The organism is Affinundibacterium danionis, assembly GCF_042432465.1.
Taxonomy (GTDB): domain Bacteria; phylum Pseudomonadota; class Gammaproteobacteria; order Burkholderiales; family Burkholderiaceae_D; genus Undibacterium; species Undibacterium danionis.
This window is the reverse complement of record NZ_JBHLXJ010000018.1, coordinates 173,014-288,356: the sequence shown is the minus strand read 5'-3', so window position 1 is coordinate 288,356 and position 115,343 is coordinate 173,014. Positions and strand designations below refer to the sequence as shown.

The window sequence follows — 115,343 nt, the reverse complement described above, 5'->3', positions numbered from 1 at the left end:
TGCAGAAGGTTTTGAACGCATTCACCGCACCAATTTGATTGGTATGGGCGTCTTGCCACTCGAATTCAAAGCAGGCGAGAATCGTTTGACTTTGGGGCTCGATGGTACAGAAACCTATGACGTGATCGGAGCGCGTACACCACGTGCAGACTTAACGCTGGTCATTCATCGTAAGAACGGGGAGCGCGTCGAAGTCGCCGTGACCTGCCGTTTGGATACAGCGGAAGAAGTGTCGATTTACGAAGCAGGCGGTGTCTTGCAGCGTTTCGCGCAGGACTTTTTGGAGTCTTCGAAATCTGCATGAGTAGGTCGTTGACTGTCATTTCTGCGCAGGCAGGAATGCAGTGGCGTTGATGAGTGAGCTTGATCTGTCGACGAAAGACGCTGGGCTCCTGCCTTCGCAGGAGCGACGACTAACACACTCAGCCGTGTAGCTGAACTGTACAAGAAATTGAGATAGTAAGGAAAACCATGTCCCACCCAGCCCAAATCAAAATCCCCGCCGTCTACATGCGTGGTGGCACTAGTAAAGGTGTATTTTTCCGCGTGCAAGATTTGCCAGCCGCAGCACAACAAGCCGGTGCGGCACGTGATGCTTTGTTGTTGCGCGTAATCGGTAGCCCCGATCCTTATGGTAAGCAAATCGACGGCATGGGTGGCGCGACCTCGAGCACATCGAAAACCGTACTGTTAGCGAAAAGTGCTAAAGCAGATCACGATGTTGACTATTTATTCGGTCAAGTCGCGATCGATAAAGCTTTCGTTGATTGGAGCGGCAATTGCGGCAATCTTTCGGCAGCAGTAGGTTCATGCGCGATCAGCATGGGCTTGGTCGATAAGGTGCCAAACAACGGCATCGCGGTGGTACGCATTTGGCAGGCGAATATCGGCAAAACGATCATCGCGTATGTGCCGATAACGAACGGTGAAGTACAAGAAACAGGTGACTTCGAACTTGACGGCGTGACGTTTCCTGCCGCCGAAGTTCAACTCGAATTTATGGACCCAGCCGCCGAAGAAGAGGGCGCTGGCGGTTCTATGTTCCCAACTGGGAATTTAGTCGACGATCTGGAAGTGCCAGGCATAGGCACACTCAAAGCGACCATGATCAATGCGGGCATCCCAACAATTTTTGTGAATGCGGAAGAGATTGGCTACACCGGCACCGAACTGCAAGACGCCGTCAATGGTGATGCAGCCGCCTTAGCGAAGTTTGAAACAATTCGTGCCTACGGCGCAGTGCGCATGGGCTTGATTAAGCACATCGAAGAAGCCGCAAAACGTCAGCACACACCGAAAGTCGCCTTCGTATCCAAACCTTTGGATTATGTGTCATCGAGCGGAAAACAAGTGAATGCCAGTGAAATCGATTTGTGTGTACGTGCACTGTCGATGGGTAAGTTGCATCACGCGATGATGGGGACAGCAGCGGTGGCGATTGGTACAGCAACGGCGATTCCTGGCACCTTAGTGAATTTGGCAGCCGGTGGTGGTGCCCGTTCGGCTGTGCGCTTCGGTCATCCTTCTGGCACTTTGCGTGTTGGTGCTGAGGCGCAATTGGTCGATGGCGAATGGGTCGTAAAGAAGGCGAGCATGAGTCGTAGTGCTCGGGTGTTGATGGAAGGGTTTGTGAGGGTGCCTGGGGATTGTTTTTGAGTTTGTGCTTTGAATTGAGGTTTGTAGGTCGGGTGTGGCCCGACAGCCACTCACTTTCTTTGCTTCGCCAAAGAAAGTAAGCAAAGAAAGGCGACCACGCTGCCACTGCCCTTCGGGTTCCCAATTATGCAAGACAAAAAATGGGAAAGCTTCGAAACTCGCTACGCTCAAACAACGAAGCTTTCTTTATCCATTTTCTGTCTCGCACAATTGGCAGTGTCAGAAGTGGATGAAAGTCAAAAGCAACAGCAACACCAAAACAAACAGAACCGAACGCCGAGCATTTTTCTAATAACCGTTGTAGATCGTTGTTTTTGCTTTTGACTTACCCCCGTTTGAGACGATGTAATTTGTGCGTCACAGAAAATGGATAAGAAAGTGTTGTTGTCTGAGCGTAGCGAGTTTCAACACTTTCCCATTTTTTGTGATGCACAAATTATGCTGGAGCGTAGCGTAAGCACCCCGCAGGGGCGAGTCTACGGTCGCCTTTTTTGGATTACCTTTTTTGGCGAAGCAAAAAAGGTAATTGGCCGCCGGGCCACACCCGGCCAGAGAATGCAGTTAGACCGTAAAAGTTAGATGAGCCACATAGGAATCAAAGCACAAACTTGATGTAATACAAAAGGCGATTAAGCAAAACAAATAACAATCAATAACAATCAATTTCGCGCCAAACAGAATTCAAACCAAAACGCTATAAAAATTGGAGACACCATGAACTACCAAGATTTTTATCAAGCCTCAATTCAAGACCCGGCCAGCTTCTGGGACAAACAAGCCCAACTCATCAGTTGGCACAAACCCTATACTCAAGTGCTTGATCACAGTAAACCACCATTTGCCAAATGGTTTGTTGGTGGTGAAACGAATCTTTGTTATAACGCGATTGATCGTTGGTTGGAGACACAGTCGGATAAGGCGGCATTGATCGCCATTTCGACTGAAACCAATTCCGAGAAAACCTACAGTTTTGCTGAACTGCATGCCGAAGTACAACGCATGGCGGCGATGATGTTGGAACTCGGAGTCAAGAAGGGCGATAGAGTCTTAATCTATATGCCCATGATTGCCGAAGCAGCATTTGCCATGTTGGCCTGTGCTCGCATCGGTGCTGTGCATTCCGTGGTGTTCGGTGGCTTTGCCTCTAAGAGTTTAGCAACGCGTATTGATGATGCTAAACCCGTATTGGTGGTGTCCGCCGACGCCGGGATGCGTGGCGGTAAGGCGGTGCCTTACAAGCCTCTGCTGGATGAAGCAATTCAATTAGCCGAGCATAAACCCACGAACGTACTGTTAGTGAATCGCGGTCTGGATGTGATGAATCTCGTTGCCGGCCGTGATGTCGATTACGCAGCATTGCGTGAACAACACATGAACGCGCAAGTGCCCGTGACTTGGTTAGAGTCCAATGAAATGTCTTACGTACTCTATACCTCAGGCACTACAGGTAAACCAAAAGGCGTGCAGCGTGATGTTGGTGGCTATGCGGTGGCATTAGCATCATCGATGAAAAATATCTTCTGCGGCAATGCAGGTGAAACTTACTTTGCGACTTCTGATATTGGTTGGGTCGTCGGCCATTCTTACATCGTGTATGGCCCTTTGATTGCTGGTATGGCGACGATTATGTACGAAGGCACACCGATTCGCCCCGATGCTGGCGTATGGTGGAGCATCGTTGAAAAATACAAAGTGACGCGTATGTTCTCTGCGCCAACTGCGGTGCGTGTATTGAAAAAGCATCCTGTGGAATTGATGAAGAAATACGATATCTCTTCGCTCAAAGCCTTGTATTTAGCCGGTGAGCCGCTCGATGAAACGACTTCGAATTGGATCGCGACGGAATTGGGCGTACCGATTATCGACAATTACTGGCAGACTGAAACAGGCTGGCCTATCTTGTCGGTGGCGCGTGGTGTTGAACACAAAGACACACGTCTCGGCAGCCCAGGGATTGCCATGTATGGTTACAACGTTACCATCATTAATGAAGCGACTGGCGCCGTTTGTGGACCGAATGAAAAAGGTGTAGTGGCGATTAAAGGCCCATTGCCACCAGGTTGCCTACAAACCGTGTATGGCGATGATCAACGCTTTGTGCAAACCTATTGGACTAACTTTGCGCATGAGCAGCTGTATTCCACTTTCGACTGGGGTATCCGTGATGAAGATGGTTACTACTTCATCCTGGGACGCACTGACGACGTGATCAATGTGGCTGGCCATCGTTTAGGCACACGTGAAATTGAAGAGAGCATTTCTAGCCATCCACAGATTTCAGAAGTGGCGGTGGTTGGGATTGAAGATAAATTGAAAGGGCAGGCTGCAGTTGCGTTTGCGATTATTAAAAATCCAGAACGTGCGGCAACGCCCGAATTGGCAAAGGCATTGGAAGCCGAGGTGATGGCGGTCGTCGATAAACAACTCGGTGCGGTAGCACGCCCCTCGCGTGTATATTTTGTGGCGATGCTGCCTAAGACGCGTTCGGGTAAGTTATTGCGTCGTTCTATCCAAGCCGTGTGTGAAGGGCGTGATGCGGGTGATTTGACGACGATAGAAGATCCCATGTCTTTGCAACAAATTAAAAATGCAGTACAGGCATAAAATCCAGGTCAACACGTCTTAGTTTTGGCATAAGTAAAAAGGGTTTCGACTTTGATCTCGAAACCCTTTTTTGTTTACGGAGCTTGGCGACTGATCATCGTGGCGTTTTATATGATTAATGCCGCAGATAAAGTAATGACCTCATCTTCTGATTCTTCCAGAATACTCAGCAAACTACCTTCTCCGACCACAAAATCAATCTCAGATTCACAGCGATTCGTTTCAGTATCGGTGCGTGTGTCCAAGGGAGATACTGTTTTTGCTAAATCATTCGCTAGTAATAGCGTATCTCCTAGAGTTTCTGGTGGCATGGCATGTAAGCCGTACCACATCGCTTCTACTGCTTCGTTAACTTCAGTTGGAAGATTCAGGTTTTTTAATACAGCTCGCCCTATGATGACCTCTTCCGTTTCAAGTTTGGTGACGGTATTTCTAAATTCGTCAAAGTTTTCATCATCATTCGCGCCCGACAAGTCATCGGGTTCCAGCAGGCATGGAAATTCTTCTGCCCGTGATAGTAAATAGAAACCACCTACTTCATGCACAATGCCAGCGAACATTGCTGTATCCGGATTTAATTTTGTTACGCGGCGCGAAATAACTTGGGACAAAGCCGCGACTTGGGCAGAGTGTTCCCAGAGTTGATTGATTTTGCTGCGAATAATCGGATTTTTGCTAGCACCGGCAATCTGACGCATCACGATAGATGCGGTTAATCCTCGTAAAGTATTGAATCCAAGTCGCGCAATGGCAGAGCGCACATTGGTGACTTCACTCCCTCGCGTGTAGGCAGCGCTATTGGCAACGGCCACTACTTTCGCCGCGAGCATAGGTTCATTTAGTATAATTTTTGTCGCGGTATCTAGATTACAATCTGGTACGTCTATCGCTTCTTGAACTTTGAGGGAGGTGGCCACGCTCGCGGAAAAAACTAATTCTCCTTGACGCGCTTGTTCTACTAAGATGGCTAGGGCTTCGGATTTATTCATGGCACAGAGTCGCTCCGTAATGAGAAAATCACACTTATCTTTGATTAATTAGATGCAAATACTCGTTTATTGCAGATAGTTTTAGCGTCATTTAGCTTCATCTGGTGCTGCTAAAAATGACATTATTAGATTGTGTGCTTGAATGCTGCTTTCGTCAAATTACAATGTAACAGATAAAATTGCTTTATAGAAATTTTATTTATATTTATTGGTTCTTTTGTAGAAGTCTTCGTTGTGTTAAAGCAATCAAACCTACTGCGCTTATCGTTGCTCCTATGCTCATGAGTATGTGGGTTAACTGAGGATCTCCAAAATAGAACAGGTGGCGCAAGCTCGGCACGGTAAATACCAGTAATAACATGCTGCTCGCAGCAGCACAAACCCACCATAGCATAGAGTTAGGGGAGCGCAGAGTGCGGACGATGTTACCGTTGAGAGAGCGATTTAAAAAGATGAATCCCAGATTGCCAGTTACCACTGCCGCAAAAGTGATGGCGCGGGTTTCGTTCGTTGCGATGTTGTGTTGCATTGCGAGCCAGTGGACACCTAGTATCGCGAGGAGCGTAGCGCTGCCTTGCCAAAATCCGCGCCACAATACCTCCGCTTGAAAAATACTAGATTCCATGCTGCGAGGGGCTCTCTGCATGATGTTGTCTTCTTCCTCTTCCGCCTCAAAGACCAGTGAACAACTGGGATCAATAATGAGCTCCAATATTAAAATGTGTACCGGCATAAGCAGCACGGGCCATCCCAACATGACGGGTAAAAATGAGAGCCCTATGATAGGTATATGAGCCGCAATAATAAAACTTAAGGTTTTACGTAAGTTATCAAAAATGCGGCGACCAAGGCGCACTGCCGCCACGATGGAAGAGAATGCGTCATCGAGTAAAACCAAGGCCGCTGATTCTCGCGCGACATCGGTGCCGCGCTTGCCCATGGCAATGCCGATGTGGGCGGCTTTTAAAGCAGGTGCATCATTCACGCCATCGCCCGTCATCGCAACGATAGCACCGGATTGTTTAAGCAAGCGTACGATGCGTAGTTTTTGCTCGGGCATCACGCGGCTGTAAATTTGGATTTTTTCTAATTGCGTTTTTAAATTCTCATCTGACATGGATAGCATTTCCTTGCCCGTCAGCACGCCCGCTTGATTGTCAATACCACATTGTTTGGCAATATTAATTGCTGTGGCAGGATAGTCACCCGTCATCATCATGACGCGTATGCCTGCACTATGGCATTCTTTAATAGCAGCAGGTACACCTTCGCGTAGTGGATCGGCAAATGCGATTAAACCCAAGATTTGAAAATCAAAATCATGCTGTTTTAAAGGTAAATTTACCTGTAGTTGAACTTCATTAGTTTGACTAAATTCTGCTTTGGCTACTGCTAGCACACGTAGGCCACGCTCAGCCATCGCATTCACCTGCGCCATCAGTTTGGCCGTTTGCTCTGCATTCATGTGGCAAAGATCTGCAATGGCCTCGGGCGCACCTTTGCTTGCGATAATTTGATGTGAGCGATTTTTGTCGGTACTTTGCCAGGCACGGGAAATTGCCATCAGTTCTTTTGACAGCGGGTACTCTTCCAATAGCGCCCAATTCTGATGCAGATGCTCAGTATCTTTTAAATAAACTTGTCCCGCCTGATGCAGGGCATTATCCATAGGTTCATTACCTTGGCTTTGACTGGCTAAAATAGCGAACTCTAAAATCTCGTGGAATGAGTCTGGCAAATTCGTTCCCTGCTTACATACAAAATGCTGATCTTCTGCTGCAAGCTCGGCCAGTGCCATTTTGTTTTGGGTCAAGGTGCCGGTCTTATCGACGCACAAAACATTGGCAGAACCCAAGGTTTCGATCGCGGGAATGCGACGAGTTAAAACTTGTTTTTGACCTATGCGCCAAGCGCCTATGCCCAGAAAAATAGTGAGTACGATGGGAAGTTCTTCCGGAATCATCGCCATAGCAAAAGTCAGACCTACTAAGGCGCCACGTATCCAATCGCTACGGGTATAACCGAACCAGCAAGCCAGTAGTAATGCTAAAGCGATGCTGGCGAGTGCTACATACTTGACGACTTTGCGCGTTTCTTTTTGAACCCGAGTTGGTTCTTCTTCAATCGATGCGAGTGCTTGACCAATTTTACCGACGGCGGTGTTACTGCCAGTCCGTGTTACTAGGATGATGCCTTTACCTTGAACTACCAAACTACCAGAAAACAGCATGCCAGTAGGATCGGCATCTGCGTTATTATTTGATTTGGCGTTGATCGCAGCACTGCTTATCTCGGTGGCGGTGCGGCGCTCTTGGTGTTGGCTGCTAGCCGCTTTTTCGACGGGGACAGATTCCCCTGTTAACAATGATTCATCGACACTTAAGTTGAGACTGTTAATTAGAATGCCATCTGCGGCTATCCGCTCACCTTCGCCAACCACTAGATAGTCACCATTGACGACTTGCTTACTTGGAATACTCACTTGCACGCCATCTCGAATCACTCGCGCACGAGGATTGGACAAGTCACGCAGAGCCTCTAATGCTCTTTCGGTTTTATGTTCTTGATAAAAACTGATCACTAACATGCCAGCGACAAAACCACATAACACCAGCGCTTCGTGCCAGTCACCCAACACCAGATAGATACTGCCGCACGCGATCAATAACAAAATCATAGGTTCTGAAACAACCTGCCAAGCGATTTGCCATAATTTCTGCGGTTGTGCTGTGGCTAGCTCGTTAGGGCCGTCCTGCTGCAGTCGGGCTAAGGCTTGTTGAGAAGTCAGTCCTTGGATATTATCTTCAGCAGAGTTGGGCATAAGGGAACTCTCAGGCTAAGAACAGCGATGTTTTCTGAGTGTTACATGGAATTGTGCTTCAACATAACATGCTAGTCAGAGCTAATGTGGAATTTCAAAACATTTTGTGCCAGATCAATAAAAAAGCCGACCGCGATGATGAATGGCGGTCGGCTTCTAGTTATTTATGTTTTTACTTATGTTCTTACCTATGTTCTACATACGTTCTTAATTTCTTCCTTGCTGCTACTCTAAAGTGGCGATCACAGGTGCGTGATCAGAAGGTTGTTCCCATTTGCGCGGTACTTTATCAACGACGCAAGAAGTGCAGCGCTCAGCCAAGGGTTTTGAAAGCAGCACATGGTCAATTCGGACGCCTTTATTTAAGCGGAAACCTAGTTGGCGATAATCCCACCAACTATAGGTTTTTTCAGGCTGTTCAAATTGACGGAAGCTGTCACTGAGTCCTAGATCTAACAAGGCTTGGAATGCGGCACGTTCTGGTGGTGACACCAGGTTCATGCCCTCCCATGCTGCCGGATCGTGCACATCGCGGTCATCGGGAGCGATGTTGTAGTCGCCTAGTAAAGCGAGTTGCGGATGTTTAGCCATCTCGCTTTTCACCCAAGTGTGCAATGCCGCGAGCCAGCTGAGTTTGTAAGGATACTTTTCGGAATCCAATGCCTGACCATTTGGTACGTAGGCGCAAATGATGCGCATGCCTGCTATGGTGGCTGCGATGATGCGTTGCTGCTCATCTTCAAACAATGGATTATTTTTTTGTACATCTTCTATAGGATGACGCGACAGTATGGCGACACCGTTGTAAGTTTTTTGTCCGGTGAAGGCAACTTGATAACCAGCCGCTTCGATTTCCGCTTGTGGAAATTTATCATCGGTTAACTTGGTTTCTTGTATGCACAAGACATCGACAGGATTGCTTTCCAGCCATTGTAAAACTTGCGGCAGGCGAACCTTCAGGGAGTTCACATTCCAAGTGACTAGTTTCATATTTGATCTCACGCAAAAGCTGGATTCATAAAAAATAAAAACGCGCTCGATGCGGGCAAAGAGCGCGTTGATAGACTACATCTGCAGCTTAACCAGCACGGTTCATTAAGAACGTGGTCAGCATAGGTACTGGACGCCCAGTAGAACCTTTGGCTGCACCCGATTTCCAAGAAACACCAGCGATGTCCAAATGTGCCCATGTGTATTTCTTAGTGAAACGCTCTAAGAAACAAGCTGCAGTGATCGAACCCGCGGCTGGACCACCAATATTCGCGATATCTGCAAAATTGGATTTCAATTGTTCGTTGTACAACTCACCAATCGGCAAACGCCAAGCCACGTCATTGGCTTGTTTACCCGCTGTCAGCAATTCTTCTGCTAATTTGTCATGAGTTTCATCATGACGTGTGAATAGGCCAGTCGTATGGTGGCCTAGTGAGGTGATAATCGCACCGGTCAAAGTCGCAACATCGATCACAGCCGCTGGTTTGAAACGTTCAACATAAGTCAATGCATCGCACAATATCAAACGACCTTCTGCGTCGGTATTCAAGATTTCTATAGTTTGACCGGACATGGAAGTGACGATGTCGCCAGGACGCGTGGCGCTGCCAGAAGGCATGTTTTCGCAAGTTGGGATGACGGCGATGACATTGAGTTTTAATTTCATTTCACCGATAGCGCGCATGGTGCCGAGTACAGAACCCGCACCGCCCATGTCGTATTTCATCTCATCCATGCCTGCGCCTGGTTTCAAAGAAATACCACCAGAGTCGAAGGTAATACCTTTGCCCACCAATACCACAGGCGCGTCTTTGGCTTTGCCGCCCATATGTTTTAGGACGATGAACTTAGGTGGTTCGTCAGTGCCAGCCGAAACGGACAAGAAGCTATTCATCTTCAAAGCTTGGATTTGCTTGCGTTCTAATACTTCTACGCCCATCTTAAATTCAGCTGCGATCTTCTTGGCGGTGTTGGCCAAATGCGTCGGTGTGCAGAAATTGGCTGGCATATTGCCTAGCTCTTTCGTTAATTCCATGCCGTTCACCAGCGCGATGCTTTGTGCTAAGGCTAGCTTGGCGACGTTCGCTTCGTTAGTCGCCACGATGAATGCGACTTTTTTGACATTGGCTGGGATCGTATCTTTTTTGCTCTTATGTGCGTCGGTGCGGAACACCGCTTCGTTAAAAGCGATTACCGCTTGGCGAATCGCCCATGCTAAATCACGACCATCAACGCTAGGCAAAGCAATGCTGATATCACCCGCACCCAGATTGTTTAAGCTGCGAGCGGCAACTTGTACGGCGGTGTTGTACGCTTTTTCGCTGATTTTGGAGGGATCGTCGCCCAAACCTACCAATAAGATGCGTTCTGCAGCGATTTCACTCAAGCTGCGCAAGAGCAGGGAAGAACCAATCTTGCCGCTAATGTCGCCGGATTTCAAAGCGGCATCGATGGCGGATTTCTTATTTAGTTGAATCGCTTGCGGCGATAATTTCTTGTTTTCGAATACGCCGACCACGATGCAGCCCGTTTTGACCGTGGCGAGGTTATCTGCCGCGCTTTTTGCTGCAAGTGTTTTTATGCTAAAGTCCACGTTTTGCTCCTTATGTTTGATCTGTGTGATCTATTTGATCTGTGTTAGCGATCAGTTTTTTTGATTTTTTTATCAGCGATTAAATTCTCATGTGTCGAGGAGAATTAACTAAAGCGATTATTATAACCGCCTTATAGCGCCTAGATTCATTTCCTGACATTGGCCAGTGAGCTGCTTTCGATTCGATAAACGATACTATGTTCGGCGATATTGATAAGCTAACTAGCAATAAACTGAGCTAGGCGCTGAGCCAACAAGATTTACGTAACTAATTACGCAACCCATTATTTAAAGTTATATCCCTATGATTTTTGAACGTGCGCTCAGACGAGAATTGCTCAGTACTGCAGGCGCTGTATTCACGACACTTTTCACGATCACCGTAACCTTTATGCTGATCCGTATTTTGGGGGAAGCAGCGGGCGGTAAAGTGGCCTCCAAGGATGTCTTGATTTTGATCGGTTTTAATTCACTCGATTATTTTCCTATCTTATTGATCTTGACCGGATTTATTTCAGTATTGTTGGTGGTGACTCGCGCCTATCAAGATTCAGAAATGGTCGTGTGGTTTGCTTCAGGGCTGAGTTTAACGAGATGGATTAAGCCAGTATTAAGTGTTGGTATTCCTTTGGTTTTGATAGTGGCGACGCTGAGCCTAGTTGTATCTCCTTGGGCGAATGAACAAAAAATGGAAGTACGCAATCATTACGAAAAACGGGAAGACATTGCAAAGGTCGCGCCAGGTAAATTCCAAGAATCGCGTAGTGGTGGACGTGTCTCTTTCGTGGAGGAAGTATCGGGTGACCTCAGTAAGGTACAGAATATTTTCACCAGCATGATGAATGATGGACGGTCCAGTGTGATCGTGGCGAAAGAAGGCAAGATAGAGATTGATGCGCATGGCGATCGTTTTTTAGTAATGAGTCAGGGACGACGTTATGATGGTCTGCCGACTGAAGGTGATTTTCAGATGATGCAGTTTGAAAAATACGCCGTGTTGGTGTCTACACAAAATACGATGGATAGCAATAATCGTTCTGCTAAAGCCTTACCACTACAAACTTTATTGGATGAACCTAACCCTAGTCGCGATGGTGAGTTGTTGTGGCGTGTTTCATTGCCATTTATGGGTTTGCTTTTGATGTTGTTGGCCATTCCTTTAGGCTTCGTCAACCCGCGCGTTGGGCGCTCGGCTAACATGATAGTAGCGTTGGTCTTTGTCGCGATTAATTTAAATGTTTTAAATATGCTGCAACTGGCGGTGGTTGAGGGACGCTTAAGTTTTTGGAAAGCGTCTTGGCCAATGCATGCGCTGGTTGCTTTGTTTATTGCGATCTTCTTTATATGGCGTTTGAAATTGAATAGTCCTTTACATCCGAGTGGGATCTTGAATCGCGTCAAAGGCTGTATACAAATAAAAAAAGAGCAGAAGTGCGCTGAAGATCAAACGGTGAATTCATAATGAAAGTTCTACAGCGATATTTTGGTACGGAAATTATTCGTGCTGTGTTTTTTGTTTTACTAGCCTTGCTGGTGTTGACTTCATTTTTTGATTTAATGAATGAAGCCTCCTCGGTCAATAAAGGCGGATATCAAATCAAACATGCTTTGCTGTATGTGCTTTTGAATATCCCAGGTAATGCTTACGATTTTCTACCTATCGCAGCCTTAATTGGGACTATTTATGTGTTAGCGCAATTCGCTAGCAATTCAGAATTTACCATCATGCGTGCCGCTAGTATGTCGTCTTGGACGGCCGCAAAAATATTGGCAAAGATTGCGATTATTTTGATTGCGTTTACCTTCTTGCTCGGTGAAGTGATTGCACCCATGTCTGCAAAGACGGCCAAAAAAGTGAAGCTAGCAGCCACCAGTGGACCAGTCACACAAGGGTTTCGTAGCGGCTTGTGGACTAAAGATTTGATCCGTGATTCTCACGATAAAAGTGTGGTGACAGGCACACGATTTTTAAATGTGCGTGAAGTTTCTCCAAGCCGTGCTTTATTGGGTGTGAAAGTGTATGAGTTTGATACTAATTTTCAATTACTGCGCGAAATTAATGCTAGCAAGGCCGAGTATATTCGGTCTCATGTGTGGCGCTTAAGTGATGTGGTGGAAACTGATTTTCCGAAAAATTTAGCGCAAGATACCAAGATCGCTTCCAATACCCACAAGTTGGCGACTAAAGAACTGGAGTCAGAAATTACCCCCGATATTTTAGCGGTGCTGTTCATTGATCCTGATCGTATGTCGGCCTATGAGCTGGCGTCGTACACCCGACATTTATCGGAAAATAAGCAGGCTACCGAGCGCTACGAAATCGCGTTTTGGAAAAAACTTACCTACCCGATTTCTATTTTAGTGATGATGGCGCTGGCCTTGCCGTTTGCTTATTTACATGCGCGTGATGGCGGAATCAGTCTGCGTATTTTCAGCGGCATTATGTTGGGTATGGTGTTTTATTTGGTCAATAGTTTGTTCTCACATTTAGGCATGATTAATACTTGGCCTGCGATGATTACCGCCTTGTTCCCAAGCTTGCTTTTTTCTGGAATGGCATATGCGGGATTGCGCTATGTTGAACGTAACTAAACTGACGGAGTGAGGACATCGTGTCTAGAAAAGCTTTGATTTTGTTTGCCCACGGCGCACGCGCGGCAAGCTGGGCGGCACCTTTTCAACGTCTGCAAAAATTGACTCAGGAAAGTTTGCCTAATGTTCAGGTTGAATTGGCTTTTTTAGAATTGATGCAACCGCAGCTACCCGAGTTGGTAACGGATTTAGTCAATGCGGGATGTGAAGACATCACCATTACACCGATTTTTCTGGGACAGGGCGGACACGTGTTACGTGATTTGCCTTTGATGGTCGAGGAATTACGTAGTCGTTTTCCCCATGTAAAACTAGAACAAGTGGAAGCTGCGGGCGAAAATCCTGCGGTATTGCTGGCGATTCGTGATTATTGTGTTGGTGCGCTAGGTAGAAATTAGCGAAATTAATCGTAATAGATTTAATTCGATTTCAACGATAATTCATACACAAAAGACGCTATCAAATTAGCTTCTTTCAAGGAACCGAAGTCGCATCGCTTCCCCCATCATTACTAATACCGGACCTTCGCTAGGCGTTAAACCTTGTGCGAGGTCGGCTAGCGTTAAATGTAAATGTTTCTCTTCAGGGCGACTGCAACTCTCTACGATGACGATAGGCAAGTTGGCAGAAAAACCTTTCGCCAGCATGCGTTGGGCCGTGAGTATCGCCTCTTTGCCACCCATGTATTGAACTAAGGTGTCGCAATCAGGAATGCGGGTCTCGGCGGGTTCTCCGGGAGCGGTGCTGGACGTGAATAGGGCGACACTGCGTGTTACACCGCGTTTAGTGAGCGGTAGTTTTACACTCGCTGCGGCAGCCATCGCTGTGGTAATGCCGGGTACAATTTCAAAACGTATGCCAGCTTGCTCGAGTGTCGTCATTTCTTCATCCGCACGACCGAACAGCATAGGGTCGCCACCTTTGAGACGTACTACGATGGCGTGTTGTTGGGCTGCTTCGACCAATTGTTGATTGATGTGTTCTTGTGCGGCGGAGCGTTGTCCACTGCGTTTTCCTACCGATATCTTGATCGCTTGTGGGCACAGTTCCAGCATTTCTGGCGTTACCAAGGCATCGTGCAAAACAATATTCGCTTGCGCTAAAAGTTTTGCACCTCGCACCGTAATCAAATCAACTGCCCCCGGACCAGCACCGACTAAATAGACGATGCCTGTCTCTTGTTGGATCGAGGGCGAAGTAGATTCAGATAGATTAGCCAAGACGTATCATTCCCGCTGCAACTGTTTGATGGGTGACTTCGTCTATCAAAATAAATGCGCCTGTTGCACGGGTGATGTCGTAAGCATCGGCAGCTAAGGCTTGTTGTACATTGAGATTGACGCGAGCGATGTCATTCAATTTAAGTGTATCAGTTGCGCGGCGTTCTTGGGTATTGATATCCAATAAAGTGTCGATCGACGCGACACGTGCCGCGACTTGACGGGTGGTATGTTTCAACCAATATTTGCGACGCGAATCTAAAGCTTCTTCAGACAACCAACATACATCAGCACTCACAGATTTGAGTACGGTTGCTGGACGATCTGCTGCCGCTAGCATGTCGCCACGTGAGATATCGACATATTCGTTGAGTAAAATGGTGACGGACTGACCAACTACCGCAGTTTGTAATGAGCTATCCAAAGTTTGGATATCTTTGACAGTCGCGCTTTGGCCGGAAGGTTGTACCACGATGCTGTCGCCAACACTGATCTTGCCTGCTTCTATGCGTCCCATGTAGCCGCGGAAATCATTCGCTTCGTGACCATTGTGACGTGCGACTAATTGCACAGGGAAACGGAAAGGTTCGTCGTGGCATTCATCGTAGACGCTTAAGGATTCCAGCAACTCGATTAAAGTTGGGCCTTGGTACCACGCCAATTTTTCGCTATTGGTCACGACGTTATCGCCAGCCAGTGCGGATAATGGAATGGGGTGGACGTCGCGTAGACCTAATTGATCTGCGAAGCTTTGGTAAGCAGCAACGATGCGGTCGTACACGCTTTGATCGTAATTCACCAAATCCATTTTGTTGACAGCAACGATCACGTGTTCGATTTGTAGCAAATGGGCGATGGTGGAATGACGCTTTGTTTGGGTGAGCAATTCTACGCTGCCGTCGTCGCCGAGTTTGACTTTGGAGACGTCGATCAAAATGATGACCGCATCGGCCGTCGATGCACCGGTGACCATATTGCGTGTGTATTGCTCGTGACCCGGCGTGTCTGCAATGATGAATTTACGTTTTGGCGTGGCGAAATAACGGTAAGCGACGTCGATGGTAATGCCTTGTTCACGTTCGGCTTCTAAGCCATCTGTTAGCAATGAGAGATCAATGGTGTCGCCAACGGTACGCTTATGTTTAGCTTTAGAAATTGCATTGAGTTGGTCCGCGAAGATGCCTTTACTATCGAATAGCAAACGACCAATCAGCGTACTTTTTCCATCGTCTACTGAGCCAGCCGTGATGAAGCGTAATAGGCCGCGTTCACGTGTGAGGTTGTTGGTCGTGGCGGATTGTTGTACCTGGGTGCTCATTAGAAATATCCTTCTTTTTTACGTTTCTCCATGGAGGATTCAGAGGTTTGATCATCCATGCGTGTGGCGCCGCGTTCGGTGATTTGGGTAACTGCGGTTTCTTCGATAATCGCTTCGACAGTCGCAGCATCGGAAGAGACAGGGCAGGTACAAGAAATATCACCAACGGTACGGAAGCGCACAATTTGTTTTTCTACGGTTTCACCAGCACGTGGCGGGGTTAATTCAGTGACTGGAACCAACAAGCCATTGCGCGGAATCACTTCGCGTTCATGTGCGAAATAAATCGGTGGCAGCTCAAGTTTTTCACGGGCGATGTATTGCCAAACGTCGAGTTCGGTCCAGTTCGAGATAGGAAACACGCGCATGTTTTCACCAGGGTGAACGCGAGTGTTATACAAGTCCCATAATTCAGGGCGTTGGGCTTTTGGATTCCATTGACCGAATTCATCGCGGAAGGAAAAGATACGTTCTTTGGCACGGGCTTTTTCTTCATCGCGACGCGCACCGCCTATGCATGCATCAAATTTATGTTCGGCAATCGTTTCCAGCAAAGTCACGGCTTGCGCCGCATTGCGTGAATCTGTTTTGGGGTTACGCAAGCGCACGGTGCCGCGATTGATTGAGTCTTCGACCGAACCGACGATTAAACGTTCGCCCAACTCCGCCACGCGTTTGTCACGGAAAGTGATTACTTCTGGAAAGTTGTGGCCGGTATCGACGTGTACTAAAGGGAAAGGGAATTTACCCGGGCGAAAGGCTTTTTCAGCGATACGCAATAACACCACAGAATCTTTACCACCCGAAAACAGCAGCGCAGGATTAGTACATTCAGCAGCCACTTCACGCATGATGTGGATGGCTTCGGATTCCAGCCAATCGAGATGGCGATTACTCGCGGCATCAATGAAGTGATTTTCTACTACGGTGTTCATGCTAAGCCTTTTAATTCAGTATTCGGTTTTCAAATAATTTCGTTCAAATTGCTTTAATGCGGACTAATTTTCCATCCACCACATGCAAGCCACATTCTTTGGACTCTGGGTTTTCCCACCACCAGCGTCCTGCGCGCACATCTTCGCCGGGTTGGATGGCGCGGGTGCAAGGTTCGCAGCCTATCGATGGGTAGCCTTTGTCATGTAAGGCATTGTAAGGCACATTATTGCTGCGAATATAGTGCCAAACATCATCTTCTGACCAATCAGCCAAAGGGTTGAATTTTTGCATAGCATGAGCGACATCGTCTTCCTGCACTGCTAGCTCAGTACGTGTCGCTGACTGTGCGCGTCTCTGGCCGGTAATCCACGCTTTTTTGCCTTTTAAAGCGCGATTGAGTGGTTCTACTTTACGAATTCTGCAGCATTCTTTACGCATGTCTACGCTGTCATAAAACGCATTCAAACCGTGTTGCTTGACATAATTGTCGACCGCTTCGGTGTCTGGTTTGTAGAGTTTGACTTCATAGTCATAAGTCTCTTTGATACGCTCGAGCATATTCAAAGTTTCTTTGTGTAAGCGTCCTGTCTCCAAAGAAAAAATGTCTATGTTTAATTTATGTTTCAAAATCAAATCGGTCAACACCATGTCTTCCGCCGCTAGGCTAGAAGCGAAAACGGCTGGGGAAAATTCGTTTGAGATCGTTTCTAAAACACTGAGCGTGGTCGCTAGGCGAACTGCAAATTCACTCATTTAAATACCTGTTCTTTCCACGCGGCGGAAAAGTGGATTTTTCTCGTCAACAGAGGTCTGATATTTTTCACTAAAATCGGTCAAACCTTTGATCGCATCGTGAATATTCTTGTCGGCGCGTACTGCAAAAGCATTGAAGCCAACGCGCTGCATGTAGAACAATTGGTCGCGTAAGACATCGCCGATGGCACGCAATTCACCAGTGTAATTGAAACGAGTTCGTAAGTTGTAGGCGATGGAGTAGCCACGCCCGTCGGCAAATTTTGGAAAATCGACTGCTAGCAAATTGAAGAACTGTAAATCGTTTTGTAATTCTTTAGCCTGTTCATTGCTGCTAAACCAGACTGCGATATCCGCGCGATTTTTTGCACGATCTAATAAACTTTCTCTTTGTAATTGCCATACTTTTAAAGGCACAATAATTTTGCCTTCTGGTACTTCAATAGCGTCGGCACTGTCATCTTCGGATAATTGCAAAACTTCCCAATCATCATCGACGACTGCGCGATCTTTAATTATTTTAGTCATTCCATTCTCCCCTTAGTACACAACTGCTGAACCGGCATCTTCTCCGTGATGCTCGATAGTTTTTATAGGTGTTGCATAAACATATTCTTTGAAAGGCGCGATACCCAGACGTTGTGCGGTATCGATAAAGCGTTCGCCACTCACACGATCGCGCAAATACACTTGCACGATGCGGTCTATCACTTCAGGCATTTGTCCTGCTGAAAAAGATGGTCCTATGATTTTGCCGATAGCAGATTGGTTACCCTGCGCGCCACCAATCGACACTTGATACCATTCGCTACCATCTTTATCCACACCCAGAATGCCGATATTGCCGACATGGTGATGACCGCATGCATTGATACAGCCTGACATATTTAATTCCAGATCACCGATATCGTGTAAGTAATCGAGATCGTTAAAACGATCCGTAATATCAAGTGCAATTGGAATCGATTTTGCATTGGCCAATGAGCAGAAATCACCACCCGGGCAGCAAATCATATCGGTCAATAAACCAATATTTGGTGTTGCCAAACCATGCGCTTTCACTTCTTTCCACAGCTCAAACAAACGACTTTGCTCCACATCGGCCAGCACCAAATTTTGCTCATGAGTGACTCGAACTTCACCAAAACTGTAGCGTTCTGCCAAGTCCGCAATAAAATCCATTTGATCTGCACTTGCATCGCCGGGAGGCACGCCAGGTTTCTTAAGTGATAACACAACGGCATTGTAACCCGCGACCTTGTGCGCTTTCACATTCCGCTTCACCCAATTAGAAAATGCCTTATTTTCTTGTTGTAATTGCACAAAATTACTGTCGCTGGCAGGCAAAGTGGCATAGTTTGGCGCTGTGAAATAGGCGGCGACGCGTTGTAATTCGGCATCCGTTAAAGTACCCGGACCATCCTTAATATCTTGCCACTCTTCTTCCACCTGACGCGCGAACTCTTCGGCACCGATGGCTTTGACCAAAATCTTGATACGCGCTTTGTAAATATTGTCACGACGGCCAAATTGGTTGTAGATACGCAAAATCGCTTCTAGATAAGTCATGACGTGTTGCCATGGCAAGAATTCACGAATCACACTCCCCAAAATAGGTGTACGTCCCATGCCGCCACCGACCATCACTTTAAAGCCAACTTCGCCAGCTTCATTGTGAACAACGGTTAAACCGATATCGTGGACTGCAATCGCAGCGCGATCTTCCTTGGCTCCGTTGATGGCGATCTTGAATTTACGTGGCAAATAGGCGAATTCGGGATGGAAGGTGGTCCATTGACGCAAGATCTCAGCATATGGACGTGGATCAATAATCTCATCCGCAGCCACGCCAGCAAATTCGTCTGAAGTGATATTGCGCATGCAATTGCCCGAAGTTTGAATCGCGTGCATTTCCACACTCGCTAATTCAGCCAAGATGTCGGGCGTGTCTTCTAAATTGATCCAGTTGTATTGGATGTTTTGGCGTGTCGTGAAGTGACCATAACCACGATCGTATTTACGCGCGATAAAAGCGAACTTTCGTAACTGTGTGGAAGACAGCAGGCCATATGGCACAGCAACCCGCAGCATGTATGCATGACGCTGCATGTACAAACCATTTTGTAAGCGCAGGATGCGGAATTCATCTTCCGTTAGTTCATTAGCGATACGGCGGCTTACTTGATCGCGAAATTGTGCGACGCGTTCTTGAATGATTAAGTGATCATGTTGGTCGTAACGATACATCTTCAAACTTCCTATTTAAAAGTACCGAGTCTGCAAATGAGGTTTGCCACAGACTTAGCATTAAGATTATGAACGTGAGGGTACAAAGTGCCTTGTTGCTACTAAATACGGCTACAAACAGTGGTACAAACTCAGCAGCAACAAATTGCTTTTGGAAATCCACTGAATCACTAAAGTACTAATTTACAAGCAACCAAAGTTAAGGTCGTCGCCAAAATGCCGCGCAATAATTTTTCAGGTACCGCTTTCGCAGCCAACGACCCCAAAGTGATGCCAGGCACTGAACCTAGCAGTAAGGAACCTAATAATTCCCAATTAATCGAGCCTAGCCACCAATGCCCTATGGCGGCGATTGCAGTTAGGGGTACGGCATAAGCGATGTCAGTGCCAGCGACGTGGGCTGCTGGCATTTTGGGATACAACAAAACTAAAATAGTCGCGCCAATTGCACCTGCACCAATCGAAGAAATCGTGACGAGCACACCCAAAATAGCACCAGCGGTGATGGTCGCTACCGCAAGTCTCTGGCCGCGCAATTGGCGTTCTGGGTGAGCGTTGATCCAAGCGATTAATTTGCTTCGATATAAGATCGCGATGACGGTTAGGAAGACTGAACCAGCGATGGAGTAACGTATGATTTGTCCTAATTCCTGACTGAGCCCGCCGAATTGTTTTAAAGCCAGAGTCGCCAACAAAGCCGCCGGTAGCGCGCCACAACACAACAAACGTACTACATACCATTCTACGGTGCCACGTAAACGGTGGGTAAAAGTGCCGGTCGCTTTGGTAATAGAGGCAAATGCCAGATCCGTACCAACCGCTACCGCAGGTGATACGCCGAATAACAGGGTCAAGAGAGGCGTCATCAAGGAACCACCACCGACACCCGTCAAACCGACCAGAGTGCCAACTGCGAAACCGGAAATAATATAGGTAAGTGTCATAGCGCCTCATACAAAGTAGCATGCATGATAAGTCTAAGCCGCTTTATAACAAACTACTTAGTATTTATTTGCTTATATGTGGTTTGACTATATAGAAATACGAAATTCTTACTATTGGCATTAAATAGCGAGAATAAAGGTGAAAGCGCAGTGCGAGCCTTAATTTGTAATAATTTGTGTGCGCTCAGCTATGGACATAGTTCGACTTTTTGACATAAATGCGCTTGTACATTTACCCCCTTTGAAAATTTCATCTGTGACCAAGGGTGAAAATGCCGGTTTTCTGCAATTGCGCGTAGATAGTCGCGCCACCGCAGCGCAAGCCTGATGTTTCATATTGTATCGAAAACCAATATCCCAGCTCTTTTCTATACATATCAGGTTTTCTCGTCTTTTATTATGCGGTCTGGGCTTCGTGGCTGGATGAAGCATGACGGGAATTACCTAAAATAGATGAAGAAGGAAGTACAGCATGATGACAAAATTTTTTCCTATGGCAAAGCGAGTATTGGTGGGTGCGGTGGCGAGCGGCTTGTTTGCAATGTCAAATGCGAATGCCGTTGATGTCTGGGAGTTTAGGGCGCAAGATATTTTGCCGATATTAAATGAATATAAAGCGAATGCCAATTTCACTGCGAATCAGCAAGCGCTTTGGGTGCAAATCGAAAGTAAGACGAAGGCCATCTTGCGCACGCGCGAGATACGGCGTCAGGCAATACAAGTTGATATCAAAAAACGTTTGCAATTGAAGGCACCAGAGCTGCGCGATTTAGCACTGACATTGGATCAAGATGATCTGACGACCGCACAAGAAAACCAAGCATTGCGTGAGGCATGGATGACCATGTATGACGCCTTGAGTGATGTTCAGCGTGATGCATTGGTACTTATGCTGAATGAGCAGATAAGTCGTGTCGCCGATAAACCTAAGGATGGCCGTGCGACCAGTGAACGGCCGCACGGTGAGGGACGTCGCGGTGGTAAAGGCGGCGCTGGCGGGATGGGGGGCGGAAAACCTTGAGATTTTCAGCGTTTGTTTTGCATCCGCAATTATTTCATCGCTTATTTGATCGCTTCAGAACTAAGTTGAAGGCACAAGTGCATTCAGATCGGTTACGCCAACATCTACGCCAACTTGGCTAAACAAAGTGGTAATCTGACCGCGATGATGGGTTTGATGGTTGAAGATGTGCATGAGCAAGCTAAACAGTGGTTTGTTATGTTGATTGCCTTTGGTATCGCTATAGGTCACGAAGGTTGTTAGCGCCTCGTCTTGTGCTTTGTTGCCCAATAATTGCAACATGGCGTCAAGTTTGTGGCGATAGTCACGTAGAGATGTTAGATCTGTAAAGAGCGTCGTATCTAGCGCCTGAATATGCGGTAATTGTTTGGCATCTTCTAATTCCCACGCTGGTGGAAAGATCGAGCTTAGGCGTTTGAGCCAAATCGTATCTGCTACGGCTAAGTGATTTAGCGTTGCCAATATTGAACCGAAGAAGGCGCCCCGATTTTCTTTTAATGTCTCTTCCGGTAAGTTGGCTGCTGCGTCATATATTTTTTGATTCATCCATTGATTGTAGTGCGCCATTAGTTGGACGTGAGATTGTAGGGGCTGATTGAGTGGCATTAGAACTCCGTTTGGTTGAGGACTGTTATTGAGGTTCATTAACTTATAAATGAGGAACGAGCCATAGTGGATGGGTTCGGTTTCCTCAGCCTACAATAGCCAGTCGTTTTTTTTGACTATTTTGCGAGTGGTTTTTACGTGAATTTAGAATTTGATTTCGAAAGTTTATCTGGATTGGCATTTCATCGTGAGTTGGTGCAAAGTAGGCGTATAGCGCAACGAGATCATTTATCACCAGAAGCAGCGTTGATGCAGGTTTTAACTCAGAGCGCAGGGGATAATGGATTGACTGTCTTGTTGGATCAGCGTCGCCAACAAAAGTTGCGGCAAGCAGAAATAAAAAATGAAAAGCGTCACTTAGCACAACAGAAATTTCAGCAAAAAATAGCGAGTAGAGCTGCTCCTATCTCTTCGTGGTGTGGGTGGTTTGACGGTTCGGCTCGTCCTAATCCGGGAGTCTGTGCTATTGGGGTTGTATTGCAAGCACCTGATGGACGGCAGTGGACATTAAGTCGGGCCATTGGCTATGGAACTAGTAGCACTGCCGAGTATCAGGCCTTGATAGCGCTGTTGGAACTCGCTATCTCTCATGGCAGCTGTGATATTCATATTTATGGTGATAGTCGCGTGATCATCGACGACCTGTATGCGCATACATCAAGTGATACATCCAGCTATGTAGTTCAATCCGCACCAAGTTTAGTTTCAACTCTAGTCCCCATGAGATCGGCGGCGTTGGAGCTGATGGAACAAATTGCTGGTGTTCATCTACATTGGATACCCCGCGCTAGAAACCAACAAGCGGACGCTTTGGCACAGCGTGGATTTGCAATAAATCCTTGAGCATCCCTGCAATCCGTTCAAATTAGTTGAACATGGCTGCGGTTTTTGATTTTCAACTTGTTTCTTTTCCTGTATTGCAGAAATGCCTAGAACTCGCTTAGGATGATATAGCGATCTGCGCACTCTAAATTTAAGTGTTTCTGAGCGCATAAATAATTCGTACAAATAATTCGCATCAATAAATATATATAACAGGGGACAAAATGAGTGAACTCAATGGTGGGCCCAGTGGGCGCGACGGCGACAGTGCCGCCCCAGATATTCGTATGGTGATCGATCAAAAAAGCGCGTTTCCGCCAGTGGCGAGGTTAGGTACTTTTCGTGCCTTTCATTGGTTGTACTTGGGTTTGCAAGATTTCCGCGCTGAACCGATGGCAGGTTTGTTTTATGGCGTTTGCTTTGCGGCAATGGGGGCGGTACTGAAATTAACCTTGGCTAATGCGCCGCAATATTTATCCGCATTAACTTGTGGCTTTCTCTTAGTTGGACCACTACTGGCACTGGGTTTGTATGACGTCAGCAGGCGTATCGAAAATCTGCGGTCTGGCATGTTAGGCAGTGCGTTTTCTATGAGTGGACGCTGGAGTAATATTGGGACCTTTGCCGTGGTTTTGGCGGTGATTATGATGGTGTGGGCGCGTGCTTCACTGGTGATCTTCGCTTTGTTTTACAACAAGGGTATGCCAACCATGGAAGGTTTTTTAGCTAAGCTTTTTTCATTGGAAAATGTAGAATTTTTATTCGTATATGTTTGCGTCGGTTTTATTTTTGCCAGCTTAGTATTCGCGATTAGTTGGATTTCGATTCCTTTGATGCTCGATAGAGATACCGATGCGATTACCTCGATGATTATTAGCATCGTGGCTCTATTTGTGAATGTGCCCTTGACCATGGTGTGGGGTTTGACCATTGTCGCTTTTGTTGTACTGGGTTTTATGACTTGGAATTTGGGATTCATCATCACCATGCCCATCATTGGACATGCGACATGGCATGCTTATCGTGAAGTGGTGGGGCCGGCTGATCAACGCAGTTAGTTTTATGTTGCTTGGTTTTATGTTTGTATATCAATAGTAAAATACACAGTAAATTTACTAGAAAAAATGGCGCAGAGTTTATTTAACTCTGCGCCATTTTTTACGCTGATTTTGAGCGATTGATGAAGACCTATTTCAGCGGTGGAATTGCCTGTGGTACTAAAGGTTTAATCGGTTGCTCTTTGAGTTTTTTCTGCAAATAGTTCAATGCCGTTTCCAATTGTTTATCTTCACCTTTGAACGTTGCATTCGGTAGATTATCGACTTCGATGTCAGGTGCAACACCCACACCTTCTACTAGCCAACGACCATCTTTGACGTCGAATTGGGCATTTTCAGCGGCGCGCACCATACCGTTGTCGCTCAGCGTATTTCTATCCGATAACCAGACACCAGCGCCTGCTGTGCGTTTGCCAATCAAGGGGCCAAGATTGAGGGCTTTGACCCCAGCGGCAAAAGTCTCGCCGTCTGAATAAGTCAGTTCATCAATCAGTACCACCAAATGGCCGCGGAAGGTTTGTTGCATATTGGTGTAGGGTTGATTGCCGGCGGATGACCAGAATGCCCATGCTTTGCGCAAAAGTTTTTCGATGATCCAGCTATCAATATTGCCGCCATTATTCCGACGTACGTCAATGATCAATCCTTCGCGATCAAAGTTGGCGTAGAAGTCGCGAGCAAAGCTGGCTACATCGGCAGGAGTCATCGCGCGCAGATGCAGGTAACCAATTTTACCTTTGGAACTGCTATCTACTTTGCTAGCTAGACTTTGCTCCCAATCGCTGTAACGCAGGTTCGCTTGTTTCATCATATTGATTGGTGACACCAGTACCGTTTTGCTATTGGTACCGCGTTTTACTTGCATCAATACTTGTTTATCCGCCTGATTTAACAGAAGGTCAGAAATATCGCGTGCAGCTAACACATCTTTGCCATTGATGGAGGTAATGATGTCACCTTCTTTGACATCAAGATCAGGATTATCTAAAGGTGCTCGTTGTGACGGTAAGTCAGGCTCGCTACGATAAATGTGATCAATACGATAGCCTTCAGTCACTTTGCTCAATACGGCACCTAAACCGGCTGCTTGTCCATCTGGCGCGGTACGACGGACATCACCAGGACGTACTTGCGAGTGTAATGAGCTGACTTCACTAACCATCAAACCGAGTACATCATTCAATTCCGCACGGTCAGTAATACGATCCACCAGTGGCGCATATTTTTCACGAACTTTGACCCAGTCGACGCCGCGCATATTGGTATCGTACAAGAAGTCACGATGCATACGCCAGGCATCCATATACATTTGTTTCCACTCTTGGCGTGGATTGGAGCTGAAACTCCAGTCCTCAATTTTTATCTTGGCCTTACTTAAATCACTCGGCGCTTTGGCTGCTGCATCCACCACGTAGAAGTCGCCATTGCCTCCACCTGTATGTATAAGTACGCGTTTCTTATCCAGCGATAGATCAAAGTTGCGTGCACCAGCGGCGAAGATTTCAGCTTGTGGCGCGGTCTTGCTGATGGCTAAAGTTTTCACATTGCTGCGGCTACGATCATTGGCATCGCGTTCCATGAAGTACAGACGTTTATCATCGGCGATTAGACGACGATAATTGCCAGCAGCGATAGGTACTTCATATAGACGCTCGGCTAAACCTTGGTACACGATAGCATTGCCCGATTTTTTTGCAGGCATAGCGTCCGCTTTTTTGCCTGCATCTTTACTAGCACTAGCGTCAGCGATATCCGTTTTTTCGCCTAATTTGTCTGGGGATTTATCGTTAGACTTGTCAGTGTTTTTATCGTTGGCTTTGCTCAACTCATCGTCAGGCTTGAACGGGAAGCGATTGCCTGGTTGTAAGGCTAGGGCGAAGATGCCGGCACGCTTATCGAAGTAGGTACCCATATTGCGATCGCCCCAAGGTGCGCCGACGCCCGGTTGGAAATTGCGGTTCGATAAAAAGTACAACCATTTGCCATCGCTTGAGAAAGTAGGGGATTCTGACTCGTAACGATCTGTAGTGACAAAATGGGTTTGCTTACTCTCGAGGTCATACAGGCCGATTTGATTGCGGCCTTGTGAGCTGTTACCACGCACCATGGCTAAAGTTTTGCTGTCAGGTGACCAGACGATTTCATCATGGGTGCCATTCCCACCTTTTGACGCATCATCGATGACCACATTGGATTTGGTCGCTAAATCCAGCAACCAGAGGCGACCGCGTTTATCAATGTGAGCTAAATATTTGCCATCTGGCGATGGCGCCATTGCCAGTCTGTGAGTCGAGCCATCTTTGGTTAATTGCTCCGGCTTACCATAGCCATTGGTGGGGAAGCGCCAGATTTCATTTTCACCTGTGCTATCGACGAATGCGTACACATAACGGTCATCATGAGAAAATACTGCCTCACGTGCTCTGGCACCGTCAGGCAAATTGATATCAACTCGGCGCTGAGTCCCTGTACCCGCAATGCTCATCTGACCACGCGCTGTGAATACGAGTTTCTCGTCCTTGCCTGCAACCTGCACATTGGTCAAAAACTCTAAAGGGTTTTTGATATAACGTTGACGTGATTGATCAAAATCTGAAACCAAATCGATATTCAGTAGTTTGTCGTTTTGCGAGGTCAAATCCAATATGTGCAAGTTGGCGCCTAATTGATAGGCGATTTTGCCATCACCTAATTGCGGGTTTCTGACTTCCCATTCTTTGTGTTTGGTGATCGCACGTACCTCTCCACCATCCAAATTGGCGGAATAGATATTGTAGGCACCATCGCGATCACTTAAGAAATACAAACGATTTTTCCATAGCATAGGACGGCGGTTGTTTGATTTTTCTTTGGCGAAGATATTGACCGCTTCGGCTTTGCCATTCAAATCGAATTTCCACAATTGTGCCAAACCACCACCGCGATACATCTTGGCGTTGTCATTGCGCGTATGCGAGCCGAGGCGAGTGAAGTATAAAGTTTTGCCGCTTTCGTCTAAAGCGGCTTCATTGGCATCGGTGACAGGAAAAACCTGACGTTGTAGATTTTGTGGATTGATGGCAGAGATGACGGTTTGTGCACTAGGGCCAATTTGATTTTGGCTAGTCACCAACACTTCGCCTTGGGCACTCCAACCCAACACGGTGACTGCCGTATTTTCAAAGCTAATACGCTTGGGTATACCGCCAGCGAGCGGCATCACATAAGCTTCCTGCGCGCCTTCATAGCTGGCGGAAAATGCTATCCATTTGCCATCTTGGGAGATCGCTGAGTTGGTCTCTGCGCCCAAATGAGTAGTCAAGCGTTGTGCCGCACCGCCATTGATACCGACTTTCCATAAATCACCTTCTGAGGTAAATACGACAGAATCAGCGCGAATAGACGGAAAGCGAACATAAGCATTGTCGTTGGGCGCAGCGTAGGCCGAAGCAATCATACCGCCTAAGGACAAGCTAAATAGTAGAGAGCGAATTTTCATAATTTTGGGCGAATAGGGTTGAGAAAAATCAAGGCTAAAAAAGATTAATGCGAAAAGTAAGGGAACGCAGTAAACAATCAGTAAAAGCTAAGTAGAATATTCAATTGGTGTAAATAATGCAATCAATGTGTTTGGAAAGTGTTGATGAGCGTCTACACAAAATTCTTATCGTAAGCATCTTGCTAGTTTTTAAACTTCGTTGTTACCAAACTTTGTTTTAGTTTTATAGATGTTGTCAGACCAGTTGCCAGTGAATTAGTTCTGTACATAGGGAATTTGCCCACACAAATTGCTTCAAATTGATGCAAAACAGTTTTTATTTTTTGTACGACTGATAATTTATGGTTAAATGTTTATGTGTCTATAAGAATGACGATGATGATAACTTTCCGATTTGACTTAAACCTGTCTAAGTGCATCTTGGTTTTGTCTGGCTTACTTTTCTTTTTTGCGTCTAGTTTGACGATAAATTCCATCGCATTGGCCGACGATAGTTCTCGAATTGGGACTGCTGCAGATACGTCGACCATAGTCTTGATAGGGGAAGATGAGTGGTATCCATATTCCGCCTATAAAGATGGGAAGTTACAAGGATTAGCGGTTGATGTGATCGAAGCAGCGTATGCCGCAGTGAATGTCAAAGTGCAATTTAAAACAGCACCTTATGTACGCTGCATGATGCTAGTGGAGAGTGGTCAAGAGCTCGGTTGTTTTGATAGTTTAAAAGACAGCAAGCTAATCAGAACCCATCTGTTTCATAATGAGCCTATTTTTAAGGCAGAAATTGGAATCTATGCGAAGTCAGATTCCAAAGAGGATAATTTAAAACCGGCTGACTTAAAGGGGAAGCATGTTGGTGTGACGCATGGCTACACGTATTCAGATGCGGTAGACGGCGATCAGTTGATCTTGCGTGAAGTAGCACCAACGGATTTGTCGAATTTACGTAAATTACTACTCAATCGTTCTGAGTATTCCTTAGTTTATACCCGAGTTGTTGATTATCTTGTCAATAAATATCCGAGTGAATTTAAAGATAAAATCCGCCGGGTTGGTAGCCTGAATCAAAGTGATCTCTACCTGAGTTTTTCTAAGTACCGTCCTGAAGCAAAAAAGTTTGCCAATTTGCTCGATATTGGTTTGCGTAAAATAAAAAAGAACGGCGTGTATGCTCAAATAGAGCAGAAGTGGCGCACGCCCGCTCCTTGACGCTTACTGGTTAATAACTGCTCATGCAATTGGATGATCAGTAGCCTATCGTCTGCGCCGCTTCATGGACTAATTGCTTAAACAAATCATGTCGCATACCGCTGATCTCGCCGCGTTTGACTGCATCTAAAACCGTGCAACCCGGTTCCGTGTGATGGTGGCAATTGTAAAACTTACAGTGCCCAAGATGCGGTAAAAATTCTGGGAATGCGCGCTCCAACATGCCTTCGCTTAAATGATGTAAACCGAATTCTTGAAATCCCGGAGAGTCAATCACATACGTTGGTCTGCCTTCATATGCGTCCATTTGAAACAGGCGCGTGAATGTGGTTGTGTGCTTGCCAGTATCTAATGCTGCCGAGATTTCGCGTGTCGCGATTTCTGCATCGGGGATTAAAAGATTGATCAGTGATGATTTCCCCATGCCAGATTGACCAATCAAAATTGTGCTTTGTCCTTGAATCAAGGACAGCATTTTTTCGCGGGTTGCTTCCGCTTGTGCCGTGACCGACACTTCATGCACAGGATAACCCAATGAGGCATATAAGCCGACGCGCTCGCGCGCTTTTGGTAAGCTGCTTGTCACGTCAACTTTATTCAACACAATATGTGCTTTAATGCCGGAAGATTCCGATGCGACTAAGGCGCGTGAAATCAAATCATCAGAAAAGCTAGGTTCGGTAGCGACCACCACGATCAATTGCGTCAGATTCGCTGCCAGCATTTTTGATTTGTACTGGTCGGAGCGGTACAACAAAGTCGTGCGTGGCACTATTGCTTCAATCACGCCTTGATTGGCCGAGGTCATTTGATATTCAACGATATCACCGACGGCTACATCACTTTTTTTGCCACGTGTCACGCAGTGCAATTTAATACTATCTGCTTGGATTAGATAATGACGACCATGCGCGGCGATGACTGTACCTTGTTCCGTGGGACCGGATTTTTTTTGTAGAGAAAATTTCTTAGACATGCAGTTGGTTTAACCGAAAGTCTGCGTGAAAATAACGTCAAGCTTGGCAGCACAAATGAAATCATTTTCTGAGATTCCGCCTTTGCCATTATTGACAGTATGGGTGTCGAATTTCACGACGCAGCGGTTATACGTGACAACTAATTCTGGGTGGTGATCTTCTTCGTGGATGGTGTAGGCGATAGCGTTGACGAAAGCCAAGGTTTCATAATAATTTTTGAAATTATAGGTTTTGACAATGCGCGGACCATCTTGCGTCCAGCCGGGCGTCGCAGCGAAGTAGGCTGGCAGTTCTTGATCTTGTAAACCGATTTCAGTGTGAGCTGATTTTTTTGCTAAGAGATCTGATGTTTTCATAGAGCTATTAAAAATACTGAGAAAATATTGAGAAAGATGCTGAGAAAAAAAGCGCAAACAATTTAAGCCAAAGCTTGCTGATGTAAATGCGCAATGCGAATCGATGCCGGCGGATGTGAATCGTAGAACGCAGAATGCACAGGATCTGGCGTTAAAGTAGAAGCATTATCTTCATATAATTTGACCAAGGCTGATACCAAGTCGTTCGCGTTGGTATGCTTGACGGCAAAGGCATCCGCTTCAAACTCATGTTTGCGTGAGCTGATAGAAGTGATAGGCGAGAGTACAAAAGTGAAGACCGGCAAGGTCAGCATAAATAAAATTAAAGCCATCGCACTATTGGATGAAGCAAAGGAAATAGGATCCACGCTTAATCCGGTGTAAAACCAAATTTGTTGTTTCAAATAACCGAGCAAAGCCAAAAATCCTAATGACACTGCGAACATTACCACCATACGTTTGACGATGTGCTTCAGTTTGAAATGGCCAAGCTCATGCGCCAGCACGGCCTCAACTTCTTGTGGCGCCAGACGTTCGATGAGCGTATCAAAGAACACGATGCGCTTGGTTTTGCCAAAGCCTGAAAAATACGCATTGCCATGAGCGCTACGTTTTGAACCATCCATAACAAATAAACCGCTTGATGCAAAGCCAACTCTTTGCATCAAGCCCTCTATGCGTGTGCGTAAAGATTCATCAGCAAGGGGTGTGAATTTGTTAAATAAAGGTGCAATCCAAGTCGGGAAAATCAACATCATCAAGAGTTGAAAGCCGCTCCAAACTAACCACGCATATAACCACCATAAATTACCAGACTTATCCATTAAGCTGATGACGACCCAGACCAAAGGTAAGCCAATGGCGGCACCGATGAGACTGCCTTTCATCATGTCGGTGAAAAATAATTTTAAAGTCATCTTATTAAAACCAAATTTTTCTTCCAAGACGAATTGGCGATACAGATCGAAGGGTAAATCAATTGCGCCACTGATTAAAACAAATGCCACCAGTAAACTGAGTTGATAGATCATGCCATCGCCTAGCCATTGAAACAAAGTTGCGGAGAGTAGTTGTAATCCACCAAATAAAGTAAAACCTAGCAAGACCAAAACGCTTACAAATAATGAAATTAGACCAAAGCGAGTTTTGGCTATCGTATAGTCGGCCGCCTTTTGGTGTGCTTCTAAACTGATTTTTTCGGCGAATTCTGCTGGGACTGCCGCACGATGTTTGGCAACATGACGCAATTGGCGAGAGGAGAGCCAAAACTGCAAACTAACGGTCACGCTGAGAAAAACAACGAATAAAACCGAAAACGTATATGAATTCATGGGAAAATGCTGCTTTATCAAAAAATGTTGATGAGAATTATTAGATTATTGCTTTTTTAGCAGTGAATGCTGTTGAATCATACCGAATAAGGCCGCATTACGCTAAAAATAGCGTTAAAAATAAGGCTAAAAATTACGCTCAATAACGCCAAGTTAAGCTTCTAGGAAGAATTATGTCACAAGAGAGCAATATCCAAGCAAATGAAACCACGAGTACTGTAGAGGTGCAAGCAGCCAAACCAGCCAAACCGAATGAAATGAATTTGATTTGGGTCGATATGGAGATGACGGGTCTTGATCCCGACACCGATAAAATTATCGAAGTGGCGGTCGTTGTCACTGATATGCAATTGAACGTCTTGGCAGAAGGTCCGGTATTCGCTATTCACCAATCGGATGAAGTGTTGGATAAGATGGATGCATGGAATAAGGGTACTCACGGGCGTTCTGGTTTGATTGATAAAGTAAAAGCATCTACCGTCACCGAAGCCGACGCCGAGAAAGCCTTGATTGAATTCCTAAAAGCCTATGTGCCAGCAGGTAAGTCACCAATGTGCGGTAATACCATTTGCCAAGATCGTCGCTTTATGTTCCGTGGGATGCCGAAACTGGAAGCCTTCTTCCATTATCGAAATCTCGATGTGTCAACCTTGAAAGAGTTGTGCCGTCGTTGGAAACCCGCTTTGTCCAGCGGCTTTAAAAAGCACCAAAAACATACGGCACTCGCCGATATTATCGAGTCCATCGAAGAGTTGAAATACTACCGCGAGCATTTTATTAAGGAGTAATCCTGACGTAAGCTTGCGGATTAATATGAAAAAGGCTGACAACTATGTCAGCCTTTTTCATTGAGTGATGACTAGTTAAATTTATACGCCCAACAATTCCACTTCAAAAATCAAAGTTGCATGCGGCGGAATCACGCCACCAGCGCCGCGCGCACCGTAGCCTAGAGCTGCGGGAATAGTGAGTACGCGCGTACCACCGATTTTCATACCCTGAACGCCTTCATCCCAGCCTTTGATGACTTGGCCCGCACCTAATGCGAATTCAAAAGGTTCACCGCGGTCTTTACTTGAATCGAATTTTTTACCGGCGCTGCCATCAGGGTTTTGTAACCAGCCAGTGTAATGAACCTGCACATTTTTTCCAGTCGTGGCTTCGGCGCCAGTACCTTCAATTTTATCTTCATATTGCAAGCCACTGACGGTAGTAATCGCTGACATAGTGTTTCCTTAAAAGTGATACGTGGTAAGAGAAGGTGAAAATGCTGTGATCCACTCATTTTCGCTAGCCAATATTTTAGTTCAAAATAGCCACTCTCGTCTTCGTGCTAACTGTGGACTTGCTGCACTGTAGCAGGGGCATAGCAGCACAATCGCTTCGTGAAAACTAGCATTGCTTGCCGCATTTGCAAGGTAAAATAGTGTTTGGTCTAATACTCTGCGCGCTTTCTACAAGCGCTATTTCAAAGGTTGTTACGATGCATTTACAAGAAATCATGCGCTCATGGGCGCGCGCCTTGGCTGCACAATTTCGTTTCAAAATTATTTTATTAAGCTTGATTCCCTTAGTGATCTCACTTTGTCTGTGGGGCGGTTTGATGGCATGGCGTTTACAGGCATTGTTTGATTTTATTCAAAGTTATTTTTCAGAACATAATGGCTTCTCTTCTGCCAGTGCGGTACTAAACTCGCTGGGATTGCTGGCATTAAAAACCGTGATCGTACCTTTGTTGGCGATGTGGGCGCTGTTGCCTTTGATGATCATGAGTTGTCTGGTATTTGTGGGTGTTTTGGTGATGCCGACGATTGCCCGACATGTTGGCCTGAGAGATTATCCAACACTAGAAAAACGTCAGGGTGGTTCTTTCTTCGGTAGTTTGATGTTTTCAGTTGGCTCATTGTTCTTATTTGTCTTTGCCTGTGTTGCGACGGTGCCTTTAATTTTTATTCCGCCCATTTATGTTTTTGTGCAGCCATTATTGTGGGGCTGGTTAACTTATCGCATTATGAGCTATGACGCATTGGCAAACTTCGCCGATGTAGAAGAGCGTAAAGCATTAGTCGCTGCCCATCGTCCAGCATTGCTCATTATTGGCTTGATTGCAGGTTGGGTTGGTAGCTTGCCGTCGATGTTGTGGATGGGCGGTGCTATGTCTATGGCTTACGTGGCTTTTTTCCCGTTTTTCGTGAGCATGGCGATTTGGATGTACTTGGTTATTTTTATTTTTACGGGTTTGTGGTTTCAGTATTATTGTCTGGCCGCATTGCAAAAAATGCGTGAGGCTAAACTGGCGCACCCCCTTGTTTTGGATCAGTCTGCTGCATAATGAGCAGGAAAATTTTTAAAGAATTCTGGAGTAAATTATGGCTATAGGGCTCATCATTATCGGTGATGAAATTTTATCGGGAAAACGTGTCGATCAGCATTTGCCAAAAGTTATAGCGCTGCTGAAAGAACGTGGCTTAAGCTTAGACTGGGCCGAATACGTTGGTGATGATCGCGCTCGGATCACCGCAACTTTGCAGCGTAGTTTTGCCAGTGGTGATATCGTTTTTAGTACGGGTGGTATTGGCGCGACACCAGACGATCACACGCGTCAATGTGCGGCCGCTGCTTTGGGTTTGGATATCGTTTTGCATCCTGAGGCTAAAGAGTTGATACATCAACGCATCATGGAGATGAATGCAACTCAGGATATGCCTACTGTTCCGGATAGCCCAGATTATTTACGTCGACTAGAGATGGGGGCGTTTCCGCAAGGTGCTGCCATCATTCCAAATCCTTTTAACAAGATTCCCGGTTTCGCGATTCGTGAACATTATTTTGTACCGGGTTTTCCTGTGATGGCGTGGCCTATGATTGCGTGGGTATTGGATACCCATTATTCACATCTATTTCATCAGCAAGCACGTGATGAAAAAGCGGTATTGGTTTTTGAAATTGCCGAGTCCGTATTGACACCTATGATGGAAGCTTTGGAGTTGAAATATCCTTTAATCAAAGTGTTTAGTTTGCCCAGCGTTGGTAGTGACACGATGCGACGTCATATTGAGTTAGGGGTGAAAGGTGAGCCGGCTCAGGTTGCATCCGCTTTCGCAGAAATGTTATTGGTCTTGGATCAGTTTCAGGCGGAATATCGATTGCTGTAATTTACTGAGGTTTTCATTACCTCACTAAGACCAAACGCTCAGATCAAACGCTAAGAGCAAGAGTGTTGGATACCCTAGATGAGATGGTGTTGCGCAAATTCTTTTAAGGTGGAAGCAAATGTCGAAAATTAGATTTACGCTGTTTTCCATGAAAGACGCCTTATTTGCGTTCGGACCTATCATGCTGATGGTAATTGCGGTTATCGTGGCGGGATATTATCTGGTTGACCCAGCACCAGGTCGCACCTTAGATTTTAGCGCAGGTCAGGACAATACCGCGTATCAGGAATTTGCTACAAAATATGCGCAAGAATTGGCTAAGAATCAGATTCAATTGCGCATACATAAATCACAAGGTTCACAAGAAAATTTACATCAAATCAGTGATCCAGATTCGATTATTGATATCGGTTTTGTACAAAGCGGCTCCACTAATCAGGCAGACGCGGAAGCGCAAGGTTTGATCTCTTTGGGTAGTTTGTTTTATGAGCCTATTTGGATTTTTTATAGGAATAAAAAAGATTTCACTAGCTTAGTCGAGTTAAAAGGAAAACGTGTCAATGTTGGACCTGATGGCTACGGTGTGCGCAGATTATTTACGCAGATTCTTTCGGTAAATAATTTGGAAGAAAGCGATATTCAAGTCCAACAATTGGAAAGCAGTGCTGCTGCGGCGGCCTTGATTCAGGGCAAACTAGATGTGCTGGTGATGAGCTCTGCATCAGATTCTTTGTTGGTACAAATGTTGTTGCAGACACCAGGCATTAAGTTGTTTGATTTTGTTCAGGCAGAAGCTTATACCCGTCGTTTTCCTTTCTTATCGCATGTGATTTTGCCGCGCGGTATCGTCGATTTAGGGCGTGATATTCCGTCGCGTGATTATCATTTAATTTCTCCTACTGCTACTTTGGTGGCGCATGAAAGTTTGCATCCCGCTTTGATTAGTTTATTTTTGCAAGCAGCAAAAAAAATTCATGGCGGGGCGAACTGGTTTAGTAAGCAAGCTGAGTTCCCCTCAGATCGTTACACAGAAATTGCGGTGGAAAAGCAGGCAGAAAAATTTTATAAAAACGGTACGCCATTTTTGCAGCGTTATTTAAGTTTTTGGATGTCAAATTTCTTAGAACGGATGTGGGTGGTGTTATTGACTTTAGGCGCTTTGGCTTTGCCTTTGTCTAAAATTATTCCACCTTTATATGTGTGGCGTATCCGTTCCCGAATTTACCGTTGGTATGGGCAACTTAGATCGGTGGAGCATGCCTTTGACGAAGCAACTTCCAAGCAGCGCAAGCAAATTGCGCAAGAACAATTACAGCGCTTGGATGCGATAGAACAAAAAGTAAACCATATTTCGATTCCACTCTCTTATGCGGAAGAATTATATGGCCTGCGTAGTCATATACAGTTCGTTCGTAAGCGTGTATTGGGTGAAACTGCTTGAGATTGTATGAAGGTATTCTTTAGAAAAGCGCAGAATTATTTGAGTTCTTGTTAGCTTTTTTCAGCCAACCCCATCGGCACAGAGACACACGAAATTGTAAGACGGAGGGGAGTATCTTACTTTTTCACAGGTAGTGTGTGTCTCTGTACGTCAGTGGTCCTTACTTACTGCTTAGCCTGAATTTATTTTTCAGACTCATTGAAAAACGATAAGTTCCAAGTTAATTGTCTCAAATTTGTAAATCGCGTTTGCTAAGTGCAAATGCTTTGTGTGCTTACTAGCATCTGCTTATTCATGGACTTAATTGAGTGCAAAAAGATTGAAAGCGAGTGTCGGCATTTGTGTGTTCAAATACCAAAATTACTTATCGGGGATTGTCTGGCGAGATGTTGGGTATTACTGGCTGCTACTTTTTTCAGAAGTGGAACTTTCTTTGAAAAATAGCGCGTTGCACATAGTTGTGCTTAGTTTTAATTTAGAACTTCGTTGTGCGCAGAGGTGTGAGTAAGTCGCGCAAATTATTGTGATCAATTTCATACATCAAGGCCAGCAATTGACCGAGCTCACCTTTAGGAAAACCCTCACGTGCAAACCAAGCCAAATAATGCCCTGGTAAATCCGCCAGCAAGCGGCCTTGGTATTTGCCAAAGGGCATGGTTTTTGTGACTAATGAAATAAGATCATCTTTTTGCATAGGACTTCGTTTGGCTGGAGTAGCGCTATTACGTTAAAAATTTTGAGAGGCGAGTGCTACAATTCTTGCCAATTTTTCCCATTTTATAGAAACCTGTAACTCATGACTATTTCATCGAACGCTAATTACCTCACACCTTATGAGTTAGGTAACAAAAATCAGACTACCACTTGGGAGGACTGTATTCCTTTTTATCAAAAGCTGGCTTGCGATTTTCCTCATGTTTTACAGTTTCAACAGATTGGTGTGTCCGATAGTGGTTTAGCGATGCATGCGGGTGTGATTAGTGCGGATGGAGTATTTGATAGAGCCGTGTTGAAGGCGGAAGGGCGGCCGGTATTTTTTAATAATAATGGTATTCATCCTGGCGAGCCTGAAGGCATTGATGCCTGCATGGCTTTGGTACGCGATTTTTGCTTGCAACCAGAACGCTTAGCAGCGCTTGGCAAGACTGTGTTTTTATTTATTCCGGTTTATAACGTTGACGGTTGTTTGAATCGTCAAAATACCTCACGTGTGAATCAAGATGGCCCAGAAATGTTTGGATTCCGCGCCAATAGTCGTAATCTCGATTTGAATCGTGATTTCATTAAATGCGATAGTCTCGCCGCTCAAGTGTTTAATCAATTCTTCACGATGTGGGACCCTGATGTGATGGTGGATACGCATACATCTAATGGTGCTGACTACAGCTACACGATGACCTTGATTCAAACTCAGGCAGACAAATTGGGCGATGGCTTAGGCCCGTTTTTGCGCAGTACGATGCTGCCTGCAATTTATCGTGAAATGGAGAGTCGTGGTTGGCCGACTTGTCCGTATGTGAATCCAGTCAAAGTGACGCCGGACGATGGCATTGAGGATTTTTTGGAGGTGCCGCGCTTCTCAACTGGGTTTGCAGCTTTGCATCACACCATAGGATTTATGCCGGAAACCCATATGCTTAAACCGTATGCGGATCGCTATGATTCCATGCGCGCTTTAGTGGAAGTGGTACTTGAGTTTACGATCGCTCATGCTTCAGAGATTCAAATTTTACGTAAGGAGGCAAGAGTAGCCGCAGCACAAAAAACACAGTGGCCAGTGACTTGGAAAGCCGATCACTCAAACCCATCGAGCTTCCGTTTTAAAGGTTATCAGGCGGTGTATAGCCCAAGTAAGATAGGAAATTACATGCGTCTGTCCTACGATAGAAATCAAGCATGGGAAAAGGACATCGCTTATTACGATCATTTTGTGGAGGATGTGGTAGTTGCCACGCCTAAGGCGTATCTGATTCCTCAAGCATGGCGTGAGGCGATAGCGCGCTTGAAGTGGAATGGCGTGATCTTGCAGAAACTAGATGCTGATCAGGAATTGCAAGTGCAGACCTATCATATTCAAACCGTGAAGTCGCGAGCGAATGCGTATGAAGGACATTTGTTTCATGATGATATGCAATTACGTAAACAGACTGAAACCGTGTTCGCGAAGGCAGGGGATTATCTGCTGTATTTGAACCAACCCAATGCGCGTTACGCGGTTGAGACTCTAGAGCCACAGGCGCATGACAGTTTTTTCCGTTGGGGATTCTTTAACAGCGTACTGGAAAAGAAAGAAGCATTTTCTGATTATGTATTTGAAGATAGCGCTTATGACATGTTGCAAACTGAACCCGAATTACGTGACAAATTTGAGGCGTGGAAAGCCCAAAATCCAGAATTACTCAGCGACCAAGAGACTGTGTTGAATTTCATATTCGCTAACGGCAAGCGTTTCCATGAGCCAGAATGGCGTCGTTATCCGATTTATTCCGTCGTGTGATCTTCGAATTTCGAATATAGGGCGCCGCACTGTGAAGATCATTTTTTTTGAATATATGCAGCAACCTCGTTTTTGGATCGCGCGCGATGATGACGGGTATTGGCTGGTGCCGGCAAAAGATCAAGGCTGGCACGAGCGTTCGCCTTTTGTTGGGCGCGTCAGCCATTTAGACGATTTGTCGGATTTTGATGGAATTGATCTTGGATTGCCGGACTAGATTCTTTTCTTGTTATTGGTAGTTATTATCAGTTGTTGTTATTTGACTATGATTACTTCTTGATTGATTTGCTATGGCATGTGAAACATAGCCAATTTTGTCGTAAATCTTAAACAGTCTATTTGTCTGAATTTTAACTTCCAAATAAATTTCTTTGATTTCGTCATTTAGTGCTTTGCAGTCCAGAAAAAACTCACTAGAATCAATTCGTTAGACAAAATGGTTTGTCGAAATATGGAGACTCAAATGAAGAAAATTTTTATTAGTGCGTGCGTAAGTTTGGCAATGATTGGTAGCGCTTCTGCAATTGAAGCTGCAAAACCAGTTGATACTTCTGTCGATGGTATTTTCACTGCTTTGTCGACTAGCCGTAATTTACAAAAAACCGTGGATCAACTCATTGCTAACGGTGCTAATCATCATTCTGTCATTTCTATCGCTGCCGCAGCGGGTATTCCACAATCTAAGATCATGAAATTGCAGGTTTGCGTTAATTCTGTGTCTGCTGATTCCACTACTTTGGGTGCGACATGCATGCGTCCAAAAACAGTGATGACCGCCTATGAAAGTGGATTGAACGATCCATTAAATTATTTGCCAGCGACAGCGGCAGGTAAAAAAGCCAAGAAGTAATCTTTCGCAAATTTAAAAAAAGCAGCTTCGGCTGCTTTTTTTTCGACTGTTACATTTGCGGCCTAGCTTTCTATCGTTCTGCACAAAGGAGTTTGGATGTCTGCGATAAATACCAATGGTAAGTACCAGAAGCTTTCAGTTACAATCATTGACCTTCAATCTATGTATTTTTTACATGTTTAAATTCATCCGTATTTTTATTTTGCTGAGTATTTGTGCGGCAGTTAGTTTTTCGAGTTACCGCGCACGAGTGGAATCGGTAGAGTGGAAGTACACTTTGTTGGTGAATATTTATCCCATTAATGGAGACGCTAGTCCTGCCGCAGAAGATTACATACGACAATTGACGGTGGAGGAATTTAAGCCTATCGAAGACTTCATGCGTAAAGCGGCTGATCAATATGGTAAGGCGGGCAGTGCTGGTATAGAAATTCGTTTGCAGCCACGCTTGTACGAAGGGCCACCCGCGCCGCCTGAAGAACTAAGCGGACTGAAGGTGATGTGGTGGAGTCTCAAATTTCGTTGGTGGGCTTATCGTCACGCCAAAGTAGTGGGGCCGGGACCGCAAGTGCGCCTATTCGTTCAGTATTTTGATCCTCATATGAGCCGTTCACATAGTTCGACCGCTTTGCAGCAAGGTCTGATCGGCCGTGTCAATGTTTTTGCTAGTAAAGAGATGAGCGCCAAGAATAATGTCATTATCACGCATGAATTTTTGCACACTTTGGGTGCTAGTGATAAGTACGATAGGAGTAACGATATGCCTCATTTTCCTGATGGTTACGGTGAGCCATATAGAGCACCCTTATTGCCACAGCGATATGCGGAAATTATGGGGGGGCGCATTGTGCTCTCGTCGTCTGATGCGGTGATACCTAGTGACTTCCGACAGGTTTTGATGGGCACTAAAACCGCACAGGAAATTAATTTTTTGCCTAAGCCACAATCTGATTAGTTGCTATATCCTGAGTTGACTTTTAAAGAATTGAATGAGGTTGCAGATGAGTTCTCCAGAATTATTGCTTGACGTGTTGAGAGTTGAATTGCGTCGTGTTGGCATGACGTATAAACAGTTGGCGCAATTGATCGACATGAGCGAATCGAGCATTAAACGCATGTTCGGGCAAAAAGACATGACTTTGTCGCGCATGGCCCAAATTTGTAAAGTCGCACATATCTCATTAGAGGATGTACTACGCCAGGCGGCTGATGTGGCGCCCAAAGCGGATAGTTTAACTTTGGCACAAGAACGTGCCTTAATGGACAATCCTAAATTGTTACTGGTCGCCATTTCATGTTTAGGGCATTGGACATTTGAGCAGATTGTCGAGACTTACACTTTGACCGAGGCGGAGTGCATCTTATGCATGGTCGAGTTGGATAAGCATGCTTTGATTGAGTTAAAGCCTATGAATCGCTATCGTCTGCGTGTTTCACCAGCGTTTAGTTGGCGTGCCGATGGTCCGATACAAGCCTTCTTCAAAGAAGTGGTGGTATCCGATTACTTTAATGGACGCTTTGATGGTACCGGCGAAACATTAATGTGCGTGCCTGCCCGTTTATCACAAAATAGTGCCAGAGAAATACAGCAAAAAATTCAGCAATTAGCGGCTGAGATCGCACGTCTGCAACAAGAGGACCGTCGTTTGCCAGCAGAAGACCGGGACGGTTTTACCTTGATGCTAGGTTTTCGCTCTTGGGAGTTTTCTGCCTTCACCGCTTTGCGTCGCCCAACAACGATGGCCAATACTAAAGGCCGAGTGGTTCACCAGATTGGACCTAAAAATAAGTAAAAAGTGGAACCTGTATTGTGGGTCGCTCCAGCGCCAAAATATAGCGGCCCAAAGCGCGTATCAAAGGCCACGAAGGCGCTGCCGCTACGTTTGATTTTACTAAATTTGACTGCTTCGCCTTCACCAAAACCGCCACCTAATTCAGCAGAAAAACCTAAACGCACAGCACCGCCTAATGCGGCGGGCATGCTGCCAATACGATGTGCCATGACGACGCGCCCAAGGGCAACGGTTTTACTCGATAGCGAGTCGGTAGGCGTACCTGAGAGACGTAAAAATCCCCCCAAGGAGAGCGGCGCAAAATCACCTTGTGAGCGCGCCCATTCACCATAAATATGACCAGCCCATTCTCCTTGCTTAAACGCTTTCATACCTATAATGGAAGAACTGATCGTTGCGCGTCGATTATTGTCTTGAGCCAATGCTCGTTCCCAATCTATGGTCAAGTAACTGCCTCGGGTCGGGTAAGCGAGTGAGTCCAGAGTATCAACCCTAAAGCGCATAAATTCTGCCGACTGAAATACTTTGACCCCGGGTCCAATTTCTTCTGGCAATAACTTCTTCACCTCAGCATGTTCACGACGAAAACCAATTTGGATGTCGCCCCAATTACCAAGTTGTCTGCCTATAGGGAAAATCAAGCTATTTACATTGTAGCCATAGCGCGATTGTTTTCTTCCTTGTGAAAACACATCGCCAGATAAGACGCTACTTTGCATGGAGGGCGCCACAAACCATTCACTCCCGACCTCTAGTGGTTGGTAAAATTGCGCGCCAAAAATCCTATCAGAGCCGATTTTTCCTATTAACCGCGCTTCACCACCCCAGCTATTTTGTGAGGAGGCGATGTGTAAAGCGCCTAAAGAAAATTTGTGATTGTCTTTAAAGTCGCTAGATAATTCTAGGCCTACTCGTAGGCGATTTTTACTCCATGCCGCTTCGTGCGTTTTAATGATCACATCTCTTTCATCTGGCCTGTCATCCATTTCGACTTCGACGTGATCTAAGTCGCCACGGCCATACAGTTTGCCCGTGACTTGTAGGATTTTTTCTTCGCTGGTGACTTCGTTAATTTTGAGTCCAGATTGCTTTAATAAAATTTGTGGATTGATATTTTGAGTGCCTTGAATCTCTATGCTGGCGATCTTCAGACTATTGTCCGGCATATTACTTTCTGCAATTCTGAGACGTTCGTAACGTTGATATTCTTCCGGTGTCGCGCTTAAGTATTGCAATTTGCTTTCCATCTGGCGTGTTGCAATATCGCCCGCTAGCATGGCGTTGTGATGCTCATCAAAATCGAGGAAGTTGATGCCGTTTAAATTAGGGGCTATCAAAATATCTTTTGAACGTAATTCTTTCAAGGAGCGCTGTACATTTTGTTCGGTCAGAATTTGCAGCATTTGTTGTGCGACGCTGATGGCGCTACCTAGTTCTTTTTCTTCCGCCAGCGGTGTTCCTACGTTGACGGCGATCACAATATCCGCCCCCATTTTTTTCGCCATATCGATGGGCAGATTGCGTACTAAGCCACCATCAACGACTAGACGTTTATTAATATGTACTGGTGCAAACATGCCGGGCACCGCTAACGATGCGCGTAAAGTGATGAAGAGCGGTGTATCGGTAAGTTCAACCATATCACCCGTCACCAAATCAGAAGCGACGGAACGGAAGGGTATGGGTAAATGATTGATATGTTCGCTTTTCATGCCATTGGGCAGCAGTCGTGTTAGCGCTTGTTCCAAGGCGGAGTTGCCCGCCGCAGATGGGGGTAAAGCAACGCCTGATTTGGTCACAGCAAACTCTATGCGTGATGGCAGTACCACATCTTCTTCGCGTCGTCTAAAGTCGAGCGCATCGCGTGCGGGGCGATCAGCTAGTACATTTTCCCATGAGGTGTTGCGCACGATGTCTTCAATTTCTTCTACTGAGCGACCAGCGGCATAGGCACCGCCGATCACGGCGCCCATGCTGGTGCCGACCACAAAGTCGACAGGAATCCGTAATTCTTTTAAAACCCGTAGTACTCCAACATGGGCAAAACCGCGTGCGCCGCCGCCGGACAGCACTAAGGCAACTTTGGGTCTCTCTTTGATCGCGGGAATATTTTCTTCTAACTTATGCTCTTGCGCTTGCCCTAAATGAAATGCCATGCAGCCGAAGTACAAGACTGCAATTTTCAATAAATGTTTCAAATGCTGATGAGATAACATGCTTGCCTGCTCACGTAAAAATGTAGTTCTAGAAACTGCCCGTAAATTGATAGCGATTACCCGGATGCCACATCGTCACGATCGTCGCAATTTGATTTTGGGAGCGGGTTTTTCTATGTAAAACTAGGCAGCTTTCTTTGCTGGATATTTGCAACATGTCCGCGATAGTTTTGGGTGGTATCACGGCTTCTATACTGTAGTCCACGCCTTGTAAGGGGGCGACCGCCATGAGATATTCATTCGGTGTTTTGGTGGCAAAATCTTGTGTTAAATAGTCTTGCGCCAGAATTGAGTTGACCCAGCGATCTTCTACTTGAATCGCGATATCATTTTCGAAATGTACGATGACTGAGTGAAACAACGCATGTCCAGGTTGGACTTGAAATTGTTGCGCTAATTGTTCGTTGGCCTCGACCTCTACTAATTCGTGAAGTTCGCTACGATGCTCGTGTCCACGCGAGCGGATTTCTTCGGCGATACTTTTAATAGCGACTAAGGTCGCTTGATATTTTTGCTGTGCGACGTAGGTCCCCGAGCCTTGAATACGATTCAAAATTTGCTCTGTGGTCAACTCTCTGACGGCTCGATTGACCGTCATTCTTGACACATTAAATTGCTGTGCTAAGGCGGCCTCAGAGGGAATGGCATCTCCTTCTTTCCATGTGCCTTTTTGTATTTCTCTCAGTAAGTAATCCTTAATCGTTTGAAAAACAGGCGTGGTCGAAAGTGAAGTTGTCATGTTGGATGCAGACTTGGGAGAGAAGACTTATTGGGCTTATTAGGCTTATTGAGTCTATTGAACAAATGCAAATTTTCTATATTTTCTCACAGAATCAAAAAAAGTCGCTTGCAAAAGTTGTATATACAACTTAAACTGAGTCCTACGTTTTGATTCTTTTACTCTTTAAATCTTGAGGAGATGGCTATGAATAATGATCCACGCTGGGATGCAAGTCGTGAAATCCGCGCACCACGCGGCGCTGAAAAAGTCTGTAAGACTTGGGTAGCCGAAGCGGCTTACCGCATGATTCAAAATAATCTCGATAAAGAAGTCGCAGAAAATCCTAAGCACTTGGTCGTGTACGGCGGCATTGGTCGCGCGGCACGCAACTGGGAATGCTATGACCAGATTTTGGCGAGCTTGAAAGACTTGGGCGAAGACGAAACCTTGTTGATTCAATCGGGTAAGCCGGTCGGTATTTTCAAAACCACGGAAGATTCACCACGCGTCTTGATCGCTAATTCTAATCTGGTGCCGAAGTGGGCCAATTGGGAACACTTCAATGAACTCGACCGCAAAGGCTTGTTCATGTATGGTCAGATGACCGCGGGTAGCTGGATTTACATTGGGACCCAAGGCATCGTGCAAGGGACTTACGAGACTTTCGCTGAAGCAGGTCGTCAGCATTTCGGCGGCGAGTGGGGCGGTCGTTGGATTTTAACCGCAGGCTTGGGCGGCATGGGTGGCGCACAACCTTTGGCAGCGACATTTGCCGGTGCCGTTTCTTTAAATATCGAATGCCAGCAATCGAGTATCGATTTCCGTCTCCGCACACGCTATGTCGATAAACAAGCAAAAGACATCGACGACGCTATCGAACTGATTAAATATCACACCGCACGTAAAGATGCGATTTCGATTGCTTTGTTAGGTAACGCTGCGGAAATTTTGCCAGAGTTGGTAAAGCGCGCGAAAGCGGGTGGTATCAAGCCTGATCTGGTTACTGACCAAACTTCCGCCCACGATTTGATTAATGGCTATTTGCCCATCGGTTGGAGCGTGGAACAATGGAAGGCCGCACAGCAAGATGCGAGTCAACACGCGAAATTAACAGCGGATGCGGCGCAAGCTTGTGCGGTGCACGTGCAAGCGATGTTGGATTTTCATGCGATGGGTATTCCAACGGTGGATTACGGCAATAATATCCGTCAGGTCGCCTTTGATACGGGCGTCAAAAACGCATTCGACTTCCCAGGTTTTGTACCTGCATATATTCGTCCTTTGTTCTGTGATGGCAAAGGTCCATTCCGTTGGGTAGCGTTGTCGGGCGATCCTGAAGACATTCGTAAAACCGATGCTAAGATCAAAGAATTATTTCCAGAAAATAAAGGCGTGCATAAATGGTTGGATATGGCGGGTGAGCGTATTGCCTTCCAAGGTTTGCCGGCGCGTATTTGCTGGTTAGGTTTGGGCGAGCGCCACATCGCTGGTTTAGCATTTAATGAGATGGTGAAAAACGGTGAACTGAAAGCACCGATCGTCATCGGTCGTGATCATTTGGATACGGGTTCTGTTGCTAGTCCGAATCGTGAAACCGAAAGTATGAAAGATGGTACCGATGCAGTATCGGATTGGCCTTTGCTGAATGCCTTGTTGAACACCGCAGGTGGCGCAAGCTGGGTTTCTTTGCATCATGGTGGCGGTGTGGGTATGGGTTACTCACAGCATTCCGGCATGGTGATTGTGGCGGACGGTACAGACGCAGCTGCAAAACGTTTAGCGCGCGTCTTGGTCAACGATTGCGGTTCAGGCGTGATGCGTCATGCCGATGCAGGATATGAACTAGCTGTGGCATGTGCTAAGCGTAATGGCTTGCAATTGCCCATGATTAAATAATTAAATAATTGAAGTAATTTGCTTTTTGCCGCAGAGCCACAGAGCACACAGAGTGGCTTGTTGGTGTCATTCCCGCGTAGGCGGGAATCCAGCGACTTCGGTGGCGCAATTGGAGACACTGGACTCCTGCCTACGCAGGAGTGACAAACAAAAAAACTCTATGCCATTGCGGCGAAAAGAATGACAAGATAAAGGACAAAAATATGAGCACAACATTCACCATACAACCAGGTCAATTCAAACTCGCAGACTTGCGCGCGATCTGGCAAAAGCCTTTTAAGTTAGCCTTAGCAGAGTCTGCTTATGCGGCTATCAATGAATCCTCTGCGACCATCGACCGTATCGTCGCCAAAGGTGATGCAGCTTACGGTATCAATACCGGTTTTGGTAAATTGGCGAAAACGCGTATTCCAGATGAAGACTTGGAATTGCTGCAAAAGAATTTGATCTTGTCGCACTCAGTTGGTTCTGGTGAACTGATTGCTGACGAAGTGGTGCGTTTGATTATTGCGATGAAGATTGCGAGTCTGGCGCGTGGCTTTTCAGGTATTCGCGCCTCTGTGATTGATACCATGATTGCTGCCTACAATGCAGGCATTATGCCTGCGATCCCAGTTAAAGGTTCAGTCGGCGCATCAGGCGACTTAGCACCTTTATCGCACATGACTTTAGCGATCATGGGCGAAGGACAAGTGCGAGTTGATGGCAAGATGGTTGATGCCAAAGAGGCGTTAGCGAAAGCGGGAATTACGCCAGTTGTTTTAGCGGCGAAAGAAGGTTTGGCGCTGATCAATGGTACGCAAGTGTCGACGGCTCTCGCATTGAATGGCTTATTCCTCGCTGAGCGTTTATTAGAAGCAGCAACGATTACAGGTGCTTTGTCTGTCGATGCGGCGAAAGGCAGCGATGCGCCATTTGATCCACGTATTCATGCTGTGCGTGGTCAGCCTGGTCAAATCGCGACTGCAAATATTTATCGTACTTTGTTGAATGGCAGTGAAATTCGTCAATCCCATTTGGTGAACGATGAACGGGTACAAGATCCTTACTGCTTACGTTGTCAGCCACAAGTGATGGGCGCGTGTTTAGACATCATCAATAATGCAGCACGTACTTTGCTGACAGAAGCTAATGCGGTAACCGATAATCCATTAGTGTTTGTGGATACCAATGAGGTAATTTCCGGTGGCAATTTCCACGCCGAGCCAGTCGCTTTTGCAGCCGATACTTTGGCTTTGGCAATTGCCGAAATCGGTTCGATTTCTGAACGTCGTATTGCTTTGTTGATCGATGCATCGATCTCTGGCTTGCCACCATTCTTGGTACCATCTTCAGGCTTGAATTCTGGCTTTATGATCGCCCACGTGACAGCTGCCGCATTGGCATCGGAAAATAAATCGCATGCGCATCCAGCTAGTGTCGACACCATTCCAACCTCTGCGAATCAAGAAGATCACGTCAGTATGGCAACATATGCAGGTCGTCGCTTGCATGAGATGGCACATAACACCGCAACGATAGTCGGCATTGAATTATTAGCCGCAGCACAGGGCGTGGATTTCCATCAACCCTTAAAAACTTCAGATAAACTGACCGTGGTGCATCAATTGTTGCGTTCTAAAGTGGCGTTCTATGACAAAGATCGTTTCTTCGCTCCAGATATTGAAGCAGCCAAGTCGTTAGTGGTTGAAGGTGCATTGAGCGCACAATGTGCCGACTTGTATTCGCATTTGTATTTGGCTTAAGCTGTCATAGTAGTTTTTTTTGCCGCAGAGGTGCAGAGATCGCAGAGAAATCTTTAAAAAACTCCGCGATTTCTGTGTTTCTGCGGCTTGCTTTTGAATTTGATTTGAACCTTCATCATTTTGAGAATAAGCATGCGTAAATGGACCGCAAAAGATTACCGTACGATGCCGTGGAAAAACGGTGGCGGCAGTACCACTGAATTAGCGATCTTTCCAGAAGGAGCGGGAATGGATCACTTTGTTTGGCGATTAAGTACGGCGACAGTGGCGCAAGATGGGCCGTTTTCTCATTTCGCACAAATTGATCGTAGCTTGGCGATTTTGACGGGAGCTGGTTTGGTATTGAAAACCGATACAGGTAGCGTAGCGGAGAAGATGACTAGTCTGACGCAAGAAAGTTTGCCGCATCGTTTTTTTGGTGAGGATAATATTTTTGCAGAATTGATCGATGGCACCGTAGTCGATTTGAATTTGATGACGCGACGCGATGTTTGCCAGCACTATATGCAACGCTTGAGTGCGGGCCAGCATTTGATCCATGCGGAGGATGCACAGCAGGTTTTGGTATTCTGCGAAAAAGGTCGTGCGCAATTATTGAATCAGACAAGCTTGGAAGCGGGCGAGTTGGTGCTGCTCGAAGAAGAGCATGAAGCCAGTGGCGTACGTTGTCATATCGAAGCTGAAGAAGCCAGTCTTTTGTATGTCATGCGAATTAGTTTTTTGAATTATCCAGCGCAACATGGAGGTCTTCATGCAGTCAGCTAATTGGGATAGCTTATGGCTTAACGTGCATCTTGCCACGATGGATGCTGCGCTTGATTACGGCATCATTCGTGATGCTGCGATTGCCGTGAAAGATGGCAAGATCGCTTGGATAGGTGCAGCACAGGATTTGCCGACAGATTACACGGTAAAGGTACGGCACGATGGCCAAGGCTGTTGGTTAACGCCAGGCTTGATCGATTGCCATACGCATATAGTGTACGCGGGCAATCGTAGCAATGAGTTTGAAGCACGCTTAAATGGCGTAGCGTATGAAGAAATTGCACGGCAAGGCGGGGGCATCGTCTCTACCGTTAAAGCAACGCGTGCTGCAACGGAACAAGAATTGATGCAAGCCTGTTTGCCGCGCGTGCTCAGTAGTTTGCGTGAAGGTGTCACCACACTAGAAATTAAATCCGGCTACGGACTTGATACCGAAACCGAGGCAAAGATATTGCGTGTTGCACGCCAGATTCAGCGTGATTTACCTGTGACGGTTACCACGACTTTCTTAGGCGCACATGCCTTGCCGCCCGAATTTGCTGGTCGCGCTGATGATTACATTGATGAGGTGTGTCAGCGCATGTTGCCAGCAATTGTGGCTGAAGGCTTGGCAGATGCGGTCGATGTTTTTTGCGAAAAGATAGGCTTTACCCCAGCGCAAACCGAGCGGGTTTTTCAAGCTGCGAAAAAGTATAACTTACCAGTTAAATTGCATGCAGAGCAGCTCTCAGATCAAGGTGGTGCGACATTGACAGCGCGATACCAAGGTCTATCTGCAGACCATCTTGAATACTTAAGCGACGCTGGCATCGCAGCTATGAAGTCACATGGCACCGTTGCAGTCTTATTGCCTGGTGCTTTCTACTATTTACGTGAGACCAAGTATCCACCGATCGCCGCATTACGCGCCGCGAATGTGCCGATTGCCTTGGCGACGGATTGTAATCCGGGAACGTCACCGATGACGTCGCCATTGCTGACGATGAATATGGCTTGTACCTTGTTTCGCATGACACCATTGGAAGCGTTGCAAGGTTTGACAATTCATGCCGCACAAGCATTAGGATTACAGCAAAAGATTGGTAGCTTGCAGCGCGGTAAACAAGCCGATTTTGCACTTTGGAAAATAGAGCGTCCTGCAGATTTGGCTTACATGATAGGTGTTAATCCATGTGTAACTAGTGTACATAATGGTATTGTGAGAACGCTTTAACTCACTAAATGCGGCCTGTAACGAGGGATGATTTGTTATAGATTAGCTACTGAGGGTTAGATAAAATATTTCTTGTTGGAAAATTTCGACGACTGAGTGAATTTACTTTGACAACATTCTGGCTAGGGATATCATGTAAAGTAAGCTAAATCTCGGTTTAGCTGAGTTTGATTGTATTGTTCCCAATTAGCCATTTATCTAGTGCCTGCGTTCAGAGGATTTTTTATGTCAGAAAAAAAATTAGTCAACATTCTGTATGTAGAGGACGATCTTGATATTCAGGCCGTGGCACAAATTGCTTTGGAGGTTGTCGGTGGTTTTTCTCTGAAAACCTGTAGCTCTGGTGCTGAAGCGATTGCTGTGATTGAACAAGCTTACAAGCCAGACTTATTATTACTCGACGTTATGATGCCGAATATGGATGGCCCAACAACTTTGGCTCAGTTGCGTCAATTGCCGCTGACAGCACAAACGCCTGTCATTTTCATGACTGCCAAAGTCCAATCGAGTGAGCAAGATTATTACTTTACTTTGGGTGCCATCGGTGTGATCGCCAAACCTTTTGATCCTATGGCGCTCTCAGCTCAAGTTCAGGCACTGTGGGATAAGGTGAATTAATTGCCGACCAAAGATGAGGATTTGAATGAGGCTATTCGAGCTTTAGGTCAATTATTCCTCGCAAAATTACCCGCTAAATTTTTAGAAATTGAAACCGCTATTCAGCGTTTTCAGAGCACGCCCGAGGATAGGGAAAATTTCTCGCTGTTGCATCGCTCATTGCATACTATGGCAGGATCGGCAGGTACTTTTGGCTTTCCTGAGATGGGTGAACAAGCGCGTATTTTGGAGACGCAACTAAAAAATTATGTTGCGGGCGAAGTTTGGAGTCAAAGCGCGCGTGACGCATTTTGTGATCAGGTCAGAAATTATCTTACTGTTGCGAGACAGAGAGCGGTAGAGACATCCTCATCAATTGCAGGTACGTCTGACTTCAATGCTGAGCAAGACATCTCTGCTGTCTCAATGGCACCACCAGTAAAAAAAATAGTTTATTTGGTTGATGCCTCAGAAGAAGTTAAGCATGAAATCACTCAACAGCTAGAACAATTTACTTTTTTTGTTGAGTCCTTTTCCTGCTTGCAGGATTTAGAAACCGCCTTACAAAAACAAATTCCAGCGGTCTTGATCATTGATACTGATTTTGATTCCGTGCATCTTGCAGGAACCAATGAAGTAATGCGCTTACGCATGACTGGATACGCATTACCACCCACTATTTTTATTTCTGACACCAATAGCTTTGATAGTAGATTGCACGCTGTGCGTGCTGGAGGTCAAGCGTTTTTACTTAAGCCGGTAGATATTTTGGTGCTAACTGAGCGCATAGAAGAAATATTAGCTCACAATTATCCGCGCCGATATCGGATTATGATTATTGATGACGATACAGAGTTAGCTCAGTATTACAGCGAAATATTGAAACGTGCCGGTATGATTACAGAAGTACTCAATGATCCTGAATTAGTCTTGGAACAGATGGCTAGTTTCCGTCCTGAGCTGATACTGATGGACGTGTATATGCCTAATTGTGACGGTGTAGAGTTATCTAAAGTCATACGTCAAGATCCATCTTATCTTGATATTCCGATTATATTTTTATCGAGCGAAAATGATTTGGAAAAACAAATTGCTGCGGTGAAAGTGGGCGCGGATGATTTCTTGAATAAACCGATTGAACCCGAACTATGGATTTCATCACTATCTTCGCGTGCCGAACGTTATCGCGCTTTGCGCTCCTTGGTGATGCGCGACGGTTTAACTGGTTTGTATAACCACACCGCCATTAAAGAAGATCTGATCGCAAAAATGTCCAGTGCCAGCCGAGATGTCACCAGCGTTTCGGTTGCGATGTTGGACTTAGATAACTTTAAAAAAGTGAATGACACTTATGGGCATCAGATTGGCGATCAAGTATTGCGCACTTTATCTCACTTACTGCGTCAACGTCTGCGAAAAAGTGATGTGGTAGGGCGTTATGGCGGCGAGGAATTCGTGGTGATTTTTCCGAACACGACAGCAGAAGTGGCTCGTTTAGTATTAGAAAAAATTCGTATCGCGTTTAATAAAATTTTGCATGTAGCAGAGCAGGCAGAGTTCTCTGTCGGTTTTTCCGCCGGGGTAGCCGATTCACGTCAAACAACGAATCCTGATGATTTATTGGTGATCGCCGATGCTGCTTTATATCGTGCCAAGCACGCCGGCAAGAATCAGGTGGTATTAGGCGTTCAATGAGTGATGTGCTGTTGCTCTGTCCTGTATTTTTTAAGTTTCTATATGTACAGGTCTGTAAGGATTAATGAGCGATAAATGTATGATAAATGCGTGATAAATTTACGATGAATGTAGATTCTCAATAAAAAAACCATGCCGATATGAGGTATGAGCATGGTTTTTTTATTCGCTGAAATGACCTAGTTTTTTGTTAGGTGCGTCGCTTTAATTTTAGACTCTAGGGCCTTGCCTTTGCGTGCGCGTTTGCCTATATGAATCGCGAGTCCGCTAGCGCTCAAACTGACTTCTTGTGGTTTTGCGGCGCGTCCTATGCCGCTGACCTTGACGCCTTTTTGGCTGATCGCAGTCGCTGCGAGCAGTTTTTCCTTTGGTTCCAATTCCATCAAAATCACTCCGCGTCCACCGCTGGATAATTGCTTGATTTCATTTAAGCCAAATACCAGTAAGCGTCCTTTTTCTGACAAGCAAGCGATGGCGCTAGCGTCTTCAGCGACAGCGCTTGGTGCTAATGGCTCGTCGCCATCGTCCAATGTCATGAAGGCTTTACCGGCTTTCATACGGCCAACCATGTCACCGAGTTTGGCGGTAAAACCGTAACCTGCGCTTGATGCCAATAAGAGTGGTGTTTCAGCTTTGCCAGCGAAATAGTGGAGGATGCGTGTGCCAGTTGCTAAGTCAATTAAGGTGGTGACTGGTACGCCGTCACCACGAGCGCCCGGTAGTGCGGAAACGGCTACTGAATAGACGCGGCCATTCGAGCCGAACACCAGCATGTGATCGACCGTGCGGCATTCAAAGGTGCCATATAAACTATCGCCTGCTTTAAAGCTAAATTGCGCCGGGTCGTGGTCATGTCCAGTACGCGCTCTGACCCAGCCTTTTTCAGAAATCACTACGGTGACAGGCTCGTCAATGACTTTCTGTTCAACCGAGGCACGTTGCGCTTCTTCGATCACCGTACGACGTGCATCGCCATACTGTTTGGCATCAGCTTCGATCTCTTTGATGATGCATTTCTTCATCGCCGAAGGATCATCTAAGAGGTTTTGCAAATTAGTCTTTTCGTTGCGTAATTCTGCTAACTCTTGTTGAATTTTGATCGCTTCTAAGCGCGCCAATTGACGCAAGCGGATCTCTAAAATGTCTTCCGCTTGACGATCGGATAAACGGAAAGCTTCGATCAAAGCAGGCTTAGGTTCATCCGATTCGCGTATGATCTTAATGACTTTGTCGATGTTCAACAATACCGCTTCACGGCCTTCCAAAATATGGATACGGTCGTTAACTTTTTTCAGCTTAAATTGGGTACGGCGCGTAACTGTCTCAAAGCGGAAGCTAATCCATTCGGTCAAAATGTCGGTTAAAGATTTTTGACGTGGGCGACCATCGCCACCAATCATCACCAAGTTCAGCGAAGCAGAGGTTTCGAGCGATGTGTGTGCTAATAACATCTGCATGAATTCAGCTTGATCTTGATTCTTGGATTTGGGCTCCAAGACCAAGCGTACGGCAGCATCCTTGCCTGATTCATCGCGTACCGCGTCGAGTACCGATAACATCACTTGCTTCAAGCTGACTTGCTCTGGCGACAGCGATTTTTTACCGATCTTGATTTTCGGATTGGTAATTTCTTCGATTTCTTCCAAGACTTTCTGTGAAGATGTACCTGGTGGCAGTTCAGTGATGACGGCTTGCCATTGACCCCGCGCCAGTTCCTCTATCTTCCAACGTGCGCGTACTTTGACACTGCCACGACCGCTGGAATAGATTTCACTAATCGCTGCTGCTGGCGTAATGATTTGACCGCCACCCGGAAAATCCGGGCCGGGGATTAATTCCATCAATTCTGCATGGGTTGTTTTCGGATTGCGAATTAAAGCAACTGCTGCTTTTGCGACTTCGGTCAAATTGTGCGAAGGAATTTCAGTCGCCATACCGACTGCAATACCGGAAGCACCATTCAATAGAACAAATGGCAAACGTCCTGGAAGCAGGGTCGGTTCTTCATAAGAACCATCGTAGTTGGGCTGGAAATCAACGGTGCCAAGATCAATTTCATCGAGCAATAATTTGGAGATTGGGGTTAAACGCGCTTCGGTATACCGCATCGCCGCTGCGCCATCACCATCGCGTGAACCGAAGTTACCTTGACCGTCAATCAAAGGGTAGCGCAAGGAAAAATCTTGTGCCATCCGTACCATCGCGTCGTACACCGATTGATCACCGTGTGGATGAAGCTTACCGAGTACATCACCGACTACAGTTGCCGATTTACGTGGTTTAGCCGTTGAGTTCAATCCCAATTCATTCATTGAATACAGGATGCGGCGTTGTACCGGTTTTTGTCCGTCGCTAACGTCAGGTAAGGCACGGCCTTTGACGACAGAAATCGCGTAGTCGAGGTAAGCGCGTTCAGCGAAAGTCGCTAGCGTCAGTGTCTCACCATCTCCACCATTGCCACCGTTATTGTCAGGGGCTTCATCAAATAAATTTGCTTGTTCGCTCATATTCTTACAATCTAATTTTGGGCGGGTGCAACCCGCGTTTTTTGGCTTTTTGTTACCGCATGGCGGATTTTGCCATTTTATGTTTTCACTGAAACTTGGGGGCTTCTAAAACTGCTTAGTTGGGATGAAGTGCAAGGCGCCGCTTGTGTAAAATTCTGCAGCAATACTGGAGTATTGCGAGGACAAGCAACGCCGCAATTCGCCCAAGTATGCGGTTTTAGAAGTCCACAAGCTAGATGTCGGCCTCTACCTCATTCCCATGCTCTTCCAGCCAAGCCTTACGTGCCGACGCTTCTCCTTTGCCCATCAGCATATTGAAGCGGCCTTCAGAAAATTCTTGATCGAACTCGCCCAAGGAAACTGGCAGTAAACGACGTGTATCAGGATTCATTGTTGTTTCCCACAATTGGTTGGCATTCATCTCGCCCAAACCTTTAAAGCGAGAAATCGCCCAAGCACCATCTTTGACGCCGTCTTTGCGCAGCTTGTCTTCGATCGCGGTGAGTTCACCTTGATCCAGTGCATAAATTTTCTGCGCAGGTTTCTTGCCGCGCGCCGGCGCGTCAACACGGAATAGAGGAGGGCGAGCGATGCAAATATGACCGCGTGCAATCAGCTGTGGAAAGTGTTTGAAGAACAGCGTCAACAACAAGACTTGAATATGCGAACCGTCCACGTCCGCATCAGAGAGTATGCAGATCTTGCCGTAACGTAGATTGCTCAGATCTATATTGTCATTGATGCTGTGTGGATCGACACCAATCGCGACGGCGATATCATGAATCTCATTGTTAGCGAACAGACGATCACGTTCAGATTCCCACGAGTTCAACACTTTACCGCGCAATGGCAGAATCGCTTGAAATTCCTTATCGCGGCCCATTTTGGCTGAGCCACCAGCGGAATCCCCTTCGACTAAAAACAATTCATTGCGAGTGATGTCGTTCGATTCGCAATCCGTTAACTTGCCTGGCAAAACGGCGACGCCAGACGATTTTTTCTTCTCGACTTTTTGCAGCGAACGTAAGCGCGATTGCGCTTGTTTGATCACTAGTTCAGCCAATTTCTTGCCGAGTTCTACGTGCGAATTGAGCCACAATTCTAAAGGCGGTTTGGCGAAGCTTGAAACTAAGCGCACCGCATCGCGTGAATTTAAACGCTCTTTAATTTGCCCTTGGAATTGTGGATCTAATACTTTTGCAGACAGCACAAAGGAGGCGCGGGCGAAAACGTCTTCTGGTAAAAGTTTGACGCCTTTCGGTAATAAGGAATGCATTTCGGCGAAGCTTTTTACCGCACCGAATAAACCTTCGCGTAAGCCAGATTCATGGGTGCCGCCAGCCGGCGTTGGAATTAAGTTGACATAGGATTCGCGTACGACACCGCCATCTTCCGTCCACGCGACCACCCATGATGCGCCTTCGCCTTCGGCAAAGCCATCGGCGTCGGCATTGGCAAATTGTTCGCCTTCAAACATGGGAATGACAAGCTCGCCGTGCGAGGCTTGTGTTAGTGCTTCGGTCAAATAACCGCGCAAGCCTTGATCGTATTGCCAGGTTTGACTTTCGCCGGTTTTTGCATTGGTGAAGGTAACTTTGACACCTGGCAGCAGCACGGCTTTCGAACGCAATAAACGTTGCATTTCGGGGATGGATATATTCGGTGAATCAAAATATTTTCCATCTGGCCAGACTGAGACGCGTGTACCGTTTTTCTTATCGCCACGCCCTAATGGCTGGGTACTTAATGGCTGAATGACTTCACCGTCTGCAAAGACGAGATTGTGTAATCCACCTTCGCGCCATACGGTAATTTCTAAGCGTTTAGAAAGCGCATTGGTGACAGATACGCCTACTCCGTGCAAACCGCCAGAGAAAGCATACGCACCGCCTGAACCTTTGTCGAATTTACCGCCTGCATGCAAACGAGTGAAGACGATTTCGACTGTAGGGACGCCTTCTTCAGGATGCAAACCGACAGGAATGCCGCGTCCATCGTCTTCTACACTGATACTGCCATCTGTGTTCAGGGTGACTTGGATGTTTTTGCAATGACCACCTAAAGCTTCGTCAGAGGCATTGTCGATGACTTCTTGGATAATATGCAGCGGGTTCTCGGTGCGGGTGTACATCCCAGGTCTTTGTTTGACCGGTTCCAGTCCTTTCAGGACGCGGATGGATGATTCGCTGTAGTCGGATGGAGTTGTGGTTTTTTTAGTTGCCATGCGATGAAATGGGTGAGAAGTTTATTAATTTATTGGCTTGTTTATTTGCTTTCGCCCGAACTCGAGCGACGCTCTTCTTTTTTTATCCTACACGGAAAACCGCCAATTTGACGAATTATTGTAAAGGGAAATACTGGTTTTATGTACAGTTAAATTTTTATTTGCGTGGGAAAAGATAAATGCCTCAAGGGTAAGAGCTAATTATTTACTCAATAGACGCATTCCTTGTTCCAAACCTGACAAAGTAATCGGGAACATCCGATTGCTAAGTAATTTACGCATGATGTCGATAGATTGGCGATATTGCCAAATTCCTTCTGGTTCGGGATTGAGCCATAAATACTTGGGGAAGTGTGCGGTAAATCGTTGTATCCAAACCGCACCGGCTTCTTCATTGTTATATTCTACCGAGCCGCCTGCCTGCAAAATCTCATAGGGACTCATGGTGGCATCGCCGACAAAAATCAACTTGGTATCCGGCGTGTGTTTACGTAAGACATCCCAAGTAGCAAATTTTTCGGAATGGCGTCGATGATTGTTCTTCCATAAATAGTCGTACACGCAATTATGGAAATAGTAGAACTCCATATTTTTGAATTCTGTTTTTGCCGCGGAAAATAGCTCTTCAATCTGTGCGATGTGATCATCCATGGTTCCGCCCACGTCGAATAACATGAGTACTTTGATATTGTTTTTGCGTTCTGGCTGCATTTTGATATCGAGGTAGCCCGCATTATTGGCGGTCGCTTTGATCGTTGCATCTAAGGCTAATTCTTCCTCCGCACCTTGTCTGGCAAACTTGCGCAGGCGACGCAGTGCGACTTTGATATTGCGGGTGCCGAGTTCACGCTCGGTGTCGTAATCTTTGAACGCGCGCGCCTCCCAGACCTTGACTGCGGAACGACGTTCGCTTTTGCCGCCTATGCGGATGCCTTCAGGGTTGTCGCCACCATTGCCGAAAGGCGAAGTGCCACCCGTGCCTATCCAGCGATTGCCGCCTTCGTGTCGCTCTTTTTGCTCTTCGAGTAATTGCTTGAGCCTATCCATTAATTTGTCGTAGCCAAATTTTTCTAAGGCGGCGCGTTGTTCATCCGTGAGCTCACGTTGGAGTCGCTTTTTTAACCAATCCAAAGGAATTTCAGGGTGCTTTTCGAATATCGTTTGTATGCCTTTGAAATACAAACCAAAAGCGCGATCAAACTTGTCGTAATTGGCTTCGTCTTTCACCAGCATGGTGCGCGACAAAAAATAGAATTCGTCGATTGAGGTACCAACTATGCCTTGTTGCATAGCTTCCAGTAAGGTCAAAAACTCTTTGATCGATACCGGGATTTTGGCGTCTTTTAAAATGAAGAAAAAATCAATTAACACGCTGTTTGCCTATGATGTTGAAAGATTGGTAGAGCGAGATGGATCTCGGGAAAGTTTAAATTGTAGGTTAGCTTTTACGCCAGGCCATTCGTGTTTCAGTATGCTGTACACCACCGTATCGCGTACACGTCCATCGGGCAAGATCATGTGGCTACGGAGTACGCCATCGCGCTTTGCTCCCAAGCGTTCGATGGCTTGTTGCGAACGCTGATTAAACCAGTCAGTTCGAAATTCAACTGCATTGCAGTCGAGTACCTCAAACGCGTGGGTTAATAGCAAAAGCTTACATTCAGTGTTAATCGGACTGCGTTGGTAGGATAAGGCATACCAGGTGTAACCGATTTCCAAACGTTTATTTGCACGATCAATGTTGCAGTAGCGAGTAGAACCGAGGATGTTCTGGCGTGATTGATCAAAGACTGTGAAAGGAATAGCTAAACCTTGTTCTTGCTGCTCCATTGCTTTATCAAACCAACTCGTCATCGTCGCTGGTGCTGGAACCGAGGTAAAGAATAACTCCCAAAGTTTTCCATCATTGGCTGCGGCAGCGAGTCCGCTCAAATGCTCGCGTTGCAGCGGCATCAGTGCAGCAAATTGGCCAGTTAATTCCTTACTGTGAGTCGACATAGTGCTTCCTAAAGTGATAGGGGGGGAGGCTAGGAGATGCGGCTATTGTAATGCCTCAAGCTGCACGTATCATTGGTGGATTGCATCGGTTTTATTGCGAATTTTGCAGCACAGCCACAGTTTTCATCAGTAAAAGCATGAAGCGGCTTGCACATGGTTTTAAAACACGTTATACTGCAAAGCTGTACAGAATTTTGCGGCGCGGCCATGTGGGTAATTAAATTCACATCTTGAACCCGTCGCGTTGACCACGTTTAGGAAATCTCATGGCAAATACCGCACAAGCACGCAAACGTGCTCGTCAAGCAGTTAAACAAAATGCACACAACTCTAGTCAACGTTCTGCATTGCGTACAGCTATCAAAGCTGTGCGTAAGGCAATTGAAGCGGGTGATAAAGCTGCTGCTGCAGTGATCTTTCAGAACTCTGTTTCTAAGATCGATAGCATTGCTGACAAAAAAATCATTCACAAAAACAAGGCAGCTCGTCATAAGAGCCGTTTAGCTTCCGCTTTGAAAGCATTGGCTTAATTGTTTTTGATTTGCACTGATCTGTTGGTGCAATAAAGTAAGAGATAGGCAAGCTACTTTGTAGCTACCTTATCAAATAAAAAACCGCAATTTTTATTGCGGTTTTTGTCTTTTCTGAAGCATTAAGCGCGTATTTTTCTGGAAATTAATCGTTTTCTTGATGCTACTGTTGGTTGCTATCTAGTGGTAAGCCTTGAATATACTGTCCAGCTTTGATCTGCCGCTGCTGATACCACCCCGTGTTCATCTCTAAAGCGTAGCGCGCCTTGTTTTTTGCGCAGGTGGTTTCCTCGCTATGGGCCTTCATTTCTTCGATGTTAATGATTTTGCCTTGTTCATCAATGAATGCAATTGATAGTGGAATTAAGGTGTTTTTCATCCACATGCAGTAATGGTCTGCATGCGCAAACTGGAACATCATTCCTTGATTTTCAGCCAGTGACTCTCTAAACATTAAGCCGCGTTGACGCGCTTCAGCAGTAAGTGCTAGCTCGGCATCGACCATGTGTGTCCCAATTTGAAATTGCTGACGTTTTGAACTTGGTTCTGTGGCGATTGCGATTGGGGCGCAGATTGTAGTGCAAGTTAAAACCAGTAATTTGGTAAAGAGGTGGCTGTGCATGAGTAGTGTGATTGCATGGTAAAAATGACTTACAGTCTGACTATTAGTTTTGAAATTCGTTCACTTTATTTTCTCGCCGATACAATCTTATGAGGAAATTTCCATCGTTTCGCCAGGTAGCAATGGATGTGTCGCGAGATTGTAATCGCCTATGCCACTACGAATTAGACGTAAAGTGGGCAATCCTACCGCGGCGGTCATACGCCTAACTTGACGATTTTTTCCTTCTGATAAGACGATGCAGAGCCAGCTAGTAGGAATGTTAGTTCGCTCCCGAATAGGCGGTGTGCGCGGCCAAATCCATTCTGGCTCCGCAATTTTTACTGCTTTGCAGGGTAGTGTGATGAAATCGCCCAAGTCGAGTGGGTTTGCTAGACGAGTGAGTTGCTCTGAGTTAGCGTTGCCCTCAACCTGAACTAGATAGGTTTTGGCCTCTTTCCAGTTGGGGTGGCTAATCTTATGTTGTAGTTTGCCGTCGTCTGTTAATAAGATTAAACCCTCGCTATCGGCATCGAGTCGCCCAGCGGGATAGATGTTTGGGGTTTTGATGTAGTTCGCTAGAGTTGCACGTGTCGGGTGTGGTGAAAATTGACACATTACGTCAAACGGTTTGTTAAATAAGATAAGTTTCATTGATCTAATCGGTAAAACGGCAAAAATGCACGCCAAAAGCGGTTTTGCGAGTGTCGCAAAATTATGGCATCAAGTAAAATAGTAGTGCATAATACGAAATGGTGGTCTTCTGTCTTATATAAGAGTTTGATTTTTGGTTTGTTTGCATCAGAAAAATCATTTATATACGACATAGAGACATGTTAACAGCAAAGCGTGATTCTATATTCGCAAAGTGTAGTGTAGCGCTTGATCGCACGTATCCACGGAGAAAACGATGTATCAACATATTAAAGTACCTGCAGAAGGTCAAAAAATTACCGTCAATGCTGACTTCTCATTGAATGTTCCAGAAAATCCAATTATTCCTTATATCGAAGGCGACGGTACTGGTGTTGATATCAGCCCAGTCATGATCAAAGTGGTTGATGCAGCCGTGGCAAAAGCGTACGGTGGCAAGCGCAAAATCAGCTGGATGGAAATTTTTGCAGGTGAAAAATCCACTAAAGTGTATGGTCCAGACGTATGGTTGCCAGAAGAAACTTTGGCAGCATTGAAAGACTACGTTGTCTCCATCAAAGGCCCTTTGACAACACCAGTGGGTGGCGGTATCCGTTCTTTGAACGTGGCATTGCGTCAAGAGTTGGATCTCTACGTTTGTTTACGTCCAGTACGTTATTTCAAAGGCGTGCCATCTCCAGTACGTGAACCAGAAAAAACGGACATGGTCATCTTCCGTGAAAACTCTGAAGATATCTATGCAGGTGTTGAATTTGCTCAAGGCTCTGATCAAGTGAAGAAATTGATCAAGTTCTTGCAAGAAGAAATGGGCGTTAAGAAAATCCGCTTCCCAGAAACATCTGGTATCGGCGTGAAACCTGTTTCTATCGAAGGTACAGAGCGTTTGGTACGCAAAGCGATCCAATACGCAATCGACAATGACAAACCATCTGTGACGATCGTTCACAAAGGTAACATCATGAAGTACACCGAAGGTGGCTTCCGTGATTGGGCATACGCATTGGCACAAAAAGAATTCGGTGCAGAATTGATCGACGGCGGCCCATGGTGCAAATTCAAGAATCCAAAAACGGGTAAAGAAATTATCGTTAAGGATTCCATCGCTGACGCATTCTTGCAGCAAATCTTGTTGCGTCCAGCAGAATACAGCGTTATCGCTACATTGAACTTGAACGGCGACTATATCTCCGATGCTTTGGCAGCACAAGTGGGTGGTATCGGTATCGCTCCAGGTGCGAACTTGTCTGACTCTATCGCGATGTTCGAAGCAACACACGGTACAGCACCAAAATACGCTGGTAAAGATTACGTGAATCCAGGTTCCTTGATCTTGTCCGCAGAAATGATGTTGCGTCACATGGGCTGGTTCGAAGCCGCTGATTTGTTGATTTCTTCAACAGAAAAAGCGATCACTTCTAAGAAAGTAACCTACGACTTCGCGCGCTTGATGGAAGGTGCTACGCAGGTATCTTGCTCAGGCTTTGGTGATGTAATGATCGAAAACATGTAATTTTAAGCGTCGTTAAATCCAATTCTCGGGCGCATATCTTCGTTGCAAATGCTCGCAATACCTTGGTATTGCTGTGCTTTGCGCCTCGATCTGCATCCCGATAATTGAATTTTCCGAAGCTTAAAAGAAGCTGAGTGTTTTACTTAAAAAGCCGACTTTTGTCGGCTTTTTTGCGTTTGAAACTGTGGGCGAAATTTTACTTTTGGCGTCATGCCAGACTTGATCCAGTATCTATTTTAAAGGCACGAAGTCATTTAGAACTTGGATACTGGATCAGGTCCGATATGACGGAGCCTCTATATTTGAGATTTCAATGTAGAGCCTGATTGATTTCGACCCTAGGTATTTATGGCTATCGCCAGTAATGTGGCGTGAATGCAGTTTTGCAATCTGCGCGTGCACATGCAAGAAGTTAATTTGTAACGTGGCCGCTAACAAATAAATTTAATAGAGCACGAATTTCCGCTATTTCTTTAGGTCGTTGTTTTTTTTTGTACGTTTCAAGTAGTATTAAATTTTAACCAATATTGGTTGTAAAAAATGAGTAAATCAAAATACCAATTGTCTCCTATTTTTCGTGTCACTGCGGGAATACTAGCGACGGCTTTCTTAACGTTGTTTGCAGTATTTTTATGGGATCGTGAAGTGAGGGTAAAATATACAGAAGTACTTGTTAGCCTTTGTGTTTGCAGCGTGGTATTCGCTTATGGAGCAATAAAGGGAGAAAGCCCTGCATGCATAGAAAATCCTGAAATACTCTCTAATTGGTTTCGAGATTTGATTAGCAAAAAGTGAGCTACTTGATGTTGTTTTAGGTTTATTAAAAGTCGGCATTGTGTGGATACTTTACATTTTTAGCTCACTGAGACAAGACTTACACCCATAAAAAAACCCGCCGCAGCGGGTTTTTTCTTAACATTACAAAATCGGATTAAGGATTTTGGATGTTAGAAGCTTGCTTGCCTTTTGGACCCTGAGTCACTTCGAATGTTACTTTTTGACCTTCTTTCAAAGTCTTGAAGCCATTCATTTGGATCGCGGAGAAGTGGGCGAACAAATCTTCACCGCCATCATCAGGAGTGATAAAACCAAAGCCCTTGGAGTCATTGAACCATTTTACGGTACCTGTTGCCATAATACATCTTTCAAATATAAACTAATCACACGAGCCGAAAAAGCAAGAAAACTCAATAAAGCTACCTTTCTTAACCTGCCCACTTCATATTGATAATAAAAACTCAAGTTAGATATCAATAAATATCATTCTTGGCGGAAAAAAAAGTAAAGTCAAGAAAATTAGCTTGTCTATGTAGTATTGTTGTTTTTTTACGTGAAAAGTATTGCTCTTGATCTGCGGAAAATGATCTCCATCTACGAAAGTAGTGACAAACCTATAAAGCATTTCTAGATTTTAAGCTGACAGTTTTCTTGGTTAAATTGCATTGATTAAATAGACTCATTAGTTGTCTCATGAATTGTCTCAAAAATAGATTCAAGCTTCAGCAAGAATTACGTAAGCGCTTTACAATGAATAGACGCACTTTTATTTGTCTAATTTTTGACTTCGACCACGATCAACGTACTAGAATAGACGTATGGGAATAAAGCATGAAAATAGTACGGTACTCGAAAAACAGGCGCAGAAATTAAAGCCGCCTTCGATGTATCAAGTGGTACTTCTGAACGATGACTACACGCCTATGGAATTTGTCGTTGCGGTCATTCAAGAATACTTTAGTAAGGATAGAGAAACCGCGATGCAGATTATGTTGAAAGTACATGTCGAAGGGCGTGGGGTTTGCGGTGTATATACGAAAGATGTCGCATTGACAAAAGTTGAGCTGGTTTTAACACACGCTAAGCATGCGGGTCATCCGCTGCAATGTGTGATGGAGGAAGTATGATTGCGCAAGAATTAGAAGTCAGTTTGCATATGGCCTTTGTGGAGGCACGGCAAGCTCGTTACGAGTTCATCACTGTAGAACATTTACTGTTGGCTCTGCTAGATAATCCATCTGCGGCCGAAGTGATGCGCGCCTGTGCCGTCAATATTGAAGACTTGCGTAAGACCTTGTCTAATTTTATTTCCGACAATACGCCTACCGTGCAAGGTACAGGTGAGGTTGATACGCAACCGACTCTGGGTTTTCAACGCGTGATTCAACGTGCCATCATGCATGTGCAGTCGGCATCGAATGGTAAGAAAGAAGTAACTGGTGCAAACGTGCTGGTCGCGATCTTTGGTGAAAAAGATTCCCATGCCGTGTATTACCTGCATCAACAAGGCGTGACACGCCTCGATGTGGTGAACTTTATTTCGCATGGTGTGCGTAAAGATAGTCACAATGAACCGCAGAAATCTCCCGAGGGAGCAGAGGATGCGCAAGCTGATGCACAAGCTAAAGAAAATCCACTAGAGCAATTTACTCAAAACTTAAATAAAGCCGCGGCAGAAGGTAAGATCGATCCTTTGATCGGACGCGATAGCGAGGTTGAACGTGTGATTCAAATCTTGTGCCGCCGTCGTAAAAATAATCCTCTGTTAGTAGGTGAGGCCGGTGTCGGTAAGACCGCGATTGCAGAAGGACTAGCATGGCGCATTACGCAAAATGACGTGCCAGATATTTTGAGTCAGGCGGTGGTGTATTCGCTCGATATGGGTGCATTACTCGCTGGTACGAAGTATCGTGGTGATTTTGAATTGCGTTTGAAAGGCGTTTTAAAGCAATTAAAAGATGCACCAGATGCGATCCTATTCATTGATGAAATTCATACCATTATTGGTGCTGGTTCTGCCTCCGGCGGGACTATGGATGCATCAAATTTATTGAAGCCAGCTTTGTCCAATGGCCAATTAAAATGCATAGGTGCGACAACTTACACCGAGTATCGTGGGGTATTTGAAAAAGATCATGCGCTCGCACGTCGTTTCCAGAAAGTCGATGTGAATGAACCAACGATAGAGCAAACAGTACAAATCTTGCGCGGATTGAAGTCAAAATTTGAAGAACATCATAATGTCAAATATTCTGCTGCTGCGTTGACGACTGCGGCTGAATTGTCGGCACGTTTCTTAAATGATAGACACTTACCTGATAAAGCAATCGATGTGATTGATGAAGCGGGTGCCGCACAAAGAATTTTGCCAAAGTCTAAGCAGAAGAAAACCATAGGCAAGGCAGATATCGAAGACATTATTTCTAAGATTGCACGCATTCCACCACAAACAGTGAATCAAGATGACCGCAGTAAGCTTCAGACTATTGATCGTGATTTGAAAAATGTGGTGTTTGGTCAAGATCCTGCGATTGAAGCTTTGGCGGCTGCGATTAAGATGTCACGCGCTGGCTTGGGTAAAACCGATAAGCCAATTGGTTCATTCTTGTTCTCTGGCCCGACAGGCGTTGGTAAAACCGAAGTCGCAAAGCAGCTTGCTTTCACTTTGGGTATTGAGCTGATTCGCTTCGATATGTCTGAGTACATGGAACGTCACGCCGTCAGTCGCTTGATTGGCGCGCCACCAGGTTATGTTGGATTTGATCAAGGTGGTTTATTGACGGAAGCGATTACCAAGAAGCCGCACGCTGTCTTGTTACTGGATGAAATTGAAAAAGCCCATCCTGATGTGTTTAATATTTTGTTGCAGGTGATGGATCACGGTACCTTGACGGACAACAATGGACGTAAAGCGGATTTCCGTAATGTGATCATTATCATGACGACCAATGCAGGCGCTGAAAGTTTGCAAAAAGCCTCGATAGGCTTTAGCAATAGTAAGCAAGCGGGTGACGAAATGGCCGACATCAAGCGTATGTTTACGCCAGAATTCCGCAATCGTTTGGATTCGATTATCAGCTTCCGTTCCTTGGATGAAGAAATTATTTTGCGCGTTGTCGATAAATTCTTGATGCAATTAGAAGAGCAATTGCATGAGAAGAAAGTAGAAGCGACTTTCAGTGAAAATCTGCGTAAATTCTTGGCGAAAAAAGGCTTTGATCCATTGATGGGTGCTCGTCCTATGGCTCGTTTGATTCAAGACATGATACGCAAAGCCTTGGCCGATGAGCTCTTGTTTGGGCGCTTGGTGAGTGGTGGGCGTGTTGGTGTTGATCTGGATGAAAAAGATCAGATTAAACTAGAATTTTCAGAAGGTGATGCGCCACCACCAGTCGCATCGCAAGAAGTGGTCGAGGTCGAATAGATTTTTCTTCCAGTATTTTTTAAAAACCCAGACTCTGGTCTGGGTTTTTTTTCGTAAGAACGAGGTCAGTTGCCATCGTCGATGGGTTCTATTCTTTTCAAAGGATTTTACATTTTTGCACTAAAAATGAAAATTTTCTTACGCCTAGTTTGAATAAAAGTGGTCGCTAACACCTTCCTCCAGTATACTGAGCCACCATTTTTCTTGGCCTGTTTGTATAAGCGATCGACAATTTTGGCTAATGTCCTTGCTGAGCTTAAGATGCTGGACTTATTTTTGTATCGAGTAGACGTACGATGAGTACGGCGATCTACTTATTAGATGAAGTCGAAAATTAATAAAAGGGATGTGTAAAACATGAAAAAACGCCTCAATCTTACTACTTACATCATTCTCGGATTGATACTCGGGATCGTTGTTGGCTATTTCGTCAATGCCAATACAGCGAAACCAGGTGACTTTGCCGACATAATGTCTTTGATTACCACAATGTTTTTGCGCTTGATCAAAATGATTATCGCGCCATTGGTCTTTTCTACTTTGGTGGTCGGTATCGCCAAAATGGGCAATGTGAATGAAGTAGGACGAATTGGTGGCAAGGCCGTGGGTTGGTTCATTATGGCGTCTTTGATTTCTTTGACCTTAGGTTTGGTTATGGTCAATATCTTCCGTCCAGGTGACGCGATGCATGCTTTGTTACCAGCTAGCGATGCGATTGTGCCAGGGATTGCAACTACGAGCTTAAGCTGGTTAGGGTTTATTACGCATTTAATACCTACATCCATAGTCGACGGAATGGCAAGAAATGAGATTTTGCAAATTGTCTTTTTCTCAGTTTTTTTTGGTATTGCAGCTGCAGCTGTTGGCGAACGTAGTAAAGTCGTAGTTGACGCGATTGATGGCGTTGCGCACATCATGTTGAAAGTGACAGGTTACGTGATGTATTTTGCGCCTATCGCTGTGTTTGCTGCGGTATCTGGAGTAGTTGCTAAAAATGGCTTAGCTGTCTTGGGTACTTATGGTGTCTTCATGGCGGAATTCTACTTCTCAATTTTGATCTTATGGTTAGTTCTGATATTTATCGGCTTCCTATTCTTGAAAAAACGTGTATTGGGCTTGTTGCGCGAATTGCGCATGCCAACTATTCTCGCGTTTTCGACGGCTTCGTCTGAAGCAGCTTTCCCTAAAACACTAGAAGGTTTAGAGCGTTTCGGTGTAAAGAACCGTATCGCATCATTTGTTTTGCCTTTGGGTTACTCATTTAACCTTGATGGTTCTATGATGTATTGCACCTTTGCTACCGTGTTTATTGCACAAGCCTATGGCATAGAGCTGTCATTGGGAACACAGATCACGATGATGATAGTTTTGATGTTCACGTCTAAAGGCATGGCGGGTGTGCCGCGTGCGTCTTTGGTGGTGATTGCAGCGACCTTGGCGCAATTTAATATCCCTGAAGCTGGTTTATTGCTGTTGTTAGGTGTTGATCATTTCTTAGATATGGCGCGCTCCGCCACTAATGTCATTGGTAATGGTCTAGCTACCGCTGTTGTTTCCAAGTGGGAAGGTGAGTTGGGCGAGCATGTAGAAGGCGATTTAGCCAATCAAAAATTACCCGAATAGGCTTCAATAAGCTTTATTAAGCTTAATTTAAAAGGAATCTTTTTGCTTCCTGCTTGTCCAAGAAACGCTGAATTCTGAAAAGATTCAGCGTTTTTTTATTGACCATCTTACCCGATGAGGGAAACAACAATGAGAATGAAAAAGAATGGTGTGCTGCTGTTGATAGCAGCTAGCGTCTTCACGACGAGTTTTATGCCTGTTGCCATTGCGCAGGTGAATAATCAACTCAATGCGAAGCTCAGTATGGAACAGATTATGGCCAATACGGATTGGATGGGGATTGCTCCCGAGCGTCCGTATTTTAGCCAAGATGGAAAAAGTGTTTATTTCTCTCGCAAGGCAATTGGTTCTGAAATTCGTGATTTATATAAAGTAAATGCAACCGGCGGTGCCGCGCAAAAATTAAGTGCTGCCGAAGTCGTTGTCGCTGAATCTGAACAAAAATTCACTAGCCCTGATCGCACGCAAACTGTGTGGTTGCGCAATGGGAATTTATTTTTATTAAAAGATGGTAAGCGTCAACAAATCACTCGGACTGGCGAGATGAATAATCTTTTAGGTTTTGTGGGGAATGATCAAGTCGCAATGCGTAATGATGGCAAAGTTATTTTGTTTAATTTACGTAATGGCGAGCAAAGCATGTTGGTGAACATCAAAAATGATGATGATCCGGTAACGAAAAAAGAAACGCCCGACTATTTGACGGCACAGCAAACGCGTTTGTTCGACATCATAAAAAAACGCGATGCTGATAAAAAAGAAGCAGAAGCACGTCAACGAGAATTAGCCAGCCAGCCAGCTAGTGCACCGATGCCGATTTATTTGGGCAAAGGACGTGAATTCCGTAGCTTCAGTGTTTCTCCCGATGGTAAGTTTGTTTTAGTCAGCACTGCTGCACCACGTAAAGATGGACGTAACGACAAAATGCCACACTATGTGAGCAGTGATGGCTATGTGAAAATCGAAGATGTACGTAGTAAGGTCGGTACTGGTGCGGACAACGATGAACAGATTTTTGTTGTAGATGTCAGCGCCAATAAAGCGAATAAGCTCAACCTAGATCAGTTGTCAGGTATTAATGAAGATCCCTTATTAGCGCTCAAAACTGATGCCGCAAAGCGCTTAGGAAAGGCTGCGCCTAAAGCAGGAACGCCACGTGCGGTTTATATTAATTTCCGCGGGATACGCTGGAGTGCTTCAGGTCAGCAACTTGCTTTTAGCCTATTCAGTGCCGACAACAAAGATCGCTGGATCTTGAAGATGGATTTAACTGCTGCTGATAAAACGAAGTGGGAGTTGGCGCATCGATTGACTGATCAGGCTTGGGTCAATGATGGCAGTTTTAACGAATTTGCTTGGACTCCTGATGGCAAAGCTTTGTGGTATTTGTCGGAAGAGTCAGGTTATAGCCAGTTGTATGTGCAGCGAGATGGTAAAAATGTCGCGCTGACCAATGGTCGTTTTGAAGTGAATAGTGTACAGCCTACCCATGATGGAAAATGGTTTTACTACCGCGCCAATAAAAAACATCCTGGCATACATGAGGTGTATCGTGTCTCCGCTGATGGCAAACGTGATGAAGCCTTAACCGATATGAATGGCGGTATGGATTTTGAGTTGGCACCGACCGAAGACAAACTTCTACTCACGCATTCCACTACTACACGTCAGCCGGATTTATTCGTACAAGCTGCGGCCCCAGGTGCAAAAGCAATTCGTTTGACAGATTCAACCTCCAAAGCATTTGCGCAGATCGATTGGATTAAACCTGAAATTATTGCGGTGCCGTCTAAGCATGGCGCTGCGCCGATTTACTCACGCGTCTATCGTGATAATAAAACGCAAACTGGCGAACGCAAACCGGCAGTAATGTTTGTCCACGGTGCTGGTTATTTGCAAGCCGCTCATCATGGATGGTCAACATATTTCCGCGAAATGATGTTTCATAATCTGTTGGTGCAACAAGGTTATGTCGTGATTGATATGGACTATCGTGCCTCCGCTGGCTATGGACGAGATTGGCGCAATGCGATCTATCAACGGATGGGGACGCCAGAGTTAGAAGACTATGAGGACGGTCTTGATTGGCTCGTTGATAATGCTAATGTGGATCGTAATCGTGTCGGTATTTACGGCGGCTCCTATGGTGGTTTTATGACCTTCATGGCCTTGTTTAAAACTGATAAGTTCGCCGCCGGTGCGGCATTGCGTCCGGTCGCTGATTGGGCTCATTACAACCACGGCTATACCTCGAATATTTTGAATACGCCCGATGTTGATCCTGACGCTTATGCGCGCAGCTCGCCGATAGAATTCGCAGCAGGTTTAAAACGTCCACTCTTAATTTGCACGGGTATTTTAGATGACAATGTTTTCTTCCAAGACAGCGTGCGCATGGTGCAAAAACTGATTGAATTGAAGAATCCGAATTTTGATTTGGCGGTCTATCCGATCGAACCACACGGTTTCCGCGAAGCCGATAGCTGGTTGGATGAATATCGCCGGATTTATAAATTGATGGAACGCGAGGTCAAAGGCCGTAAATAGCGTAAAGTCGTCGCTCAAAAAAACAGGCAGAGATTGTTAATCCCTGCCTGTTTTTTTTTGAGTTGATATCTTCGTTTCAATAGCTCTGTTTCAATCCTTTAGTTTCAATAGTTTCGTATCAATAACTTATAGTGCGCCACTCTCTTTGATTTCCAAATAGCGATTAACAAGGCTAAAACTAAGTCGCTCGGGCAGTATGTCTATTAATTGTGAGGCGCGTATGCCCAAGCGTTTTATTGCGTGTTCACGTTGTTGTAAGTAGAGAGTGCTTGCAGCATAACGCAATGCGTCGGCATGCTGCTGCACGGGCGTACTTAAGGCTGCATCTAAAGATTTTTCTCTTAGGCTAGCGCACAACACCAGATGTTTCGTTGAGAGTAATTCACAAGCGGTGCGCATCGCTTGATCGTCTTCATCACGCAAATTGGTAATCAGTACCACAAAGGCGCGCTTGTTTAATTGGTGTAAAAGTGTACTGGCCGCTAAGGTGTAATCAGGCGCAACTTCAGTCGCTTGCAGATCATAAACGCCAGCCAAAATTCTATCCAAGCCTACTCGTCCTTTATACGGGGCAAGCCAGCGTTGGTCTCCGCCAAAGGTCATCAAACCAACAGCATCGCCTTGTTTTTGCGCGATAAAACTAAGCGTTAATATCGCATTGAGTGCATGATCAAAATGATTGGTAACACCATCTTGCGCAAGCATACGTCGCCCGGTATCGAGTAAGAAAATAATCTGTTGGTCGCGCTCCTCTTGGTATTCGCGGCTGATGGGTTTTTGATAGCGAGCTGTCGCTTTCCAATCAATAGAACGTTGGCTATCACCTTGGCGATAATCGCGCAGTTGTCGGAAATCCGTTCCCTCACCGCGACGACGTTTACGAATGGCACCCATACTTGGTGAGCGTTTATCGGTCGCATGTAAGTTATTACCTAATAACTTCGAGAAATCAGGGAACACTTTGACACTTTGCGTTTCTCCTAATCGGAATTGACGTTCCCATAATTGGAAATAAGCGCGTACCCGAACGAAGGCCAGCCCAAACTGCGCATCACCACGGTTATTGGGGCGTACCCTATAAGTGATTGCAATAAAACTGTTGGCTGGGACTATGCTCGAATGTGGTAAGCCTTCTAGCTGCCAAGCGCTTGGATAAGCGTCAATGATATCTAGGCGTACTTTCGATTGGCTGGGATTATGAATAGTCAATGTGACCTCATTCCACACATCGACTGGCCATACGCCTTGTAGGCTACGCTTAATTTGTAGATTGGGTGCGCGCCGTAGCTCCCACCAGTCGGCCAGTGTGCAGAGTGCTAGTAATCCAAGTAGCACCCCGACGTAAGTGCCGATTTTGGGCACGGCGACTTGTAAAAAAGCAAGTGCAGCTAGTCCAAAAAAAATCATTAATAAGCGACGGGTAGGCGTCATACGTTGTGCTTTCTCACTTACTTGGTGTAATGCATAATTTTTTAGTTTCAATGAGTTTGAAACTTGATTAAAACTTGGTTGAACCCTAGGCACGTGGCGCCGGGATCTGTTCGATCAGATTACGCAGAATATGGTCGCTGCTTAAGCCATCAAGTTCACTCTCAGGCGATAAGGCAACGCGGTGACGTAGTACAGGTAAGGACGCGGTTTTAATATCGTCGGGAGTTACAAAGTCACGCTTGTTGAGTAGTGCAAAAGCGCGTGCGATACGGATTAAGGCAATCGTGCCGCGTGGCCCGGCTCCGACTGCAATTCCAGCACAATCGCGAGTCGCGCGCACGATACGCACTGCGTAACTTGCGACGGCTTCATCGACACTGATTTGTGCCACTAATTGTTGTAAGGCGATAATCGTTTTAGGCTTGATAATGGTGTTGACCTGTTTCACGTCAAGACCATCCCCAACTCGTTTATGGGTGAGTAGCTGCAGCATCGTTAACTCTTCTGCTTCACTCGGATAATCAATGTAGCACTTCACTAGAAAACGGTCTAATTGTGCTTCTGGTAGTGGGTAAGTGCCTTCGTTTTCCAAAGGATTTTGAGTCGCCAATACCATGAAAGGTGCGTCTAATTCGTGCGATTCATTTTCTATCGTGACCTGACGTTCTTGCATGACCTCTAGCAACGCCGATTGTGTTTTGGCGGGCGCTCGATTGATTTCATCTGCCAGTAAAAGATGAGTAAAAACCGGGCCTTTGCGCACGCTAAAAGTTTGTTGTTTGATGTCGTAAATAGCATGCCCCATGACATCGGCTGGCATCAAGTCTGGGGTAAATTGTACGCGTGAGAATTGACCAGAAAAAGTCTTGGCTAAGGCTTTCACCAACAGGGTTTTGCCTAAGCCCGGTACACCTTCTAATAAGATATGACCACCTGCCAGGCAGCAGGCCAATACTTGGTCAACGACTTCATGTTGGCCCACGACTGCGCGTCTCACCTCATCACGCATACGATTGATAATTTCGTAGGCTTGTTGATATTTTTCTGGAGAGACTCGTGACGAATTATTGTTCGCGTCAGTTGGTGTGTTTGTTGACATCGCAGTAGGGCTGAGGTTTTCAACAGAATTAGGATTTGTGCTCATAATACGCTCTCACTTTTTGGAGTAGTTGAATTTGGCGAGTAAATAAATGCGGATGGTTGGAAGCGGCATCGTGCCATGCATGTGCCAGATGTTCGTGATCAATTTTGCAAACTTGGGCTAGTCGGAGTAATTGTTCTTTGACCGCTAATTTTTGTAGCTCAGGGGCGCGTTTTTGTAGCACTTGTTTAGTGGACAAGCGAACTGCGCTTAGCAGTAAATCGCGACCCACTGGTGTGCTCCAGTTCCAGCGCCCACTGATTTCTATATGTTCCATTAATGATCTGCGTTCCCAGTTTATCTCTGGTAAAAGCGGTCCAAAGCGTGTCATGACGCGCCAAAATAGCAGTAAAACTGTGACGGCAAGTAAGCAAAGCGCTATTGGAAATGTGTTCCAGAGTAGCTCATACCAAGCTGGAATTTTTAATCTTTGTACGATGGTGACGGCTGATTTTTTTTGACTGTTGGTACCTTGATTGGACTGGATTTGTTGGCGTTGCGTCTGATTAAATTCAATCAACGCTAACAGTAATTCAGCATGATCGTAATATTTTAAACCTTGCAGCTCGAAGAGATTGTCGGCTAACAAGGCGATATGACCTTTGCCATACGCATACACTTGTATCACATCAGCATGTTCGTCTGTAAAAAGTGCTCGGTGTTTGTCAGACGTATTTTGTAGTTTTACGTGAGGTTTTCTAATTTTTAGAGGATAAGATGCGCCAGGTAGTTTCAATAAGGTGTTGTGAAAATACTTGACGCCTGTGCGTTCATCGTAGAAAGTAGACACGCCTAAATACTCGCCAATCGGATCGCGTATTAAGGGCGTGGCGGTGCGCTTTTTTGCTTGCTCTGAAGTCTTAGCGGTATTGTTAGGGGTATCGCTGTTAGCACCCTCATTTGTTTCTATATTTTTGTCTGAATCGGTTTCTCGACTCGCATTATCTGTATCTACTTCGCTCTCATCATCTGCAAAATTTTCATTGTTGTCATCGTTAGTGTCTGTATTCACGGGATCGCCTTGCGGAACAACGGTCGGCGCTGCTTTGCCTCTACTAACAATAGATAGTTTAGGAAAAGTAATCAGGGTGTTCCCTTCCGCTATCCAAGCGAAGAGCGCTTGAGATTGTTCTTTGCTCATATAGCCATCGTTGTTGGCAATGATGAGTGTTCCTTTGGGTGCATTTTTGATTACATTCTCGTTCAGAATAGGCGCTAGCTGCACTTGATATTGGCGCTTTTCTAATAGCCGAGTTGCGGCAATCATAGGATTTTTATCAAAAGCGGTGGATGGGTTTTCGATTGCGACCCAAGTCTTTTCTAAGCTTGATATCCACCACGCGATGCCACCTGCGATCATTACGCCTATGATGAGCAAAACAAAACCTAGGGCGCTAAAGCCCCCCAATTTATTTTTATTTGATCGCTTAAATGGATGCAATTCTTTGCGTGCCTGATTCATGTCTGCGCTCCCTTTTTTACTATCGTTTGGGAGCTGCTTGGCGTCGCTGCGTTTGGCTTCTTTAGCGAAAAGATGGCATTCCAATCGAGACAGAGCTTATCAATGTCGTTGGGAAAACGGTGGGCATAGGCGGCATTTAACCAAATGGAAGTACATTGCTCTACGTAGTCAAATATCGGAGTATCGAGTTCTTGCATACTATGTGCAATCTTGGCTAAACGCAGACAATCATTCTCGGTGGCACCGTGGCTGATGACTAAGCCATTTTCATTCACCAAGCGAGAGAGCGTCGCGCGATAGAGTAGCGCAATCGCGGCACGAGCTTGATTGCTATTCCACAATTTGAGTGCTGCCGCGCTGACATCATCAGGCAACGACTCTGGTCGAATGTCCAAGCCCCCAACTTCCGTCGCAAAACGTTTTTTCTCAGGCAAAGTGAAATCCCATATTTGTCTGCGATAACGCAGTAATAGCCACCCTACAAAGAACAAGCCAGAAATAATAGCGACGTATTTGAGTAGCAAGGCGAGCCAACTGAGATCAGCCTTAGCTTGTTTTGGCATCTTGTTGTCGGGGCGTTTCCAGGTTGCTTGACAGCGATAAGGGCGCAAATCTTCGGCACGATAAATCGTATCGATATCGTCTCTGATAGCCTGCTGTTGAGGGCTTTGGGCCGCATCACGTGGTCCAGGCGTTTCTTTTATCCAACTGGGTTTTTCACACTTATCATCATCGCTTTGCGTGGCAACTGATGTTCGATCCGCCGCCGATACTTCATTAGAAGATAGCAATAAGCTAGAGAAACACAGTAAGAAAATAGCGGCGGCTATTTTGCTAGTGTTATTCTTTTTTGGCTGCACGGGTTTTAATTGGCGCAGCATAATTTCTATATCCCATGCCTCCAGACTGGCACGACGATTCAGGTATAAAGTAAAACTGCAAGCGACGAAGATGGGCCCTATGATGCCGACGGCAATACCGTAAGCTGCGAAGCTGGTGAATAACCACAGTGAGCTGCTTTCGCGCATGTTTGCTAAGAAGCTGAGCGGATTAACGATCTGATCGTCGCTCATAAAAGCACCGATCAACGCGAATATGCCCAGTTGTAGTAATCCTTCAAAATGAGCACAAGCTGCGCCGAACCAGGCCGCCGAACTTGCGGTCTTTCTGCCTATGATGCGAATACGATTCGCTGCGATTTTTCCTCGTGCGCCTTCTAGCTGCCAGATAGGCTGATACAGACCACGAGCCGCCGAAAACAGTCTCCACCATACTAATAAGCGAAACCAACCACCACCACATTGACTTGGCCAAGCGCGCAGAGCTTGTTGCCAGCTAACACTTTCACCAAATACACGACGCGATAAAATATACAGTGGTGCTCGCTCTAATAATGGGCGTATCCACCAAGCGATCAATAACCACCAACCGCCACCAAAAAATCCTAGTTTGGGTATGAAAAATGCCGCCAAGCCACAAAGCAAAATCGTGGGTAACCACAGCATTAGCCAAGTGATATAGACGGTGGACGCATTGCTACGCAATAAGGCAAAACCTAGATCCAATGCTTGAGCATTTGGGCGTGGGCGTAAATCGATTTGTAGTTGATCGAGTTGCATGGATTTAGCTCCTGGCTCGACCAGCGAAAATGAAGAAGGCAATAACCAGCAGCCAACATAAGGCGCCCACTGCGTATTTGACTGCATGCGGGATGACTGGGCTAGCACTCCAAAAGGCTTCGAAGAATGCGGCGATAAAAGTCAGTATAGAAGCGCCGACTAGGACTGGAAACATACGTTGACTAGCAGCATACAGTGCGCGCCGACGGCTTAAGCGTCCCGGATGAATCAGCGATAAACCTAGTCGCATGCCTCCTACGCCTGAAAGCAACATCCCAACAATTTCGAAGCTGCCGTGGGTAATCACAAATGACCAGAAATTATGGCGAGTGGCGAGATCGGCACTCAACCAACTCGCTACAGCACCCATACTTAAGCCATTGACACCCATGATGTAAAGCGCAGGTAAACCACCAAATACGCCCGCGCCAAACGTTCGGAAATCGATAGAAATATTATTCCAAATGTACATCCCAAACATGGCGAAATCGCCCTCGGCGCCACGACCCACGCCAATTTTGTCAGACATATACATTTGCCGCATTTTTTCTAGTTTGTCTGGTGATACAAAGCTGTACGCCATTTCAGGCTGAAACCATACCAGCAAACCAACGACAATTCCCACACCCCAAAAAGCTAAATTGATGAATAAAAGCAAGCGCCACTCTTCACGTACTCTTTGTGGAAACTCTCTTAGTAACCAACGATGTAATGTCATCGGACGTTCGACTGCAGTACCGTACAAAAGTTGATGACAATCTCCGACCATTTTTTGTAAATAATCGGTGAGCGCAGGGGAGTAACCACGCTGCAAAGCCAGCGCTAGGTTTTGACATAAGCGTCGGTATAAGGCTGGAAATTCATGTAGGGCGACTGCGGGAGTGCTATCTTTTTTGGGTTTCTTCTTTTGATTCTTTTGTTCCAGAATGCTATTAATTTGATCCCATAGTGCTTCATTTTGGATTTCAAACTGCTTTTGTTTCATCGCTTTATCCCTGCCACGTGAGCACGCAAACGCGCCAAGGATGCCTCGCCAGTTTGGCCAGTGATGGCCTGTGCCAAGCTCGCTAGTTCTAACATACGCGCGTGCGGAATACTTTTTTCACGTTCAAACATCGCAATTAAAGTTCTTTGTTGATCTGGTGTGAGCGGATACGGTAGCGCTAAATTGTCGGCGCTTTCCTCGACAGCGGTTTGTGGGGCGGGGCGGGCGACGACGGGATCGCGATATACAACTTGGGTGCCTGCGACGATATCGCCAAGACGTCGAAATTGTGTATCAAACAGCATGCAGAGCAAGCCAGTGAAATAGAAAAATGGGAGGAAATCTCCAACCAATAATAAGTTGCGTAACACCGATTCGCGCCATCCGACTGGTAGACCATCTACGCGCAAGACTTGTATTCCAAGTACGCGTTTTCCTAAAGTGCGACCGTCCCAATACACTTCGCACAAGATCGCGTAGCCCCAATACAGAAGAAAAGAAGCTATCAGTATTATTCCAGTTCCCAATTTAAATTGAGAAAACAAAAGCGAAAGGAGAAAAAGTGCAATCAAATACACAATGAAATCGATGGCCCAAGCCCAAGCGCGGGGAGCTGGGCCCGCAGGAGTCAATAATAGACGAACACCTTCGGGCGTAATCAGTGACAAACGTCCATTTAACATGTAGTTCTTTTTATAGATTTTGGTGAAATAGCAAGGTGATGATTGTAGCAAGGAAATACTGCACGCGTTTGACTTCTTTGTGTAAAACATAAGGCCAGCTTGGATTGAAACGCCTAATTGAAATCAGCTTGAAGTATGGCAGATGCGTAGGTGCGAAGTTATAGCAATGAGCTTGGAATAGTCGCGTTGGAATAATCGCGTTTGACTAATGATGTTGGAATATCACCGATTAAGTAAACTTTGACACCGAAACATATCCTAGGAGGCCGTTGCATAAAAGGACAGTTGTATAAAAGATTAGATACTGCTTAGTGTGATGGATGTTAATTGCCATTTGAGCCATGAAAAATAGGAAAACACGAGCGCCGCGATGAGAAAAATCGCGAATCAGGCTTGTGATTTGGTAAAATGTGCGATTAATTTTAAAGATTTCAGGGAAAAGTCTGGTTTTCATCAGATTTTATGGCTTTGGATAATTTTGCCCTTGAAATCGGGTCTCGATTTAATTCCTTCTCATCTTAACTGGTCCTGCTATGCAATTTAATCGTCTGAGCGATCTCATCGCTGCTAATAAACTCCAAGGTCAACGTGTCTTTATTCGTGCAGATTTGAATGTTCCGCAAGACGATGCTGGCAATATTACTGAAGACACGCGTATCCGCGCTTCAGTACCAGCGATTCAGCAAGCTTTGCAAGCAGGCGCTGCCGTGATGGTGACATCCCATTTGGGTCGCCCAACTGAAGGTGAATTCAAAGCGGAAGATTCTTTAGCACCAGTTGCAAAACGTTTATCGGAATTGTTGGGCGTGACGGTTGAACTCAAACAAAACTGGGTGGACGGCGTTGAAGTGGCTGTGGGTCAGGTCGTATTGTTAGAAAACTGCCGTGTCAATAAAGGCGAGAAAAAGAACGATGACGCGCTCGCGCAAAAAATGGCGAAGCTGTGCGACATCTATGTGAACGATGCATTCGGTACCGCACATCGCGCAGAAGCGACGACCCACGGTATCGCAAAATATGCGCCTATCGTTTGTGCTGGCCCTTTGTTGTCGGCTGAATTGGATGCCTTGGGTAAAGCGTTGGGGCAACCCGCACGTCCATTGTCGGCGATTGTGGCTGGCTCTAAAGTGTCCAGCAAGTTAACGATCTTAAAATCGCTCGCCGAAAAAGTAGATCAATTGATCGTCGGCGGTGGTATTGCGAATACCTTTATGTTGGCAGCAGGTTTGAAGATTGGTAAGTCGTTGGCAGAAGCGGATTTGGTAGGCGAAGCCAAAGCGATTATGGACATGATGGCAGCGCGTGGCGCGATTGTACCGATTCCAACCGATGTAGTTTGCGCAAAAGAATTTTCTCCTACAGCGATTGCGACTGTGAAAGCAGTCGCGGACGTACAAGACGATGACATGATTTTGGATATCGGCCCTGACACAGCCAATGCATTAGCCGCGCAGATTCGACAAGCAGGTACGATTGTGTGGAATGGCCCAGTCGGCGTGTTTGAATTCGATCAATTTGGCAATGGCACCAAAGTATTGGCTAAAGCAATTGCGGAATCCAATGGCTTCTCGATAGCTGGCGGTGGCGATACTTTAGCTGCGATTGCCAAGTACAACATCACAGAAAAAATTGGCTATATCTCGACTGGCGGCGGCGCGTTCTTGGAATTCTTAGAAGGCAAGACATTGCCAGCTGTAGAGATTTTGTTGCAAAGAGCGGCGCAGTAATCTGCGTTCTTTGTGGCTAAATTTTTGGCTAAAAAGATTTTTTAGTTTTAAGCACGACCTTGTAAAAATTATCCATCAGGAGATTCAATGTTACGCGGAACCAAAATTGTAGCGACAGTAGGCCCGGCATCCAGTGATCTGGATACTTTAGTTAGTATGTTAAAAGCTGGCGTGAATGTAGTTCGTTTGAACTTCTCACACGGCAAGGCACAGGACCATATTGATCGCGCTGCACTGGTACGTAAAGCGGCAGAAGTCTGTGGCATTGAGATCGCGATTATGGCGGACATGCAAGGTCCGAAAATTCGTATCGGTAAATTTGAAAACAGCAAAATTCAAATTGAGAACGGCGATAAATTCATTCTCGATGCAGACTGTGCTTTAGGTAATCAAGAACGTGTCGGACTCGATTACAAAGCTTTGCCGCGCGATGTTAAAGCGAACGACGTATTGCTTCTCAACGACGGCTTGATTGTGTTGATCGTTGATAAAGTAGTCGGCAATGAGATTCACACCACAGTAAAAATCGGTGGCGAACTGTCGAATAACAAAGGTATTAATCGTCAAGGTGGCGGTTTAACAGCGCCTGCATTGACCGCAAAAGATATGGAAGACATCAAAACGGCGATGTCTTTCCAAGCAGATTATTTGGCGATCTCTTTCCCAAAAAATGCGACCGATATGGAAATGGCGCGTCAATTGGCGAATATCGCGGGCGAACCTTATGGCCACAAGCCGATGATGATCGCGAAGATTGAACGTGCCGAAGCGATTCCTGTTTTGCAAGAGATTTTGGATGCGTCAGACGGAATTATGGTAGCGCGTGGTGATTTGGCGGTAGAGGTTGGTAATGCTGCTGTTCCCGCTCTGCAAAAACGCATGATCAAGATGGCGCGTGAATCGAATAAGTTGACGATCACGGCGACGCAAATGATGGAATCGATGATCGTCAACGCAGTACCAACTCGTGCCGAAGTTTCAGACGTCGCGAACGCTGTCTTGGATGGCACGGACGCGGTGATGTTATCGGCGGAAACAGCGTCCGGTAAATATCCTGTGATCACGGTTGAAACTATGGCCGCTATCTGTGTAGAAGCCGAGAAGCATCAAGAATGTAAACTCGATGCAGATTTCTTGAATTTGCAATTCACACGGATTGATCAATCGATTGCCTACGGTGCTTTGTTCACCGCGCACCATTTACGCGTGCAAGCGATTGCCGCTTTGACTGAATCCGGTTCAACCGCATTGTGGATGAGCCGCCAAAGTATCGACGTGCCTTTGTTTGCTTTGACACCAAGTGTGGCAACTATGCGTAAAGCAGCCTTGTACCGCAATGTACAGACCTTCAAATTGCCGTACAACCCAGATCGCGATTTAGTATTGAAGCAAGCAGAAAATGTTTTGCTGGAAAAAGGCGCAGTGAAGAAGGGTGATTTGATCGTCGCGACTTGGGGTGAGCAAATGGGTAAGGTGGGTGGCACTAACGCAATGCGGATAGTCAAAATCGGCGAGTGAAGTCGCTATAAATCCAATTGTAGGGCGCATTGCGTTGTTGCAAATGCTCGCAATACTTGTGTATTGCTGTGCTTTGCGCCTAGCACTGCATCCCTAAAATTGAATTTCTAGAGACTTCGTAAAAATATATGTAATTTGAAAAAAATCAAAATTCGTAAAGTCAAAAGCCACAAGCTTGTTGAGGCGTTGAGTAAGCGTAGCGACCGGGTAAAGTTTGAATTAAGAAGCGCAACCGTACTTCGGTACGGTGAGCATCGCAGATTCAAAATCTGCCTGCGCAGTAGCTTAATCAGCACCTCAAAAGAAGATTTTTTTATTTGGAGTTAAAAACTATGTCTCTCGTATCAATGCGTCAATTGCTGGATCATGCAGCTGAAAATGGCTATGGTATTCCAGCGTTTAATGTCAATAACTTAGAACAAGTTACTGCGATCATGGAAGCGGCGAATGAAGTTGGTGCGCCGGTGATTATGCAAGCTTCTGCTGGTGCGCGTAAGTACGCTGGTGAAGCTTTCTTGCGTCATTTGATTTCTGCTGCGGTCGAAGCCTATCCACATATTCCTGTGGTGATGCATCAAGATCATGGTCAATCGCCAGCAGTTTGTATGGCAGCGATCAAGTCCGGTTTCACCTCCGTGATGATGGATGGTTCCTTGATGGAAGACGGCAAATCGGTTGCTAGCTACGAATACAACGTAGCGGTATCCAAAGAAGTCGTGAAATTCTCTCACTCTATTGGTGTAACGGTCGAAGCAGAATTGGGCGTATTGGGTTCCTTGGAAACCATGATGGGCGACAAAGAAGACGGTCACGGCGCGGACGGAAAAATGACACGCGAACAGTTGTTGACCGACGTTGCACAAGCTGCTGACTTCGTGAAACAAACTCAGTGCGACGCCTTGGCGATTGCAATTGGTACTTCGCACGGTGCGTACAAATTCTCTCGCAAGCCTACCGGTGATATTTTGGCGATCGATCGTATTAAAGAAATCCACACACGCATTCCTAATACGCATTTGGTGATGCACGGCTCTTCTTCCGTACCACAAGAATTGCTCGAAGAAATTCGTCAATTCGGTGGTGATATGAAAGAGACCTATGGCGTACCAGTCGAAGAAATCGTGATCGGTATTCAAAACGGCGTGCGTAAAATCAATATCGATACGGATATTCGCTTGGCGATGACTGCCGCGATTCGTCGTTATATGTTTGAAAATCCAAGCAAGTTTGATCCACGCGATTACTTGAAACCAGCGCGCGAAGCAGCGAAATTGGTTTGTAAAGCACGCTTCTTAGCATTTGGTTGCGAAGGCCAAGCGGCGAAAATCAAACCGATGACTTTGGAAAAAGTTGCAGAACAATATAAATCAGGTGCATTGGCCCAGGTTGTGAACTAATCTGAACTGATCACTTTTTAGATCGAAGTAAACCGGGCGCGTGGTGCGCCCCGCAGGGAGATTCAAAGCTTGTTTGTTGATACGGTGTACGTATTGATGAAGAACTGATGAATCTCCCTTCAGCATTTTTTTTGAGACCACATTATGACTACGCAAATAAACTCCACTTTACATTCGCTACCACTGTTAGGTCGTGGCAAAGTCCGTGATAACTATGCCGTTGGCGAAGATAAACTGTTGATCGTGACAAGTGATCGCTTGTCGGCATTTGACGTGATCATGAATGAAGCGATTCCTGATAAAGGTCGCGTGCTCAATCAAATGGCGAACTTCTGGTTTGAAAAACTTAGCCACGTGGTGCCAAATCATTTGATCGGCATTGACCCAGTGTCCGTGGTTGCACCTGATGAAGCAGAACAAGTACGTGGCCGTGCAGTCGTCGCGAAACGATTGAAACCTATCATGGTGGAAGCCGTCGTGCGCGGTTATATCATCGGTTCTGGTTGGAAAGACTATCAAGAAACAGGCGCAATTTGCGGCATTCAATTGCCAGCGGGTTTGCCACAAGCGGCCAAATTAGACGCCCCAATTTTCACGCCAGCCGCAAAAGCGGAAATGGGCGAGCACGATGAGAACATCAGCTTTGCCGAAATGGAAAAACGCATCGGTGCAGAACTCGCTGCCAAGATGCGCGACATTAGTATTCAACTTTATACAGAAGCCGCAAACTACGCAGCAACACGCGGCATCATCATTGCCGATACGAAGTTTGAATTTGGTCTCGACGACAATGGCGTATTGCATTTGATGGATGAAGTATTGACGGCGGACTCATCACGCTTCTGGCCAGCAGATTCCTATGCAACAGGTATTTCTCCACCATCATTCGATAAGCAATTCGTACGTGATTACTTAGAAACCATCACAAGCTGGAATAAGACAGCACCAGCGCCGACTTTGCCAGATGAAGTGGTACAAAAAACCGCAGCGAAATACCGTGAAGCCTTAGAACGCTTAACGGGTGAAAGTTTGAAGGCGTAATATGGGCGACGCAACATTCAACGCAGCGCCTATCATCGGTGTCGTGATGGGCTCTTCATCCGATTGGGATGTGATGCAACATGCCGTGACTATGCTGAAAGAATTCGGTATCCCTTTCGAAGCGCAGGTCGTGTCTGCACATCGCATGCCAGATGAAATGTTCACTTATGCCGAAACAGCACGCAGTCGTGGCATTCGCGGCATCATCGCTGGTGCTGGCGGAGCTGCGCATTTGCCTGGCATGATCGCAGCAAAAACTATCGTGCCTGTATTTGGTGTGCCTGTGCCATCCAAGTATTTGCGTGGTGAAGACTCTTTGTTGTCTATCGTGCAAATGCCAAAGGGCGTTCCTGTGAATACTTTTGCGATTGGTGAAGCAGGCGCGGGTAATGCGGCCTTGGCTGCGATTGCAATGCTGGCGACGACCGATGATGCGATGGCAGCGAAGTTAGAAGCCTTCCGCGCAAAACAAACGCAAGTTGCGCGGGATATGCATTTGCCTTTGTAATACGGCAGTTTTGGCGAAGGAAGGATTTTTCTTTGCCGCAGAAGCACATAGGTCGCAGTATCATTATTCTTGCCTCAGACCATTCAGGCGTCATCTCTGCATAGGCAGGGATCCAGTGTCTTTAGGCTTTTACGTCGCTGGATTCCTGCCTTCGCGGGAATGACATTGAGTAATAAGTGCTCTAGATTTTTTAGTTTTGTACTTGCATCAAACCACGTTTCAAATCGCATTTAATTTGTATCGCACCAGCATGGAAAACCCAACGATGTCCACTTCTATTATCAACACCAATCCACAATTTCCGAACACGAAATCCAGCATGTTAGGCATGGTCGGTGGCGGACAATTGGGGCGTATGTTTGTGCATGAAGCGCAAGCCCTAGGTTTTAAAGTGACGGTATTAGAGCCAGAAGCTGGCAGTCCTGCTGCGCATGCAGCGGATGCGCATATCCAAGCAGCCTACGATGACGCGGCGGCTTTGCAGAAGTTGGCGGAGACGTGTGCTTCATTCACCACAGAATTTGAAAATGTGCCAGCAAGTAGTTTGGCCAAATTAGCCGAAACGGGCTTCGTTGCGCCAAGCGCGGCATGTGTGTCGATCGCCCAAGACCGTATCGAAGAGAAAGCTTTCTTCACGCGTTGCGCACCACAAACCGGTATCTTGCCAGCACCGCACGCGATTTTGCGCACTGCGGAGGATTTGGAAAAAGTGAGTGCCGATTTATTCCCAGGGATTTTGAAGACGGCACGCATGGGCTATGACGGTAAAGGTCAAGTGCGCGTCAAGTCAATGGAAGAACTACGCACAGCGTTTGCCAATCTCAAGGGTGTCGTTTGTGTGCTAGAAAAAATGCTGCCACTCGCGTATGAAATTTCGGTGTTGGTAGCGCGTGGCGCGGATGGTCAAGCCGTCGTGTATCCGATTGCAGAAAACGTACATCGTGATGGGATCTTGTTCACGACTACCGTACCTAGTCCGCACGTTTCAGCCGACGCGGCGTTAAAAACGCAAAATGCCGCATTGAAATTGATCGCCGATATTGATTATGTTGGCGTACTCTGCATAGAATTTTTTGTACTGCAAGACGGCTCTGTCGTCGTCAATGAAATGGCACCGCGTCCACACAATAGCGGTCACTATACGATTGATGCATGCGTCACTAGTCAATTCGCGCAACAAGTACGCGCAATGGCGCGTTTGCCTCTGGGGGATGTGCGTCAGCATTCGCCTTGTGTGATGTTGAATATTCTTGGTGATATTTGGTTTGATGGTGAGTCTGTGCGTCAGCCCGCTTGGGATAAAGTGTTAGCCTTACCATCAGCGCACTTGCATTTATACGGCAAGGCAGAGGCGCGTCGTGCGCGCAAGATGGGTCACATCACATTTATCGCGCCAACATTGGAGCAAGCACAAGACGAGATGCGCCAAGCGTGTGCGATTCTCGGTATCGCTGTTTGATCAAGACTGAGGTTGAGATTGAATTCTACTGAGCAAATTCTTGCGGCGGCGCGCGCTTTAGAACAAGGCGCTTTAGTTGGTTTTCCGACGGAGACCGTGTACGGCCTTGGTGCCGACGCGGAGAACATCAACGCTGTCGCGAATATCTATAAAGCGAAAGGTCGTCCCTCAAATCATCCTGTGATTGTACACGTCGCGCCAGAAGCCGATATTAGTTATTGGGTGAAAGAGATCCCTGCGCCAGCGCAAGTATTGATGGATGCGTTTTGGCCTGGTCCTTTAACCTTGATTTTGAAACGCGCTGAGCATATTCCTGACGCAGTATCTGGTGGTCAAGATTCGATAGGGATTCGTTGCCCATCACATCCAGTGGCACAAACTTTATTGCGTGCGTTTAAAGATGGCAAAGGCGGCGTGGCGGCGCCATCCGCGAATAAATTTGGGCATGTCAGTCCAACCAAGGCTGAGCACGTCATAGAAGAGTTTCCTGCTGAAATTGCGAATGGCATGATCGCTGCGGTACTCGACGGTGGGCAAAGCGATGTCGGCATCGAATCAACGATTGTTGATATGAGTCGCTTAGCAACGCATGGACCTGTGCTGTTGCGTCCCGGTCATATCACGGCGCTGCAATTGGAACAAGTATTAGGCATGGGAGTGAATGCGCCAGATCAAGCGGCACCACGCGCTTCCGGAACTTTAGAGGCGCACTATGCACCAAGTACCCCGGTGGCGATGGTTGCAGTTGAAGAACTCGAATCCGTTATTTCCCGATTACTCTCTGCGGGAAAGCGCGTCGCAGTAATGGCTTACCAGCCGCATACTAGCAATGCTCAGCTACAAGCGTGGCGCCAATTAAACAATGATCCCATTTCATATGCGCATGATCTGTATGCTGATTTGCGCGAACTTGATCATGTGCAGGCGGATATCATTTTGGTAGAAGCCTTGCCAAGCACGCGTGATTGGCAAGGCGTCGCAGATCGATTACGTCGTGCCGCGTTTGATTCGCAGGGCGTGTTGCAGACGCTTTTGAGTGACGCCGTGGCTTAAAATCGCCACTTCAAACCCGCTTCCAATTTTTGTTGTGGCACATGATTGATTTTGCCATCACGCTCAAACTCTAGGGTTAAATCTAGATGTTGCGTCATCTTAAAATCAAGGCCAAAACCAAGTAGCGGGAGTACTGCTCGTGAGGAATTTGTGTTTCCGTTCTGTGCGCTAAACGCCGAGCGAATTTGTGCTACACCTAGTTTGCCGAACACATTCCATGCATCTCCTAGTGGCATAGTCACTTTACCAGCGGTGTACAACATCTTGACGTTCAAATCCGCAAATGCAGTGTTTTTTTCTGGGCTTTGGAAGTGATAGCCTGAGCTTAAATAACCCGTTTCTAGGCTGAATTGATTCGTAAAATTCCAGCCTCCATACAATTTTTTAGAGAGCTTATGCTCATTATCGGCGACAAATTTTCCTGGCGCATATTGCCATGATCCTTCGCCTGGCGTTGCAATCGAAATTCCTACATACGGTTCTTGTGCCAAGGCTGCGGTGGAAAAACATAGACTCGTTGCGACGAAAAGAAATGCAAATGGATACTTCATATTGGCCTCTAGTAACTTGAAATAGGGTTGATCAAAAGTGATCGCATACTAAGTCTTCGTTGTTCAAGACGACAGTGCCGAAAGTCATATTCCTTGAAAAATTTGGCCTAAATATAACCCGATTCCAGTCCACGTAACACGGCACGAATTCTGTCCCGTACCTCCAATTTGCTGAGGATATTCGAGATATAGTTTTTTATCGTACCTTCGCTCAGGGCTAAGGCATTCGCGATTTCAGCATTACTTAATCCAGCCGCCATCAATGCTAAGATTTCTGTTTCTCTTGCGCTTAGTTTTTCATTGTTGGACTCATTGCGTTGTTGCGCGCATGCTTGATTTTGCCCTGTTTGCCCTTGAGCGCTAGTGGCTTTGTTGAGCAGTGAATCGCGTAATCTTTCTGTCAGTGCTGGTCGAAACAGACTACCGCCTTGGACCACATGACGAATACCTTCGGTCAATCGTTCTAAGGAAATATCTTTTAACAAAAAACCTCTCGCACCAGCGCGTATCCCTTCGAGCATTGCTTCATCATCGTCAAATGTCGTTAATAAGATCGTTGGTGGTAATTGCTTTGCATGCGCTTGTAAAAAATCGATGCCCGAGCATTGTGGCATGCGGATGTCTAACAATAATAAGTCGATGCTGTGTGCCTGCGGTGAAAGTAAGGCGCGCGCTTCTACGCCATTGCTCGCTTCGTACACCACACGAATATCACTGGTCATATTCAATAGGCCACTTATGCCACTACGTACTAAAGCTTGGTCATCCACTAAGGCTACATGAATCATGTTGGGAGTCCTTTGAGCGCCACATCAAATGGAATTTGTAATTCCAAACAAAATCCTTGTTTAGACGCATGCTTTAAGCTCAGTGTGCCATTGCATAGTTGGAGTCGTTCGCGCATCCCTTGTAGGCCGTGATTCGGTTGGAGAATGTCGCAGCCTTGACCATCATCTTGGATTTGAATATTGAGCATGTGCTCGTATTGCTTAAGCGTGATTTGCATGGTTTTTGCATCAGCATGTCGAATGACATTGGTAATCGCTTCCTGAACACAATAAAAAATACAGTGTGCAATGTGCATAGGAACTGGTGTTTTTGATTCGTCAAATTGCAGCGTAATTTTGGGTTGGGGAATTGATGCGCACAAGATGCTCAATGCCTGTTGCAAGTTGATTTCTTTATCGTTTTTTTCGCTACTGACGACAGTACGCACTTCTGCAAGTAAATCGTGGGCCAGCTCGCGCGACACTTGCAATGCCTGCTGCAGTCGCCTATCTAGCGATGGCGTCGACGATTCTATATTCGATTCTATATTCGATTCTGCATTTGATTCTGTATTTGATTCTGTATTCGACTCAACATTCGACGCCATATTTAAATCGGTACCCGCGGCGGCGCTATGGCGCACTGCCAAGTCTAAATGCAAATTGAGTGCGGTCAATTGATGACCTAGTATGTCGTGCAAATCACGGGCAATTCTTGTTCTCTCTGTTATGCGAACTGTATCGCTGAGCATGATTTGAGTCGCTTGTAATTCTGCGTAAGCGATCTTGAGTTGCGCACACTGTTTGAAATAGCGTTTTACGGCGAGGGCTAGAGCAAAACAAATACAGTAGAGTAGTAATTGTGCGACCAGATAGAACACCCCGATTTTCCAATGAGCACCAGCCAATACGGGATTGTTAAACACGTAAAAGAGATGAACACCGCTATACACCAACATCAGTAAGACTAAAAAGCGCAGCGCACGTCGAAACGGGAGGAAGGCTGCGAACTGTGCTGCCAACACAAGTAGTAATGCCGACATACTCAATACCGCTAAGACTAATTGCACAGCGAATAAGCCATCCGAGCGAAATGCACGATGCTGATTGCGCAGCCAAAGTAGGGCGGTAAATAAGAGGCTTAGTGCCGCAGAATAGCTTAAGTAGCAGAAATACTGCCATTCGATACGAGCAGCGTCGGTATCAAGCACGATCCAGTTACTCAATATCTCGCGCACCCACCATTGGCAGAAGAAACCTGCTGGCGTATGAAGATTAGCCTGTGCGGGCGCCGTGAAGAACAGTTCAAAAAATTCAAAGCCACCAAAAATGATGCAAGCAAATAGGCCGCAGACAAGCGCGAGATGCGGCTTAAGTGGAGAGATTAATTGACTGAAAAATCGACGGGAGGAAGTGTCTAGATATTTGACGGAAAAACTGCTACTGACATGGGGCATACACTAGCCTTACGTACACAGAAAGTACAATACAAATATCGGTAAGCAGATAGGTAAGTAGATAGATACAGTAACACCTATCTTGTCGCTAATATTGTCGATACCTTGCTATTTATAGATCAACTTCATCACCAAAATGAAAGCAGATAGCGATAGAGAAATCACATTCGCCACAATAATTGGCCAAGCGCCCAGCATTAAGCCATAGGTTAGCCAACCCACTGTCCCAGTCACCATAATGCAATACATACCAAGCGAAACGCCTTCCGCGCGTTTGCGTCGCCAAGTGAGCCATGCTTGTGGGATAAAGGAACTGGTGGTCAGGAAAGCGGCGATATAGCCGATCAGATCTAATTGAGTCATGAATAAATTACAGTGCTGTGCTAGTCAAAAATTGACCATGATGAAATACCAAAGGTGCTTGATTTTTTGACGCGCATTGTTCCACCTCGCCGACGAAAATGACATGATCACCTTCTGGATAGCGGCTGCGGTTAAAGCATTCGAACCAAGCTGAAGCGCCTGTGAGTATGGGCAAGCCCGTGCGTGATAAAGTAAATTCTACGCCCTCGAAGCGATCTTCAACCCGACTGGCAAAGCGTTCTGCCAAATGTTTTTGATCAGCTGCGAGTACGTTGACTACGTAATGCGAATTGTTGGCAAACACAGGCATACTTTGCGCACGATCACCGAGACTCCAAATGACCAACGGTGGGTCTAACGAGACCGAATTGAAGGAGCTTGCGGTTAAACCTAAGAATTTATCTTCGTTGAGACGAGTCGTGATCACCGTGATGCCAGTCGCAAATTGCGATAAGGCATGGCGAAAATGACGACTATCAAAATCAGGTGGGAGTGCGGTACTTGGTGGGTTTAGCATTCGTTTTCCAAAAACATTTTCCGCCATTATCCCAGATTTTCCCCGTATGTATGATGTCCTAAATTCACGTTTGTCGGTGCAAGGGCTAAAGCGCGAAGAAAGCGTCCGGCTGTGTTAAACTGTCGCCCTTATTTCCAGTAAATATTATTGGTAACTAATTGATTTTTAAGAATATTTAATCGAGAGTTGAATATGTTAAATAACAAAAAAATACGCTTTCTCGTTTTAACTTGGCTTTTTGCTTCTTTCAGTTTGATATTTAGTGCGAACGCGATGCAAGTAGAGCGCATGTTCCCAGAAGGGATTAAGCGCGGCAAATTGAGTACGACTGCATTAGCTGAATTGGTGATCGATGGTAAGTTACGGCAAAGTGCTATCGGCATTCGCATTTACAGCGAGGACAATCTTACTGTCACGCCAGCCAGTGTCGATGTTAATAATGTTGTTATTTACTATCTGGAAAATGAATTCGGTGAAATTCAAAAAATTTGGATATTGACCGCAGAAGAGGCCAGCAAACCGATTCCTAAGCGCCCGTAAATAAACCTCGCTAAGTGTTTGTTTTTTCCGACGAGTTTATTTGATTAATTTGTATTTTGAAGTGAAGAAGTAATGTTGCCTCCAGATTCCACAGAAGAAAAGAATTCCATGCAGAAGAAAGTATTCATCAAAACCTTTGGTTGCCAAATGAACGAGTATGACTCGGACAAAATGCAAGATGTGTTGGCGGCAACGGATGGTATGATCAAAACCGATAACCCAGAAGATGCCGATGTGATTTTGCTCAATACCTGTAGTGTGCGCGAGAAGGCATCGGAAAAAGTGTTTTCGGATCTTGGTCGTCTGCGTGAATTGAAAAAATCTAAGCCAGATTTGCTGATCGGCGTTGGTGGTTGTGTTGCTTCACAAGAGGGTGAAGCAATCGTGCGTCGCGCGCCGTATGTGGATGTGGTGTTTGGACCGCAAACTTTACACCGTTTGCCACAATTGATTAAAGACCGACGCGATTCAGGTCGCTCACAAGTCGATATTAGTTTTCCAGAAATTGAAAAATTCGATCACTTGCCTCCAGCCAAAGTCGAAGGTTCCACAGCTTTCGTGTCCATCATGGAAGGTTGTTCCAAATACTGTAGTTATTGTGTGGTGCCGTACACACGTGGTGAAGAAGTCTCGCGTCCGTTCAATGATGTCTTGGTCGAAGTCGCTGGTTTGGCGGAACAAGGCATTAAAGAAATTAGCTTATTAGGACAAAACGTTAATGCTTATCGAGGCGTGATGGATGATGGCGAGATCGCTGACTTCGCGCTGCTATTGGAATACATCGCTGAATTCCCACAAATCGAACGCATTCGTTTTGTGACCAGTCACCCGAAAGAATTTAATCAACGCTTGATCGATGCTTACGCCAAGATTCCGAAATTGGTGGATCACGTGTACTTGCCAGCGCAGCATGGTTCCGACCGTATCCTAGCGGCGATGAAGCGTGGTTATACTTCGCTAGAATATAAATCAGTGATTCGTAAGTTGAAGGCTGTGCGCCCGAATATGCATATTTCATCGGACTTCATCGTTGGCTTCCCAGGTGAAACGGATGAAGATTTTGATGCCTTGATGAAGTTGATTAAAGACGTCGATTTTGATAATAGTTTCAGCTTTATTTTCAGCGCACGTCCTGGTACGCCGGCAGCGAGTTTGGAAGACACTACGCCAGCGCCTTTAAAGCTTAAACGTTTACAATTTTTGCAGTCGGTGATTGACGCGAATACTAAGAAGTACAGCAATGCGATGATAGGTACAGTGCAACGCATCTTAGTAGAAGGCCCTTCGGTGAAAGACCCGAACGAATTACAAGGTCGTACCGAGAATAATCGTGTGGTGAATTTTGCTGGAGGTAAAGAGTTGATCGGTACGCTGGTGAATACACGTGTGACTGAGTCCTATAATTATTCATTGCGTGGTGAGTTGGTCGACTAGTTTTGCTTAATTAAAAAAGTAGGACGGGTGCAACCCGCGCTGCATATAGGTTGATTTCGCGTGCACGAGGTTCAGGCGGCGCGGGTTGCATCCGCCATACGATACTGATTTATTTTGGAAAATAAAACATTTTGAAAACGAATACTCCCGTCCCTGTTTTGTATTTTGTGCCTCAGCCCTTAGACAATTTGCGGTTAGCGCATTTGTGTGGCCCACTCGATGAAAACTTGCGTCAAATTTCTGCTGCTTTAGATTTGAGTATATTTCGTCGTGGCGAAAAATTTATCGTGAGCGGGCACAATGCGGAAAAGGGTTTGGAGTTACTTGAAAAGTTTTACGCGCAAGCGAAGAAAATCATCACGATTGATGAAGTTCAATTAGCTTTAGTCGAGCAACGTGCGGCAAGTAGTTTGCAAAAAGCGACTGAATCAGGTCTCGTGCCAAGTACCGACTCTGGCGAGATTGCGCCGACAAAACGTCGTAGCACTAAAACCACGACGAAGGCTACCACTACTTCAAGAAATATTGTTAAAGAAGTAGCGCCCGTCGAAGTTGAGGAAGCTTTAGAAAGCCCGATACTCAAAACCCGCCGCAGTGATTTACGTGGCCGTACCCCACACCAAAACACCTATTTGAAAGCGATACTCGAACACGATATTACTTTTGGTGTAGGTCCAGCGGGTACGGGAAAAACTTATTTAGCTGTCGCCTGTGCGGTTGATGCTTTAGAACGTGATGCGGTTAAACGTATTGTGTTGACGCGTCCAGCTGTCGAAGCAGGCGAGCGTCTCGGTTTCTTGCCGGGTGATTTGGCGCAAAAGGTCGATCCTTATTTGCGTCCTTTGTACGATGCTTTATACGATTTACTCGGTTTTGATCGTACCCAAAAAATGTTTGAAAAACAGGTAATTGAGATTGCGCCGCTAGCGTATATGCGTGGCCGTACTTTGAATCATTCATTCATCATTTTGGATGAAGCGCAAAACACCACCCCAGAACAAATGAAAATGTTTTTGACGCGCATAGGATTTGGCAGCAAAGCGGTGATTACAGGTGACGTGACCCAGATCGATTTGCAGCGTCATCAAAAGAGCGGTTTAGTTGATGCTTGCCAAGTGCTGCGCAATGTACGTGGCATCGCTTTCAATCAATTTACTAGCGTTGACGTGGTGCGTCATCCGCTGGTTGGTCGTATCGTAGATGCATACGAAGAAGCGACCCAACTTCAAGATCAGCAAGATGCAGAAATCGTAAGCTTGAAGCATGCGACCGCGATGAATAAACCCCGACGTAGATAAAGTAGATAGTGTAGATAATTATGGCAACCAGTTCTAAACCTAAATTGACACTGTCCGTGCAATACGCCGACGAGCGTTTGAAAGACGTACTAACGCGCCCACTATTACGTAAAACCATACAGGCCGCTTTGTTCTTTCCAGCAGAGCTGACGCTACGCATCGTTGATGCTGAAGAAGGACAAGAACTCAATCGCGACTATCGTGGTAAAGATTATGCGACTAATGTACTAACCTTTGCCTACACCGAAGACAGCGATGCCGAGGTGACGCAAGCCGATATTATTTTGTGCACTGATGTCCTGGAAAAAGAAGCTAAAGAACAAAAGAAAACGGTACTCGAACATGCTCAACATTTAGTCGTACATGGTGTTTTGCATGCGCAAGGTTACGATCACGAAACCGATGAAGAAGCGGAAGAGATGGAAGCTTTAGAAATCGAAATCTTAGCAGGCTTAGGATTGGCGAATCCTTATCAAGCGTAAAGCATCGCGATATCTGTGTTGAGAGATATGGCGACTCACTTTTGTATCAATTTCACGCTTCACTATTCGATACTGTCCAATACTATTCAACGCTAGTCTCCTCAGATAGCTTTCCATCAAAGGCCAGAATGTCTCCTGGCTGACATTGCAGCACCTGACAAATTTTTTCCAAGGTATCAAAGCGTATCGCCTTTGCGCGACCTGATTTGAGTACGGATAAATTTTGCGGTGTGATATCGACTAACTCCGCCAAAGTATTTAGACGCATCTTACGCTGCGCAAGCACCACATCTAAGTTCACAATAATAGGCATCTAGTTTCCTTAAATGGTGAGTTCAGCTTCTTCGTTGAGATCGGTCCCGATTTCTAGCGCCCACAGAATGAGGCTATAAAATCCTATACTGATAGCGACAATCAATAAGTTATCCAGTAGAGCCGCAATTTTTATCCACGTATTGTGATGGATGTTGCTAATTGAGATCACAACAAATACAAAATGAAGAAAAATGAAGACTATGTTAAACACGAGATTGAAGTTGAAGGCGCGTCTCGCGTGGCCTAAGGCTTTTTGATTGAAGATGTCCCCATCGTAAAAGCATTCGATCAATTGTTCAAAGTGGAATAAGGTCTTCAAAATGAGATAGCAACATCCTAGATATGTAACTACTACGAAGATTTTTGCGGTCCAATTTAAACGTTGTGCCATTAACCAAGAGAGTTGGTCATTGGTATTGTTAGTCGCTGCGATGGCGATTTCGGCGATCCCTGTTTCGCCTATAGGTTTGAACGCGAACATAATGAATAATAAGAGCGCGATGAGACCTGAAATGATCAACGCGGGCATGGCAACCCAAATTAAATAACCACTCACTTTCTTGAATTTTGCGATACGTTTGTTGCGTTCGATAGACATGGATTTCCTCGTTATGTGAGTATGGATGTTTGTATTGTAGTTAAGTGAAATTTGAAATGCAATAAAAAAATATCGTTTATCGATAATTATTTATTGATTAGTGTTTTTTTGATAGGTACGCTATTAGTCTGTGTACTTGTTTGGGCGTATCGCTTATTTTCGATATAGTGTGGTTTTTAATAAGGAGTGTTTATGAAACGTGTATGGATGGCATTTGCCTTGGCATTGAGCTTGACGTCGCAGTTTGCTTGCTCGCAAACCATTTTCATCGTCCGTCATGGCGAAAAAATAGACGAAAGCCGCGACCCTCCACTTAGTTTAAAAGGTAAGCAACGCGCGTTGAATTTGGCGATGATGTTGCGCGATGCGGAGATTAAGAAGGTCTATGTGACCGAATTTCAGCGCACGCAAATGACCGCTGCGCCTTCCGCTGAATCTCGTCAATTGGTGACTACCCAATATGCAGCGAAAGAGTCTTTGAATTTTGGAAAAAGCTTACTTACGGCTGATGCCAATACCCTGGTGGTAGGGCATTCAAACACCTTGCTCGATATTTTGAAAGGCTTGGGGATTACTGATGTCAAACCCGTTGCGGATGATGAATATGATCGCTTGTTTGTCGTGACATTAAATAAAAATGCGAGTCCTAGTTATACTTTGCTGCGTTATTAGCGGGCAGAGTTGTTGGTGAATGAAAACCACCATGAACATTCCAGCCTTCCCTTAGAGGCATTAGTATCGACACAAGTCAAACCAAGCGCAAAATCCATTAACCGTCGCTCCTGCGTAGGCAGGAGCCCAGCGTCTTTTGTTGATCAACGGATGCCGTTAGATTCCTGTCTACGCAGGAATAACAGGCCTTGCTCTTTCCTACTTACGCTCGCCGTAAAAGAACCTGTGTAGATACCTATGCCTTGAAGGCGAACGAGTAGAACTGTGCGAACTACCATGTCATGGAAGTAATTCTAGTAACACTGAAAATCTGCAAAAGTAGTAAGACATGTACAGCAAAACAAAACCAATTAAACCATCTGAAAAAAACTTTTTGCATTTTGTGCCTAAACCAAGCTTGCCCACATAAAGCACCGAGCGCACCGCCTGCCAAAGTCCAGCCATGCAAGGTTTGCTCTGAGATTCGAGATGTTTGCGCACGTGCAGATGCTTTATCCCAGGCGTACAGCGAGAAACAGATTAGGTTCACCCCGCTGTAATAGGCGATCAAGAACACCGTGAGCGGGTGATTTTCTAGAAACTGCGCGGCGGCGTTAGGCATTATTAAGTCGTCGGTTGTGAAAATTGAGATTCAGGTGAAATTGCTTATTTTAGGTGAGATAGCTGCGATAAGTATTTGAATTATCTTTAATTTTTAAAATAAATTTCTTGGTTCGTTTGGTGCTATTGGCTTTGATAATTGATTGCGATACGTGGTTTTCCAGATAAATGCCGAGCAAAATTTGGGAATTAGCCTCAGATGTTGTATCCTGTAGGATTGAAACAACGGCGTTAAGCCCATTATGCAAGAGCACTCTAGTAAGGTCAGACCAGCTGACCTTAAACCACATAGGTCATTGTTTGAACGATTGACCGCCCTAATTTCTCCTGAACCCGAAAACCGCGAAGAGCTGCTGGAAGTCTTGCACGACGCGCAAGAACGTAATTTGATCGATGCCGATGCCTTGGCGATGATCGAAGGGGTTTTTCAAGTTTCCGATTTATCTGCCCGTGACATCATGGTGCCGCGCTCTCAAATGGACGTGGTTGACGTCTCCAAGCCGATTGCTGAGTGGATGCCAGAAGTGTTGGAAACCGCACACTCGCGCTTTCCGGCGGTTGACGGTGATCGCGACAAGGTAGTGGGTATTTTGCTCGCCAAAGATCTATTGCGCTACTACGCCGAAGAGAGCTTTGACGTGCATAAAATGCTGCGTCCGGTCGTATATATTCCCGAATCCAAACGCTTAAATATTCTGTTGCGTGATTTCCGTGCGAATCGGAATCACATGGCGATGGTCGTCGATGAATATGGCGCAGTCGCAGGCCTGATTACGATTGAAGACGTGTTGGAACAAATTGTTGGCGATATCGAAGATGAATATGATTTCGACGAGGAAGAAGACAATATTATCGTGCTTGAAAATCAAGGTAATGGTAAGCGTTGGCGTATCAAAGGCTTGACTGAAATTTCGCAATTTAATGAAGTGATAGGCACTGAGTTTTCGGATGCAGATGCGGATACCGTGGGCGGTTACATCACCAATCATTTGGAGCGTGTGCCACATAAGGGTGATGAGTTTGAAATCGGTCAATTGCATTTTGAAGTATTACGAGCTGATGCGCGCCAAGTGCAAATGATCTTGGTGGAAAAACGCAGCACCGCGTATAGCTCGGAAGATTAATCGCGCATGCAGGTTTTAAATATTTGCTTAAAGAATGCGACGTTGTCACGAGCCTGTTTCGTGGCAATGTTGTTAGGGGCGTCGAATGTGTTTTCATTCGCGCCTTTTTTTATGTGGCCGTTACAGTTTCTCAGTTTGGCCACTTTGTTTTTATTATTTGTCGCTCATCCAGAATGGAATAAGAAGCAGGTATTTTTACTGGGCTTTACTTATGCATTTGGGATGATGTTTGGCGGTGTCAGTTGGCTCTTGATTGCCATGACACGTTACGGCGGTATGGCTTGGCCACTGGCGCTGATTGCACTGGCTTTTTTAGCCGCCTACATGTCTTTATTCTCCGCATTTAGCTTGTTGTTAGCGCGCAGTTTGCGGCAGCGTTGGGGGCTGTCAAATACAATATTGTTATTGGCTGTCTTACCTGCGCTTTGGGCATTATTTGAATACCTACGTGGTTATCTGATGACGGGTTTTCCATGGCTCACTTTGGGTTATGCGCATGTTGTTAGTCCATTAGCTGGACTGGCGCCAGTGCTCGGCGTCTATGGTTTGAGTGGTGTTGTGGCTTTGATTGCGGGGGCAATTGGTTTGGCTTTGTGTTCTGAGCAGCGCCTAGTTCAAGTGTCGGGAATAGCGCTGGTAGCGACGGTATTGGTGGCGAGTTTTAGTTTGCGACAAGTGGCATGGACCGAGGTGCAAGGTCAGCCTATTAGTGTGCGTCTGGCACAAGGTAATATCGATCAAGGGAATAAATTTAATACAGAATTTATTGATAGCACTTTGTCGCTTTATCGCGGCATGGTGACTGAGCAAGCAGCCGATTTGATCGCGGTTCCTGAAACCGCTTTGCCGATCTTAACTTCACAATTGCCGCAAGATTATTTGTCGGATATGCGACGTTATGCGCTCAATTCGGGTAGCCATTTGTTTATTGGTGTGGCGGTCGATGATGGTGATAATCGTTATTCCAATAGTGTCTTGGGGTACTCAGCACAAGCGGCCAATGTGTACCGTTACGACAAGCATCACTTGGTGCCATTTGGTGAGTTTGTACCTTATGGCTTTCGCTGGTTTGTGAATATGATGAAGATTCCTTTGGGAGAGTTCGCCAGCCCGGGCGTCTTGCAGCCCAATATGCAGGTCAAAGATCAGCGCGTTATGCCGAATATTTGTTATGAAGATTTGTTCGGTGATGAAATTGCCCAACAATTGCGAGCGCAAGCACGTACAACACAGGGCGCGGCGAGTATTCTCTTGAATGTATCGAATCTGGCTTGGTACGGCGATTCCATCGCGATCCCTCAGCATTTACAAATCTCGCAAATGCGTAGTCTGGAAACCGGACGACCTATGCTGCGTTCTACCAATACGGGGGCAACAGCGATCATTAATCCGCGTGGCGAAGTCGTCTCTCAGTTGCCCACATTAAGCTTAGGAACATTGGCGGGACAAGTGCAGGGGATGCAGGGATTGACGCCCTATATTCGTTTTGGTGATAGCACGATGGCAGGCATTTCTGGCCTGGCTTTGCTTGGCGCCTATCTATCTGGTCGGCGCCGTCGGTCATTCAAGAAATAGTTTCTTTAAGGTTTTTTGGCTTGTGCTTTGGTCGCTTCTATGTCGGCCAAGCATTCGCGACCACGCTCGGTAATAATATGTTTGCCACTGGTAGGATCGACTTCTATATGGGCTTTCTTACCGAGGAAAGTAGCAACCGGTCCGCTTAATACAACATCTGGATTTACCGCGATTGCGCGCAATCCTTCAATGCACTGTTTGATAAACAGAACTTGGCGACCAGTTTCTGTGAGCTCAAAGCTACCGTCACGACGATGTGCAATCAGTTTGATCCCGACTAAACGTTTAGAGTTTCTTGCGATGCAGGCACTCGGGCGTGCGCCTTTAGGTAGTTTGGTGATTTGTTCTAGTGCATCATATTCGTCGATGCTGAGATTTTGATTCATTGTGATTTTCTTATGAAGAGATAATTTGCAGGCGACAGTTTAACACTCTTAGTGTCAGCATTCGTGTTTGCATTGGTGTTTGCATTTGCGGCAGCATAAAAATCTAGCCTAGTTCTTTTGGCGTATCCCTAGTCTAGTTTGCCTAGTTCCTTGCCTACTTCAGGCGAATTTATCATTTTGTGAAACTCCCCTAAGCTAATAGCACTGATAAAAGTTGAGGGAGTAAATAATGACTACGCAGGTAAATAGTTCTGGAAAAGCCAATTCGGTGCTGGGTGCCAGTACCTTGGCTTTCACCATTTGTTTCACGATTTGGATGATGTTCGGGGTAATTGGGATTCCGATCAAAAAAACCTTGGGCTTAAATGAAACGCAGTTTGGTTTGTTGACTGCGATGCCCGTGCTGACAGGTTCCTTGATACGCGTGCCACTGGGTATTTGGACTGATAGATTTGGTGGTCGCATCGTGTTGTTTTTGTTGATGATCTCTACCGTGATTCCTATTTTTTTGATCAGCTACGCGACTGCCTATTGGCATTTCTTGGTACTCGGCTTGTTTGTTGGTTTAGCCGGTGGCTCGTTCTCTGTAGGTACGCCTTATGTGGCACGCTGGTTTAAAAAAGATCGTCAAGGTTTGGCGATGGGCATATTTGGTGCAGGTAATTCAGGTGCCGCCGTTAATAAATTTATCGCACCAGCTATTATCGCTTCCGCTGGTTGGGTGATGGTGCCGAAAGTATATGCGGTGATGATGTTGGTCGCTGCGCTGATTTTCTGGGTATTTTCTGCGACTGATCCTAGTCATAATGTGAAATCAACCGCGAGTTTTTCTGCTCAATTAAAGATGCTCAAAGACCCTAAAGTATGGCGCTATTGCCAGTATTATTCGGTCGTGTTTGGTGGTTATGTGGGCTTGAGTTTGTGGATGGTGAAATACTATGTGACTGAATATAACTTCGATATGAAAGATGCTGCATTATTAGCTGCTTGCTTCTCTTTGCCTGGTGGTGTCTTGCGCGCTTTCGGTGGTTGGTTGTCGGATAAATTTGGTGCTTACAAAGTAACTTGGTGGGTGATGTGGGTGTGCTGGATTGCATTCTTTTTACTGTCCTATCCACAGACTGAATTTATTATTAAAACCGTTAGTGGACCACAAACTTTTAATATCGCATTGACGCCCGTTATTTTTACTTCGCTCTTATTTGTCGTCGGTGTAGCGATGGCTGTGGGAAAAGCCTCGGTATTTAAGTTTATCTCCGATGAGTACACACATAATATCGGCGCGGTGTCGGGAGTCGTTGGATTGGCGGGTGGCCTCGGTGGCTTTGTGTTGCCGATTATGTTTGGTGCCATTGTTGATTTGACGGGTGTACGTAGTTCTTGCTTTATGCTGCTCTATGGCACGGTGTGTGTCTCTCTAGTCTGGATGCATTTCCAATTCCGTAAAGAGATTATGCAATCTGCGCAGTCTGCTCTGGCTACAGCATAAGTTTTTAGCCAACATTCATCGTCAGGCAGCGCAATGCTACCGAATCTAGTTGTACACAAAAAGCGTCAAAGGAAGCGAATTCCTTTGGCGCTTTTTTGTATGTTGTGGGAATCAAGGGTTTTATTCTGGAAAGTTAGTAGATAATGAACCGCTGAGGGAACTAGCGTCTGTATTGTGACTCTATGTTCTCGCTACATTGTTCATACTATTCAACACTTTAGAAAGGCTACACCATGCCGTTTCGCCCACAATTTTCCTTGCTCGCCAGCTCAGTTGCATCTGCTATGCTGGTATTGGCTACCTCAAATGCCGCTGCTCAGTCCGCAGCGCCAGTATCACTCACTACAGAACAAAAACAATTGCGTTCTATCTATCAGGAGTTGGTAGAAATTAATACTACAGATTCTGTCGGTAGCTGTACTGCGGCCTCTAAAGCGATGGCAGCACGTTTGAAAAAGGGCGGTTTTAGTGATGTGGAAATGCAAATCATTGTGCCGCCCGGTGCGCCCAAAAAAGGTAATCTGATCGCTCGATTGAAGGCAAATGGCGCGGTGACCAAGAAGCCTTTGCTTCTATTAGCGCATATCGATGTGGTGGAGGCGAAACGCGAGGATTGGGTGCGCGATCCTTTTAAACTGGTTGAGGAAAACGGTTTCTTTTATGCGCGCGGCTCGTCCGATGATAAGCCTATGGCCGCTATTTTTGTGGCGAACATGATCCGCTACAAACAAGAGCAATTGAAAACCAATCGTGATTTGATTTTGGCTTTAACTTGCGATGAAGAATTGGTACCCGCCAAATACAATGGTGTTGAATATTTGCTCAAGAATCATCGTGCCTTGATCGACGCCGAAATCGCCTTGAACGAAGGCGGTGGTGGTTCATTAGATAAATCGGGAAAGCCAGTACGTCATGGCATACAAGCAGGGGAAAAGATTTTTCAAACCTTTAGCTTAGAAGTTACCAATAGCGGCGGACATAGCTCGGTGCCACGTAAAGACAATGCGATTTATAAATTATCGGATGGCTTGTCACGTTTGGGTAAATTTGATTTTCCATTTCGCTTGACGCCGACTACGCGCGGCTTTTTCGACACCATGTCGAATCTTGAAACCGGCCAATTGGCTGCCGACATGAAAGGTATTTTGCGTGATCCAGTTGATACCGATGCACTCGCCCGTTTAAGTGCAGCGACGCCGTTTTATAACGCTAGTTTGCGCACAACCTGCGTCGCCACTATGGTGAATGCGGGTCATGCGGCGAACGCCTTGCCACAGCGTGCGCAAGCGAATGTGAATTGTCGTATTTTGCCAGGCGAAACCGTAGAACAAACCCAAGCCACCTTGCAAATGGTGATGGCAGATGCTGACATTAAAATCACGCCAGTAGGCACCGCGACCGTATCACCAGCACAACCGTTGCATCCTGAATTAATGAAAGCGGTGACAGATTTGACCAACCAAATGTGGCCAGGGATTCCGGTTGTACCAACTATGTCTCCGGGCGGCACCGATGGACGCTTTCTGAATAATGCAGGCATTTGGACTTACGGCGTGAGCGGTATCTTTCATTATCCTGAAGGCAGCAATGCCCATGGTTTAAATGAACGTTTGCCAGTGAAATCACTGTACGAAGGACAGCAATTTTTGTATGACTTGGCGAAACGCTTGAGTCAGTAATTTCTAAATAGGGTAAATACTAAGAGTGCCGAAAAATGGCGTTGAGGTATTAAATTCTGACTTTGTTTGTTAGCGCTGCGTTTTGAATGTGCCGTTCTGTCTATCAGAGCGGCATAGAGCGGCATTTTTTTATCTGGCGAATTTATGGGTTTTTTAAGAGTTTGTTAATTGCGTGTTAGGCACTTATTTTTCTTATTGATGAGCATACCGTTACGTTACAGGTGCTAGCTAATTAGAGCGAAATAGTCTTTCGCAACAAGCACTTGTCATGAGTCAAGGAAATCTGTCTAAGCAGAATTTTCATATACAAGCACCAATTGATACTGGTAAAATAATCGAGTTGGTGCTCGCTGCATGGTTCACATGCAGCAGTTCAACGGGAAGCAGGAGGTCGATTTCTCGATTTATGTATCACGTAAATACTGAGTAAAAACACCAACCTGCGCTGCCCCCGCAACGGTCAAACGGACGAGCCTCTCAGGCTCCGCTTTTGTCACACAGCCACTGATTACCTTGAACAAGTAGTTGGGAAGGCGACAAAGGTAGTTTCCGCCAGCCCGGATACCGGCCAACAAGGTAGCAGTGCGCTTGCGTACTGCATTTATGCTTATGCACTGTCGGGGATGGTAGTGCTAGCGTGTCGAAATACATCAACTATTTTCTTTATTATTATCGTTGCGGTGCTTGATGCTGTGATCAGGTGAGCCTGTGTAGAGCTAAGTGATTGTGCGTGGTTTGCTCATATGCTTACTTCGCGATCAGTGTTGACTGAACTGCTTAAATATCGCACTAAGTGTCGCACTAATTTGTGCACTAAGTGTGGCGTGCCGATTGGAGCAGCGATTTTAATGAGACCAGAAAATTTGAGGTATTTCTGTTTCTTATTTGCTTCTTATGAAAAATCGATTTACTCCTGCCCAAGCACGCCGTTTACATTTGTTAACGAGTTTTCCTTTATTGTCCTTATTGACTTTGGCTAGCCCAGAGAGCCGCGCTGAAACGCCCACAGCAACGGATGCTTCTTTACCTGCGGTGGTGATCACTGCGAATCGCACGCCGACTAAATTGAGTGATGTAATTGCCGATGTGAGTGTGATTGATCGCGCTCAGATAGAGCTGGCCGGGCAAAGCTCTTTGATTGATATGTTGAGTCAACAAGCCGGGATACAAATATCTCGTAACGGTGGCTATCGTTCTACCACAGGTCTCTTTTTGCGTGGTGCAACGTCGTCACAAGTGATCGTTTTGATTGATGGTGTGCGTATCGGTTCTGCGACTTCAGGCGGTGCGTCGATAGAAAATATTCCTTTAGAACACATAGAGCGTATCGAGATTTTGCGCGGCGCCGCCTCGGCCTTGTATGGTCCAGATGCGGTCGGCGGTGTGATACAGATCATTACCCGTGAAGCGGAAAGTCGTCAAAAAATCAGTGCTAGTATCGGTGCTGGAAGCGATGGGCAAAAACAAGCGAACGCGGCCATCAGCGGCAATGTTGATAGCCTTGCTTACAGCTTCGCTGCAGCGACTGAGCGTGCGGATGGATTTACCGTCATCGTTAATCCGAATGCTTCTGGCTTTAATGCTGATGCAGATAGTTTTAAATCCACCAGCTTTAGTGGAAAATTAAGTAGCAAGATTTCGAAAGAGCATCAGTTAAGTGTCAGTGTTTTGCACAGTAAGACTGATTATCAGTTCGACTCTTTGCCTTCACCCAATCCACTGAAATTGACTAAGCTAACTAGCGATGCTTGGAGCCACGCCACCTTAAATAATGTGAATGCGCAATGGCAGGCACAGTGGTTACCGCAATGGAAATCGACGGTTGTTGTGGCGCAAAGCGATGACAAATCGGTGACTGAATACTTCCGCATGAGTGATCACGCATTTGCGGGTACCGGAAAATTTAATACACAGCGTCAACAAGCGAGTTGGCAAAATGATGTGAGTCTAGGCAAAGATCAATTGTCCTTCACGCTAGAGCAACGCAAAGAAAGCGTTGATAGCACAACTAATTACAGTGTCAAAGAACGTGATTTGCATGCTGCTGTGCTGTCTTATGGCTTGCAACGCGGCGATTGGGATGGCTTGGCGGTTGTTCGTCATGATTACAATTCTCAATTTGGTTCGTTCAATAACTGGTCATTGTCAGGTGCGTATAAATTTCTACCTGCTTGGCGTTTAGTCGGGAATGCTGGTACCAGTTTTCAAGCACCTAGTTTTAATCAATTGTATTACCCCGGATTTGGCAATACAGCTTTGACGCCGCAACGCAATCGTTCCAATGAGTTGGGTGTTAAATATCAGGAAGGCGCACAGTCTTTTTCTGCTATTGCGTATCAAAATGAAGTGCAGGGCTTTATCAACCCATCGACTAATGCGCGGAGTGCTTTGGCGACTTTGCGTGGCCTTACTTTGAGTGCCGCATGGCAAATCGGTGCGACCCAATATAGTGCTTCTTATGATTATGCAGATCCTCGTACTAAGCCGAACAATTTAAGCTTGGTACGTATCGCGCGCAATACACTGAATCTCAACGTTCAACATCAATTGCAAGAAGTCACTTTGTTTGGTGAATTTAAATTAGCGAGTGAACGCGAAGATAATAATCTGAGCTTTAACGGACGAGACACATTAGGTGGCTATGGGCTGTTGAATTTAGGTGCCAAGTGGACATTGACGCAGAATCTTTCTGTGCTGATGCGCGCAAATAATATTTTGGATAAGCAGTACGCATTGGCCAATACTTACTCGACACCTGGGCGTAACTTGTTCGTCACTTTAACTTGGCGCAATTAGTAAGCGCCTACAACGCACCTAAGTTGTAGGTCATCGAACAGGTGCAAAGATGAAATTGCACCTGTTCCAAAGCCCAGTTTTCTATGAATCTTGATGAGCAACGGTAAGCATTATGAACGCAAGTAATCAGACTATCGCCGCAAGTGAGTTATTAATCGGTGGGCAGAGAAGCGGTAAATCTGCTCGTGCTGAAACTTTGACTGCGGCTTGGTTAGCGCGCAGCAGCTCGCACCAAGCCCTCATGCTCGCCACCGCGACAGCGTGGGATGAAGAAATGCAGTACAGAATTGCGCGCCATCAATTTGATCGTGCTGAACGCGTGCCACGTATGCGCACGCTAGAAGAGCCCTTGCATTTGGCAGAGCAACTGCGTATTCATAGCCGACCGGATACCTTAATTGTGATCGATTGTATGAGTTTGTGGCTGACCAATTGGATGATGCCGGCGGGACAAGACAATTTTGAACCTGAATTGTTAGAAGAAGCCATCAGCCAATTACTAACTGCGATCGCTGATGCGCCAGGCCCCTTGATTTTGGTGAGTAATGAAATTGGCATGGGTGTGATTCCTATGGGGCGCGAGGTTCGTGCCTTTGTAGATGCATTGGGTCGTTTAAATCAATTATTGGCTGGCGTTTGCCAGCGCGTCACCTTGATGGCGGCGGGTTTGCCACTCACTTTGAAAGCGCCTTTATGACACATATTTTTTCTCACTTATCGCCACGCTCTAACTGCCTCATTGCCAGTCTAGTTAGGCTGAGTTCGGTGTTGTTGTTGCTTATTATTTGCCTTGAAAATTCCTATGCTCAGAGTATAGAGGTCGAAGATGATCGCGGACACAAAGTTCAGTTTGCCAAGTCACCGCAACGCATCGTCAGTATCTTGCCGTCTTTGACCGAGACGGTTTGTGCCTTGGGACATTGTCAGCGCTTGGTAGGGGTGGATCGCTACTCTAATTTTCCAGAGAGCGTACGTAAATTGCCGCAAGTTGGTGGTGGTTTAGATCCTAATCTTGAAGCGATTGTGGCGCTAAAGCCAGACGTGGTCTTGATGGCGACTTCGTCGCGTGTGGCAGAACGGCTGCAAGCTTTAGGGATCAAGGTTTTGGCTTTAGAGCCTAAAACACATGCCGACGTGCGTCGCATTTTAGGCAAGATAGGCCAATTATTGGAAGTCAAAGATGCGGAAAAAGTGTGGCGTGAAATTGATAATCAGATGGAAACTACAGCGCGTACTTTACCACCGGCGGTAAAAAAACTGCGTGTCTATTTTGAAGTCAGCAATGCGCCTTTTGCCGCAGGTGAAAGTAGTTTTATCGGCGAGATAATACAAAGACTAGGCGCGGGCAATATCGTGCCTGCTTCTCTAGGACCATTCCCAAAATTGAATCCTGAATTCATCGTCAGAGCTAATCCTGATGTGATTATGGTGGGGCAGCGTGGTTTTGCATCCATGGAGACAAGACCGGGCTGGCAGGCGATTCGCGCTATTCGTGAAAAACGAATTTGTGTTTTTGCGCCAGAACAATCCGATATTTTGGTGCGTCCCGGTCCACGCATGGCGGAGGCGGTGAAGATCATGGCGGATTGTTTGAATAAGCACGCGCTATGAGTAGCCTAGGTTTAGCTATGCCAGTTGGCGATGAAAATAAAGATAAGCCTACGGATCAGATTGAGGTGAGCAGCCCGCCACGGTTAGCGCAGAGGTCGCGGGTTTGGCGTTTTGGATTCGCCTTAGTTTTGCTCAGTGCAGCGCTAGTATTGCTGGGCGTGGGCGTCGGTAGCACTGGCTGGGAGAGTGTTGCGACCATGTGGGAACAGACACTAGCGATGCAAATTGTATGGGATATCCGTCTACCACGCACGCTAGGCGCATGGCTTGCTGGTAGTTTGTTAGGTTTATCCGGTGCCGTGGCCCAAGGCTTGTTTCGGAATCCTTTAGCCGATCCCTATTTACTCGGTAGCGCTTCTGGTGCTTCATTGGGTGTGAGTACCGCTTTGACTTTGTTTGGTGTCTCGCCATTTGCGACCGCTTGGTTGGTGCGTTTGGGTTTAACCGGTGCCGCTTTTATCGGTGCGGTGTCGGCAGTTTTATTAACCTTATTGTTGGCGCGCGGCGTGCAACATACTTTGCGCTTGTTGTTAGCGGGCGTGATCGTCGGCGTGGTGCTGGGCGCGGTGGGTTCTTTGGTCACCATGCTGCGTCCTGATATCGTACAAGCGATGCAGGCTTTTATGTTGGGTAGCACCGGTTTTATCGGTTGGTCCGCATGTGCGGTGATGGTCTCGGTACTAGTGATGTGTGTACTAGCGAGCGTGGCTTTAAGTCATGCCTTAGATGGTCTGTCTTTAGGGGAAGCGACTGCCGCCAGTTTAGGTTTGCCATTGCCACAAATGCGTGCTGCTTTGGTGGTTGTTATCGCATTGTCCGCAGGTACGGCCGTTGCACAGGCAGGTCTAATCGTTTTCGTGGGATTGGCCGCACCGCATTTGGTGCGTTCCGTGGTGAAGACCACTCATGCTAGTTTGATTGTACTGGCGAGCTTGATGGGGGCAGTTCTGTTAACGGCCGCTGACATTCTAAGTCGTTGGTTGATCGCACCACAGGAGTTACCCGTCGGCGTGTTGACGGCGATTTTAGGTGGTGGTTATTTGTTGCGCTTGATGCATAGTCAGCGTCGCTATGAAAACGGAGGAGGTCTGTGATGCTGGCAACCATAGATCAAGCTACCGCTCTTGAGGGCAGTGCCTTCAGTACAGAAAACCTCTGTGCTAGTTTGGGCGACGTTGAGATTTTGCATCAGATTAGTATTGCCATCGCAGCAGGTGCTTGGACCAGTATCGTCGGTCCTAACGGTGCGGGTAAATCTAGCCTGTTAAAAGTATTGGCGGGCTTATTAAGTCATCGTGGCAAGCTTGCTTTATTTGGGCAGACCTTGGAAGACATACCACGCCGTGCACGAGCCCAACAAATGTCATGGCTGGGGCAAAACGAAAATAGCGGCGAAGATATGAGCGCTTGGGATGTCGTGATGCTAGGTCGATTACCGCATCAGGCATGGTTGGCCAGTCCAAGTGCCGAAGATCATTTCGCGGTCGAGCAAGCGCTACGTCGTACTCAAGCCTGGCAATGGCGCAGTCGTAGCATAGGTCAGTTGTCAGGCGGTGAGCGGCAACGTGTTTTATTGGCGCGCGCCTTGGCGGTTGATGCGCAAGTAATTTTAATGGATGAACCCTTAGCGAATTTGGACCCACCGCACCAAGCAGATTGGTTGTTGTTAGTTCGTGATCTGATCAGCCAAGGGAAAACGGTTGTTAGCGTATTGCATGAAATTTCTTTCGCATTGCAGGCTGAGCATATGTTGATTGTCGATCAGGGCAAGGTGTTGCATTGTGGTGAGAGCCAAGATGCTAGAACACACAGAATGTTGGAAGCAGTGTTCGAACATCGCATCCAAATTCATCAAGTCTTGGGACAATGGATCGCATTGCCGAAATAGTGAGTTTGTCTAGATTTCTGGAATTAAGTACGAATATTGTATGAATTTTTTAAATTTTTGATGGGACAAAAAATGGAAATCGAAACACCACCAAGTGAGAAACCTTACGACAAAGCGCAAGGTGAGCGCCGTGGAATCATTATTGTTAATACGGGTGACGGCAAAGGCAAGAGTACCGCGGCTTTCGGCTTAGCTCTGCGTGCATTTGGGCGCGGTAAGCAGGTTAAGATTTTTCAATTCATGAAAGTGCCAACTGCGCGCTTTGGTGAGCATCGTATGTTTGAACAACTTGGTTTGCCCATCGAAGGTTTGGGGGATGGCTTTAGTTGGAAAAGTCAGGACTTGGAACACTCGGCTCAATTAGCGCGTGATGGATGGCAGAAAGCCAAAGCAGCGATTATGAGCGGCGAATTTTTTATGGTGACTTTGGACGAAATTACTTATCCATTGATTTATGGTTGGATGCCCTTGGATGATGTCCTTGAGACTTTGCGGAATCGTCCTAAAGAGGTACACGTGGTATTGACGGGGCGTCGTTGTCCGCCTGAGATTATTGAGTTGGCAGATACGGTGACGGAAATGACTTTGGTCAAACACGCTTTCCGCGCAGGCATCCCCGCTCAACGTGGCATCGAAGACTAAATTAGGAATTCGCTAGATGTGGTTGCCAGAATCGCTATCGCTGACAGGATCGCTTTTCGTTCTATGGCTCTCGCTGGGTATTGATCGTTACTTGGGCGAGCCTAAACCTGCGCTACATCCTGTGGTCTGGATGGGGAAGTATCTACAAGCAATGGGAACATGGATTGCACCTGCGTCTGAGCATGAGCGCGCGGATGCGGCAATGCCATATTTTGTGGCAGGTATCTTGGCATGGATACTCGGTGCGATTTTGGTGCTGGCGCTCAGTTTTGGATTCATTTTTTTTCTGACTTCTTTACCGGAAAACTATGCCTGGCTGGACATTATTTTCAGCGCATGTGTGTTGAAATCTTTATGGACTTGGTCTTTGTTAGCACGTGAGGTCGCCGCGGTGGAGTCGGCGTTGAGCAAGTCTTTAGCCGCAGGTAGAGAACGACTATCTTATTTAGTCAGTCGCGACGTGACACAACTGGATGCGGTTACCGTGCGTGAAAGTGCGATTGAAACCTTAGCTGAAAATTTGAATGACTCTGTTGTATCTCCTTTGCTTTGGTTCGCACTCGCTGGCTTGCCGGGCGCAGCGCTATATCGTTTTGCCAATACAGCCGATGCGATGTGGGGCTATCGCGGCGAACGAGGTGGGCGAGTATGGACATGGTCGGGCAAATGGGCAGCGCGGGTGGATGATGTTTTTTCTTGGCCGGGTGCGCGCTTGACTGCGATCCTGTTATATCTGGTTGCTCGCCGTCCACTACAACTGAGTTTGCTTAGCGAGGTAAAAAAAACAGATTCCCCAAATGGCGGCTGGCCTATGGCGGCGATGGCCTTGATTTTGGACGTTCGTTTGGCAAAGCCTGCTGTCTATACTTTGCACGAGAGCGGACGTTTATCTGATGCGCAAGATACCGCGCACGCCATACAGTTAGGGCAAAGGGTTACCTATTTATGTTGTGTGTTGCTTAGTGTGTTTTGCCTACTTTGGTATCCGCTGTGGTAACGACCGTAGCGCTAGGGAGTCTATTGTGAGTGTAGATGTAGTCTCAATAAAATGTACTGATGTTAATTCTGAAATTCAGTCCGGAATTCAGTCCAGAATCGGGCTCAGAGTACATGGCGGAACGGATGCCTTAGGAAAACCAGCATACGATTTTTCGACCAATAGTAATGCACTCGGCCCTTGTCCTGAAGTGGTGGAACGCTTACGAGCGACTGATTGTTCGTCCTATCCTGACCCTGACTATCACGATCTGCGTGCGGCTCTCGCGCAATGGCATGGTGTTGACCCGGAGCGGATTGTGTTTGCAGCGAGCGCTAGTGAATTTATTTTTCGTATCACGCAAACAGTGGCAGCGAATTCGCTTGGACGAACACGTGCATGGTGGCCGGAGCACAGCTATACCGACTATGCGATGGCTGCACGCGCGCACAGTGTGGTGCAAACAAGCACGCCGGTACAGGCACATTTGATTTGGGCATGTGATCCAGCTAGCCCGCTAGGATGTGGACAAGAGAATTTGTCGTCTCTCCTTAATCAATTGCAGGCACGTCAAACCATGATATTGGATTGCGCTTATCAGCCTTTGCGTTTACAAGCTGATGTAAGTCTGAGCGCTCAGCAAAGAGATCAGATCTGGCAACTATGGTCGCCCAATAAAGCCTTAGGTTTAACTGGCATACGCGGTGCCTACGCCATTGCACCTAAAGGTGCTGAGACATTGGTCTCGACTTTGCGTCAAAGCGCATTCTCGTGGCCTTTGGGTGCGCATGCGGTCACTATGCTAGAGGCGTGGACGACACCGCAAGTACAAACGTGGTTGGCGCAGAGTTTGTTATCGCTCAGCGTGTGGAAAGAGCGGCAGATTGATTTGTGTAAAAAATTGAACTGGACTGTATTACCCAGTGTGGCGAATTTTTATTGCGCGACACCGCCGTTGTCGAGTCGGTTTGATAGTGAGGAATTGTTGAGGACATTGCGATTTAGTGGGATTAAGTTGCGTGATACGACGTCGTTTGGTTTGCCGGGCAGTTTTAGATTAAGGGTGATGTCGCCTGAGGCGCAAGATGCTTTGTATTTTGCCTTGAGTAGATTGAATTTGTGAGAGATGGCGTAGGGTGGGCACGGGTCTTGTGCCCACGCGTGATTTGTGTATTTGGTTGGCTTATTTTTTTCGCCTTGATACGACATATGGTTGTTATTTTGGAGTCTGTTGGTCGGGTGTGGCCCGACAGCCACTTACCTTTTTTGCTTCGCCAAAAAAGGTAAGCCAAAAAAGGCGACCGTAGACTCGCCCTTCGGGTGCTTACGCTACGCTCCAGCATAATTTGTGCCTCACAAAAAATGGGAAAGTGTTGAAACTCGCCTTCGGCTCAGACAACAACACTTTCTTATCCATTTTCTGTGAGGCACAAATTACATCGTCTCAAACGGGGGTAAGTCAAAAACAGAGTCAAAAACAGAGTCAAAAACAGAGTCAAAAACAACGACCTACAAAGCTATTAGAAGAATGTAAGTCCGTTGTTGCTGATTGTTTTGGTGTTGCAGTTGTTTTTGATTTTCATCCACTTCTGACACTGCCAATTGTGTGTGACAGAAAATGGATAAAGAAAGCCTTGCTGTCTGAGCGCAGCGAGTTTCAAGGCTTTCCCATTTTTTTGTCACGCACAATTGGGAAGCCGAAGGCCAGTGGCAGCGTGGTCGCCTTCTTTTGCTTACTTTTCTTGGCGAAGCAAGAAAAGTGAGTGGCTGTCGGGCCACACCCGACCTGTAAACACAAAGAAACTGCAAACGTAAAAAAGAGAATTAAATCCCAAGAAAAAGGAAACGACATGAAAATTAATTTAGTAAAAACCTCAAACAACCTCACAGACCTAAACAACCTCACCCTAAAAAAACGCCTAGAACACAAAATCAACAACAAAACCAAACCTCCCGGCTCCTTAGGCCGCATAGAAACGCTAGCTATACAACTAGGCTTGATTTTACAAACCGAAACACCCCAATTACACGCACCCCAAATGATCGTATGCGCAGCAGATCACGGTATTGTTGCTCATGGCGTGTCGGCATTTCCTAGCGACGTGACTTGGCAAATGGTAGAGAATTTTCTGGCTGGTGGTGCGGCGGTCAGTGTGTTGGCGCGACAGCATGGGATAGGTTTGACGGTAGTCGATTGCGGTGTGAATCATGATTTTGCACCACGTGAAGGATTGATGCTGCGTAAAGTTGCTTATGGCACCGCTGATCCCTTGCAAGCGCCGGCAATGAGTTTTTCACAATGCGAGCAGGCGATCGAGAATGGGCGAGAGGTGTTAGCTAACTTGTCTGGTAACGCCGTTTTGTTGGGTGAAATGGGGATTGGTAATACCTCATCGGCCTCACTCCTATTGGCTCGTTTGACGGGACTCGATATTGCGGTTTGTACAGGCGCTGGTACCGGACTTGATACCTTGGGCATTGATAAAAAGACCGAAGTGCTACGACGCGTATTGGCACATAATCCAGAAGCGAATGCGCCATTTGATGTGTTGGCATGCTTTGGTGGTTTTGAAATCGCGACATTGGTCGGTGTGGTCTTGCAGGCGGCTTTAGAAAATCGTGTTATCGTGGTTGATGGATTTATCGCTAGCTCGGCCGTTTTGGTCGCGAGTCGTATTGCACCCTTGGTGTTGCAACGCTGTGTGTTTGCGCATCGCTCGGGTGAACGTGGTCATCAGCATATGCTAGAGGCATTGCAGGCGCAGGCCTTGCTAGATCTGGGTTTGCGTTTAGGCGAAGGCTCGGGTGCGGCGATGGCGTGGCCGTTATTGCAGTCGGCTTGTGTGATTATGGGGGAAATGGCGAGCTTCGAGGATGCAGGGGTATCACGTAGCGACGATCCAATTTAAACTTATAGGCTGATGAAAACAGCCGATACCAATACAGATATGAACTTTATTCGACATTATTTACTCGCATTGCAGTTCTTCACGCGCATTCCTATCACTGGAAAATTAGCAGACTGGGTTGGTTATAGTCCGGCGATGTTGCGGGCAAGTGCCGCGCATTTTCCTGGCGTGGGCGCGCTGGTCGGCGCTTGCACTGGATTTTGCTTTTGGGGCATTTATCAATTATTGCCGCACTACAGTGCTGGAGTCTGGATTGCTGCGTTTTTGAGTACCGTATTGGGAGTGATGTTGACTGGCGCCTTTCATGAAGATGGTTTGGCCGATTTAAGTGATGGTTTGGGTGGCCACGTCAGTCGCGAAAAGTCACTCGATATTATGAAGGATTCTCGCATTGGCACTTATGGTGCGGTAGCCTTAGTCTTGGCTTTATTTGGCAAAATCGCGCTGCTGACTTTATTGGGGCAAGTGGACATATTTATCGCGGCACTTTCCTTGTTTGCAGCGCACATCAGTTCGCGCTTGATGCCATTATTTTTAATCCTATATTTACCTCACGTAGGTGATACGCCGCAGTCTAAATCGAAACCCTTGGCCGAGAGTATCAGCCTCTCAGCATTGTTGGTGGCGATGTTATGGTGGTTGGCGGGTATGGGGCTGGTGTGGTACCTGCAAGCGGATAGAATGTGGGTGGCCGGTGTGTCGGGTAGTGTGCTGGCCTTGTTATGGATGTGGCGTTTTTTAAAAGTACGCTTACAAGGTTTCACCGGTGATGCTTTGGGGGCCACCCAGCAGTTATCTGAGTTAGGATTTTATCTCGCTGTCTTGCTCAGTTTAGGGCCCTAAGATGTCAGAGCAAGCCAGACGATTATGGCTAGTGCGGCACGCACAGCCATTGATTGACAAGGGAATTTGTTATGGACATTTAGATGTTCCGGCCGATCACGAAGCGACTCAGCAAGCTGCGCAATTGTTTGCCAATACGCTCAAGATAGCGCGAAGTAATAACGCCACTAGTTTAAACACTCAGCCTATCCTTATCTACGTGTCCGGCTTACTGCGCGCGCGGCAACTAGCCGATGAATTATTATTAGCATTCAGCGCAACTGATATTGTGAGGGAAGTGCGTTTGCAAACCGACCTTCGCTTAAATGAAATGAATTTTGGTATTTGGGAAGGGAAACCCTGGTCAGCAATTCCGAAAGAGGCACTTGATCAATGGAGTTCTGAATTTGCGCAGCATAAATTTGGCGGAGAAGAGAGCAGTCAAGATGTGATAAATCGTGTGCAAGCCGCCTACCAAACAAGCTTGGAATTAGCGCAATCCAGCAGTAGTAGCGACGTGATATGGATTACCCATGCAGGCGTGATACGCGCTTTGAATTATGTGAAAAAGTATGCCACATGCGTGATAGAGCGCGCCGAACAATGGCCGCAGGATGCGCCGGGTTTTGGTCAATGGCTATGCATGGATTTGACTGCAATCACGATTAAATAGTGGTAGCGCGGGGCAATTGCAAAGTAAAGCAAGTCAGATCATCTTGCGAACTGACACTAATTTTTCCTTGATGTCCAAGCACGATAGCTTGCACTATGGCCAGCCCTAATCCTGAACCCTCGCCGTCAGCGTGTTGGCGCGCATGGTCGGCGCGATAGAAACGTTCGAATAAACGATGCAAATGTGGTTCAGGAATGGTCGGTCCTGGATTGCAAATACGTATGATCACGAGGTCTGCTTGGGCTTCAAGATTCACCGTGATGTCTTGTGCCTTAGCGGTATGTCGTAAAGCATTCGATAAAATATTGCTTAACGCCCTGCGCAACATCAGGCGATCGCCTGACAGGCTAAACGCCAACCTATCCTGTTCAGTATTGCTGTGTTGATTGGTCTGATCGGTTTGGTAATGCAAACGCAGATGTATTTGTTTTTCTTCTGCCAAGGCTTCATAAAACTCAAACAAATCTTGAACCTCGCGTATCAAGTCTACTTGTTCACGATTCACTATACTTAAACCATTCTCCGCTTTGGCGAGAAATAGCATATCGGCGATCATGCGCGCCAAGCGACTATATTCCTCGGCATTCGATTCTAATATTTCGCGATAGCTGTGAGCGTCACGTGCCTGCGACAACGAGACTTGGGTTTGCG

General features: G+C 46.1%; 103 protein-coding genes and 1 riboswitch (2 of these 104 only partly in view). Of the genes, 60 read left to right on the top strand and 43 right to left on the bottom strand.

Features of this window, described 5'->3' with window-relative positions; translation table 11 throughout:
- From acnD to ACFFJH_RS17345, 3 genes are all read left to right on the top strand, one after another.
- Window positions 1–304, top strand: partial view of a Fe/S-dependent 2-methylisocitrate dehydratase AcnD gene (gene acnD / locus ACFFJH_RS17355; RefSeq protein WP_390214203.1) — the end only. Its footprint begins 2,291 nt before the window's first position; the window shows 304 of its 2,595 coding nt (coding positions 2,292–2,595); the start codon falls outside the window, past its left edge; it ends in the stop codon at window positions 302–304.
- A gap of 167 nt (window positions 305–471) precedes the next feature.
- Window positions 472–1,656 (top strand): 2-methylaconitate cis-trans isomerase PrpF, encoded by a 1,185-nt coding sequence (gene prpF / locus ACFFJH_RS17350; protein ID WP_390214202.1) that lies wholly within the window; start codon window positions 472–474, stop codon window positions 1,654–1,656.
- 642 nt (window positions 1,657–2,298) lie between these two features.
- The gene (locus ACFFJH_RS17345; RefSeq protein ID WP_390214354.1) at window positions 2,299–4,260 is read left to right on the top strand and encodes a propionate--CoA ligase; all 1,962 of its coding nucleotides are present in this window, start codon (window positions 2,299–2,301) and stop codon (window positions 4,258–4,260) included.
- Window positions 4,261–4,367: 107 nt separating this feature from the next.
- Here ACFFJH_RS17345 and ACFFJH_RS17340 read toward each other — a convergent pair whose 3' ends face one another.
- The 4 genes from ACFFJH_RS17340 to ACFFJH_RS17325 all read right to left on the bottom strand — a co-directional run bounded on the left by ACFFJH_RS17340 (window position 4,368) and on the right by ACFFJH_RS17325 (window position 10,657).
- The gene (locus ACFFJH_RS17340) at window positions 4,368–5,249 is read right to left on the bottom strand and encodes an HDOD domain-containing protein (RefSeq protein WP_390214201.1); all 882 of its coding nucleotides are present in this window, start codon (window positions 5,247–5,249) and stop codon (window positions 4,368–4,370) included.
- A 205-nt stretch (window positions 5,250–5,454) separates the two neighbouring features.
- Window positions 5,455–8,070 carry a cation-translocating P-type ATPase gene (locus tag ACFFJH_RS17335; protein ID WP_390214199.1) on the bottom strand — a complete coding sequence of 872 codons (2,616 nt, stop codon included), beginning with the start codon at window positions 8,068–8,070 and terminating at the stop codon, window positions 5,455–5,457.
- A 225-nt stretch (window positions 8,071–8,295) separates the two neighbouring features.
- On the bottom strand, window positions 8,296–9,060 hold the full coding sequence (gene xth / locus ACFFJH_RS17330; protein ID WP_390214198.1) for an exodeoxyribonuclease III: 765 nt from the start codon (window positions 9,058–9,060) through the stop codon (window positions 8,296–8,298).
- 88 nt (window positions 9,061–9,148) lie between these two features.
- Window positions 9,149–10,657 (bottom strand): leucyl aminopeptidase, encoded by a 1,509-nt coding sequence (locus tag ACFFJH_RS17325; protein ID WP_390214197.1) that lies wholly within the window; start codon window positions 10,655–10,657, stop codon window positions 9,149–9,151.
- 304 nt (window positions 10,658–10,961) lie between these two features.
- Between ACFFJH_RS17325 and lptF the strand changes: the two genes are divergently transcribed.
- Genes lptF through ACFFJH_RS17310 form a run of 3 tightly spaced genes read left to right on the top strand, consistent with a single transcriptional unit; the run spans window position 10,962 to window position 13,647 of the window.
- Window positions 10,962–12,119: an LPS export ABC transporter permease LptF gene (gene lptF, locus ACFFJH_RS17320; RefSeq protein WP_390214196.1), complete on the top strand. Its 1,158-nt coding sequence runs from the start codon at window positions 10,962–10,964 to the stop codon at window positions 12,117–12,119.
- The gene (lptG, locus tag ACFFJH_RS17315) at window positions 12,119–13,249 is read left to right on the top strand and encodes an LPS export ABC transporter permease LptG (RefSeq protein ID WP_390214195.1); all 1,131 of its coding nucleotides are present in this window, start codon (window positions 12,119–12,121) and stop codon (window positions 13,247–13,249) included. Before lptF ends, lptG begins: the two co-directional genes overlap by 1 nt.
- Window positions 13,250–13,269: 20 nt before the next feature.
- On the top strand, window positions 13,270–13,647 hold the full coding sequence (locus ACFFJH_RS17310) for a sirohydrochlorin chelatase (RefSeq protein ID WP_390214194.1): 378 nt from the start codon (window positions 13,270–13,272) through the stop codon (window positions 13,645–13,647).
- 66 nt (window positions 13,648–13,713) lie between these two features.
- Here ACFFJH_RS17310 and cobA read toward each other — a convergent pair whose 3' ends face one another.
- The 7 genes from cobA to ACFFJH_RS17275 all read right to left on the bottom strand — a co-directional run bounded on the left by cobA (window position 13,714) and on the right by ACFFJH_RS17275 (window position 20,667).
- Entirely contained in the window at window positions 13,714–14,469 is a 756-nt protein-coding gene (gene cobA / locus ACFFJH_RS17305; RefSeq protein WP_390214193.1) for a uroporphyrinogen-III C-methyltransferase, read from the bottom strand.
- Window positions 14,462–15,787 (bottom strand): sulfate adenylyltransferase subunit 1, encoded by a 1,326-nt coding sequence (locus ACFFJH_RS17300; RefSeq protein WP_390214192.1) that lies wholly within the window; start codon window positions 15,785–15,787, stop codon window positions 14,462–14,464. Before ACFFJH_RS17300 ends, cobA begins: the two co-directional genes overlap by 8 nt.
- Entirely contained in the window at window positions 15,787–16,722 is a 936-nt protein-coding gene (gene cysD / locus ACFFJH_RS17295; RefSeq protein WP_390214191.1) for a sulfate adenylyltransferase subunit CysD, read from the bottom strand. The genes ACFFJH_RS17300 and cysD overlap by 1 nt, the downstream gene beginning before the upstream one ends.
- Window positions 16,723–16,765: 43 nt before the next feature.
- Window positions 16,766–17,476, bottom strand: coding sequence for a phosphoadenylyl-sulfate reductase (locus tag ACFFJH_RS17290; RefSeq protein WP_390214190.1), 711 nt, complete (start codon window positions 17,474–17,476; stop codon window positions 16,766–16,768).
- Window positions 17,477–18,004 (bottom strand): DUF934 domain-containing protein, encoded by a 528-nt coding sequence (locus ACFFJH_RS17285; RefSeq protein ID WP_390214189.1) that lies wholly within the window; start codon window positions 18,002–18,004, stop codon window positions 17,477–17,479.
- A gap of 12 nt (window positions 18,005–18,016) precedes the next feature.
- Entirely contained in the window at window positions 18,017–19,723 is a 1,707-nt protein-coding gene (locus tag ACFFJH_RS17280; protein WP_390214188.1) for a nitrite/sulfite reductase, read from the bottom strand.
- Between the two features lie 170 nt (window positions 19,724–19,893).
- Window positions 19,894–20,667 carry a sulfite exporter TauE/SafE family protein gene (locus ACFFJH_RS17275; protein ID WP_390214187.1) on the bottom strand — a complete coding sequence of 258 codons (774 nt, stop codon included), beginning with the start codon at window positions 20,665–20,667 and terminating at the stop codon, window positions 19,894–19,896.
- A 472-nt stretch (window positions 20,668–21,139) separates the two neighbouring features.
- On the opposite strand from ACFFJH_RS17275, the gene ACFFJH_RS17270 reads away from it, so the two are divergent.
- Window positions 21,140–21,688, top strand: coding sequence for a hypothetical protein (locus ACFFJH_RS17270; RefSeq protein WP_390214186.1), 549 nt, complete (start codon window positions 21,140–21,142; stop codon window positions 21,686–21,688).
- 60 nt (window positions 21,689–21,748) lie between these two features.
- Here ACFFJH_RS17270 and ACFFJH_RS17265 read toward each other — a convergent pair whose 3' ends face one another.
- Window positions 21,749–22,294, bottom strand: a complete 546-nt coding sequence (locus ACFFJH_RS17265; RefSeq protein ID WP_390214185.1) for a DinB family protein — start codon at window positions 22,292–22,294, stop codon at window positions 21,749–21,751.
- 138 nt (window positions 22,295–22,432) lie between these two features.
- Between ACFFJH_RS17265 and ACFFJH_RS17260 the strand changes: the two genes are divergently transcribed.
- Both ACFFJH_RS17260 and ACFFJH_RS17255 read left to right on the top strand, forming a co-directional pair.
- Window positions 22,433–23,137: a ribonuclease HI family protein gene (locus ACFFJH_RS17260; RefSeq protein WP_390214184.1), complete on the top strand. Its 705-nt coding sequence runs from the start codon at window positions 22,433–22,435 to the stop codon at window positions 23,135–23,137.
- A gap of 203 nt (window positions 23,138–23,340) precedes the next feature.
- The gene (locus ACFFJH_RS17255; RefSeq protein ID WP_390214183.1) at window positions 23,341–24,174 is read left to right on the top strand and encodes a DUF2189 domain-containing protein; all 834 of its coding nucleotides are present in this window, start codon (window positions 23,341–23,343) and stop codon (window positions 24,172–24,174) included.
- 130 nt (window positions 24,175–24,304) lie between these two features.
- Here ACFFJH_RS17255 and ACFFJH_RS17250 read toward each other — a convergent pair whose 3' ends face one another.
- Window positions 24,305–27,652, bottom strand: a complete 3,348-nt coding sequence (locus tag ACFFJH_RS17250; protein ID WP_390214182.1) for a S41 family peptidase — start codon at window positions 27,650–27,652, stop codon at window positions 24,305–24,307.
- 375 nt (window positions 27,653–28,027) lie between these two features.
- Between ACFFJH_RS17250 and ACFFJH_RS17245 the strand changes: the two genes are divergently transcribed.
- The gene (locus ACFFJH_RS17245) at window positions 28,028–28,861 is read left to right on the top strand and encodes a substrate-binding periplasmic protein (protein WP_390214181.1); all 834 of its coding nucleotides are present in this window, start codon (window positions 28,028–28,030) and stop codon (window positions 28,859–28,861) included.
- Window positions 28,862–28,898: 37 nt separating this feature from the next.
- On the opposite strand, the gene rsgA is transcribed toward ACFFJH_RS17245, so the two are convergent.
- The 3 genes from rsgA to ACFFJH_RS17230 form a co-directional block, all read right to left on the bottom strand.
- The gene (rsgA, locus tag ACFFJH_RS17240) at window positions 28,899–29,837 is read right to left on the bottom strand and encodes a ribosome small subunit-dependent GTPase A (RefSeq protein ID WP_390214180.1); all 939 of its coding nucleotides are present in this window, start codon (window positions 29,835–29,837) and stop codon (window positions 28,899–28,901) included.
- A 9-nt stretch (window positions 29,838–29,846) separates the two neighbouring features.
- Window positions 29,847–30,194, bottom strand: a complete 348-nt coding sequence (locus ACFFJH_RS17235) for a 4a-hydroxytetrahydrobiopterin dehydratase (RefSeq protein ID WP_390214179.1) — start codon at window positions 30,192–30,194, stop codon at window positions 29,847–29,849.
- Between the two features lie 62 nt (window positions 30,195–30,256).
- Entirely contained in the window at window positions 30,257–31,525 is a 1,269-nt protein-coding gene (locus ACFFJH_RS17230) for a M48 family metallopeptidase (protein WP_390214178.1), read from the bottom strand.
- Window positions 31,526–31,698: 173 nt separating this feature from the next.
- Between ACFFJH_RS17230 and orn the strand changes: the two genes are divergently transcribed.
- Window positions 31,699–32,313 (top strand): oligoribonuclease, encoded by a 615-nt coding sequence (gene orn, locus ACFFJH_RS17225; RefSeq protein WP_390214177.1) that lies wholly within the window; start codon window positions 31,699–31,701, stop codon window positions 32,311–32,313.
- 81 nt (window positions 32,314–32,394) lie between these two features.
- Here orn and ACFFJH_RS17220 read toward each other — a convergent pair whose 3' ends face one another.
- Window positions 32,395–32,751 carry an FKBP-type peptidyl-prolyl cis-trans isomerase gene (locus ACFFJH_RS17220; protein ID WP_390214176.1) on the bottom strand — a complete coding sequence of 119 codons (357 nt, stop codon included), beginning with the start codon at window positions 32,749–32,751 and terminating at the stop codon, window positions 32,395–32,397.
- Window positions 32,752–33,008: 257 nt separating this feature from the next.
- Between ACFFJH_RS17220 and ACFFJH_RS17215 the strand changes: the two genes are divergently transcribed.
- The 3 genes from ACFFJH_RS17215 (at window position 33,009) to ACFFJH_RS17205 (ending at window position 36,121) form a co-directional block, all read left to right on the top strand.
- Window positions 33,009–33,857 carry an EI24 domain-containing protein gene (locus tag ACFFJH_RS17215; protein WP_390214175.1) on the top strand — a complete coding sequence of 283 codons (849 nt, stop codon included), beginning with the start codon at window positions 33,009–33,011 and terminating at the stop codon, window positions 33,855–33,857.
- Between the two features lie 37 nt (window positions 33,858–33,894).
- Window positions 33,895–34,680 carry a competence/damage-inducible protein A gene (locus ACFFJH_RS17210; RefSeq protein WP_390214174.1) on the top strand — a complete coding sequence of 262 codons (786 nt, stop codon included), beginning with the start codon at window positions 33,895–33,897 and terminating at the stop codon, window positions 34,678–34,680.
- A 118-nt stretch (window positions 34,681–34,798) separates the two neighbouring features.
- Entirely contained in the window at window positions 34,799–36,121 is a 1,323-nt protein-coding gene (locus tag ACFFJH_RS17205) for a TAXI family TRAP transporter solute-binding subunit (protein WP_390214173.1), read from the top strand.
- A 475-nt stretch (window positions 36,122–36,596) separates the two neighbouring features.
- Here the strand turns inward: ACFFJH_RS17205 and ACFFJH_RS17200 are convergent, their stop codons facing one another.
- Window positions 36,597–36,815 carry a DUF3820 family protein gene (locus ACFFJH_RS17200; RefSeq protein WP_390214172.1) on the bottom strand — a complete coding sequence of 73 codons (219 nt, stop codon included), beginning with the start codon at window positions 36,813–36,815 and terminating at the stop codon, window positions 36,597–36,599.
- A gap of 102 nt (window positions 36,816–36,917) precedes the next feature.
- On the opposite strand from ACFFJH_RS17200, the gene ACFFJH_RS17195 reads away from it, so the two are divergent.
- From ACFFJH_RS17195 to ACFFJH_RS17175, 5 genes are all read left to right on the top strand, one after another.
- Complete coding sequence (locus ACFFJH_RS17195; RefSeq protein ID WP_390214171.1) at window positions 36,918–38,618, top strand: M14 family zinc carboxypeptidase; 1,701 nt, start codon at window positions 36,918–36,920, stop codon at window positions 38,616–38,618.
- A gap of 31 nt (window positions 38,619–38,649) precedes the next feature.
- Complete coding sequence (locus tag ACFFJH_RS17190; protein ID WP_390214170.1) at window positions 38,650–38,835, top strand: hypothetical protein; 186 nt, start codon at window positions 38,650–38,652, stop codon at window positions 38,833–38,835.
- Between the two features lie 246 nt (window positions 38,836–39,081).
- Window positions 39,082–39,468 (top strand): hypothetical protein, encoded by a 387-nt coding sequence (locus ACFFJH_RS17185; RefSeq protein WP_390214169.1) that lies wholly within the window; start codon window positions 39,082–39,084, stop codon window positions 39,466–39,468.
- A gap of 175 nt (window positions 39,469–39,643) precedes the next feature.
- Window positions 39,644–40,423 (top strand): metallopeptidase domain-containing protein, encoded by a 780-nt coding sequence (locus ACFFJH_RS17180; RefSeq protein WP_390214168.1) that lies wholly within the window; start codon window positions 39,644–39,646, stop codon window positions 40,421–40,423.
- 46 nt (window positions 40,424–40,469) lie between these two features.
- On the top strand, window positions 40,470–41,261 hold the full coding sequence (locus tag ACFFJH_RS17175) for a helix-turn-helix domain-containing protein (RefSeq protein ID WP_390214167.1): 792 nt from the start codon (window positions 40,470–40,472) through the stop codon (window positions 41,259–41,261).
- Here ACFFJH_RS17175 and ACFFJH_RS17170 read toward each other — a convergent pair.
- The gene (locus tag ACFFJH_RS17170; protein WP_390214166.1) at window positions 41,234–43,477 is read right to left on the bottom strand and encodes a patatin-like phospholipase family protein; all 2,244 of its coding nucleotides are present in this window, start codon (window positions 43,475–43,477) and stop codon (window positions 41,234–41,236) included. The genes ACFFJH_RS17175 and ACFFJH_RS17170 overlap by 28 nt on opposite strands.
- 28 nt (window positions 43,478–43,505) lie before the next feature.
- Window positions 43,506–44,216 carry a histidine utilization repressor gene (hutC, locus tag ACFFJH_RS17165; protein ID WP_390214165.1) on the bottom strand — a complete coding sequence of 237 codons (711 nt, stop codon included), beginning with the start codon at window positions 44,214–44,216 and terminating at the stop codon, window positions 43,506–43,508.
- A 186-nt stretch (window positions 44,217–44,402) separates the two neighbouring features.
- Here hutC and hutU point away from each other — a divergent pair, with 186 nt between their 5' ends.
- From hutU to ACFFJH_RS17135, 6 genes are all read left to right on the top strand, one after another.
- Entirely contained in the window at window positions 44,403–46,094 is a 1,692-nt protein-coding gene (hutU, locus tag ACFFJH_RS17160; RefSeq protein WP_390214164.1) for a urocanate hydratase, read from the top strand.
- A gap of 203 nt (window positions 46,095–46,297) precedes the next feature.
- On the top strand, window positions 46,298–47,839 hold the full coding sequence (gene hutH, locus ACFFJH_RS17155; RefSeq protein WP_390214163.1) for a histidine ammonia-lyase: 1,542 nt from the start codon (window positions 46,298–46,300) through the stop codon (window positions 47,837–47,839).
- A 132-nt stretch (window positions 47,840–47,971) separates the two neighbouring features.
- Complete coding sequence (locus ACFFJH_RS17150; protein WP_390214162.1) at window positions 47,972–48,604, top strand: HutD/Ves family protein; 633 nt, start codon at window positions 47,972–47,974, stop codon at window positions 48,602–48,604.
- On the top strand, window positions 48,591–49,817 hold the full coding sequence (hutI, locus tag ACFFJH_RS17145) for an imidazolonepropionase (protein ID WP_390214161.1): 1,227 nt from the start codon (window positions 48,591–48,593) through the stop codon (window positions 49,815–49,817). Before ACFFJH_RS17150 ends, hutI begins: the two co-directional genes overlap by 14 nt.
- Window positions 49,818–50,042: 225 nt before the next feature.
- Window positions 50,043–50,435 (top strand): response regulator, encoded by a 393-nt coding sequence (locus ACFFJH_RS17140; RefSeq protein ID WP_390214160.1) that lies wholly within the window; start codon window positions 50,043–50,045, stop codon window positions 50,433–50,435.
- Window positions 50,436–52,109 carry a diguanylate cyclase gene (locus ACFFJH_RS17135; protein WP_390214159.1) on the top strand — a complete coding sequence of 558 codons (1,674 nt, stop codon included), beginning with the start codon at window positions 50,436–50,438 and terminating at the stop codon, window positions 52,107–52,109.
- 179 nt (window positions 52,110–52,288) lie between these two features.
- Here ACFFJH_RS17135 and parC read toward each other — a convergent pair whose 3' ends face one another.
- The 4 genes from parC to ACFFJH_RS17115 form a co-directional block, all read right to left on the bottom strand.
- Window positions 52,289–54,616, bottom strand: coding sequence for a DNA topoisomerase IV subunit A (parC, locus tag ACFFJH_RS17130; protein ID WP_390214158.1), 2,328 nt, complete (start codon window positions 54,614–54,616; stop codon window positions 52,289–52,291).
- Between the two features lie 232 nt (window positions 54,617–54,848).
- Window positions 54,849–56,840: a DNA topoisomerase IV subunit B gene (locus ACFFJH_RS17125; RefSeq protein ID WP_390214157.1), complete on the bottom strand. Its 1,992-nt coding sequence runs from the start codon at window positions 56,838–56,840 to the stop codon at window positions 54,849–54,851.
- 201 nt (window positions 56,841–57,041) lie between these two features.
- Window positions 57,042–58,211: a vWA domain-containing protein gene (locus ACFFJH_RS17120; RefSeq protein ID WP_390214156.1), complete on the bottom strand. Its 1,170-nt coding sequence runs from the start codon at window positions 58,209–58,211 to the stop codon at window positions 57,042–57,044.
- 9 nt (window positions 58,212–58,220) lie between these two features.
- Complete coding sequence (locus tag ACFFJH_RS17115; RefSeq protein ID WP_390214155.1) at window positions 58,221–58,838, bottom strand: GNAT family N-acetyltransferase; 618 nt, start codon at window positions 58,836–58,838, stop codon at window positions 58,221–58,223.
- Window positions 58,839–59,104: 266 nt separating this feature from the next.
- Here ACFFJH_RS17115 and rpsT point away from each other — a divergent pair, with 266 nt between their 5' ends.
- Entirely contained in the window at window positions 59,105–59,368 is a 264-nt protein-coding gene (gene rpsT / locus ACFFJH_RS17110) for a 30S ribosomal protein S20 (RefSeq protein ID WP_189344715.1), read from the top strand.
- Between the two features lie 163 nt (window positions 59,369–59,531).
- Here the strand turns inward: rpsT and ACFFJH_RS17105 are convergent, their stop codons facing one another.
- Together ACFFJH_RS17105 and ACFFJH_RS17100 are read right to left on the bottom strand one after the other, a co-directional pair.
- Window positions 59,532–59,873, bottom strand: a complete 342-nt coding sequence (locus tag ACFFJH_RS17105) for a DUF192 domain-containing protein (RefSeq protein WP_390214154.1) — start codon at window positions 59,871–59,873, stop codon at window positions 59,532–59,534.
- A 204-nt stretch (window positions 59,874–60,077) separates the two neighbouring features.
- On the bottom strand, window positions 60,078–60,623 hold the full coding sequence (locus ACFFJH_RS17100; protein ID WP_390214153.1) for a pseudouridine synthase: 546 nt from the start codon (window positions 60,621–60,623) through the stop codon (window positions 60,078–60,080).
- A gap of 256 nt (window positions 60,624–60,879) precedes the next feature.
- Between ACFFJH_RS17100 and icd the strand changes: the two genes are divergently transcribed.
- Both icd and ACFFJH_RS17090 read left to right on the top strand, forming a co-directional pair.
- Window positions 60,880–62,133, top strand: coding sequence for an NADP-dependent isocitrate dehydrogenase (icd, locus tag ACFFJH_RS17095; protein ID WP_390214152.1), 1,254 nt, complete (start codon window positions 60,880–60,882; stop codon window positions 62,131–62,133).
- Window positions 62,134–62,673: 540 nt separating this feature from the next.
- Window positions 62,674–62,928, top strand: coding sequence for a hypothetical protein (locus ACFFJH_RS17090; protein ID WP_390214151.1), 255 nt, complete (start codon window positions 62,674–62,676; stop codon window positions 62,926–62,928).
- A 136-nt stretch (window positions 62,929–63,064) separates the two neighbouring features.
- Here the strand turns inward: ACFFJH_RS17090 and ACFFJH_RS17085 are convergent, their stop codons facing one another.
- The gene (locus ACFFJH_RS17085) at window positions 63,065–63,268 is read right to left on the bottom strand and encodes a cold-shock protein (protein WP_162021162.1); all 204 of its coding nucleotides are present in this window, start codon (window positions 63,266–63,268) and stop codon (window positions 63,065–63,067) included.
- Window positions 63,269–63,728: 460 nt separating this feature from the next.
- Here ACFFJH_RS17085 and clpS point away from each other — a divergent pair, with 460 nt between their 5' ends.
- The 4 genes from clpS to ACFFJH_RS17065 all read left to right on the top strand — a co-directional run bounded on the left by clpS (window position 63,729) and on the right by ACFFJH_RS17065 (window position 70,504).
- A complete protein-coding gene (gene clpS / locus ACFFJH_RS17080) occupies window positions 63,729–64,037 on the top strand; it encodes an ATP-dependent Clp protease adapter ClpS (protein ID WP_390214150.1) in 309 nt (102 codons plus the stop codon).
- Window positions 64,034–66,334 carry an ATP-dependent Clp protease ATP-binding subunit ClpA gene (gene clpA, locus ACFFJH_RS17075; RefSeq protein WP_390214149.1) on the top strand — a complete coding sequence of 767 codons (2,301 nt, stop codon included), beginning with the start codon at window positions 64,034–64,036 and terminating at the stop codon, window positions 66,332–66,334. Before clpS ends, clpA begins: the two co-directional genes overlap by 4 nt.
- 357 nt (window positions 66,335–66,691) lie before the next feature.
- A complete protein-coding gene (locus ACFFJH_RS17070) occupies window positions 66,692–67,957 on the top strand; it encodes a dicarboxylate/amino acid:cation symporter (protein WP_390214148.1) in 1,266 nt (421 codons plus the stop codon).
- Between the two features lie 129 nt (window positions 67,958–68,086).
- Window positions 68,087–70,504: a S9 family peptidase gene (locus tag ACFFJH_RS17065; RefSeq protein ID WP_390214147.1), complete on the top strand. Its 2,418-nt coding sequence runs from the start codon at window positions 68,087–68,089 to the stop codon at window positions 70,502–70,504.
- A 126-nt stretch (window positions 70,505–70,630) separates the two neighbouring features.
- Here ACFFJH_RS17065 and ACFFJH_RS17060 read toward each other — a convergent pair whose 3' ends face one another.
- The 6 genes from ACFFJH_RS17060 to ACFFJH_RS17035 form a co-directional block, all read right to left on the bottom strand.
- On the bottom strand, window positions 70,631–71,935 hold the full coding sequence (locus ACFFJH_RS17060) for a DUF58 domain-containing protein (RefSeq protein ID WP_390214146.1): 1,305 nt from the start codon (window positions 71,933–71,935) through the stop codon (window positions 70,631–70,633).
- Window positions 71,936–72,020: 85 nt separating this feature from the next.
- On the bottom strand, window positions 72,021–73,079 hold the full coding sequence (locus tag ACFFJH_RS17055; protein ID WP_390214145.1) for an AAA family ATPase: 1,059 nt from the start codon (window positions 73,077–73,079) through the stop codon (window positions 72,021–72,023).
- Entirely contained in the window at window positions 73,063–74,538 is a 1,476-nt protein-coding gene (locus tag ACFFJH_RS17050; RefSeq protein ID WP_390214144.1) for a DUF4350 domain-containing protein, read from the bottom strand. Before ACFFJH_RS17050 ends, ACFFJH_RS17055 begins: the two co-directional genes overlap by 17 nt.
- The gene (locus tag ACFFJH_RS17045) at window positions 74,535–76,157 is read right to left on the bottom strand and encodes a hypothetical protein (RefSeq protein ID WP_390214143.1); all 1,623 of its coding nucleotides are present in this window, start codon (window positions 76,155–76,157) and stop codon (window positions 74,535–74,537) included. The genes ACFFJH_RS17050 and ACFFJH_RS17045 overlap by 4 nt, the downstream gene beginning before the upstream one ends.
- Window positions 76,158–76,161: 4 nt before the next feature.
- Entirely contained in the window at window positions 76,162–77,142 is a 981-nt protein-coding gene (locus tag ACFFJH_RS17040) for a stage II sporulation protein M (protein WP_390214142.1), read from the bottom strand.
- Window positions 77,139–77,825, bottom strand: coding sequence for an RDD family protein (locus ACFFJH_RS17035; protein ID WP_390214141.1), 687 nt, complete (start codon window positions 77,823–77,825; stop codon window positions 77,139–77,141). Before ACFFJH_RS17035 ends, ACFFJH_RS17040 begins: the two co-directional genes overlap by 4 nt.
- A gap of 533 nt (window positions 77,826–78,358) precedes the next feature.
- On the opposite strand from ACFFJH_RS17035, the gene ACFFJH_RS17030 reads away from it, so the two are divergent.
- The 7 genes from ACFFJH_RS17030 to ACFFJH_RS17000 all read left to right on the top strand — a co-directional run bounded on the left by ACFFJH_RS17030 (window position 78,359) and on the right by ACFFJH_RS17000 (window position 86,528).
- Window positions 78,359–79,552, top strand: a complete 1,194-nt coding sequence (locus ACFFJH_RS17030) for a phosphoglycerate kinase (RefSeq protein WP_390214140.1) — start codon at window positions 78,359–78,361, stop codon at window positions 79,550–79,552.
- Between the two features lie 87 nt (window positions 79,553–79,639).
- A complete protein-coding gene (gene pyk, locus ACFFJH_RS17025; protein ID WP_390214139.1) occupies window positions 79,640–81,070 on the top strand; it encodes a pyruvate kinase in 1,431 nt (476 codons plus the stop codon).
- Between the two features lie 332 nt (window positions 81,071–81,402).
- The gene (fba, locus tag ACFFJH_RS17020) at window positions 81,403–82,467 is read left to right on the top strand and encodes a class II fructose-bisphosphate aldolase (RefSeq protein WP_212676293.1); all 1,065 of its coding nucleotides are present in this window, start codon (window positions 81,403–81,405) and stop codon (window positions 82,465–82,467) included.
- A 144-nt stretch (window positions 82,468–82,611) separates the two neighbouring features.
- Window positions 82,612–83,508: a phosphoribosylaminoimidazolesuccinocarboxamide synthase gene (locus ACFFJH_RS17015; RefSeq protein WP_390214138.1), complete on the top strand. Its 897-nt coding sequence runs from the start codon at window positions 82,612–82,614 to the stop codon at window positions 83,506–83,508.
- 1 nt (window position 83,509) lies between these two features.
- On the top strand, window positions 83,510–84,016 hold the full coding sequence (gene purE / locus ACFFJH_RS17010; RefSeq protein WP_390214137.1) for a 5-(carboxyamino)imidazole ribonucleotide mutase: 507 nt from the start codon (window positions 83,510–83,512) through the stop codon (window positions 84,014–84,016).
- A gap of 265 nt (window positions 84,017–84,281) precedes the next feature.
- Window positions 84,282–85,475, top strand: a complete 1,194-nt coding sequence (locus tag ACFFJH_RS17005; protein ID WP_390214136.1) for a 5-(carboxyamino)imidazole ribonucleotide synthase — start codon at window positions 84,282–84,284, stop codon at window positions 85,473–85,475.
- 12 nt (window positions 85,476–85,487) lie between these two features.
- Complete coding sequence (locus ACFFJH_RS17000) at window positions 85,488–86,528, top strand: L-threonylcarbamoyladenylate synthase (RefSeq protein ID WP_390214135.1); 1,041 nt, start codon at window positions 85,488–85,490, stop codon at window positions 86,526–86,528.
- Here ACFFJH_RS17000 and ACFFJH_RS16995 read toward each other — a convergent pair.
- From ACFFJH_RS16995 to ACFFJH_RS16975, 5 genes are all read right to left on the bottom strand, one after another.
- Window positions 86,525–87,079, bottom strand: a complete 555-nt coding sequence (locus ACFFJH_RS16995; RefSeq protein WP_390214134.1) for an outer membrane beta-barrel protein — start codon at window positions 87,077–87,079, stop codon at window positions 86,525–86,527. The genes ACFFJH_RS17000 and ACFFJH_RS16995 overlap by 4 nt on opposite strands.
- Window positions 87,080–87,186: 107 nt before the next feature.
- Window positions 87,187–87,867, bottom strand: coding sequence for a response regulator (locus ACFFJH_RS16990; protein ID WP_390214133.1), 681 nt, complete (start codon window positions 87,865–87,867; stop codon window positions 87,187–87,189).
- Window positions 87,864–89,303 (bottom strand): sensor histidine kinase, encoded by a 1,440-nt coding sequence (locus ACFFJH_RS16985; protein ID WP_390214132.1) that lies wholly within the window; start codon window positions 89,301–89,303, stop codon window positions 87,864–87,866. The genes ACFFJH_RS16990 and ACFFJH_RS16985 overlap by 4 nt, the downstream gene beginning before the upstream one ends.
- Before the next feature lie 108 nt (window positions 89,304–89,411).
- Window positions 89,412–89,666, bottom strand: a complete 255-nt coding sequence (locus ACFFJH_RS16980) for a SemiSWEET family sugar transporter (RefSeq protein ID WP_390214131.1) — start codon at window positions 89,664–89,666, stop codon at window positions 89,412–89,414.
- Between the two features lie 7 nt (window positions 89,667–89,673).
- Window positions 89,674–90,183, bottom strand: a complete 510-nt coding sequence (locus ACFFJH_RS16975; RefSeq protein WP_390214130.1) for a flavin reductase family protein — start codon at window positions 90,181–90,183, stop codon at window positions 89,674–89,676.
- A gap of 192 nt (window positions 90,184–90,375) precedes the next feature.
- Between ACFFJH_RS16975 and ACFFJH_RS16970 the strand changes: the two genes are divergently transcribed.
- The 4 genes from ACFFJH_RS16970 (at window position 90,376) to ybeY (ending at window position 93,937) form a co-directional block, all read left to right on the top strand.
- Window positions 90,376–90,723 (top strand): hypothetical protein, encoded by a 348-nt coding sequence (locus ACFFJH_RS16970; RefSeq protein WP_390214129.1) that lies wholly within the window; start codon window positions 90,376–90,378, stop codon window positions 90,721–90,723.
- 108 nt (window positions 90,724–90,831) lie between these two features.
- Entirely contained in the window at window positions 90,832–92,157 is a 1,326-nt protein-coding gene (miaB, locus tag ACFFJH_RS16965; RefSeq protein WP_390214352.1) for a tRNA (N6-isopentenyl adenosine(37)-C2)-methylthiotransferase MiaB, read from the top strand.
- Window positions 92,158–92,288: 131 nt separating this feature from the next.
- Entirely contained in the window at window positions 92,289–93,455 is a 1,167-nt protein-coding gene (locus ACFFJH_RS16960) for a PhoH family protein (RefSeq protein ID WP_390214128.1), read from the top strand.
- Between the two features lie 20 nt (window positions 93,456–93,475).
- Entirely contained in the window at window positions 93,476–93,937 is a 462-nt protein-coding gene (ybeY, locus tag ACFFJH_RS16955; protein ID WP_390214127.1) for an rRNA maturation RNase YbeY, read from the top strand.
- 82 nt (window positions 93,938–94,019) lie between these two features.
- Here the strand turns inward: ybeY and ACFFJH_RS16950 are convergent, their stop codons facing one another.
- Window positions 94,020–94,250, bottom strand: coding sequence for a helix-turn-helix domain-containing protein (locus ACFFJH_RS16950; RefSeq protein WP_390214126.1), 231 nt, complete (start codon window positions 94,248–94,250; stop codon window positions 94,020–94,022).
- A gap of 9 nt (window positions 94,251–94,259) precedes the next feature.
- Window positions 94,260–94,850, bottom strand: a complete 591-nt coding sequence (locus tag ACFFJH_RS16945; protein ID WP_390214125.1) for a hypothetical protein — start codon at window positions 94,848–94,850, stop codon at window positions 94,260–94,262.
- 192 nt (window positions 94,851–95,042) lie between these two features.
- On the opposite strand from ACFFJH_RS16945, the gene ACFFJH_RS16940 reads away from it, so the two are divergent.
- Window positions 95,043–95,522 (top strand): histidine phosphatase family protein, encoded by a 480-nt coding sequence (locus ACFFJH_RS16940; RefSeq protein ID WP_390214124.1) that lies wholly within the window; start codon window positions 95,043–95,045, stop codon window positions 95,520–95,522.
- Between the two features lie 271 nt (window positions 95,523–95,793).
- On the opposite strand, the gene ACFFJH_RS16935 is transcribed toward ACFFJH_RS16940, so the two are convergent.
- The gene (locus ACFFJH_RS16935; RefSeq protein ID WP_390214123.1) at window positions 95,794–96,123 is read right to left on the bottom strand and encodes a DUF1294 domain-containing protein; all 330 of its coding nucleotides are present in this window, start codon (window positions 96,121–96,123) and stop codon (window positions 95,794–95,796) included.
- 241 nt (window positions 96,124–96,364) lie between these two features.
- Here ACFFJH_RS16935 and ACFFJH_RS16930 point away from each other — a divergent pair, with 241 nt between their 5' ends.
- Together ACFFJH_RS16930 and lnt are read left to right on the top strand one after the other, a co-directional pair.
- Complete coding sequence (locus ACFFJH_RS16930; protein ID WP_390214122.1) at window positions 96,365–97,246, top strand: HlyC/CorC family transporter; 882 nt, start codon at window positions 96,365–96,367, stop codon at window positions 97,244–97,246.
- A gap of 66 nt (window positions 97,247–97,312) precedes the next feature.
- Window positions 97,313–98,821 carry an apolipoprotein N-acyltransferase gene (lnt, locus tag ACFFJH_RS16925; RefSeq protein ID WP_390214351.1) on the top strand — a complete coding sequence of 503 codons (1,509 nt, stop codon included), beginning with the start codon at window positions 97,313–97,315 and terminating at the stop codon, window positions 98,819–98,821.
- Between the two features lie 5 nt (window positions 98,822–98,826).
- Here the strand turns inward: lnt and ACFFJH_RS16920 are convergent, their stop codons facing one another.
- Window positions 98,827–99,207, bottom strand: a complete 381-nt coding sequence (locus ACFFJH_RS16920) for a hypothetical protein (protein ID WP_390214121.1) — start codon at window positions 99,205–99,207, stop codon at window positions 98,827–98,829.
- Between the two features lie 229 nt (window positions 99,208–99,436).
- Here ACFFJH_RS16920 and ACFFJH_RS16915 point away from each other — a divergent pair, with 229 nt between their 5' ends.
- The 14 genes from ACFFJH_RS16915 (at window position 99,437) to ACFFJH_RS16850 (ending at window position 114,692) form a co-directional block, all read left to right on the top strand.
- Window positions 99,437–100,696, top strand: coding sequence for an MFS transporter (locus ACFFJH_RS16915; RefSeq protein WP_390214120.1), 1,260 nt, complete (start codon window positions 99,437–99,439; stop codon window positions 100,694–100,696).
- A gap of 233 nt (window positions 100,697–100,929) precedes the next feature.
- Window positions 100,930–102,375: a M20/M25/M40 family metallo-hydrolase gene (locus ACFFJH_RS16910; RefSeq protein WP_390214119.1), complete on the top strand. Its 1,446-nt coding sequence runs from the start codon at window positions 100,930–100,932 to the stop codon at window positions 102,373–102,375.
- A 324-nt stretch (window positions 102,376–102,699) separates the two neighbouring features.
- Window positions 102,700–102,962: riboswitch (cobalamin riboswitch) on the top strand.
- 307 nt (window positions 102,963–103,269) lie between these two features.
- On the top strand, window positions 103,270–105,171 hold the full coding sequence (locus ACFFJH_RS16905; protein ID WP_390214118.1) for a TonB-dependent receptor domain-containing protein: 1,902 nt from the start codon (window positions 103,270–103,272) through the stop codon (window positions 105,169–105,171).
- A 112-nt stretch (window positions 105,172–105,283) separates the two neighbouring features.
- Window positions 105,284–105,868 carry a bifunctional adenosylcobinamide kinase/adenosylcobinamide-phosphate guanylyltransferase gene (locus ACFFJH_RS16900; RefSeq protein ID WP_390214117.1) on the top strand — a complete coding sequence of 195 codons (585 nt, stop codon included), beginning with the start codon at window positions 105,284–105,286 and terminating at the stop codon, window positions 105,866–105,868.
- Window positions 105,865–106,782: an ABC transporter substrate-binding protein gene (locus ACFFJH_RS16895; protein WP_390214116.1), complete on the top strand. Its 918-nt coding sequence runs from the start codon at window positions 105,865–105,867 to the stop codon at window positions 106,780–106,782. The genes ACFFJH_RS16900 and ACFFJH_RS16895 overlap by 4 nt, the downstream gene beginning before the upstream one ends.
- Complete coding sequence (locus ACFFJH_RS16890; RefSeq protein ID WP_390214115.1) at window positions 106,779–107,876, top strand: FecCD family ABC transporter permease; 1,098 nt, start codon at window positions 106,779–106,781, stop codon at window positions 107,874–107,876. The genes ACFFJH_RS16895 and ACFFJH_RS16890 overlap by 4 nt, the downstream gene beginning before the upstream one ends.
- Window positions 107,876–108,670 (top strand): ABC transporter ATP-binding protein, encoded by a 795-nt coding sequence (locus ACFFJH_RS16885; protein ID WP_390214114.1) that lies wholly within the window; start codon window positions 107,876–107,878, stop codon window positions 108,668–108,670. Before ACFFJH_RS16890 ends, ACFFJH_RS16885 begins: the two co-directional genes overlap by 1 nt.
- A gap of 72 nt (window positions 108,671–108,742) precedes the next feature.
- Entirely contained in the window at window positions 108,743–109,312 is a 570-nt protein-coding gene (gene cobO / locus ACFFJH_RS16880; protein ID WP_390214113.1) for a cob(I)yrinic acid a,c-diamide adenosyltransferase, read from the top strand.
- A 16-nt stretch (window positions 109,313–109,328) separates the two neighbouring features.
- Window positions 109,329–110,309: an adenosylcobinamide-phosphate synthase CbiB gene (gene cbiB / locus ACFFJH_RS16875; RefSeq protein WP_390214112.1), complete on the top strand. Its 981-nt coding sequence runs from the start codon at window positions 109,329–109,331 to the stop codon at window positions 110,307–110,309.
- Window positions 110,310–110,334: 25 nt separating this feature from the next.
- Window positions 110,335–111,411: an aminotransferase class I/II-fold pyridoxal phosphate-dependent enzyme gene (locus ACFFJH_RS16870; protein WP_390214111.1), complete on the top strand. Its 1,077-nt coding sequence runs from the start codon at window positions 110,335–110,337 to the stop codon at window positions 111,409–111,411.
- A gap of 250 nt (window positions 111,412–111,661) precedes the next feature.
- The gene (locus ACFFJH_RS16865) at window positions 111,662–112,051 is read left to right on the top strand and encodes a hypothetical protein (RefSeq protein ID WP_390214110.1); all 390 of its coding nucleotides are present in this window, start codon (window positions 111,662–111,664) and stop codon (window positions 112,049–112,051) included.
- Between the two features lie 87 nt (window positions 112,052–112,138).
- The gene (gene cobT, locus ACFFJH_RS16860) at window positions 112,139–113,197 is read left to right on the top strand and encodes a nicotinate-nucleotide--dimethylbenzimidazole phosphoribosyltransferase (RefSeq protein WP_390214109.1); all 1,059 of its coding nucleotides are present in this window, start codon (window positions 112,139–112,141) and stop codon (window positions 113,195–113,197) included.
- 12 nt (window positions 113,198–113,209) lie between these two features.
- The gene (locus tag ACFFJH_RS16855; protein ID WP_390214108.1) at window positions 113,210–114,040 is read left to right on the top strand and encodes an adenosylcobinamide-GDP ribazoletransferase; all 831 of its coding nucleotides are present in this window, start codon (window positions 113,210–113,212) and stop codon (window positions 114,038–114,040) included.
- A gap of 1 nt (window position 114,041) precedes the next feature.
- Window positions 114,042–114,692 (top strand): histidine phosphatase family protein, encoded by a 651-nt coding sequence (locus ACFFJH_RS16850; RefSeq protein ID WP_390214107.1) that lies wholly within the window; start codon window positions 114,042–114,044, stop codon window positions 114,690–114,692.
- Here the strand turns inward: ACFFJH_RS16850 and ACFFJH_RS16845 are convergent.
- Window positions 114,685–115,343, bottom strand: partial view of a heavy metal sensor histidine kinase gene (locus ACFFJH_RS16845; protein WP_390214106.1) — the 3' portion only. Its footprint extends 796 nt past the window's final position; only the last 659 of its 1,455 coding nucleotides appear in the window; its start codon lies beyond the right edge, outside the window; it ends in the stop codon at window positions 114,685–114,687. The two genes, ACFFJH_RS16850 and ACFFJH_RS16845, sit on opposite strands and share 8 nt — an antisense overlap.

Bases quoted from the DNA above. Each gene is read 5' to 3' on its own strand.
- prpF (WP_390214202.1), top strand. From the start codon at position 472: ATGTCCCACCCAGCCCAAATCAAAATCCCCGCCGTCTACATGCGTGGT.
- ACFFJH_RS17340 (WP_390214201.1), bottom strand. From the start codon at position 5,249: ATGAATAAATCCGAAGCCCTAGCCATCTTAGTAGAACAAGCGCGTCAA.
- ACFFJH_RS17335 (WP_390214199.1), bottom strand. From the start codon at position 8,070: ATGCCCAACTCTGCTGAAGATAATATCCAAGGACTGACTTCTCAACAA.
- xth (WP_390214198.1), bottom strand. From the start codon at position 9,060: ATGAAACTAGTCACTTGGAATGTGAACTCCCTGAAGGTTCGCCTGCCG.
- lptF (WP_390214196.1), top strand. From the start codon at position 10,962: ATGATTTTTGAACGTGCGCTCAGACGAGAATTGCTCAGTACTGCAGGC.
- lptG (WP_390214195.1), top strand. From the start codon at position 12,119: ATGAAAGTTCTACAGCGATATTTTGGTACGGAAATTATTCGTGCTGTG.
- ACFFJH_RS17300 (WP_390214192.1), bottom strand. From the start codon at position 15,787: ATGAGCACCCAGGTACAACAATCCGCCACGACCAACAACCTCACACGT.
- cysD (WP_390214191.1), bottom strand. From the start codon at position 16,722: ATGAACACCGTAGTAGAAAATCACTTCATTGATGCCGCGAGTAATCGC.
- ACFFJH_RS17290 (WP_390214190.1), bottom strand. From the start codon at position 17,476: ATGAGTGAATTTGCAGTTCGCCTAGCGACCACGCTCAGTGTTTTAGAA.
- ACFFJH_RS17285 (WP_390214189.1), bottom strand. From the start codon at position 18,004: ATGACTAAAATAATTAAAGATCGCGCAGTCGTCGATGATGATTGGGAA.
- ACFFJH_RS17280 (WP_390214188.1), bottom strand. From the start codon at position 19,723: ATGTATCGTTACGACCAACATGATCACTTAATCATTCAAGAACGCGTC.
- ACFFJH_RS17275 (WP_390214187.1), bottom strand. From the start codon at position 20,667: ATGACACTTACCTATATTATTTCCGGTTTCGCAGTTGGCACTCTGGTC.
- ACFFJH_RS17270 (WP_390214186.1), top strand. From the start codon at position 21,140: ATGATGACAAAATTTTTTCCTATGGCAAAGCGAGTATTGGTGGGTGCG.
- ACFFJH_RS17265 (WP_390214185.1), bottom strand. From the start codon at position 22,294: ATGCCACTCAATCAGCCCCTACAATCTCACGTCCAACTAATGGCGCAC.
- ACFFJH_RS17255 (WP_390214183.1), top strand. From the start codon at position 23,341: ATGAGTGAACTCAATGGTGGGCCCAGTGGGCGCGACGGCGACAGTGCC.
- ACFFJH_RS17250 (WP_390214182.1), bottom strand. From the start codon at position 27,652: ATGAAAATTCGCTCTCTACTATTTAGCTTGTCCTTAGGCGGTATGATT.
- ACFFJH_RS17245 (WP_390214181.1), top strand. From the start codon at position 28,028: ATGATGATAACTTTCCGATTTGACTTAAACCTGTCTAAGTGCATCTTG.
- rsgA (WP_390214180.1), bottom strand. From the start codon at position 29,837: ATGTCTAAGAAATTTTCTCTACAAAAAAAATCCGGTCCCACGGAACAA.
- ACFFJH_RS17235 (WP_390214179.1), bottom strand. From the start codon at position 30,194: ATGAAAACATCAGATCTCTTAGCAAAAAAATCAGCTCACACTGAAATC.
- ACFFJH_RS17230 (WP_390214178.1), bottom strand. From the start codon at position 31,525: ATGAATTCATATACGTTTTCGGTTTTATTCGTTGTTTTTCTCAGCGTG.
- orn (WP_390214177.1), top strand. From the start codon at position 31,699: ATGTCACAAGAGAGCAATATCCAAGCAAATGAAACCACGAGTACTGTA.
- ACFFJH_RS17220 (WP_390214176.1), bottom strand. From the start codon at position 32,751: ATGTCAGCGATTACTACCGTCAGTGGCTTGCAATATGAAGATAAAATT.
- ACFFJH_RS17215 (WP_390214175.1), top strand. From the start codon at position 33,009: ATGCATTTACAAGAAATCATGCGCTCATGGGCGCGCGCCTTGGCTGCA.
- ACFFJH_RS17210 (WP_390214174.1), top strand. From the start codon at position 33,895: ATGGCTATAGGGCTCATCATTATCGGTGATGAAATTTTATCGGGAAAA.
- ACFFJH_RS17205 (WP_390214173.1), top strand. From the start codon at position 34,799: ATGTCGAAAATTAGATTTACGCTGTTTTCCATGAAAGACGCCTTATTT.
- ACFFJH_RS17200 (WP_390214172.1), bottom strand. From the start codon at position 36,815: ATGCAAAAAGATGATCTTATTTCATTAGTCACAAAAACCATGCCCTTT.
- ACFFJH_RS17195 (WP_390214171.1), top strand. From the start codon at position 36,918: ATGACTATTTCATCGAACGCTAATTACCTCACACCTTATGAGTTAGGT.
- ACFFJH_RS17185 (WP_390214169.1), top strand. From the start codon at position 39,082: ATGAAGAAAATTTTTATTAGTGCGTGCGTAAGTTTGGCAATGATTGGT.
- ACFFJH_RS17180 (WP_390214168.1), top strand. From the start codon at position 39,644: ATGTTTAAATTCATCCGTATTTTTATTTTGCTGAGTATTTGTGCGGCA.
- ACFFJH_RS17175 (WP_390214167.1), top strand. From the start codon at position 40,470: ATGAGTTCTCCAGAATTATTGCTTGACGTGTTGAGAGTTGAATTGCGT.
- ACFFJH_RS17170 (WP_390214166.1), bottom strand. From the start codon at position 43,477: ATGTTATCTCATCAGCATTTGAAACATTTATTGAAAATTGCAGTCTTG.
- hutC (WP_390214165.1), bottom strand. From the start codon at position 44,216: ATGACAACTTCACTTTCGACCACGCCTGTTTTTCAAACGATTAAGGAT.
- hutU (WP_390214164.1), top strand. From the start codon at position 44,403: ATGAATAATGATCCACGCTGGGATGCAAGTCGTGAAATCCGCGCACCA.
- hutH (WP_390214163.1), top strand. From the start codon at position 46,298: ATGAGCACAACATTCACCATACAACCAGGTCAATTCAAACTCGCAGAC.
- ACFFJH_RS17150 (WP_390214162.1), top strand. From the start codon at position 47,972: ATGCGTAAATGGACCGCAAAAGATTACCGTACGATGCCGTGGAAAAAC.
- hutI (WP_390214161.1), top strand. From the start codon at position 48,591: ATGCAGTCAGCTAATTGGGATAGCTTATGGCTTAACGTGCATCTTGCC.
- ACFFJH_RS17140 (WP_390214160.1), top strand. From the start codon at position 50,043: ATGTCAGAAAAAAAATTAGTCAACATTCTGTATGTAGAGGACGATCTT.
- parC (WP_390214158.1), bottom strand. From the start codon at position 54,616: ATGAGCGAACAAGCAAATTTATTTGATGAAGCCCCTGACAATAACGGT.
- ACFFJH_RS17125 (WP_390214157.1), bottom strand. From the start codon at position 56,840: ATGGCAACTAAAAAAACCACAACTCCATCCGACTACAGCGAATCATCC.
- ACFFJH_RS17115 (WP_390214155.1), bottom strand. From the start codon at position 58,838: ATGTCGACTCACAGTAAGGAATTAACTGGCCAATTTGCTGCACTGATG.
- rpsT (WP_189344715.1), top strand. From the start codon at position 59,105: ATGGCAAATACCGCACAAGCACGCAAACGTGCTCGTCAAGCAGTTAAA.
- ACFFJH_RS17105 (WP_390214154.1), bottom strand. From the start codon at position 59,873: ATGGTCGATGCCGAGCTAGCACTTACTGCTGAAGCGCGTCAACGCGGC.
- ACFFJH_RS17100 (WP_390214153.1), bottom strand. From the start codon at position 60,623: ATGAAACTTATCTTATTTAACAAACCGTTTGACGTAATGTGTCAATTT.
- icd (WP_390214152.1), top strand. From the start codon at position 60,880: ATGTATCAACATATTAAAGTACCTGCAGAAGGTCAAAAAATTACCGTC.
- ACFFJH_RS17090 (WP_390214151.1), top strand. From the start codon at position 62,674: ATGAGTAAATCAAAATACCAATTGTCTCCTATTTTTCGTGTCACTGCG.
- ACFFJH_RS17085 (WP_162021162.1), bottom strand. From the start codon at position 63,268: ATGGCAACAGGTACCGTAAAATGGTTCAATGACTCCAAGGGCTTTGGT.
- clpS (WP_390214150.1), top strand. From the start codon at position 63,729: ATGGGAATAAAGCATGAAAATAGTACGGTACTCGAAAAACAGGCGCAG.
- clpA (WP_390214149.1), top strand. From the start codon at position 64,034: ATGATTGCGCAAGAATTAGAAGTCAGTTTGCATATGGCCTTTGTGGAG.
- ACFFJH_RS17070 (WP_390214148.1), top strand. From the start codon at position 66,692: ATGAAAAAACGCCTCAATCTTACTACTTACATCATTCTCGGATTGATA.
- ACFFJH_RS17065 (WP_390214147.1), top strand. From the start codon at position 68,087: ATGAGAATGAAAAAGAATGGTGTGCTGCTGTTGATAGCAGCTAGCGTC.
- ACFFJH_RS17060 (WP_390214146.1), bottom strand. From the start codon at position 71,935: ATGACGCCTACCCGTCGCTTATTAATGATTTTTTTTGGACTAGCTGCA.
- ACFFJH_RS17055 (WP_390214145.1), bottom strand. From the start codon at position 73,079: ATGAGCACAAATCCTAATTCTGTTGAAAACCTCAGCCCTACTGCGATG.
- ACFFJH_RS17050 (WP_390214144.1), bottom strand. From the start codon at position 74,538: ATGAATCAGGCACGCAAAGAATTGCATCCATTTAAGCGATCAAATAAA.
- ACFFJH_RS17045 (WP_390214143.1), bottom strand. From the start codon at position 76,157: ATGCAACTCGATCAACTACAAATCGATTTACGCCCACGCCCAAATGCT.
- ACFFJH_RS17040 (WP_390214142.1), bottom strand. From the start codon at position 77,142: ATGAAACAAAAGCAGTTTGAAATCCAAAATGAAGCACTATGGGATCAA.
- ACFFJH_RS17035 (WP_390214141.1), bottom strand. From the start codon at position 77,825: ATGTTAAATGGACGTTTGTCACTGATTACGCCCGAAGGTGTTCGTCTA.
- ACFFJH_RS17030 (WP_390214140.1), top strand. From the start codon at position 78,359: ATGCAATTTAATCGTCTGAGCGATCTCATCGCTGCTAATAAACTCCAA.
- pyk (WP_390214139.1), top strand. From the start codon at position 79,640: ATGTTACGCGGAACCAAAATTGTAGCGACAGTAGGCCCGGCATCCAGT.
- fba (WP_212676293.1), top strand. From the start codon at position 81,403: ATGTCTCTCGTATCAATGCGTCAATTGCTGGATCATGCAGCTGAAAAT.
- ACFFJH_RS17015 (WP_390214138.1), top strand. From the start codon at position 82,612: ATGACTACGCAAATAAACTCCACTTTACATTCGCTACCACTGTTAGGT.
- purE (WP_390214137.1), top strand. From the start codon at position 83,510: ATGGGCGACGCAACATTCAACGCAGCGCCTATCATCGGTGTCGTGATG.
- ACFFJH_RS17005 (WP_390214136.1), top strand. From the start codon at position 84,282: ATGTCCACTTCTATTATCAACACCAATCCACAATTTCCGAACACGAAA.
- ACFFJH_RS16995 (WP_390214134.1), bottom strand. From the start codon at position 87,079: ATGAAGTATCCATTTGCATTTCTTTTCGTCGCAACGAGTCTATGTTTT.
- ACFFJH_RS16990 (WP_390214133.1), bottom strand. From the start codon at position 87,867: ATGATTCATGTAGCCTTAGTGGATGACCAAGCTTTAGTACGTAGTGGC.
- ACFFJH_RS16985 (WP_390214132.1), bottom strand. From the start codon at position 89,303: ATGCCCCATGTCAGTAGCAGTTTTTCCGTCAAATATCTAGACACTTCC.
- ACFFJH_RS16980 (WP_390214131.1), bottom strand. From the start codon at position 89,666: ATGACTCAATTAGATCTGATCGGCTATATCGCCGCTTTCCTGACCACC.
- ACFFJH_RS16975 (WP_390214130.1), bottom strand. From the start codon at position 90,183: ATGCTAAACCCACCAAGTACCGCACTCCCACCTGATTTTGATAGTCGT.
- ACFFJH_RS16970 (WP_390214129.1), top strand. From the start codon at position 90,376: ATGTTAAATAACAAAAAAATACGCTTTCTCGTTTTAACTTGGCTTTTT.
- miaB (WP_390214352.1), top strand. From the start codon at position 90,832: ATGCAGAAGAAAGTATTCATCAAAACCTTTGGTTGCCAAATGAACGAG.
- ybeY (WP_390214127.1), top strand. From the start codon at position 93,476: ATGGCAACCAGTTCTAAACCTAAATTGACACTGTCCGTGCAATACGCC.
- ACFFJH_RS16950 (WP_390214126.1), bottom strand. From the start codon at position 94,250: ATGCCTATTATTGTGAACTTAGATGTGGTGCTTGCGCAGCGTAAGATG.
- ACFFJH_RS16945 (WP_390214125.1), bottom strand. From the start codon at position 94,850: ATGTCTATCGAACGCAACAAACGTATCGCAAAATTCAAGAAAGTGAGT.
- ACFFJH_RS16940 (WP_390214124.1), top strand. From the start codon at position 95,043: ATGAAACGTGTATGGATGGCATTTGCCTTGGCATTGAGCTTGACGTCG.
- ACFFJH_RS16935 (WP_390214123.1), bottom strand. From the start codon at position 96,123: ATGCCTAACGCCGCCGCGCAGTTTCTAGAAAATCACCCGCTCACGGTG.
- ACFFJH_RS16930 (WP_390214122.1), top strand. From the start codon at position 96,365: ATGCAAGAGCACTCTAGTAAGGTCAGACCAGCTGACCTTAAACCACAT.
- lnt (WP_390214351.1), top strand. From the start codon at position 97,313: ATGTTGTTAGGGGCGTCGAATGTGTTTTCATTCGCGCCTTTTTTTATG.
- ACFFJH_RS16920 (WP_390214121.1), bottom strand. From the start codon at position 99,207: ATGAATCAAAATCTCAGCATCGACGAATATGATGCACTAGAACAAATC.
- ACFFJH_RS16915 (WP_390214120.1), top strand. From the start codon at position 99,437: ATGACTACGCAGGTAAATAGTTCTGGAAAAGCCAATTCGGTGCTGGGT.
- ACFFJH_RS16910 (WP_390214119.1), top strand. From the start codon at position 100,930: ATGCCGTTTCGCCCACAATTTTCCTTGCTCGCCAGCTCAGTTGCATCT.
- ACFFJH_RS16905 (WP_390214118.1), top strand. From the start codon at position 103,270: ATGAAAAATCGATTTACTCCTGCCCAAGCACGCCGTTTACATTTGTTA.
- ACFFJH_RS16900 (WP_390214117.1), top strand. From the start codon at position 105,284: ATGAACGCAAGTAATCAGACTATCGCCGCAAGTGAGTTATTAATCGGT.
- ACFFJH_RS16895 (WP_390214116.1), top strand. From the start codon at position 105,865: ATGACACATATTTTTTCTCACTTATCGCCACGCTCTAACTGCCTCATT.
- ACFFJH_RS16890 (WP_390214115.1), top strand. From the start codon at position 106,779: ATGAGTAGCCTAGGTTTAGCTATGCCAGTTGGCGATGAAAATAAAGAT.
- ACFFJH_RS16885 (WP_390214114.1), top strand. From the start codon at position 107,876: ATGCTGGCAACCATAGATCAAGCTACCGCTCTTGAGGGCAGTGCCTTC.
- cobO (WP_390214113.1), top strand. From the start codon at position 108,743: ATGGAAATCGAAACACCACCAAGTGAGAAACCTTACGACAAAGCGCAA.
- cbiB (WP_390214112.1), top strand. From the start codon at position 109,329: ATGTGGTTGCCAGAATCGCTATCGCTGACAGGATCGCTTTTCGTTCTA.
- cobT (WP_390214109.1), top strand. From the start codon at position 112,139: ATGAAAATTAATTTAGTAAAAACCTCAAACAACCTCACAGACCTAAAC.
- ACFFJH_RS16855 (WP_390214108.1), top strand. From the start codon at position 113,210: ATGAAAACAGCCGATACCAATACAGATATGAACTTTATTCGACATTAT.
- ACFFJH_RS16850 (WP_390214107.1), top strand. From the start codon at position 114,042: ATGTCAGAGCAAGCCAGACGATTATGGCTAGTGCGGCACGCACAGCCA.